General features: G+C 60.5%; 85 protein-coding genes and 3 pseudogenes (1 of these 88 running past the window's edge). 44 read left to right on the top strand and 44 right to left on the bottom strand.

What is annotated here, in order from left to right:
* Window positions 1-81, top strand: an 81-nt coding sequence (rpmG, locus tag ACIPIZ_RS14540) for a 50S ribosomal protein L33 (RefSeq protein WP_400755589.1), incomplete at its 5' end; no start/stop codon positions are given.
* 180 nt (window positions 82-261) lie between these two features.
* On the opposite strand, the gene ACIPIZ_RS14535 is transcribed toward rpmG, so the two are convergent.
* Window positions 262-624 (bottom strand): cupin domain-containing protein, encoded by a 363-nt coding sequence (locus tag ACIPIZ_RS14535; RefSeq protein WP_064389555.1) that lies wholly within the window; start codon window positions 622-624, stop codon window positions 262-264.
* 239 nt (window positions 625-863) lie between these two features.
* On the opposite strand from ACIPIZ_RS14535, the gene ACIPIZ_RS14530 reads away from it, so the two are divergent.
* Both ACIPIZ_RS14530 and ACIPIZ_RS14525 read left to right on the top strand, forming a co-directional pair.
* Window positions 864-2,357 (top strand): aldehyde dehydrogenase, encoded by a 1,494-nt coding sequence (locus ACIPIZ_RS14530; protein ID WP_016985821.1) that lies wholly within the window; start codon window positions 864-866, stop codon window positions 2,355-2,357.
* Window positions 2,358-2,548: 191 nt separating this feature from the next.
* Entirely contained in the window at window positions 2,549-3,694 is a 1,146-nt protein-coding gene (locus tag ACIPIZ_RS14525; RefSeq protein WP_401165820.1) for an MFS transporter, read from the top strand.
* A gap of 86 nt (window positions 3,695-3,780) precedes the next feature.
* Here the strand turns inward: ACIPIZ_RS14525 and ACIPIZ_RS14520 are convergent, their stop codons facing one another.
* Both ACIPIZ_RS14520 and ACIPIZ_RS14515 read right to left on the bottom strand, forming a co-directional pair.
* Complete coding sequence (locus ACIPIZ_RS14520) at window positions 3,781-5,349, bottom strand: phospholipase D family protein (protein ID WP_064389553.1); 1,569 nt, start codon at window positions 5,347-5,349, stop codon at window positions 3,781-3,783.
* A gap of 60 nt (window positions 5,350-5,409) precedes the next feature.
* Complete coding sequence (locus tag ACIPIZ_RS14515) at window positions 5,410-6,831, bottom strand: PLP-dependent aminotransferase family protein (RefSeq protein WP_064389552.1); 1,422 nt, start codon at window positions 6,829-6,831, stop codon at window positions 5,410-5,412.
* A 179-nt stretch (window positions 6,832-7,010) separates the two neighbouring features.
* Between ACIPIZ_RS14515 and ACIPIZ_RS14510 the strand changes: the two genes are divergently transcribed.
* Window positions 7,011-7,256 carry a DUF1127 domain-containing protein gene (locus tag ACIPIZ_RS14510; protein ID WP_064389551.1) on the top strand — a complete coding sequence of 82 codons (246 nt, stop codon included), beginning with the start codon at window positions 7,011-7,013 and terminating at the stop codon, window positions 7,254-7,256.
* Between the two features lie 142 nt (window positions 7,257-7,398).
* On the opposite strand, the gene ACIPIZ_RS14505 is transcribed toward ACIPIZ_RS14510, so the two are convergent.
* Window positions 7,399-8,709 carry an NAD(P)/FAD-dependent oxidoreductase gene (locus ACIPIZ_RS14505; protein ID WP_401165818.1) on the bottom strand — a complete coding sequence of 437 codons (1,311 nt, stop codon included), beginning with the start codon at window positions 8,707-8,709 and terminating at the stop codon, window positions 7,399-7,401.
* A gap of 148 nt (window positions 8,710-8,857) precedes the next feature.
* Here ACIPIZ_RS14505 and ACIPIZ_RS14500 point away from each other — a divergent pair, with 148 nt between their 5' ends.
* Window positions 8,858-9,211, top strand: coding sequence for a YkgJ family cysteine cluster protein (locus tag ACIPIZ_RS14500; protein WP_064389779.1), 354 nt, complete (start codon window positions 8,858-8,860; stop codon window positions 9,209-9,211).
* Window positions 9,212-9,330: 119 nt separating this feature from the next.
* On the opposite strand, the gene ACIPIZ_RS14495 is transcribed toward ACIPIZ_RS14500, so the two are convergent.
* Window positions 9,331-9,819: an Lrp/AsnC ligand binding domain-containing protein gene (locus ACIPIZ_RS14495; protein WP_003177284.1), complete on the bottom strand. Its 489-nt coding sequence runs from the start codon at window positions 9,817-9,819 to the stop codon at window positions 9,331-9,333.
* A gap of 156 nt (window positions 9,820-9,975) precedes the next feature.
* On the opposite strand from ACIPIZ_RS14495, the gene dadA reads away from it, so the two are divergent.
* The 6 genes from dadA (at window position 9,976) to ACIPIZ_RS14465 (ending at window position 16,259) form a co-directional block, all read left to right on the top strand.
* Window positions 9,976-11,280 (top strand): D-amino acid dehydrogenase, encoded by a 1,305-nt coding sequence (dadA, locus tag ACIPIZ_RS14490; RefSeq protein WP_064389549.1) that lies wholly within the window; start codon window positions 9,976-9,978, stop codon window positions 11,278-11,280.
* The gene (locus tag ACIPIZ_RS14485; RefSeq protein ID WP_008086784.1) at window positions 11,252-11,605 is read left to right on the top strand and encodes a RidA family protein; all 354 of its coding nucleotides are present in this window, start codon (window positions 11,252-11,254) and stop codon (window positions 11,603-11,605) included. The genes dadA and ACIPIZ_RS14485 overlap by 29 nt, the downstream gene beginning before the upstream one ends.
* Before the next feature lie 94 nt (window positions 11,606-11,699).
* Window positions 11,700-12,773 carry an alanine racemase gene (gene alr, locus ACIPIZ_RS14480; protein WP_105704668.1) on the top strand — a complete coding sequence of 358 codons (1,074 nt, stop codon included), beginning with the start codon at window positions 11,700-11,702 and terminating at the stop codon, window positions 12,771-12,773.
* An 88-nt stretch (window positions 12,774-12,861) separates the two neighbouring features.
* A complete protein-coding gene (locus tag ACIPIZ_RS14475) occupies window positions 12,862-13,410 on the top strand; it encodes a cupin domain-containing protein (protein WP_007920393.1) in 549 nt (182 codons plus the stop codon).
* Window positions 13,411-13,591: 181 nt separating this feature from the next.
* On the top strand, window positions 13,592-14,005 hold the full coding sequence (locus tag ACIPIZ_RS14470; RefSeq protein WP_064389547.1) for a cytochrome c5 family protein: 414 nt from the start codon (window positions 13,592-13,594) through the stop codon (window positions 14,003-14,005).
* A gap of 331 nt (window positions 14,006-14,336) precedes the next feature.
* On the top strand, window positions 14,337-16,259 hold the full coding sequence (locus ACIPIZ_RS14465; protein ID WP_401165815.1) for an acetyl-CoA hydrolase/transferase C-terminal domain-containing protein: 1,923 nt from the start codon (window positions 14,337-14,339) through the stop codon (window positions 16,257-16,259).
* A 130-nt stretch (window positions 16,260-16,389) separates the two neighbouring features.
* On the opposite strand, the gene ACIPIZ_RS14460 is transcribed toward ACIPIZ_RS14465, so the two are convergent.
* Window positions 16,390-16,962, bottom strand: coding sequence for a xanthine phosphoribosyltransferase (locus tag ACIPIZ_RS14460; RefSeq protein ID WP_401165813.1), 573 nt, complete (start codon window positions 16,960-16,962; stop codon window positions 16,390-16,392).
* A gap of 58 nt (window positions 16,963-17,020) precedes the next feature.
* The gene (gene rep / locus ACIPIZ_RS14455) at window positions 17,021-19,030 is read right to left on the bottom strand and encodes a DNA helicase Rep (RefSeq protein ID WP_064116415.1); all 2,010 of its coding nucleotides are present in this window, start codon (window positions 19,028-19,030) and stop codon (window positions 17,021-17,023) included.
* Window positions 19,031-19,293: 263 nt separating this feature from the next.
* Here rep and ACIPIZ_RS14450 point away from each other — a divergent pair, with 263 nt between their 5' ends.
* A complete protein-coding gene (locus tag ACIPIZ_RS14450; protein WP_064389544.1) occupies window positions 19,294-20,967 on the top strand; it encodes a bifunctional diguanylate cyclase/phosphodiesterase in 1,674 nt (557 codons plus the stop codon).
* Between the two features lie 107 nt (window positions 20,968-21,074).
* Here ACIPIZ_RS14450 and ACIPIZ_RS14445 read toward each other — a convergent pair whose 3' ends face one another.
* On the bottom strand, window positions 21,075-22,472 hold the full coding sequence (locus tag ACIPIZ_RS14445) for a NorM family multidrug efflux MATE transporter (protein ID WP_105704666.1): 1,398 nt from the start codon (window positions 22,470-22,472) through the stop codon (window positions 21,075-21,077).
* Window positions 22,473-22,630: 158 nt separating this feature from the next.
* On the opposite strand from ACIPIZ_RS14445, the gene ACIPIZ_RS14440 reads away from it, so the two are divergent.
* Both ACIPIZ_RS14440 and ACIPIZ_RS14435 read left to right on the top strand, forming a co-directional pair.
* The gene (locus ACIPIZ_RS14440) at window positions 22,631-23,551 is read left to right on the top strand and encodes a LysR substrate-binding domain-containing protein (RefSeq protein WP_122855298.1); all 921 of its coding nucleotides are present in this window, start codon (window positions 22,631-22,633) and stop codon (window positions 23,549-23,551) included.
* A 189-nt stretch (window positions 23,552-23,740) separates the two neighbouring features.
* The gene (locus ACIPIZ_RS14435; protein ID WP_064389541.1) at window positions 23,741-25,717 is read left to right on the top strand and encodes a methyl-accepting chemotaxis protein; all 1,977 of its coding nucleotides are present in this window, start codon (window positions 23,741-23,743) and stop codon (window positions 25,715-25,717) included.
* Window positions 25,718-25,823: 106 nt separating this feature from the next.
* Here the strand turns inward: ACIPIZ_RS14435 and ACIPIZ_RS14430 are convergent, their stop codons facing one another.
* The 11 genes and pseudogenes from ACIPIZ_RS14430 to ACIPIZ_RS14380 all read right to left on the bottom strand — a co-directional run bounded on the left by ACIPIZ_RS14430 (window position 25,824) and on the right by ACIPIZ_RS14380 (window position 42,213).
* On the bottom strand, window positions 25,824-27,236 hold the full coding sequence (locus tag ACIPIZ_RS14430) for a VWA domain-containing protein (RefSeq protein ID WP_401165810.1): 1,413 nt from the start codon (window positions 27,234-27,236) through the stop codon (window positions 25,824-25,826).
* Window positions 27,237-27,293: 57 nt separating this feature from the next.
* Window positions 27,294-27,800: a hypothetical protein gene (locus tag ACIPIZ_RS14425; protein ID WP_122594542.1), complete on the bottom strand. Its 507-nt coding sequence runs from the start codon at window positions 27,798-27,800 to the stop codon at window positions 27,294-27,296.
* Window positions 27,801-27,804: 4 nt separating this feature from the next.
* Complete coding sequence (locus ACIPIZ_RS14420; protein WP_401165808.1) at window positions 27,805-28,536, bottom strand: hypothetical protein; 732 nt, start codon at window positions 28,534-28,536, stop codon at window positions 27,805-27,807.
* Between the two features lie 36 nt (window positions 28,537-28,572).
* Complete coding sequence (locus tag ACIPIZ_RS14415) at window positions 28,573-30,117, bottom strand: SUMF1/EgtB/PvdO family nonheme iron enzyme (protein WP_236427714.1); 1,545 nt, start codon at window positions 30,115-30,117, stop codon at window positions 28,573-28,575.
* A complete protein-coding gene (locus ACIPIZ_RS14410; RefSeq protein ID WP_122855295.1) occupies window positions 30,107-31,330 on the bottom strand; it encodes an ABC transporter permease in 1,224 nt (407 codons plus the stop codon). The genes ACIPIZ_RS14415 and ACIPIZ_RS14410 overlap by 11 nt, the downstream gene beginning before the upstream one ends.
* A pseudogene (locus tag ACIPIZ_RS14405) lies at window positions 31,314-31,955 on the bottom strand (ABC transporter ATP-binding protein); the annotation flags it as partial. The pseudogene ACIPIZ_RS14405 and the gene ACIPIZ_RS14410, both read right to left, overlap by 17 nt.
* A gap of 85 nt (window positions 31,956-32,040) precedes the next feature.
* Complete coding sequence (locus tag ACIPIZ_RS14400) at window positions 32,041-34,032, bottom strand: vWA domain-containing protein (RefSeq protein ID WP_401165805.1); 1,992 nt, start codon at window positions 34,030-34,032, stop codon at window positions 32,041-32,043.
* Complete coding sequence (locus ACIPIZ_RS14395; RefSeq protein WP_253481360.1) at window positions 34,032-35,051, bottom strand: hypothetical protein; 1,020 nt, start codon at window positions 35,049-35,051, stop codon at window positions 34,032-34,034. Before ACIPIZ_RS14395 ends, ACIPIZ_RS14400 begins: the two co-directional genes overlap by 1 nt.
* Window positions 35,052-35,054: 3 nt before the next feature.
* Window positions 35,055-37,769, bottom strand: coding sequence for a putative virulence factor (locus tag ACIPIZ_RS14390; RefSeq protein ID WP_401165803.1), 2,715 nt, complete (start codon window positions 37,767-37,769; stop codon window positions 35,055-35,057).
* Window positions 37,766-40,825, bottom strand: a complete 3,060-nt coding sequence (locus ACIPIZ_RS14385; RefSeq protein WP_105704658.1) for a virulence factor SrfB — start codon at window positions 40,823-40,825, stop codon at window positions 37,766-37,768. Before ACIPIZ_RS14385 ends, ACIPIZ_RS14390 begins: the two co-directional genes overlap by 4 nt.
* Window positions 40,826-40,842: 17 nt before the next feature.
* Window positions 40,843-42,213: an SrfA family protein gene (locus ACIPIZ_RS14380; RefSeq protein WP_064389531.1), complete on the bottom strand. Its 1,371-nt coding sequence runs from the start codon at window positions 42,211-42,213 to the stop codon at window positions 40,843-40,845.
* Between the two features lie 267 nt (window positions 42,214-42,480).
* Here ACIPIZ_RS14380 and ACIPIZ_RS14375 point away from each other — a divergent pair, with 267 nt between their 5' ends.
* Window positions 42,481-43,695 carry an aldose 1-epimerase family protein gene (locus ACIPIZ_RS14375; protein ID WP_401165801.1) on the top strand — a complete coding sequence of 405 codons (1,215 nt, stop codon included), beginning with the start codon at window positions 42,481-42,483 and terminating at the stop codon, window positions 43,693-43,695.
* Here ACIPIZ_RS14375 and ACIPIZ_RS14370 read toward each other — a convergent pair.
* Window positions 43,692-45,185, bottom strand: coding sequence for a YifB family Mg chelatase-like AAA ATPase (locus tag ACIPIZ_RS14370; protein WP_401165799.1), 1,494 nt, complete (start codon window positions 45,183-45,185; stop codon window positions 43,692-43,694). The genes ACIPIZ_RS14375 and ACIPIZ_RS14370 overlap by 4 nt on opposite strands.
* A gap of 963 nt (window positions 45,186-46,148) precedes the next feature.
* Entirely contained in the window at window positions 46,149-46,409 is a 261-nt protein-coding gene (locus ACIPIZ_RS14365) for an accessory factor UbiK family protein (RefSeq protein WP_401165798.1), read from the bottom strand.
* 413 nt (window positions 46,410-46,822) lie between these two features.
* On the opposite strand from ACIPIZ_RS14365, the gene glnK reads away from it, so the two are divergent.
* The 4 genes from glnK (at window position 46,823) to sutA (ending at window position 49,608) form a co-directional block, all read left to right on the top strand.
* Window positions 46,823-47,161: a P-II family nitrogen regulator gene (gene glnK / locus ACIPIZ_RS14360; protein WP_401165796.1), complete on the top strand. Its 339-nt coding sequence runs from the start codon at window positions 46,823-46,825 to the stop codon at window positions 47,159-47,161.
* A 38-nt stretch (window positions 47,162-47,199) separates the two neighbouring features.
* Entirely contained in the window at window positions 47,200-48,537 is a 1,338-nt protein-coding gene (locus ACIPIZ_RS14355; RefSeq protein ID WP_038359173.1) for an ammonium transporter, read from the top strand.
* A 216-nt stretch (window positions 48,538-48,753) separates the two neighbouring features.
* Window positions 48,754-49,179: a secondary thiamine-phosphate synthase enzyme YjbQ gene (locus tag ACIPIZ_RS14350; protein WP_064389526.1), complete on the top strand. Its 426-nt coding sequence runs from the start codon at window positions 48,754-48,756 to the stop codon at window positions 49,177-49,179.
* 102 nt (window positions 49,180-49,281) lie between these two features.
* Window positions 49,282-49,608, top strand: a complete 327-nt coding sequence (sutA, locus tag ACIPIZ_RS14345) for a transcriptional regulator SutA (RefSeq protein ID WP_007920420.1) — start codon at window positions 49,282-49,284, stop codon at window positions 49,606-49,608.
* A 190-nt stretch (window positions 49,609-49,798) separates the two neighbouring features.
* Here the strand turns inward: sutA and ACIPIZ_RS14340 are convergent, their stop codons facing one another.
* From ACIPIZ_RS14340 to ACIPIZ_RS14315, 6 genes are read right to left on the bottom strand one after another with little or no spacing between them, the layout of a single operon-like run.
* Window positions 49,799-50,509 (bottom strand): HAD family hydrolase, encoded by a 711-nt coding sequence (locus ACIPIZ_RS14340; RefSeq protein WP_401165794.1) that lies wholly within the window; start codon window positions 50,507-50,509, stop codon window positions 49,799-49,801.
* Complete coding sequence (gene xerC / locus ACIPIZ_RS14335) at window positions 50,506-51,405, bottom strand: tyrosine recombinase XerC (protein WP_007950060.1); 900 nt, start codon at window positions 51,403-51,405, stop codon at window positions 50,506-50,508. Before xerC ends, ACIPIZ_RS14340 begins: the two co-directional genes overlap by 4 nt.
* A gap of 2 nt (window positions 51,406-51,407) precedes the next feature.
* Window positions 51,408-52,133 carry a DUF484 family protein gene (locus tag ACIPIZ_RS14330; protein ID WP_064389523.1) on the bottom strand — a complete coding sequence of 242 codons (726 nt, stop codon included), beginning with the start codon at window positions 52,131-52,133 and terminating at the stop codon, window positions 51,408-51,410.
* A gap of 13 nt (window positions 52,134-52,146) precedes the next feature.
* Complete coding sequence (dapF, locus tag ACIPIZ_RS14325) at window positions 52,147-52,977, bottom strand: diaminopimelate epimerase (RefSeq protein WP_064389522.1); 831 nt, start codon at window positions 52,975-52,977, stop codon at window positions 52,147-52,149.
* Between the two features lie 3 nt (window positions 52,978-52,980).
* The gene (lysA, locus tag ACIPIZ_RS14320; protein ID WP_064389521.1) at window positions 52,981-54,228 is read right to left on the bottom strand and encodes a diaminopimelate decarboxylase; all 1,248 of its coding nucleotides are present in this window, start codon (window positions 54,226-54,228) and stop codon (window positions 52,981-52,983) included.
* Between the two features lie 9 nt (window positions 54,229-54,237).
* Entirely contained in the window at window positions 54,238-54,411 is a 174-nt protein-coding gene (locus ACIPIZ_RS14315; RefSeq protein WP_007911098.1) for a lipoprotein, read from the bottom strand.
* 342 nt (window positions 54,412-54,753) lie between these two features.
* On the opposite strand from ACIPIZ_RS14315, the gene cyaY reads away from it, so the two are divergent.
* The 3 genes from cyaY (at window position 54,754) to rnk (ending at window position 55,953) form a co-directional block, all read left to right on the top strand.
* The gene (gene cyaY / locus ACIPIZ_RS14310; RefSeq protein WP_007911100.1) at window positions 54,754-55,086 is read left to right on the top strand and encodes an iron donor protein CyaY; all 333 of its coding nucleotides are present in this window, start codon (window positions 54,754-54,756) and stop codon (window positions 55,084-55,086) included.
* A gap of 4 nt (window positions 55,087-55,090) precedes the next feature.
* Window positions 55,091-55,312 carry a DUF1289 domain-containing protein gene (locus ACIPIZ_RS14305; protein WP_105704649.1) on the top strand — a complete coding sequence of 74 codons (222 nt, stop codon included), beginning with the start codon at window positions 55,091-55,093 and terminating at the stop codon, window positions 55,310-55,312.
* Between the two features lie 221 nt (window positions 55,313-55,533).
* A complete protein-coding gene (rnk, locus tag ACIPIZ_RS14300) occupies window positions 55,534-55,953 on the top strand; it encodes a nucleoside diphosphate kinase regulator (protein WP_053124969.1) in 420 nt (139 codons plus the stop codon).
* Window positions 55,954-55,960: 7 nt separating this feature from the next.
* Here the strand turns inward: rnk and ACIPIZ_RS14295 are convergent, their stop codons facing one another.
* The 3 genes from ACIPIZ_RS14295 to ACIPIZ_RS14285 form a co-directional block, all read right to left on the bottom strand.
* Window positions 55,961-58,804 (bottom strand): class I adenylate cyclase, encoded by a 2,844-nt coding sequence (locus tag ACIPIZ_RS14295; RefSeq protein WP_401165791.1) that lies wholly within the window; start codon window positions 58,802-58,804, stop codon window positions 55,961-55,963.
* 182 nt (window positions 58,805-58,986) lie between these two features.
* Window positions 58,987-59,232: a TIGR02647 family protein gene (locus tag ACIPIZ_RS14290; protein ID WP_008084565.1), complete on the bottom strand. Its 246-nt coding sequence runs from the start codon at window positions 59,230-59,232 to the stop codon at window positions 58,987-58,989.
* 254 nt (window positions 59,233-59,486) lie between these two features.
* Window positions 59,487-59,771 carry a hypothetical protein gene (locus tag ACIPIZ_RS14285; protein WP_007911108.1) on the bottom strand — a complete coding sequence of 95 codons (285 nt, stop codon included), beginning with the start codon at window positions 59,769-59,771 and terminating at the stop codon, window positions 59,487-59,489.
* Between the two features lie 123 nt (window positions 59,772-59,894).
* Here ACIPIZ_RS14285 and ACIPIZ_RS14280 point away from each other — a divergent pair, with 123 nt between their 5' ends.
* On the top strand, window positions 59,895-60,554 hold the full coding sequence (locus ACIPIZ_RS14280) for a glutathione S-transferase family protein (RefSeq protein ID WP_105704647.1): 660 nt from the start codon (window positions 59,895-59,897) through the stop codon (window positions 60,552-60,554).
* A gap of 106 nt (window positions 60,555-60,660) precedes the next feature.
* On the opposite strand, the gene argH is transcribed toward ACIPIZ_RS14280, so the two are convergent.
* The gene (gene argH, locus ACIPIZ_RS14275; protein ID WP_401165788.1) at window positions 60,661-62,055 is read right to left on the bottom strand and encodes an argininosuccinate lyase; all 1,395 of its coding nucleotides are present in this window, start codon (window positions 62,053-62,055) and stop codon (window positions 60,661-60,663) included.
* 242 nt (window positions 62,056-62,297) lie between these two features.
* Between argH and ACIPIZ_RS14270 the strand changes: the two are divergent.
* From ACIPIZ_RS14270 to ACIPIZ_RS14235, 8 genes and pseudogenes are all read left to right on the top strand, one after another.
* Window positions 62,298-62,531: pseudogene (locus ACIPIZ_RS14270) on the top strand (sensor histidine kinase); the annotation flags it as partial.
* Entirely contained in the window at window positions 62,528-63,274 is a 747-nt protein-coding gene (locus ACIPIZ_RS14265; protein WP_007911111.1) for a LytTR family DNA-binding domain-containing protein, read from the top strand. The pseudogene ACIPIZ_RS14270 and the gene ACIPIZ_RS14265, both read left to right, overlap by 4 nt.
* Window positions 63,275-63,412: 138 nt before the next feature.
* Window positions 63,413-64,354, top strand: a complete 942-nt coding sequence (gene hemC, locus ACIPIZ_RS14260; RefSeq protein WP_064389517.1) for a hydroxymethylbilane synthase — start codon at window positions 63,413-63,415, stop codon at window positions 64,352-64,354.
* Entirely contained in the window at window positions 64,351-65,112 is a 762-nt protein-coding gene (locus tag ACIPIZ_RS14255) for a uroporphyrinogen-III synthase (RefSeq protein WP_064389516.1), read from the top strand. Before hemC ends, ACIPIZ_RS14255 begins: the two co-directional genes overlap by 4 nt.
* A gap of 16 nt (window positions 65,113-65,128) precedes the next feature.
* Window positions 65,129-66,271, top strand: a complete 1,143-nt coding sequence (locus ACIPIZ_RS14250) for a uroporphyrinogen-III C-methyltransferase (protein WP_122660223.1) — start codon at window positions 65,129-65,131, stop codon at window positions 66,269-66,271.
* Window positions 66,268-67,506 (top strand): heme biosynthesis protein HemY, encoded by a 1,239-nt coding sequence (locus tag ACIPIZ_RS14245; protein WP_401165786.1) that lies wholly within the window; start codon window positions 66,268-66,270, stop codon window positions 67,504-67,506. The genes ACIPIZ_RS14250 and ACIPIZ_RS14245 overlap by 4 nt, the downstream gene beginning before the upstream one ends.
* A 220-nt stretch (window positions 67,507-67,726) precedes the next feature.
* Window positions 67,727-68,278: a disulfide bond formation protein B gene (locus tag ACIPIZ_RS14240; protein ID WP_064389513.1), complete on the top strand. Its 552-nt coding sequence runs from the start codon at window positions 67,727-67,729 to the stop codon at window positions 68,276-68,278.
* 183 nt (window positions 68,279-68,461) lie between these two features.
* Window positions 68,462-68,920 (top strand): Rsd/AlgQ family anti-sigma factor, encoded by a 459-nt coding sequence (locus tag ACIPIZ_RS14235; RefSeq protein WP_064389512.1) that lies wholly within the window; start codon window positions 68,462-68,464, stop codon window positions 68,918-68,920.
* Between the two features lie 60 nt (window positions 68,921-68,980).
* Here the strand turns inward: ACIPIZ_RS14235 and ACIPIZ_RS14230 are convergent, their stop codons facing one another.
* The gene (locus tag ACIPIZ_RS14230; protein WP_064389511.1) at window positions 68,981-69,646 is read right to left on the bottom strand and encodes an FKBP-type peptidyl-prolyl cis-trans isomerase; all 666 of its coding nucleotides are present in this window, start codon (window positions 69,644-69,646) and stop codon (window positions 68,981-68,983) included.
* A gap of 192 nt (window positions 69,647-69,838) precedes the next feature.
* On the opposite strand from ACIPIZ_RS14230, the gene ACIPIZ_RS14225 reads away from it, so the two are divergent.
* Window positions 69,839-71,056, top strand: a complete 1,218-nt coding sequence (locus ACIPIZ_RS14225; RefSeq protein ID WP_105704643.1) for an AlgP family protein — start codon at window positions 69,839-69,841, stop codon at window positions 71,054-71,056.
* On the opposite strand, the gene ACIPIZ_RS14220 is transcribed toward ACIPIZ_RS14225, so the two are convergent.
* Window positions 71,053-71,514: a TIGR02444 family protein gene (locus tag ACIPIZ_RS14220; RefSeq protein WP_064389509.1), complete on the bottom strand. Its 462-nt coding sequence runs from the start codon at window positions 71,512-71,514 to the stop codon at window positions 71,053-71,055. The genes ACIPIZ_RS14225 and ACIPIZ_RS14220 overlap by 4 nt on opposite strands.
* Before the next feature lie 50 nt (window positions 71,515-71,564).
* Between ACIPIZ_RS14220 and ACIPIZ_RS14215 the strand changes: the two genes are divergently transcribed.
* The 3 genes from ACIPIZ_RS14215 to rhtB all read left to right on the top strand — a co-directional run bounded on the left by ACIPIZ_RS14215 (window position 71,565) and on the right by rhtB (window position 74,855).
* Window positions 71,565-73,475 (top strand): ATP-binding cassette domain-containing protein, encoded by a 1,911-nt coding sequence (locus ACIPIZ_RS14215; protein ID WP_038359116.1) that lies wholly within the window; start codon window positions 71,565-71,567, stop codon window positions 73,473-73,475.
* Window positions 73,475-74,056 carry a mechanosensitive ion channel family protein gene (locus ACIPIZ_RS14210; RefSeq protein ID WP_016985893.1) on the top strand — a complete coding sequence of 194 codons (582 nt, stop codon included), beginning with the start codon at window positions 73,475-73,477 and terminating at the stop codon, window positions 74,054-74,056. The genes ACIPIZ_RS14215 and ACIPIZ_RS14210 overlap by 1 nt, the downstream gene beginning before the upstream one ends.
* A 166-nt stretch (window positions 74,057-74,222) precedes the next feature.
* Window positions 74,223-74,855, top strand: coding sequence for a homoserine/homoserine lactone efflux protein (rhtB, locus tag ACIPIZ_RS14205; protein WP_034152015.1), 633 nt, complete (start codon window positions 74,223-74,225; stop codon window positions 74,853-74,855).
* Window positions 74,856-74,915: 60 nt separating this feature from the next.
* Here the strand turns inward: rhtB and ACIPIZ_RS14200 are convergent, their stop codons facing one another.
* The 4 genes from ACIPIZ_RS14200 to ACIPIZ_RS14185 form a co-directional block, all read right to left on the bottom strand.
* Complete coding sequence (locus ACIPIZ_RS14200) at window positions 74,916-75,659, bottom strand: penicillin-binding protein activator LpoB (protein WP_401165784.1); 744 nt, start codon at window positions 75,657-75,659, stop codon at window positions 74,916-74,918.
* Between the two features lie 3 nt (window positions 75,660-75,662).
* Entirely contained in the window at window positions 75,663-76,250 is a 588-nt protein-coding gene (gene lpoB / locus ACIPIZ_RS14195; protein ID WP_064389507.1) for a penicillin-binding protein activator LpoB, read from the bottom strand.
* A 35-nt stretch (window positions 76,251-76,285) separates the two neighbouring features.
* Window positions 76,286-76,666, bottom strand: coding sequence for a YcfL family protein (locus tag ACIPIZ_RS14190; protein WP_105704803.1), 381 nt, complete (start codon window positions 76,664-76,666; stop codon window positions 76,286-76,288).
* Between the two features lie 110 nt (window positions 76,667-76,776).
* Window positions 76,777-78,171 carry a COG3014 family protein gene (locus ACIPIZ_RS14185; RefSeq protein ID WP_401165823.1) on the bottom strand — a complete coding sequence of 465 codons (1,395 nt, stop codon included), beginning with the start codon at window positions 78,169-78,171 and terminating at the stop codon, window positions 76,777-76,779.
* 172 nt (window positions 78,172-78,343) lie between these two features.
* Between ACIPIZ_RS14185 and ACIPIZ_RS14180 the strand changes: the two genes are divergently transcribed.
* The 3 genes from ACIPIZ_RS14180 to ACIPIZ_RS14170 all read left to right on the top strand — a co-directional run bounded on the left by ACIPIZ_RS14180 (window position 78,344) and on the right by ACIPIZ_RS14170 (window position 81,801).
* Window positions 78,344-79,243: a LysR family transcriptional regulator gene (locus tag ACIPIZ_RS14180; RefSeq protein ID WP_064389506.1), complete on the top strand. Its 900-nt coding sequence runs from the start codon at window positions 78,344-78,346 to the stop codon at window positions 79,241-79,243.
* 75 nt (window positions 79,244-79,318) lie between these two features.
* Window positions 79,319-81,214: an FTR1 family protein gene (locus tag ACIPIZ_RS14175; protein WP_105704640.1), complete on the top strand. Its 1,896-nt coding sequence runs from the start codon at window positions 79,319-79,321 to the stop codon at window positions 81,212-81,214.
* Between the two features lie 131 nt (window positions 81,215-81,345).
* Complete coding sequence (locus ACIPIZ_RS14170) at window positions 81,346-81,801, top strand: YaiI/YqxD family protein (protein WP_105704639.1); 456 nt, start codon at window positions 81,346-81,348, stop codon at window positions 81,799-81,801.
* 117 nt (window positions 81,802-81,918) lie between these two features.
* Here ACIPIZ_RS14170 and elbB read toward each other — a convergent pair whose 3' ends face one another.
* A complete protein-coding gene (gene elbB / locus ACIPIZ_RS14165) occupies window positions 81,919-82,587 on the bottom strand; it encodes an isoprenoid biosynthesis glyoxalase ElbB (RefSeq protein WP_401165781.1) in 669 nt (222 codons plus the stop codon).
* Window positions 82,588-82,702: 115 nt separating this feature from the next.
* Here elbB and ACIPIZ_RS14160 point away from each other — a divergent pair, with 115 nt between their 5' ends.
* Entirely contained in the window at window positions 82,703-83,938 is a 1,236-nt protein-coding gene (locus tag ACIPIZ_RS14160) for a sterol desaturase family protein (RefSeq protein WP_401165779.1), read from the top strand.
* On the opposite strand, the gene ACIPIZ_RS14155 is transcribed toward ACIPIZ_RS14160, so the two are convergent.
* Window positions 83,919-84,569 carry a DedA family protein gene (locus ACIPIZ_RS14155; RefSeq protein WP_064389502.1) on the bottom strand — a complete coding sequence of 217 codons (651 nt, stop codon included), beginning with the start codon at window positions 84,567-84,569 and terminating at the stop codon, window positions 83,919-83,921. The two genes, ACIPIZ_RS14160 and ACIPIZ_RS14155, sit on opposite strands and share 20 nt — an antisense overlap.
* Before the next feature lie 207 nt (window positions 84,570-84,776).
* On the opposite strand from ACIPIZ_RS14155, the gene hemB reads away from it, so the two are divergent.
* Window positions 84,777-85,790, top strand: a complete 1,014-nt coding sequence (gene hemB / locus ACIPIZ_RS14150; RefSeq protein ID WP_401165778.1) for a porphobilinogen synthase — start codon at window positions 84,777-84,779, stop codon at window positions 85,788-85,790.
* Window positions 85,791-85,808: 18 nt separating this feature from the next.
* Window positions 85,809-88,034, top strand: a complete 2,226-nt coding sequence (gene ppk1, locus ACIPIZ_RS14145; RefSeq protein ID WP_064389500.1) for a polyphosphate kinase 1 — start codon at window positions 85,809-85,811, stop codon at window positions 88,032-88,034.
* A gap of 351 nt (window positions 88,035-88,385) precedes the next feature.
* Here the strand turns inward: ppk1 and ppx are convergent, their stop codons facing one another.
* From ppx to ACIPIZ_RS14120, 5 genes are all read right to left on the bottom strand, one after another.
* Entirely contained in the window at window positions 88,386-89,888 is a 1,503-nt protein-coding gene (gene ppx, locus ACIPIZ_RS14140; protein WP_064389499.1) for an exopolyphosphatase, read from the bottom strand.
* A gap of 207 nt (window positions 89,889-90,095) precedes the next feature.
* Window positions 90,096-90,833, bottom strand: coding sequence for an amino acid ABC transporter ATP-binding protein (locus tag ACIPIZ_RS14135; protein ID WP_105704635.1), 738 nt, complete (start codon window positions 90,831-90,833; stop codon window positions 90,096-90,098).
* Window positions 90,820-91,470, bottom strand: a complete 651-nt coding sequence (locus ACIPIZ_RS14130) for an amino acid ABC transporter permease (protein WP_064389497.1) — start codon at window positions 91,468-91,470, stop codon at window positions 90,820-90,822. Before ACIPIZ_RS14130 ends, ACIPIZ_RS14135 begins: the two co-directional genes overlap by 14 nt.
* Window positions 91,467-92,141 carry an amino acid ABC transporter permease gene (locus ACIPIZ_RS14125; protein WP_064389496.1) on the bottom strand — a complete coding sequence of 225 codons (675 nt, stop codon included), beginning with the start codon at window positions 92,139-92,141 and terminating at the stop codon, window positions 91,467-91,469. The genes ACIPIZ_RS14130 and ACIPIZ_RS14125 overlap by 4 nt, the downstream gene beginning before the upstream one ends.
* A 21-nt stretch (window positions 92,142-92,162) precedes the next feature.
* The gene (locus tag ACIPIZ_RS14120) at window positions 92,163-92,948 is read right to left on the bottom strand and encodes a transporter substrate-binding domain-containing protein (RefSeq protein ID WP_064389495.1); all 786 of its coding nucleotides are present in this window, start codon (window positions 92,946-92,948) and stop codon (window positions 92,163-92,165) included.
* 256 nt (window positions 92,949-93,204) lie between these two features.
* On the opposite strand from ACIPIZ_RS14120, the gene ACIPIZ_RS14115 reads away from it, so the two are divergent.
* The 3 genes and pseudogenes from ACIPIZ_RS14115 to rho all read left to right on the top strand — a co-directional run.
* Complete coding sequence (locus tag ACIPIZ_RS14115) at window positions 93,205-93,912, top strand: FadR/GntR family transcriptional regulator (protein ID WP_064389494.1); 708 nt, start codon at window positions 93,205-93,207, stop codon at window positions 93,910-93,912.
* Between the two features lie 120 nt (window positions 93,913-94,032).
* The gene (trxA, locus tag ACIPIZ_RS14110; RefSeq protein ID WP_064389493.1) at window positions 94,033-94,362 is read left to right on the top strand and encodes a thioredoxin TrxA; all 330 of its coding nucleotides are present in this window, start codon (window positions 94,033-94,035) and stop codon (window positions 94,360-94,362) included.
* A 249-nt stretch (window positions 94,363-94,611) separates the two neighbouring features.
* Window positions 94,612-94,669: pseudogene (gene rho / locus ACIPIZ_RS14105) on the top strand (transcription termination factor Rho) (it continues 1,167 nt past the right edge of the window).

Raw genomic sequence — 94,669 nt, 5'->3', positions numbered from 1 at the left:
ACCCCGGACAAAATCGAGATCAAGAAATATGATCCGGTTGTTCGCAAGCACGTGATCTACAAGGAAGGCAAAATCAAGTAATTGATTTTTCCCGACTTACGAAAAAGGCCCGTATCTCACGATACGGGCCTTTTTTGTTGCCTCGGATTTGGGGTTTCCTGTTCTGGCCCCTTCGCGAGCAGGCTCACTCCTACATTGGAATGCGGTCACCTGTAGGAGTGAGCCTGCTCGCGATAGGGCCGGATCAGCCAGCGAAAATCCTCAAGCCTTCTGCTCGAAGATCACATAGACCTTGCGGCAAGCCTCCAGCACTTCCCAAGTGCCACGAAACCCCGCCGGAATCACAAACCGGTCGCCAACGCGCAACGTCTTGGCATTGCCCTCACCATCACGCAGCACCGAAACCCCCTGCAAAATCTCGCAGTATTCGTGCTCGGTGTAATTCACCGTCCACTGCCCAACCGCGCCTTCCCACACGCCAACGCCCATCTGCCCACAAGGGCTGTCGTATTGATGGAACACGGCCTGTTCAGGGTCACCCTTGAGCACTTTGGCCGGGTCCGGGCGATAGCGTTCGGCTTCGCTGCTGGTCAGGCTGATGTCGACGACGTTCTGGATGTTCATTGTTGTTATCCCCTGTGAATACGGCGCGATTGGCTGGAAAGGGCCAAAGTCTATGTTGATTAAAATCAACACCGCAAGGCCGTATGGCCACCTTATGTCAAATATATTGAAACAACCCCGGCCGCTGGTTTAGGGTGGCGGGTGCCTCTGGCCGAAAAACCGGCTGGACGGGCAGAATTCCTGAGGACGCTGGCGAAGATCGCGCGGCGCTCGTATTCAACAAGCGGAGGACACTCGAAATGACCACCCTGACTCGTGCCGACTGGGAACAACGCGCCCGCGACCTGAAAATCGAAGGCCGCGCCTACCTCAATGGCGAATACACCGACGCCGTCTCCGGCGAGACCTTCGAGTGCATCAGCCCGGTCGATGGCCGTCTGCTCGGCAAAATTGCCAGCTGTGACGCCGCCGACGCCCAGCGCGCCGTGGAAAACGCCCGCGCCACTTTTAATTCCGGCGTGTGGTCGCGCCTGGCGCCGACCAAACGCAAAGCCACCATGATCCGTTTTGCCGGCCTGCTGAAGCAGCACGCCGAAGAACTGGCCCTGCTCGAAACCCTCGACATGGGCAAGCCGATCAGCGACTCACTGTACATCGACGTTCCGGGCGCGGCGCAGGCGCTGAGCTGGAGCGGTGAAGCGATCGACAAGATCTATGACGAAGTCGCCGCTACGCCGCACGACCAACTGGGTCTGGTAACCCGCGAGCCGGTAGGCGTGGTCGGCGCCATCGTGCCGTGGAACTTTCCGCTGATGATGGCCTGCTGGAAACTCGGCCCGGCGCTGTCGACCGGTAACTCGGTGATTCTCAAGCCATCGGAAAAATCCCCGCTGACCGCCATCCGCATCGCTGCACTGGCGGTTGAAGCTGGCATTCCGAAGGGCGTGCTCAATGTGCTGCCGGGCTACGGCCACACCGTTGGCAAGGCGCTGGCTCTGCATAACGATGTCGACACGCTGGTGTTCACCGGTTCGACCAAGATCGCCAAGCAACTGATGATCTACTCCGGCGAATCGAACATGAAGCGCGTCTGGCTCGAAGCCGGTGGCAAGAGCCCGAACATCGTCTTTGCCGATGCGCCGGATCTGCAAGCTGCCGCTGAATCCGCCGCTAGCGCCATCGCCTTCAACCAGGGCGAAGTCTGCACCGCCGGTTCGCGTCTGCTGGTCGAGCGTTCGATCAAGGACACATTCCTGCCGATGGTGATCGAGGCGCTGAAAACCTGGAAACCGGGCAATCCGCTGGATCCGGCGACCAATGTGGGCGCGCTGGTCGATACCCAGCAGATGAACACCGTGCTGTCGTACATCGAATCCGGTCACACCGATGGCGCCAAACTGGTGGCCGGCGGCAAGCGCATCCTTCAGGAAACTGGTGGTACGTATGTTGAGCCGACGATTTTCGACGGTGTGAGCAACGCGATGAAGATCGCTCAGGAAGAGATCTTCGGTCCGGTACTGTCGGTGATCGCTTTCGATACCGCCGAGGAAGCCATCCAGATCGCCAACGACACGCCGTACGGCCTGGCCGCAGCAGTCTGGACCCAAGACATCTCCAAGGCGCACCTGACCGCCAAGGCCCTGCGTGCCGGTAGCGTATGGGTCAACCAGTACGACGGCGGTGACATGACCGCACCGTTTGGTGGTTTCAAGCAGTCGGGCAACGGTCGCGACAAGTCGCTGCACGCGTTCGACAAGTACACCGAGCTGAAGGCGACGTGGATCAAGCTGTAAGCCGTTAGGAGGGTCTGTTCGCAAGAGCAGATCCTCCAAACGAGGCAGATCCCTGTGGGAGCGAGCCTGCTCGCGAAAGCGGTGTATCAGTCAGCCCATGTGCTGAATGTGCAGCCGCATTCGCGAGCAGGCTCGCTCCCACATTTGTTTGATGTGGCCTCTAAAAATAATTATCCACAGGAGCGTGGAGCATGCGGTGGGCGACGTATTTCGCCGTGTTGGCGTCTGTCTTGAGTGTCGGTCTGGCCCTGGGGGTCAGCATGCCGTTGGTGTCGTTGCGCCTGGAAGGCTGGGGTTACGGTTCCTTCGCCATCGGTGTAATGGCAGCGATGCCGGCGATTGGCGTGTTGTTGGGCGCGAAGATTTCCAGCCATCTGGCGGCACGCTTTGGCACGGCCAACCTGATGCGCCTGTGCCTGTGGGCCGGGGCGCTATCGATCGGCCTGCTGGCGCTGTTGCCAAGTTACCCGATCTGGCTGGTATTGCGCCTGATGATCGGGGTGATCCTGACCATCGTGTTCATCCTCGGCGAGAGCTGGATCAATCAACTGGTGGTTGAACATTGGCGCGGGCGACTGGTGGCGCTGTATGGCAGCAGTTATGCGCTGAGCCAACTGTCGGGTCCGTTACTGCTGGGCGCGCTGGGCACCGGGCATGATTACGGTTTCTGGGTCGGCGTCGGCCTTTTGCTGGTCTCGCCCTTGATGTTGCTCGGTCGCAGCGGCGCGCCGAGCAGTGAGGCAAGCAGCGTGACGTTCCGCGACCTCTGGGGCTTCGCTCGCGAGCTGCCAGCGATTGCCTGGGCGGTGTCGTTGTTTGCCGCGTTCGAAGCGATGATCCTGACGTTGCTGCCGGTGTATTGCCTGCAACAGGGCTTCACTGCCGAAATCGCCTTGGCGATGGTCAGTACCGTGGTGGTCGGCGATGCGCTGCTGCAATTGCCGATTGGTGCGTTGGCCGATTATCTGTCGCGGCGCACGCTGTTTGCCGGCTGTGCGGTGGTGCTGATGCTGTCGAGTCTGGCGATTCCGCTGTTACTCGATACATTGCTGATCTGGCCGCTGTGGGTGTTGTTCGGCGCCAGTGCTGGTGGTTTGTTCACCTTGTCGTTGATTCTGATTGGCGAACGTTATCGCGACGATGCGTTGGTGCGGGCGAATGCGCATATCGCGCAGCTCTGGGGCGTCGGTTGTCTGATCGGGCCGCTGGCGGCGGGGGCGGGCAGTCAGTGGATCAACGGGCATGCGCTGCCGCTGTTGATGGCGATAGGGGCGTTTGGGTTGGTGATTTTGCTGTTGCGTCAGGGGGCATTCGGCCCGGTGACAGAACCTGCGTAGATCAAAAGATCGCAGCCTTCGGCAGCTCCTACAGGGGAATGCATTTCAAACTGTAGGAGCTGCCGAAGGCTGCGATCTTTTGCTTTTTAAAGCATGCGCTCCAGGCCGACCGTGGTGCTGAACCACGCATTAAACCGTCGCCACCAACTCCCCGGCTCCTTGGTTAGCGTATGCATCTGGCCGTTGTCTTCGGTGACCCAAACAATCTGACCATCCTGCAATTTCGCCTCATAACTCAACGCCGGCGCCATACCCTGCAAGGCCAGTTCGCGAACATGTTCGGCCAGCTCAGGGCTGTCGACCAACACGCCGACTTCGGTGTTCCACAACACCGAGCGGGGATCAAAGTTGAACGAGCCAATGAACGATTTCTGCCGATCGAAGATCATCGCCTTGCTATGCAAACTGGAATCCGAGCCGCGAAACGACTTGCTGTAAAACACATGCGGCCCGCTGCCATAGTTATCCCCAGGCTGGCGTCGCAGTTCATACAGTTTCACACCGTGCTCCAGCAACGCTTTGCGATACGGCGCATAGCCGCCGTGCACCGCTGGCACGTCAGTGGCTTCCAGCGAATTGGTCAGCAGACTCACGGTAACGCCGGCATCGGCGCGTCCCGTCAGGTACACCAACCCTGGCTGGCCTGGTACGAAGTACGCCGAGATCATGATCAGTTCTTTGCTGACACCCCTAAGCTCCGGCGCCAGTTGCGTGGTCAGCAGCAACTGCGGATCCGGCTCGCCCTTGGCCAGCACCTTGCTTGGCGCATCCCACAGCGCCTGGTTCCACGCCCAGATCAGCTCCTTGCGCCAGATGTCCATGCGCGGCTCGGTGGTGAAGGTCATCAACTGCTGATACAGCGCGTGATTCTGTTTGCGCGTTTCTTCCAGGGATTCTTCCAAACGCGTGCGGGTGTTCTGCAGATCTTTGGCGGTTGGTTTGCTGGAGAGGAATTCGTCGATCGGTTTGCTCAGGGCGCTGTTCCAGTATTGATCGAAGCTGTGTCCGAGCTGCTCGGCAACCGGGCCGACGCTGAGCATGTCGATGTCGGTGAAATTCAGATTCGGCTCGGCATCGAAATACTCATCACCCAGATTGCGCCCGCCGACGATGGCTGCGCTGTTGTCCGCCAGCCACAGTTTGTTGTGCATGCGACGGTGTTGCAGCGACAGGTTGAACAAACGTCCAGCCGCGCGCGTGACGCCGGTGCTGCGCCCCAGATGCAGCGGGTTGAACAGTCTGATCTGAATCTGCGGATGCGCCGCCAGCGTGGCGATGATCTGGTCCAGGCCATCGCTGGTGGTGTCGTCGAGCAAGATGCGCACACGCACGCCGCGGTCGGCGGCCTTGAGCAATTCGTCCACCAGCATCCGCGTGCTGATGCCGTCGTGAACGATGTAGTACTGCAAATCGAGGCTGACCTGCGCATGGCGGATCAACTCAGCGCGGGCGGTGAAGGATTCGGTGCTGTTGGATAGCAGGCGGAAACCGGAGCGGCCCTGATAGGGCGCCGCCTGGGCCTGGATCGAGCGGCCAAAACTGGAGCCGGACGCCGGCAAGGCCTCGCTCGGCTCGCGCGGCACATCGAGGCTGGCGCAGCCGCTGAGGAACGAGGTGAATAACAGCAAAGCGAGTAGGGGCTGTCTGAAGCTCACGTAGGATCGTTCCGGTTGGCGGCTGAGGTCGGCATATGGACGCTGGTCTCTGGAAAAAGGTCAGTCGGCTTCGGCGAGCAGTTGAATGGCCATCGCACCGACCTTGCGCACGGCTTCTTCGATCTGCGCTGTCGGTTTCGCAGCGTAGTTCATCCGCAAGCAATTGCGGTACTTGCCCGAAGCGGAAAAGATACTGCCGACGGCAATCTGTACGCCCTGATCGTGCAAGGCACGATTCAGTTTCAACGTGTCGAAGCCTTCCGGCAATTCAACCCACAGCATGAAGCTGCCCTGTGGGCGGCTGGCGCGGGTGCCGGCAGGGAAATAACGGGTTACCCAGTCGATCATCATGTCGCGATTGCGTTGGTATTGCGTGCGCATCCGCCGCAAATGCGGTTCGAAATGCCCGGACTTGAGAAATTCGGCAATGGCGATCTGCGGTTGCGGGGCGGTGGATCCGGTGCTGATGTATTTCATGTGCAGCACACGCTCCAGATAACGGCCCGGTGCAACCCAGCCAATCCGCAGCCCTGGCGCCAGGGTCTTGGAAAACGAACTGCACAGCAGCACGCGGCCATCTTCGTCGAAGGATTTGATCGTGCGCGGACGCGGGTAGGTGTAGGCCAGTTCGCCATACACATCGTCTTCGATGATCGCCACGTCGAAGCGTTGAGCGAGGTTGAGCAGGGCGCGTTTACGCGACTCCGGCATGATGTAGCCGAGCGGGTTATTGCAGTTCGGGGTGAGCTGGATGACCTTGATCGGCCATTGCTCCAGCGCCAGTTCCAGCGCTTCGAGGCTGATGCCGGTGAGCGGGTCGGTGGGAATTTCCAGGGCTTTCATGCCCAGACCTTTGAGCGTTTGCATGGCACCGTGGAAGCTCGGCGAATCGACCGCGACAATGTCGCCCGGCTCGCAGATCGCGTGGATGCTGGTGGACAGCGCTTCGTGGCACCCGGTGGTGACCACCAGATCGCTGGGGCTCAACTGGCAGCCGGAATCGAGCATCAATCGGGCGATCTGTTCACGCAGTTCGAGGGTGCCGTGGATGTTGTCGTAATACAGGCCGGGCATGTCCTGGCGGCGGCTGATCCGCGCCAGCCCGCGCAACAGCGGTTTCATCGTCGGCGAGCTGATGTCGGGCATGCCGCGCCCCAGTTGCACGACGTCCTTGCGCGGCACCGCGCGAATCAGCTCCAGCACCTGATCCCACTGCGAGATTTCCACCGGACGCTGCGCCGGACGGCCGACGGCGGGCAGTTCCGGCAACTCGCGCCCGACCGGGACGAAATAGCCGGACTTGGGTTTCGGCGTGGCCAGGCCGCTGTCTTCGAGCATGCGATAAGCCTGCTGCACCGTGCTCAGGCTGACACCATGTTCTACGCTCAAGGCGCGCACCGATGGCAACCGGTCACCTGGACGATAGAAGCCTTGTTCGATGCGCGTGCCGAGCAGTTCGGCGAGGTTCACATACAGGGTCATGGCACTGCCTCGATGCAGTTGATTCGTTAAACCAGTACAGATGCGTCACAAATCGACAATTCAGACTCGGAAGCAGCAAATCTGTATGGAGTTAATACAGGTGTGTTGAATCTGTAATGCTTTTGCCGACCCGCGCATCATGGAATCTCTGGCTACCCAAGTAAACAGGAGCGACAAAAATGAACGGCTTGAGCGATGTGCGGCTGACGTTACACAGCCAGGAACTGGCGGCAGGGCAGAAGGATCGTGCGCGCAATGAGATCATGCGCAACGCTCCCTCCGGCCTGAGTCGCTGGGGTCTGTTGTGGCATCGTCTGCACACGCGCAAGGCATTGCTGGCGCTGACGACGGATCAGCTCAAGGACATCGGGCTGACGCGTGAGCAGGCGCTGGAGGAGGGGTTGAAGCCGTTCTGGCGGATCTGAGATCTGTATTGTTCTTGCGGGCGTCATCGCTGGCAAGCCAGCTCCCACAATGTTATGTGTGAATACAAATGTTGTGAGCATCCACGATCACTGTGGGAGCTGGCTTGCCAGCGATGGCGGCCTCAAGCACGCCGCAAATCCATCAGACCAACTCTTTGAGGCGATGCCACAACATCCCCAACGCCAACAGTGGCGAACGCAAATGCTTGCCGCCCGGGAAGGTGATGTGCGGCACCTTGGCAAACAGGTCAAACCCGCCGCTGTGCTGTCCGCTGATCGCCTCAGCGAGCAACTTGCCCGCCAGGTGGGTGGCATTCACCCCGTGGCCTGAATAGGCCTGGGCGTAATACACGTTCGGCTGGTCCGTGAGCCGGCCGATCTGCGGCAAACGGTTGGCGCCGATGCCGATCATCCCGCCCCACTGATAATCGATCTTCACGCCAGCGAGTTGCGGGAACACTTCGAGCATCTTCGGCTGCATGTATGCGGCGATATCTTTCGGATCACGTCCCGAGTAATGGCAGGCGCCACCAAAAAGCAAACGACGATCCGCCGAGAGCCGGTAGTAATCCAGCGCGACACGCTGGTCGCAGACCGCCATGTTCTGCGGCAGCAGGTTGTGCGCCTTTTCTTCGCTCAACGGTTCGGTGGCGATGATGTAGCTGCCGGCCGGCAGGACCTTGCCGCTGAGTTGCGGGTTCAGATCATTGAGATACGCGTTGCAGCCAAGCACGAGGGTCTTGGCGCGCACCGAACCCTGGGCTGTATGGACTTTGACTTCGGGGCCGTAATCGATACGCGTCACTGCCGAGTGTTCAAACAGTTTGACGCCCAATTGCTGCGCCGCCGCTGCTTCGCCCAACGCGAGATTCAGCGGATGCAGATGTCCTGAACCCATATCTATCAAACCACCGACATAGCGCTTGGAGCCGACCACCGTGTGCATTTCGTGGGCTTGCAGCAAACGGGTTTCGTAGCGATAACCGAGGCTGCGCAACTCTTCGGCGTCTTCGGCAAAACCCTCAAGGTCAGCGGGTTTGTTGGCAAGGTCGCAGTAGCCCCAGGTCAGGTCGCAGGCAATCTGAAAACGTTCGACACGCTGACGAACGATTTCCACCGCTTCCAGGCCCATCAGTTTCATCTCGCGTACGCCGTCGCTGCCGATGACATTGGCGAACTGATCGAGACCATGGCCGACCCCGCGAATCAACTGTCCGCCATTACGTCCGCTGGCGCCCCAGCCGATTTTATGCGCCTCCAGTAGCACCACGCTGAGGCCGCGTTCGGCCAGTTCCAGTGCCGTATTCAACCCGGAAAAACCGCCGCCGACCACGCAGACGTCGGCCACTACCTCGCCTTGCAGCAGCGGATGATCGGGCTGCGGCAGGCTGCTGGCGGCGTAGTAGGAGGCAACGTGGGGTTGGCTCGCGGAGGTGAAGGCGCGGGCAGTCATGGGCGTCATCCAACGGCTAAGGTGTCGAGAAAATTTGACGGAGCATAAGCCGCACGCCCGAACGTGGGCAACACTGGTCGGCCTGCGGTGTCTGGATCAGGGCTTTTGCGGCACAATTGCCGTCTATTTCAACTTGGTCACCGCTTCGATGAGCTGCAACAGCCAGAAAATCCGCACCTTGCGCCAGCAGATCCCCTCATTCGAGTGCGTGCCCGGCTGCCACGACTGCTGCGGCCCGGTGACCACCTCGCCGGAAGAAATGGCCCGCCTGCCGCGCAAGACCCGCGCCGAGCAGGATGCGGCGATGGAAGAGTTGAACTGTGTGCATCTGGGCCCGAATGGCTGCACGGTGTATGAAGAGCGGCCGTTGATTTGCCGGTTGTTCGGTACGACCAAAACCTTGCCTTGCCCGAATGAGCGGCGGCCGGTGGAGCTGATTCATCCACGGGTGGAGAAGCAGATTTTCGAGTACATGGCGGCGAATCGGCAGGTGTTGGTTTGAAGGGTTCACTCGGGACCGAGTCGACGCCATCGCGAGCAGGCTCACTCCTACAAGGGTACGCATTCCAAATGTAGGAGTGAGCCTGCTCGCGATAGGGCCGGGGTCAGGCCCGGCAATCTTCAGTCTGGAATCGGCAGGCTCAGGCTCTCTTTCACTTCTTCCATGACGATATAACTCTTCGACTCCCGCACATGCGGCAGCTTCAGCAGAATGTCGCCCAGCAGCTTGCGGTACGAGGCCATCTCGGAAATCCGCGCCTTCACCAGATAGTCGAAATCCCCTGACACCAAATGACATTCCAGCACGTGCGGCAACTTCAGCACCGCGCGGCGGAACTCCTCGAAGGTGTCGCCGGATTTGTAGTCGAGGCTGATCTCGACGAACACCAGCAAGCTACCCTTCAAGTGCTGCGGATTCAGCCGGGCGTTGTAGCCCATGATGATCCCTTCGCGCTCCAGACGCCGCACGCGCTCAGTGCACGGCGTGGTCGAGAGCCCGACCTTTTCGCCCAGTTCGGTAAAGGAAATCCGCCCGTCCGCCTGCAGGATCCGCAAGATGTTGCGGTCGATCTTGTCCAGCTCACGTTTGGTCTGAGTGTTGGTACGCATAGGGGATGCGCCTCCGTGAAAAGGGTTTTTGCCGAGAATTGTCGCCAAATATAGGCGCTTATATAGTGAAAAGCACTGGCATTTCTTTTTTACACTGCGCGCATCATTGCTCTAACAACAGACGTGCGCGGCCCCGCCGCGATGAGGGAAACAAAAATGCGCGTAATGGTCTTGGGTAGCGGCGTCATCGGTACCGCCAGTGCTTACTATCTGGCCCGTGCCGGGTTTGAAGTGGTGGTAGTCGACCGGCAGCCCGCTGCGGCCATGGAGACCAGTTTCGCCAACGCCGGCCAGGTGTCGCCAGGCTATGCCTCGCCGTGGGCCGCGCCGGGCGTGCCGCTGAAGGCGATCAAGTGGCTGCTGCAACGTCACGCCCCTCTCGCGATCAAGGCCACTGCCGACATCGACCAGTACCTGTGGATGGCGCAGATGCTGCGCAACTGCACCGCCAATCGTTACGCGGTAAACAAGGAGCGCATGGTGCGCCTGTCTGAGTACAGCCGCGACTGCCTCGACGAATTGCGCGCCGAAACCGGCATCGCCTACGAAGGCCGCAGCCTCGGCACCACTCAGCTGTTCCGTACCCAGGCACAGCTTGATGGCGCTGCGAAAGACATCGCCGTGCTAAAGGAATCCGGCGTGCCGTTTGAAGTCCTCGACCGCGCCGGCATTGCCCGCGTCGAGCCAGCCTTGGCGGGTGTCACTGACATACTCGCCGGTGCCCTGCGCCTGCCGAACGACCAGACCGGCGACTGTCAGATGTTCACCACGCGTCTGGCCGAAATGGCGGTGAAACTCGGTGTCGAATTCCGCTTTGGCCAGGACATCCAGAAACTCGACTACGCCGGTGATCGCATCAACGGTGTGTGGATCGACGGCAAGCTGGAAACCGCCGACCGCTACGTGTTGGCTCTCGGCAGCTACTCGCCACAACTGCTCAAGCCGCTGGGCATCAAGGCTCCGGTGTATCCGCTCAAGGGTTACTCGCTGACCGTGCCGATCACCAACCCGGCGATGGCCCCGACCTCGACTATTCTCGACGAGACCTACAAGGTCGCGATCACCCGTTTCGACAACCGCATCCGCGTTGGCGGCATGGCCGAGATCGCCGGTTTTGACCTGTCGCTGAACCCGCGTCGACGTGAAACCCTGGAGATGATCGTCAACGACCTTTATCCTCAGGGCGGTAATCTGGCCGAGGCGAGTTTCTGGACCGGTCTGCGTCCGACCACCCCGGACGGCACGCCGATCGTCGGCGCCACGCCGTTCAAGAACCTGTTCCTCAACACCGGTCACGGCACCCTCGGTTGGACCATGGCGTGCGGTTCCGGTCGTTTGCTGGCCGACCTGATGGCGAAGAAAAAGCCACAGATCAGCGCCGAAGGCCTCGATATTTCCCGTTACGGCAACAAAATTCAGGAGTCCGCAAAACATGTCAATCCAGCGCCAGCTCACCAATGAGCGCATGAGTCAGATCGTCAGCCACAACGGCACCGTGTATCTGGCGGGGCAGGTCGGCGACGACTTCGACGCCGGGATTGAACAGCAGACCCGCGACGTACTGGCCAACATCGAGCGTTTGCTTGATCTGGCCGGCACCGACAAGCAACACCTGTTGTCGGCGACGATCTACCTGAACGGCATCGATGAGCACTTCGCCGGGATGAACTCGGTGTGGGATCAGTGGCTGCCAAAAGGCGCTGCCCCGGCCCGTGCCACCGTCGAAGCGAAAATGGCCAAGCCGAGCATTCTGGTAGAAATTTCTATCGTCGCCGCACTGCCGTAACCGTTGTAAAGATCCCTCTCCCGGCGCTGTTGGCGGTTCACGTCGTCAGTCGGCGCCGGTTTTTCTTCCCATGACCGCCTAGAAGTCTGCCGCCATGCGTCCTGCCCGTGCCCTGATCGACCTAGAAGCCCTGCGCCACAACTACCGAATTGCCCGCGAAGTCACTGGTGCCAAGGCGCTCGCGGTGATCAAGGCCGATGCCTACGGGCATGGCGCGGTGCGTTGCGCTCAGGCACTGGAAGCCGAGGCCGATGGTTTCGCGGTGGCCTGCATCGAGGAAGCGCTGGAGCTGCGCGCGGCCGGCATCAAGGCCCCGGTGTTGTTGCTCGAAGGCATCTTCGAAGCCGATGAGCTGGCGTTGATCGTCGAGCATGATTTGTGGACCGTGGTGCATTCGCTGTGGCAGCTCGAAGCAATTGAGCAGGCGACGCTGAGCAAGCCGATCACCGTGTGGTTGAAGCTCGATTCGGGTATGCACCGTGTTGGCCTGCATCCGAAGGATTATCCGGCGGCTTATCAGCGTCTGCTGGCCAGTGGCAAAGTGGCGAAAATCGTCTTGATGAGCCACTTCGCCCGCGCCGATGAACTGCACGCACAGAGCAGCGCCGAACAGGTCGCGGTGTTTGAGGCGGCGCGTCAGGGTCTGGCGGCGGAAGTCAGCCTGCGCAACTCGCCCGCCGTACTCGGTTGGCCGCAGATTCACAGCGACTGGGTGCGCCCGGGCATCATGCTCTACGGCGCGACCCCGTTCGAAGAAGCCAACGCCGTTGCCGATCGTCTGCAACCGGTGATGACCCTGGAGTCGAAAGTCATCTGCGTGCGTGAGCTGCCGGCCGGCGAACCGGTGGGTTACGGCGCCAAATTCATCACCGACAAACCAATGCGCATCGGCGTGGTCGCCATGGGTTACGCCGACGGCTACCCGCGTCAGGCGCCGACCGGCACGCCGGTATTAGTGGCGGGCAAACGCAGTCGCATTCTCGGTCGCGTGTCGATGGACATGCTCTGCATCGACCTGACGGATGTGCCGGAAGCCGACCTCGGTTCCACCGTCGAGCTGTGGGGCAAAAACATTCTCGCCAGTGAAGTGGCGCAGTGGGCCGACACGATTCCGTACCAGATCTTCTGCAACCTGCGTCGGGTGCCAAGGCTCTATTCCGAGGGTTAAGGCTGCTGCGGGGGTCAAGTGTTGTAAATACTGAACGCTGTCGCCATGATAACGCTCAATATTCTTACAACATCAGGAGGCTCGCGCCTTGGACGTCGGTGAACGACTGCAATCGATCCGCAAGCTCAAAGGGCTTTCCCAGCGTGAACTCGCCAAACGCGCGGGCGTCACCAACAGCACCATTTCGATGATCGAAAAGAACAGCGTCAGCCCTTCGATCAGTTCGCTGAGAAAGGTACTGGGCGGCATTCCCATGTCCATGGTCGAGTTCTTTTCCGAAGAAATCCTGCAGGAAGTCCCGACCCAGATCGTCTACAAGGCCAACGAGCTGATCGACATTTCCGACGGCGCCGTGACCATGAAACTGGTCGGCCGCGCGCACCCCAGTCGCGCCATCGCCTTCCTCAATGAAATCTATCCGCCGGGCGCAGATACCGGCGAGGAAATGCTCACCCATGAAGGCGAGGAAACCGGGATTCTGGTGGAAGGTCGTCTGGAACTGGTGGTGGGTCTGGAAACTTTTATTCTCGAAGCCGGCGACAGCTACTACTTTGAAAGTACCAAGCCGCATCGTTTCCGTAATCCGTTCGACGCGCCTGCGCGACTAATCAGCGCAGCCACGCCGGCGAATTTTTAACAAAGAGGTGCCAAGCCATGATGGCAAACGCATCCGAACAGTTTTTCTACCGTGCGGTATAACCCCTTCGACTATGGGGTTGTTTCAGTGTGGCGGGCTACCCGCTATACTTGCGCCCGCCTGCGAACCGTGGCCGCAGGCGTGAATAGCCACCATTGAGGGTGAACGCGTGAATCTAATTATGAAAATGCTGGCTGCACCAGCAACCGTACTGGCCCTCTGGGCTGTCAGCGCTCAAGCTGCGACGAATGACGACATTGCCAAACGCCTCGAGCCGGTCGGCCAGGTGTGTGTCCAAGGGCAGGAATGCAAAGGGATGGAAGTGGCTGCGACTGCCGGCGGCGGTGATGCCAAGACTCCAGACTCAATCATTGCCAAACATTGCAACGCTTGCCATGGTTCCGGCCTGTTGGGCGCGCCGAAAATCGGTGACACCGCCGCCTGGAAGGAGCGCGCCGATCACCAGGGCGGCCTCGACGGCATCCTGGCCAAGGCCATCACCGGCATCAACGCCATGCCGCCAAAAGGCACCTGTGCCGATTGCACCGACGCTGACCTGAAAGGCGCGATCGAGAAGATGTCCGGTCTGAAATAAGCCGCGCTTCTGATGAAAAAAACCGTCTTCGGACGGTTTTTTTGTGCCTGCGATTCAAGAGCCCCTCATCGGAACGCCGCCCGCCCAGCCCTCTCCCGGAGGGAGAGGGGGCCGACCGAGTTGTCTTGCGTCCGACATCGACCTGAAAGACCTTAGCGATTATGGATTCGGCGAAGCAGGTTCACGTCGGCGTACCTCCCCAATTTTCCCCATTCAGTCCCCTCTCCCTCCGGGAGAGGGCTAGGGTGAGGGCAATCCGGCGCTGTTCTTTGCAGCAAACTCAAGGCAAGCTCGGTCTACCCCTATTCACGGAACGGGCGGGAGGCTTCAGATGGTGCAGTTGTGTTCGATCGAACAGGCAGTGGACGACGTGCTGGCGCGGTTGCCGGCGCATATCCACATGGGCATGCCGCTGGGTCTGGGCAAACCCAATCACTTCGTCAACGCGCTGTACCGGCGGATCAAAGGCCTGCCCGAGCGGCAGCTGACGATCTACACCGCGCTGTGCCTCGGTCGTCCGGCGTTGGGCGATGGCTTGCAAAAACGCTTCATCGAACCCTTCGTCGAGCGCGTCTTCGGTGACTACCCGGAATTCGATTTCCTCGCCGACCTGCACCGCGACAGCCTGCCCGCGAACATCCGCATCGAACAGTTCTTCATGCAGCCCGGCAGCCTGCTCAACAGCGCGCCGGCCCAGCAGGATTACGTCAGCAGCAACTACAGCCACGCCGCCCGCGACATCAACGCCGCCGGGCTGAATCTGGTGGCGCAGTTACTGGCCAGCAGCAGCGAGCATCCGGATCGCCTGAGCCTGAGCTGCAACCCGGACATCACGCTCGACCTGTTGCCGATGATCGCCAAGCGCCGCGACGCCGGTGAGACGATTTTGCTGGTCGGCCAGGTTCACACCGATCTGCCGTACATGCCCGGCGATGCTGAAGTCGATATCGACACCTTCGACCTGCTGATTGACGCGAAGGACAGCAGCACGCTGTTTTCCACGCCGAACATGCCGGTGGGGTTTCAGGATCATTTCATTGGTGTGCACGCCAGTACGCTGGTGCGCGACGGCGGCACGTTGCAGATTGGTATCGGTTCGATGGGCGATGCGCTGACCGCCGCGCTGCTCGCACGTCAGGCGGATAACGTCGGTTATCAGGCGTTGCTCGATGACATCAACCTTAGCCAATGGGCGCAACTGATCCACCGTGAGGGCGGCACCGGCCCGTTCGCCAAAGGCCTGTACGGTTGCAGCGAAATGTTCGTCAATGGCCTGCTGGTGCTGGCGGATGCCGGGATCATTCGGCGCAAGGTTTATCCCGATGTGCCGACCCAGGAACAGGCCAACGCCGGCACCCTCGACGAGGCCGCGCAGACTGACGGCATCTCGGTGCACGGCGGGTTCTTTCTCGGCCCGCGCAGTTTCTACGAGCGCCTGCGCGAGCTGCCGCAGAGCAAGCGCCTCGAATTCAACATGACCCGCATCAGCTACATCAACGAGCTGTATGGGCAGGAAGAACTAAAGCGCCTGCAACGTCTCGACGCGCGATTCATCAACACCGTGTTCACCATGACTCTGCTCGGCGCCGGTGTGGCGGATCAGCTCGAAGACGGGCGGGTACTCAGCGGTGTCGGCGGGCAGTACAACTTCGTGGCGCAGGGGCATGCGCTGCACGATGCCCGTTCGATTCTGATTCTGCGCAGCTGGCGCGAGTCGGGTGGCGATGTCAGTTCCAACATCGTTTGGGAGTACGGCCACTGCACGATCCCACGGCATCTGCGCGATATCGTCGTGACCGAATACGGCATTGCCGATCTGCGCGGCAAATCCGACGCCGTGGTGATCGAGTCGCTGCTGAACATCAGCGACTCACGCTTCCAGCAGGGACTTATCGAACAAGCGCAAAAAGTCGGCAAGCTGCCGAAGGATTTCCGCCTCGACCCACGCTTCGCCGATAACACACCGCAGCGTTTGCAGGCGATCGCCGCACGGCATCCGAACCTGTTTCCGGAGTACCCGCTGGGCTGTGATTTCACCGCGATTGAACGGGATTTGCTGCGGGCGCTGAACTGGCTGAAGAGCAAATTCAAACTCACCGAGATCCTCGAACTGGGCAAGGCTGCCCTCGATGCACCAGAGGCATCGCTGTATCCCGAGCATCTTGAGCGCATGCAACTGAGCAACCCGGAAGGCTTGAAAGAAGACCTCTTCCAGCGCCTGCTGCTCACCGGGCTGAAAGCCACCGCGCAATAACTGCCGGACCCAAAACAACTGTAGGAGTGAGCCTGCTCGCGATGGCGGTGTTTCAGCCGACGAATATATCGACTGACACTACGCTATCGCGAGCAGGCTCACTCCTACAGGGGAGCTGCGGTGTTGCTGGTTATTCGATGAAAGTGACGACGCCATCCTTCAGCGATTTCACCCGGGCCAGCGATTCAACGCGATAGCCCTGCGAATCCAGTTCGGCGCGGCCGCCCTGGAACGACTTCTCGATGACGATGCCCAGGCCGGCAACGGTCGCGCCGGCTTGCTTGATGATCGAGATCAGCGCCTGCGATGCCTTACCGTTGGCCAAAAAGTCGTCGATGATCAGCACGCGGTCGCTGCTGGTCAGGTGGCGCGGCGAGATGGCCACGGTGCTTTCGGTCTTTTTGGTGAACGAGTAAACGGTCGCCGACAGCAGGTTTTCAGTCAGGGTCAGGGACTGTTGCTTGCGGGCGAAGATCACCGGCACGCCGAGGTTCAGACCGGTCATGATCGCCGGAGCGATGCCCGAGGCTTCGATGGTGACGATCTTGGTGATGCCCGAATCCTTGAACAGCGAGGCGAATTCGTCGCCGATCAGCTTCATCCGGGCCGGGTCGATCTGGTGGTTCAGGAAGGCGTCGACCTTCAGGACCTGGTCGGAAAGCACGATGCCTTGTTCGCGGATTTTCTGCTGCAATGCTTCCATGAAGCTGTCCTCTTTTGGCGCTTTGTACGCCGAAGGTCTAGTAAAAAAGTGGTCAATTCTAGCGCTTTAACATCGCGCGTATATCAGCCAATGCGCTGTTGCCGCGCACGACTTTGACTTCGGTCGGTGTGTCGTCGTTGCCTTCCCAGGCCAGATCGTCCGGCGGCAGCTCATCGAGGAAGCGGCTCGGCGCGCAGTCGATGATCTCGCCGTACTGCTTGCGCTTGGCGGCGAAGGTGAAGGCCAGGGTCTGGCGCGCGCGGGTGATGCCCACATAGGCCAGGCGGCGTTCTTCTTCGATGGTGTCGGCTTCGATGCTGGAGCGGTGCGGGAGAATTTCCTCTTCCATGCCCATGATGAACACGTAAGGGAATTCCAGACCCTTGGACGCATGCAGCGTCATCATCTGCACGCCTTCGGCACCGTCTTCCTCTTCCTGCTGACGTTCGAGCATGTCGCGCAGGACCAGTTTGCCGATGGCGTCCTCGACGGTCATTTCGCCTTCTTCGTCCTTTTCGAGGGTGTTTTTCAACGCCTCGATCAGGAACCAGACGTTGCTCATCCGATAGTCGGCAGCCTTGTCGCTGGAGCTGTTGGTACGCAGCCAGTTCTCATAGTCGATGTCCATGACCATGCTGCGCAGCGCCGAGATCGGGTCTTCGCCGGCGCATTGCTCGCGGACCTTGTCCATGAAGCGCTTGAAGCGCGACAGGCGGTCGGTGAAGCGGCTGTCGAGATGCTCGCCGAGACCGATTTCGTCGGTGGCGGCGTACATCGAGATTTTGCGTTCAGTGGCGTAGTTGCCGAGTTTTTCCAGGGTGGTCGAACCGATTTCGCGGCGCGGCACGTTGATCACCCGCAGGAAGGCGTTGTCGTCATCCGGGTTGACGATCAGGCGGAAGTAGGCCATCAGGTCTTTCACTTCCTGGCGGCCGAAGAAGCTGTTACCGCCGCTCAAGCGGTACGGCACCTGGTGGTGCTGCAACTTCAGCTCGATCAGCTTGGCCTGATAGTTACCGCGATAGAGAATCGCAAAATCGCTGTACGGGCGGTCGGTGCGCAAGTGCAGGCTGAGGATTTCCATGGCCACGCGCTCGGCTTCGGCATCCTCGTTACGGCAGCGGATCACGCGGATCTCGTCACCGTGGCCCATCTCGCTCCACAGCTGCTTTTCGAATTCGTGCGGGTTGTTCGAGATCAGCACGTTGGCGCAGCGCAGGATGCGACTGGTCGAGCGATAGTTCTGTTCGAGCATCACCACTTTCAAGGACGGATAGTCGTCCTTGAGCAACATCAGGTTTTCCGGCCGCGCACCACGCCAGGCGTAGATCGACTGGTCGTCGTCGCCTACCACGGTGAACTGGTTGCGCTTGCCGATGAGCATTTTTACCAGCAGATACTGGCTGGCGTTGGTGTCCTGGTATTCGTCGACCAGCAGGTAACGCACCTTGTTCTGCCACTTTTCGAGAATGTCGGCGTGTTCTTCGAAGAGTTTTACCGGCAGCAGGATCAGGTCGTCGAAGTCCACCGCGTTGAACGCTTTCAGCGTGCGCTGATAGTGGGTGTAGACGATGGCGGCGGTCTGTTCCTTGGGATTACGCGCGTTCTCCAGCGCCTGAGGCGGCAGGATCAGGTCGTTTTTCCAGGCGCCGATCATGTTCTTGATCTCGTCGACGCCGTCTTCGCCCGCGTATTCCTTCTGCATGATGTCGGTCATCAGCGCTTTTACATCGGTCTCGTCAAAGATCGAGAAACCGGGTTTGTAGCCCAGCCGCGCGTGTTCCTTGCGGATGATGTTCAGACCGAGGTTGTGGAAGGTGCAGACCGTCAGCCCACGCCCTTCGCCGGCCCGCAGCAAGGTGCCGACCCGCTCTTTCATCTCGCGCGCGGCCTTGTTGGTAAAGGTCATGGCGACGATGTACTGGGCGCGGATGCCGCAGTTCTGGATCAGGTGCGCGATTTTGCGCGTGATCACGCTGGTCTTGCCGGAGCCAGCACCGGCGAGCACCAATAGAGGGCCGCCGACGTAGTTCACGGCTTCTTGCTGCCGGGGATTGAGTCGGGACATACGAAAATTCGGGAGTCGTTGACGAAATGGGCCGGCATTTTAACAGGCTCAGAGATTTGTGCTGCTCTGTCCGACTTGTGACGTACCACGCGATTCAAATTTGCCGGTTTTGTTACTTTCGCGGAGGATGCGCGGTGATTTTGCGGCTAATGTACTCATTCGTGACACAAAATAACGTTTCGATAACCGTTGTCATTTGGTCATTGGTCATAGCAACGGCATAATGCCCCCGCCCACATCATTGCAGAGTCTAGGGAGCTAGCTTGTCTACGCCTGTCGAACCCTTGCGTTTGCTGCTACTGGCCGAAGAGCCAGCGTGGACAGCGTTATTGCGTGAGTGTCTGGCTCCGATGGGGAGCGCGGCGGTGCTGATCAGCGCCCCGAGCTGGGAGTCGGTCAGCAGTTTGTTCGAAGACAACCGCCACGCGGTGTTGTTGACGATTCCGGCGTTGCAACCGGCACCCGGTCGTTGCAGCCTGCCGACGGTATTGCTGCTGGAACACGAACCGGACACCGCGCCGGTTGGCGTCAGTGACTGGCTGGTGTTCGACGCCCTTGACGCCGGCATGCTGCGCCGTTGCCTGCGCCATGTGCGCGAACGCGGCGTTCTCGAAAACACCCTGCAGCGCCTCGCCGAACAGGATCCGCTGACGGGCATCGCCAACCGACAGGGTTTTCAGACCTTGCTTGCGGCGCGCCTCGCGGAAAACGACGGCCGTGGCCTGGCCCTCGGCCATCTCGATCTCGACAACTTCCGCCATGCCAATGACGCCCTTGGCCATCAGGCCGGCGATCGCTTGATCCTGCAGGTGGTCGCACGGTTGAAAAGTCAGCTGGAGGCTGGCGATCAACTGGCGCGGCTGGGCAGTGACGAATTCGCCCTGTTGATTGATACCCGCCGCGCGCCGCAACGCGCCGAATGGATGGCCGAACGCATTACCGAAGCGCTCGCCGAACCGTATTGGGTCGATGGCGAAAGCCTGCTGATCGGCTCCAGCCTCGGCATCGCCCATGCTCGCGCACAGGCCGGGGCCGACCCGCTGATGTGGCATGCGCACATCGCCATGCAGCAGGCCAAGAGCACGCAGGGCTGCACCTTTCATATCTTCAACGAACGCATCAACCGCAATGCACGGAGCATGGCCGACCTCGAAAGCGAGCTGCGCCGGGCGTTGCGTCGCGATGAACTGGAGCTGCATTACCAGCCACGGTTGAATCTTGAGGACGGCCAGATTGTCGGCCTCGAGGCCTTGGTGCGCTGGCGTCATGGCGAGCGTGGCTTGCTGCCGCCCAGCGAATTCGTGCCGTTGGCCGAACAGAGCGGGCTGATTGTGCCGTTGGGTTACTGGGTGATTTCCCGGGCCCTGCGTGATATGCAGGCGCTGCGCGAACGCGGATTGCCGGCGCTGCACATGGCGATCAACCTGTCGTTCCGCCAGTTTCAGGACAGCCAGTTGTTGCCGACCCTCAGCCGCTTGATCGCTGAACGCGGTGTTGAAGCGCAGTGGCTGGAATTCGAACTGACCGAAACCGCGGTGATGCGCCGCAGCGATCTGGTCAAGCAGACCATGGATGCTTTGGGCCGCCTCGGTGTGCGTTTTTCGCTGGATGACTTTGGCACCGGGTTCTCATCGTTCGTGCACCTCAACAGCTTGCCGATCACACTGCTGAAGATCGACAAGAGCTTTGTCGGCGGCATGGAGCAGCGCGAGGAGAACCGCAAACTGGTGCACGCGATGATCAACCTTGCGCACAACCTGCATCTGGAAGTGGTGGCGGAAGGGGTTGAGACGCCGGAACAACTGGAATTGCTGCGCGGGTTTGGTTGTGATCAGGTGCAGGGTTATCTGATCAGCCGGCCGTTGCCGTTGGCGGAACTGGTTGAGTATCTGACCTTCGGCTCAAGCCAGCAGTCAGCCCTGGAAATCGTGAGCTGAACGCATAACCCTGTAGGAGTGAGCCTGCTCGCGATAGCGGTATGTCAGATAATCATGCACTGACTGATACAGCGCTATTGCGAGCAGGCCCACTCCTACAGGGGATCTCAGTCAGTCTGGGCGACTGTGTAAGGGTTCGAGGGCGCAGGCTCCAGCCGAATCATCCGCTTCATCTTCCACTCGAACGCCAGCGTCAAACTCACCGCCGCGCACGCCAGACCCAGCGCCAACCCCCACCAGACGCCCGTCGGCCCCCAGTTCAAATGGAACGCCATCCACCACGCCGCCGGCGCACCAATCAGCCAATAGCAAGCGAGCCCGACCAGAAACGTGGTCTTCGCATCCTTGAGTCCACGAATGCAGCCCATGGCAATCGTCTGCGTGCCATCAAACAACTCGAACCATGCCGCCACTGCCAACAGGCTCACCGCCAGACGAATCACCTCGGCAAACGCCGGATCATTGTGATCGAGGAACAACCCGACCAACTGATTCGGCAGCAGCCAGAACACCATCGCAAACCCCAGCATCACCACGGCGCCGAAGACGATCCCGACCCGTCCGGACATCCGCGCATCGCTCAATTGCCCGGCGCCGTAATGCTGGCCGACACGCATGGTGATCGCATACGACATGCCCGCCGGCACCATGAACGCCACCGAAACGATTTGCAGAGCAATCTGGTGCGCGCCCAATTGCGTGCTGCCCATGGTGCCCATGCACAACGCCGCAAATGCGAACAAACCGACTTCCACCGCGTAGGTGCCGCCGATTGGCAGGCCGAGGCGCCACAGCTCTTTCAGGTACTGCCGGTTCGGCCGTGACAGGCCCGCGCGCAGCGGATAAGCGTCATACGCCGGGTGCCGGCGGATGTGCCACGCCAACGCGAGTGCCATGCAATTGGCGACGATCGCCGTGACCAGTCCGATGCCCGTCAGACCCATTTTCGGCAGACCGAACATGCCGGTGATCAGCGCGTAATTGAGCAGGAAGTTGGCCACCGTGCCGGCCAGGCTGATAACCATCACCGGCGTCGCCCGGCCAATCGCACTGGTGAAGCCGCGCAAAGCCATGAAACTCAGATAGCCAGGCAGGGCAAAGGGCAGGGCGATGAGGAATTGCCCGGCGGCGTTGACGTTGGTTTCGGTCTGGCCGAACAGCAGCAACACCGGTTTCAGGTTCCACAGCAGCAACCCGGCGCCCAACGCCATCAGCCACGCTAGCCACAAACCGGCTTGGGTCAGCCGCGCTGCACCAATGATGTCGCCGGCGCCCTTGCGAATCGCCACCAGCGTGCCGACAGCCGCAATCACGCCAATGCAGAAAATCGACACAAATGAATAGCTCGCCGCACCGAGACCGCCACCGGCCAACGCTTCCGGGCTGAGGCGCGCCATCATCAGGGTGTCAGTCAGCACCATCAGCATGTGCGCCAACTGTGAAGCGATCAACGGCCCTGCCAGCCGCAGAATGGCCCAGAGTTCGGTACGCACAGGATGCTGCATGGTCATCACCAGTCGATTTCAGAGGAAGCAGGAGAGCGTCGATTCTCGGCGTTTGGCATTTATTGCACAAAGGGATAAAAAGGATGAGTCGCATGAGTAATACTCATCCTGAGTAGAAACTGTCCATTTCGCTGTATCCCGCTGCAGGAGCCTTGTGCATGTCCCGTCGACTTCCTCCGTTGTATGCCCTGCGTGCATTCGAAGCCGCCGCGCGGCACAGCTCGTTCACGCGTGCGGCCGAGGAGTTGTCGATCACCCAGAGTGCGGTGAGTCGGCACATTCGCACGCTCGAAGATCACTTTGCCTGCAAGCTGTTTCACCGCAGCGGTCGCCATTTGCAGCTCACCGAGTCGGCCCGGTTGCTGTTGCCGGGCATCCGTGAAGGCTTCGCAGCCCTGGAGCGGGCCTGTAATACCTTGCGCGCTGAAGATGACATCCTGCGCATGAAAGCGCCGTCGACCCTGACCATGCGTTGGTTGCTGGCGCGACTCAGTCGTTTCCGTCACCTGCAACCAGGCAACGAAGTGCAACTGACCAGCGCCTGGATGGATGTCGATTCGGTGGACTTCAACGATGAGCCGTTCGATTGCGCGGTGCTGCTGAGTGACGGGCATTTTCCACCCGACTGGGAGGCCAGCCTGTTATTTCCTGAAGAGCTGATCCCGGTGGGTGCGCCGAACCTGCTCAATGATCAGCCGTGGGATCTGGCCCGGCTGGCGTCCACCGAATTGCTCCATCCGACCCCGGATCGTCGTGACTGGCGCAGTTGGCTGGAGCACATGGGGCTGTCCGATCAGGTTTCACTCAAGGGCGGCCAGGTGTTCGATACCCTCGAGCTGGGCATGATCGCAGCGGCGCGCGGCTACGGTGTGTCGATGGGCGATCTGTTGATGGTTGCCGAGGATGTCGCGCAAGGACGCCTGAGTCTGCCGTGGCCGACGGCGATCGCCAGCGGACTGAATTATTACCTGGTGTGGCCAAAGACCCGTCCGGGAGGTGAACGTTTGCGCCGTCTAAGCGACTTCCTGCAAGGCGAAGTCCGCGCCATGGAGCTGCCGGCGGTTACGCGCTTGAGCTGAAACGTTCGAGCCGCCACAATGCCGGCCTTACGCCATACCCTCGCAATGCGCTCAAGTATTCGGCTTTGCCGCCGACTACGAGCAGATGGAACCGTCGTGCCGGTTTCATGAGGTCACCCCCATTATTAAAAAATTTCCGAGCATTGGCTGCGATCAGGGAGGATCCGGTAGCTCGGCCAGGAGCTGTCCATGTCTCAACCTCGCGCTCGGATCGCCTCGCAGCTGGGCCTCGCGCTCGCTGTGATACTGGCGATAGTCATCAGTGGCAGTACGGTGTTCGCCCTGCGTTCGCTGGACTCGGCCAACCTCGCCACCCGTGAAGAACATCTGGCCAGTGAGGCGCGGCTGCTGGCCGACCAACTGAGCACCTTTCACGGCACGCTGCGTGAAAGCACCCAGCGCTTGAGCGGGTTGTTCGAGAAGCGCTTCAGCGCGGGCTTGAGCATTCACCCAAGTGAGCCGGTGACAGTCGCCGGCACGCAGACCCCGGGCCTGCATCTGGGCAGCGAAGTGCTGAACAACAACTTCAAGGAAGTCGACGAGTTCAAGCAGATGACGGCCGGTGTCGCCACGCTGTTCGTACGCAGTGGTGAAGACTTTGTGCGGGTCAGCACCTCGCTGACCAAACAGGATGGCACCCGCGCCATCGGCACCTTGCTTGACCACGCTCACCCGGCGTACGCGAAGTTGATGGCGGGGCAGAGCTATGTTGGCCGTGCGTTGCTGTTCGATCGTTCCTACATGACCCAATACACCCCGGTGCGCGATGGCAGCGGCAAGGTGATTGCGGTGCTGTTCGTTGGTTTCGATTACACCGACGCGCAGAACGCCCAGTTCGACAACCTCAAGCGTTTCCGCATCGGGCAGACCGGTTCGCTGGCGCTGCTCGATGAGCAGAGCAAATGGCTGGTTGCACCGGCAGGTGTACAGGCGCTTGATCAAGCGATTCCAGTGATCAAGGATCTGGCGAAATCGCCGGGCAAAGGTCAGTTCTGGGGTGACAAGTCCGAGGATTTCTACAGTGTAGCGGTGCCGTTCGACGGTGGCCCGTGGTCGGTGGTGGCGAGCATGCCGAAAGCCGAGATTCGCGCGGTGACCTGGAGCGTCGGTACGCAACTGGCCATTGGCAGCTTGCTGGCGATGTTGCTGGCGGTCGGTTCGGTGGTCTGGTTGCTGCGCAGCAAGCTGGCGCCACTGAGCGATCTGGTACGTCAGGCCGAAGCCTTGGGTGCCGGTGATCTGAGCGTGCGCCTGAACGTGTCGAGCAATGACGAGATCGGTCAGCTGTCCCGCGCGTTCAACCAGATGAGCCAAGCCTTGTCGACGATGGTCGAGCACATCCGTCGCTCGTCGGAAGAGGTCAACAGCCGTGCTCAAGCCTTGTCCGGTTTGTCCGGCGGTGCCTACGAAGGCATGGAGCAGCAGTCTGGCGAAATCACCAGCATGGCCGGTGCGGTGGAAGAGTTCAGCGCGACCTCGCTGAACATTGCCGACAACATGGGCGCGACCCAGCGTCTGGCGCAGGAAAACGCCCAGCAGACGCAGATTGGTCGCAGTTCGATGGAAGAGGCATCGTCCTCTCTGGAGCAAATCGCTGGCGCGCTGAACAGCACCGCCACGGTGATCAACACCCTCGGCCAGCGGTCGCAGGAAATCGGCGGTATCGTCGGGGTTATCACCTCGATTGCCGAGCAGACCAACCTGCTGGCGCTCAACGCTGCGATTGAAGCGGCACGTGCCGGTGAACAAGGTCGCGGCTTCGCTGTGGTGGCCGATGAAGTGCGCAGCCTGGCTTCGCGTACCCGTCAGGCGACCGATGAAATTTCCAGCATGATTCACAGCATCCAGCAGGAAACCGGCAACGCGATCAGCACCATGGAGCAGGGCAATGTGCTGATGCAGGAAGGTCTGTCGCGTAACGCCAATGTTGCCTCGGCGCTGGCACGCATCGATGAGCAGAGCCGCTCGGCGGGTCAGCAGTTTGCCGCGATCACTACGGCGACCCAGGAACAGAGCAGCACCGCGACGTTGCTCAGCAGCAACTTGCAGAGCATTGCCTTGGCGAACAGTGAGCAGCGTGAGGTGGTGTCGAACCTTGCAGTCACCGCCAAAGAGCTGGAGAAGTTGGCGGCGGATCTGCGTTCCGAGGTTGATCGTTTCCGTTGATGCGCCGATGCCCTTGTAGGAGCTGACGAGTGCAACGAGGCTGCGATCTTTTGATTCTGAAAAGCAAGATCAAAAGATCGCAGCGTGCCGCAGCTCCTACACGCTGTCAGTTACATTTGGCGTTGCTCGAAACTTCCTTGCTCGCCAGTTTCAACTGCTTGGCCAGTTCGGCCGCGTTGGTGCTTGAGTAAACCCGGCCTCCGGTGTTTTTCGCAATGCACTGCGAAGGTCCGCCAGCGCCGATGTTCACCACGTTGACTCGCAACCGCGGCTGCTCTTGGGCAATGCGTCGGGACACTGCGCAGACGTCTTTCTGGCAACCGTCCTCACCGTCGACAAACATTACGATCACCGCGTCATTGTTGCGCCCGTCCACGGTGCTCGCCGCTTTGGCCAGGCTATCGGCCAACGGTGTGCCTTCGTTGGGCACCAGGCCACGGATCCCGTTGATCAGGCGCTGACGATCGCCGAATTTGAACACCCCTTGGTCCGGCGTGCTTTCGCAACCGGCGAAGGTGATCAGGCGCGTATCGATCTTCGGATCCAGCGCGTTGATCATCCCTGCCAGCGAATCCTGAGCCACATTCATGCGGCTCGGCTTCTCGAAGATTTGCAGGGTCCGGTTGGGGTCCATGTACTTGTTGAGATTGTTGCCAAAAAACCAGTCTTCGTCAGCCTTCACCGCTTTGATGTTGAGCTCCATCGACCCTGATGTATCGAGAACCACGACAAATTGTGGGACCACCGCATTCGGTGCTTTTTTACGGCAGGCGAAGTTGTCCAGTGTCGGTGGCGGCGGGGCGACGACCACCGGTTTTGGCGGCGCAACGGGTGCGGGTTCAGGTACCGGAACAGGTTCCGGCTCGGGTTCTGGTTCTGGAACAGGTTCCGGCTCCACGACAGGCTCGGGCACCGGCTCTACCGGTTGTTCCACGGGCGCCACGATCGGTGCTGCCGGTGGCACCGCGACGACGACCGGTTCACGGTGCAGGAACCACCACAGCCACAACGCCAGTAGCAGCAACAACAGCGCCAGTAAGGCAGCGGCGATCCACCAGCCACGGCGCGAAGGTGGCACTACCGGCGCCAACGGCACGGGCGGCACCACCGGCGGCACGATCGGACGCGGCGGTCGCTGGTTCCAGCGCACCACCAGCGGCTCACCGTTGAGGCTGTAGAGCTTGTCCAGCTCCGGGCTGCCGAGCAGGCTGCGCAGATCATCCGCGACCCCGGGCTGCCCGCGTTTTTGCAATTCGTCGGCCAGTTGTTCGAGGGAGGTCTGGCGCACCTCATAGGTTTGCAGCAAGCGTCGCTGCGCGTCCTCATTGAGCTCGGCATAGGGCGTGGGCTGGCCACCCAGTTCGGTCCACCATTCCAGCACCTCGCCACTGCCCATCCGGGGGATGGCGAACAGGCTCGCGGTGGTCGGCGGAAAGTGTTTTTGAATGAGGGCGACTTTGGCCTGCAGCGCACTCATCCCCTCCGGTGTGGCGTGCGCATCCCTGATGACCCGCTGCATGACGACGATTCCTGAAAAAGCTGCAGGCCTGCGACGGCAGGCCTGCGGGGTGAACAGTTACTCTTCGTAACCGAGACTGAACTGCAACTGATTGACCTTCTTCTGCAACGTTTTCAGCTGTTCCTGCTTGGCTGCCAGCGCCGCCGGTGAAGCCTTGGCGGTTGGCGCTGCCTGCGAGGCCTTGAGCTGCTGCTCGAGATCGGCAATCTGCTTCTGCACCGAGCCTTCATTACCGCGTCGGCCCTTGAGCGAAGTCAGCAACTTGCCCAGCGACTGATTGAGCTCAGCCTGGGATTTCTGCTGGCTGGCCAGATCGAGTTTGGTGTTCAGTTGCTGGGCCTGGATGTTCTGATAGACCTGTCGAAACATCGCGTTCTGCTGACGCGACTCGGCCAGCGCCTGCTCCTTCTGCTTGACCTGATCGCTGTAACCACCGGAGTAGTCACAGTTCATCTTGGTCAGCATGCTGCTGTCGCGATTGGTTGCATCGCATTCGCCTGGCTTGGTGGCGCAACCGCCCAACGCCAGGATGGCGGTCAGGACCGCCAGCTGTTTTAGCGTCATGTGCTTAGCCCAGAGTGATCGCGGAGCGCTGGCTGTAGAGACCGTCGACTTCCTTTTGCAGGGCGGCGACTTTCTCGTTCATCTTCAGGATGTTCACGTCCACCTGCTTCATCTCGGCGCTGGCACCCCCAGCACGTTCGGCATCAGCCACTTTGGTGTACTCGGTGACCTTGGTGCGCATGTTGCCGAGGTCTTTGCGCAGACGCGCGATGTTCTGATCGATCTCGGCGATTTGCGCCTGGGCCTTGGTCTTGTCGACCTTCTTGCTGGCGATGTCTTTCTTGATCTGGGCGATGCGTGCCTGATCGTCGTTGATCACCTGTTGCGCGGTCGCGGTACGGGCAACCACATTTTGCGTGTCCTGCTCGACATCGCTGTTCATCTTCGCCAGACGAGTCGTGGTGTCGGAGTATTCGCTGCGACGCTGATCCAGATAGTAGTTGGCGCCCATGGCCACGCCACACGCGGTGATACCGGCGGCGATGGCGCAAACAGCCTTGTTGCTGCTGTTGGACAGCGCGCAACCGAGGATACCGACGCCAGCACCCACGGCACAGGCCTGGTAACCGGACTTGCTGAAGAACTGCGCGTCACTGCCTTGGGTCAGACGTGGGTCAGCACCGTCGCTGCCACCGAGCATCGAGCTGCCAGTATTGGCGCAACCGGTCAGCAGCAGGCTGCCGGTGACAACGAAAGCGATTTGTAGCTTGAAGCGAGTCCAGAGGCTGCGCGACATGGTGAAGCTCCTTGATGACAGTGTTGTGGTGCGTTGTTATTGGGATACGGTTTTGCAGCTGCTGAGCCAGGCGTCGGTGTCGATCTTCTGCTTTTGCAGGAAGGTCTTCTGATTGGCCCAATGCGTGCGCAAATAAGGTTTGAGGTCTTGCAGCTGTTTGTTGCGGGTGATGATTTCTTCCATCACCGGCACCTGTGCTTCAAGCAGCGGCTGGCCATACAACGTCGCCGATTCCACCAGGCTGCTGGCGTAGTAACGGCTGAGTTTGTGCAGGCGATCCTTCTGCTCGTCGAGCTTGCCCTTGCGCATGTCGCAACTGGCGTCCTTGTCGGCGGACTCGCAGTTGAGCTTGTAGTTTTTCTGCAGGAAATCCACGTACTGGCCGTCATCGAGCATCTTGGTGCAGAGGAACGCGCCGAGGTTGAGGCTGGCGCGAATTGCCTGATCGCGGGTTTCTTCCTGCTGCTGATTGCTCGCACGCAACTGGTTTTCCAGGGCCTGGAGTTTTTCCTTGAGCGCCTTGTCTTCGACGCCCGAGGCCAGATTATTCAGAGATTGCACCGTGCCTTTATCGGCCGATTCGGTTTCCTTGCTGCCGGTGCCGAGCTTCTTCCAGCTGCTTTCGATACTGGCGACGCGTTCACGCGATGTGAGGGTCGGTGAGACCATCACCAGACGCAGACCGGAGGTTTTGTTCTTCACCTGGCCCTCGGCGTTGTAGTACGGCTGTTCCTTGCGCAGCGCAGTGCGCAGGTCGGCCTGCGCGGTCAGGTAGTTACCGCCGCGCACTACATAACCGCCAGCCTGGCCGTGCTGGCGGTCGAGTTTGTTCAGGCGAAACGGCTCGAACATCATCTCGTCGACGTTGCCGAGCATGTCGTGCAAGCCCAGAGGGTTGGGTTTTTGCAGGCCGGTCAGTTGCAGTTTGCCGTTGGACGACTGCGCGCCGGCGAACCACTCATAGGCGTTGATGCCTTCGGGCATCGGATAGTGCGTGTCGCGGAATTCCGCGGCGCCGACTTCCAGTCCGCCACGGGCGGCGAACTCCCACTCGACCTCGGTCGGCAAGCGCAGAAAGCCCAGGGCGCCGTCTTCTTTCGGCAACTTGTCGGCGGCGTTCTTGCGCAGCCACAGGTTGTACTTGTCGGCGGCATCGATGGCTTGCACCCAGCTCACGGCGACTTGCGGCAGGCGCATTTTGGTCGCGGCGGTGGGGCAGGTTTCTTCGGTCAGCGCGGCGTATTGCAGCTGACTCATCTCGTACTTGGCCATCAGGTAGTAACGGGATTTATCGCTCTTGCCGCCGGTAAAACTGCCGGCGATGAAGGTCGGCCGAGTCTGTTCGACATAGCCGTACTCGGCGCCGTCCTGACCGATGTTGATCGGGTAGTCATCGAGCGGCCCGGCGACCGGAATGAACACCTTGCGAAACACCATCGAGCCCTCGCACGGCATCGGCAGGACGACGTCGCTGGCCTCGGGCATCGGGTTGTAATACTTCTCTTCCCAGCCCGCCGCCGAGGCGTCGAGCAGGTAGCCCAGGCTCAGGGGCAACAGCAAGCCAAAACGTTTATAGCTCACGCAGACTCTCCGCAGGTTGGATGCTGATGGCTCGCACGGCGCCGATCACGGCCACCAGTGCAGCGACCAGAAAGGTCAGAAGCAGGGCAGCGAGGCCATGCCAGAAAGTGATGTGGCAAACGAACGTGCCGGTGGCCTGACTGCTGCCGAGCAAGTAGTCGAACAAATGGCTGCCGATGGCGTAAAACCCCAACCCGCCGAGATAACCGGCGAGGCTCAGCAGCAGCGCCTGGGTGATCACGAAGCCGCCGACTGCCGCCCGGTTGAAACCCAGCAGGCGCAGTACCGCGAGGCTTTTGCGCTTGCGGTCGATGTTGGCGAGAAAGGCCCCGACCATCGACGCCACGCAGCCGATCAGCGCCGCCAAAGCAATCACGCCGAAGATCAAGCCCAGTACATGGTTGATCGCTTTGACGTTGTCGATATCGGCCAGTCGGCTCGAGGTTTCGATGTGCTGTTCGTTGAGCCAGCGCTCCAGCGGTGCGACCTGATCGATGTCACGCGCATACACGCGGGCCCGGGCATACAGCGGTTGCAGATTGCCTTGCGGCTTGCCGGTGGCGATGCCGAACGCCGCGACCTGATAGCCGTCGCGAAAGCGTTCGAGATCCAGCAGCAGCGGCGGCGCGACAAAACCGGCGGCGCGACCGAAGCGTGCGCCATCCAGCACGGCGAGGACGCTCAAGCTGATTTCGCCGCGCTCGTTGACGCCTTCCAGCCGACGCAGCACCCGCAGTTGCACACGGTCACCAGCCTTGGCCTGCAAGCGTTGTGCGGCGCGGGCGCTGAGAATTACTTGATTGCCGACCGGGTTGAATTGCGGCAGGTTCAGTTGCGGGTCGCCGGGTTCGGTGGCGATGATTTCCGCGCCTTCGACAAACTTTTGCAGGCCGACAAACAAGTCCGCCTGAGTATTCAGCGAGCGCGTCTGGCCGAGGGCAAATCCGGTTTCCGGGCGCTGGCGCAGGCGTTCGATCCAGGCGCTGTCGTAGTTGCCGTTGCTGAGCATCTTCACTTCAAGATTGCGCGGGTCACGCAGTAATTCATCCTGCAACTGGCTGACCACGCCGTGCTTGAGCCCGAACAACAGCAGCAGCGGCGCGATCACCGCCACCAGCGAGGCGGCGATGCACAGCGACACCTTGCGGTCGTGCCAGAGGTCTTGCAGGGCCAGCGTGGTCAGCAGGCGCAGGCGCTCAGTCCATCGGTTCAAACAGTGTCTCTCCCTGACGGCTGATGGCGCCGAGCCGTGGCAAACCGAAATCCTTGAGCAACGCCCAATCATGGGAAACCACCAGGGCGCTCAAGCCCATGCTCGAGACCAGGCTCAGCAACAATTCGAACAAGCGTCGGGCGCTGTGCGGATCGAGAGCGGCGGTCGGCTCATCCGCCAACAGCAGCAGCGGTTCATGGGCAATCGCGCGCACGCAGGCGACTCGCTGACGTTCACCGATCGACAAAGCCTGTGGCTTCTTATCCAGCAAACCCTGCAGGCGCAGCACCTCGACCGCGTGGTCGATGTGAGCGCTTTGTGCCCGCATCCCCAGCAAGCGACGTGGCAGGCTGATGTTGTCGCGCACACTCAGGAACGGCAGCAAGCCGCCACTTTGCAAAATGAAGCCCAAATCCCGCGAACGCACCGCCGCCAGCCCCGGCTGGTCATCGCTGGCCAGCAGGCGGGCAATGTCCTGCGCCGGTTGTGTGGCCGACGTTGTTTTGCCCAGGCGAAAGCGTTCGAGCTCGACCGGCGCGAGCAACAGGCCGATGGCTTCGAGCAGCGTGCTTTTGCCGCTGCCACTCTCGCCGGTGATGGCGAGGATTTCCCCGGCACCGACCTGCAATTGCGGCAGACGCACGTGATGCGCCAGTGCGCCCGCACCGCGGCGCACCAGCAGGTTCTTGATATCGAGCATCAGCGTCTCGTCAGGGCATCATTTCCAGAGGCACGGGATAAACGTTATCCCGCGCATCGCTGTCCTTGGCCAATGCCACCCAACGGTCGACGTCAGCGTTGTAGCGCTGGTAGTGGCGCAGTTTGGTGTTGAGCGTGCGGATGAATTTCTCTTGCGCCAGACCGTCCCAGCTCTTCCAGGTCTCTTCGTCGAGGTTCAACACTTCGCTCTGGTACGGCAGGTCTTCGAGGTACTCGCCGAGCACACCCATGTCCGCCAGTTTGGCATTGCCATTCTGTTTGAGCTGATTGGGGTCGGCGCCCATGGTCGCGGCGACCGAGCGCAGGCGATCGAACATTTCCGTCGGCGAAATCAGGCCTTCGTTGGCCGCGTCGAGGATCTGCTTCATCACATCGCTCAAGTCGCTGAGCTGGGATTTGGTCAGTAGCACGCGCACGTCGGTGGTCGGGATGTTCTGCTTGATCAGGTCGCGGTCGGTGATCCACGCCTTGAATACCGGCGGGGCCTTGCTGTTGGTCTTCTCGCCCAGATACGCCAGTTGCATGGCGTGGCCGATCAGGGCCGCATCGTCGAGCATCTTCTTCTCGGCCGGATCCTGCTTGGCGTTCGCCGCGCTGCCGATGGCATCTTCGCCCATGTAGGCGGCTTTTACCTGCGAGGTGATGGCGGCGGCGAGGGTGTCGACCTTGCGCCCGAACTCCTGAATGTCGCCAGCGTTCACCGGGTAGTAAAGCGAGGTGTTGGTGCCCGGGTACGTCGACAGGTTCTGGTACTGCGCTTCGGCTTTGGCGTGGTCTTTGATCCCCGCCGGCGTTTTCAGGTGCAGGGTGTAAATCGCCACGCCCGGATTGGTGGCTTCGAGGCGGACCTGGGCAGCGCTCAAACCGGTTTTCGACAGTTTGTCATCGCCTTCGATGGCGCCGGCATCGGTGATCAGTACCACGTAACGCGCGCCGAACTGGCTCCAGTCGACCTTATCGATACTGTGCATCACACCGGCGTAGGCATCTTCGTCGAAACTGCTGCTGGAAACCTTGGCCTGCTTGAGGTCGGCGACCTTGGCGAGGAAGTCCGCGCTGTCCTTCACCTTGGTCGGGTCGGCGTACATCTTCGTGGTGTATTCCAGGCCCGGCACCGCATCGGTGCTGGAGCGGAAAGCAACGAGGCCGAACTTCACTTGTTTGCCGAGGTTCTGCGATTCGATCTGCTGATAGACCTTGCGGATCGCCTCACGGGTGCGGTCGATGTACGGGTCCATGGAAATCGTCGAGTCGATGACAAACACCACCGCCGCACTGAATTCCTTCAGTTGGCTGGTGGCCTTGTCTTCGGCTTCCTTGCCGCCGGACGCGCCGCCAGCAGCGACACCTTTGGTGTCTTTTGCCTCGGCTTTGCTGACCGATGCGACATTGAGCAGGCGCGTGCGGAAACCCGCTTCGGTCATGACTTCTTCGCCGCTGAGCACCGGCAGCAGGTAGAACTGCTTTTGCAGGTCGACGAAGTATTCAGGTTCTTCGGCCAGCACGCCGGGGGCCTGCTGGCCTTTCTTCAGCGTGGCCCGCAGTGGGGCGACTTTGCTCACCGGATCCGGCGCATCAAGGATACCTTCGACCGTGGCGCGTTCTTTGAAAAACAGCAGTCGGTCGCGGTTGGCCGGGTTGGTGAAGGCCAGGGTGAGCTGCATTTTCCAGTCAGTGGTGCAACTGGCGGGCAGCCAGCCGATGGTTTTGCCGTAACTGTCGGGGCCGACTTTCAGCCACTCGGCGTTGCTCGCCTGGGCGCGCTCGTAGACGTAGAAACGGCTGAACACCGGTTGCTCGTTGCCGGCCGCACCGCCCGCCGTCGGGCTGATCTTGCAGCCCGGGGTGGTGAGCACACGCTGGAACAGGGTTTTTTTGCCGGCCTGAATCAACGGTTTGTCATCGGCCTGGGCCAGCGAGCCGATGCACAGTGCGAGCAGCGCGGCACCGCTGAGCAGGAAACGATTGATGGAGGTGCGCATCACTTCTGCAACTCCTCGAAACGCTGCTTGGCTTCGGCATTATTCGGATCTTGCGTCAGGATCGTTTCGTACCAGTAAGCAGCGGTGGCGTTGTCCGCTGTAGGGAAGCAATCGCTGGCTTTGAGGTACTTCGGATCGTATTCATGGGCATAGGCGTTGGCGATCAGAGCGTCACCGGCCTGGGCGCGGTTGGCGTACAGACGCTGGGCGACACCGCAGTGTTTGCCAGCCTTGGCCTGGTTGATGATCTCCAGCAGCTTGGCGCTGTCGGGCGCGGCCTTGATGCAGGTCTGGACGAACGTCAGCTCGGGCAGGCTGTTCATGCTTTCCAGGGTGCAGGCCGCGGCATCGGCACTCGCCGGCGGCGTCGTGGCGACCGCCGGAGCGGCAGGTTCCGGGGCACGTTTCATCAGCCAGAAACCGACGGCTGCGGCGATCAGCAGCAACAGCACGATGAGCAGACCGATCAAACCTTTGTTGCTCTTCTTTACCGGTGCTGGCGGCGGGGTGTAGAGAGGCTCAGGGGTAATCGGCTCAGGTTCGACTGGCGCCTCGAGGTCAGGCAGTACCAGCTCAGGCAGCTCGGGAATCTCCGGCTCCGGAGCTTTCGGCGTGCTCAGCTGTGCAGCGCCGTAAGTCGAGCGAGTTTCCCCGCCGGCCGTGGAAGGCAGCAGCCCGACGCCCGGACGGACGACACCGACGTCGGTATGCCCCGGCCCCTGCTCGCGCAGTTCGATGCGAAATTGCGAATTGGCGCCGCCTTCCAGCAACGGGTCGACGACTTCCGGGCCAACCTGGGCCTCCAGCGCTTCACCACTGGCGGTGACGTCGAAACGCGATACCTGAAACCAGAACGGGTTGTTGCTCCAGACTTGTCCTTCCTGAAGATAGAAACTGTCCTGGTTACGCTGAATGGAAAACTCCAGCTGTTGCTCGGCGCCTGTCCATTTTTTTACGGTCAGGCAGGCACGGCCAGGGACATTGGGCTCTAACGCGAGCAGGTCGACACGAATTGGCATTGCTTATCTCGCTGCGAAAGCGGTGAGCACTTGGCCCAGCCGTTCGTTCTGTTCAGGGGTGATTTCGCGACCGGCACCATGGCCGGCGTTGTCCAGCGTGATGTAGGCCAGGCCCGAGAGCCAGTCGCCGAGAAACAGCTGCGCCTGATTCGACGGCTGTGCCGGCAGCACCGGAACCTGTCCCGGGCCGATGTCGGTATAGAACGAAAACAGCGGCGCCTTGGCACCGGCCCGACTGTTCGGGCGCTCGCTCACAGGTTTCTGGATGTAGCCAAACCAGGAAACGAAATCGCGCAGCACGCGCTGCACTTCCAGTACCTGGCGCTCGACCAGTTGATCGCGTCGCGCGCCGCTTTGCGCGCGTTTGAGTACGGCGCGGCTGAGTTGGCCCGGCAAATCATGGCGGTAGCCGGCGGTGATCAATTCATCGACCACGGCCTCGAGCAGCGCTTTTTCCAGACCCAGCAGGTTGAGCAGACTTTGCCGGGTGGTGAGTTCGCGCAAATGGGCGATCCAGGCTTTGAACGCCGCTTTGGCAAAGCGGTGTTCATTGCTTTGCAGTTCCGGCGCGGCGCTGCTGGTTTTGCTGCTAACGGGCGCACTGTCCTGCCCGAGGTCGCCGCCGAAGTCGAAATCGAAACCGGCGTCGTTGCCGTACAGGCTCTGGCTCGGCGGGGTGCTGACCGGCTCATCGCTGGCGGTCGGCTCTTCGTCAGTTTCGTAGACGCCGCTGAGGTACAGGTCGCGCACTTCTTCGCTGCTCATATCGAGCTGATCGATCAACTCGCCGAGCACCGCTGGACGTCGACCCAGACCGGACAGAATCATCTGCGCCTGGGCTTTCTTGGCCGCCGCCGCGCCGTCGCCATCGGCGTGATACCAAGTGCTAAGGCCATGAGTGGTCAGGCCTTCAAGGCATTGGTCGAGCTGCTCACGGATGCGTTGCAGCTTGAATTCAATATTGGCCACTTTGGTGAAACTGTTGCTGAAATAACTGATACCACCGTCATCATCTTTGAGCATTTCCGTCCAGGCTTCGGCCGGATTGGCGACGTGTTTGCACACCAGCGCGTTGCTGGCGAAGCTGCTGCCCAGCGCTTCGACGCGGCTTTGATAATTGCTATTGAGGCCGGTTTCGGCGCCACTGGCGTCCTGCACGATAAACGCCGCGTCCATCCGCGGTTTGCGCACCAGGAAGGTGTTCTGGAACGGCGTGCCGGCCCAGTCGTTCATCCAGTTGAGGCTGCCGAAGCGCTCGAGCATGGTCAGTTTGACCATGCCGTTCCAGCTCTCGTCGTATTGATCGGCGGTCAGGCTCAGCGAGTTGGTCACCCGCAGGTCGAGCATGGTCAGCGCCCAGATCAGTCCGGTCGCGCGTTTGCTGCGCTCGGCAGCATCGGCGCCCTGGGTCTTTTCGATCCAGCGCGTCAGCACCGGGCCGACGTCGTTGACGTCACTCTGCTTGGTCGAGCCGGTGCAGACCACCAGCGCGTTCATTTCCTGATTGTCGGTGTAGCGTTCGAACAGGTAGGCAACCTTGCCGCGCAGAATCAGCTGCGAAACCGAGTTGTCCTTGGTCGCCGATTCCGGGTCGCTGGAGTCGGCAATCTCGTGAAGTTTCTTGCGTCCGCGATAACCGGGGAAGTCGAGCAGGTCGACTTGATTGACGATGTCGTCCGCCGGCGGCTCGATCAAGCCGAAGGTCATCTCGGCGGTTAACGCCGCCAGCTGCGCGACCGGAATGCCCTGACTGTTTTGCAGGCGTCCGCCGACTTGTGGGCGCACGTCGACCGGCAAATCCGCCGGGCTGCCGAAGCGCTCGAGAATGTCGACGTTCATGATGCTGTCGCGCTGGCTGTAGGTGTCGTTCTCGAACGTCACCAAGGCTTTCAGCGGCGCGAACACGGTCTCGGGCAGGCCGAGCTTGTGCAGCGCGCCGGACAGTTGTTGATACACGCGGGTCAGCTCGCGTTGCTCGCCCCAGAGAATGGCGAACAGCTCGGCACGCTCCTGATAATTCAGGCGTGGCGCCAGTTGCAGGGCTTTCGGCCAGTACAGGTGTTCGAGTTTTTTCACCGAATTGCGGAAGTTGTCCCGCAGGTAATCCCACAGCGATACCAGATCGTCGGCGTTGACGCCCGGTTGCAGCGGCCCGTTTTCGCGGCCTTCGAAAGGTTTCAGTATGCGCTGGATGCGTTCTTCGTCGATCTCGTAGGAAATCCGCTCAAGGTCGAAGTCCTTGAACCAGGAGTTGGCGAGAATCTTCGCCAGCTCGATTTCCTTGAACAGCGTCAGCTCCACCGGGAACTGAGGGTCCTGGCTCGGTGTGGCGCGACGACTGAAGCGCGTCACCAGACCGGTCGCTTCCTTGCCGCCACCGACCGGGTTGATGTGGCGGATGAAGTCCAGGCGCTGGCCACCGTAGTCGGTTTCCAGTTTGCCGTTCTGACCCGCCGCCAACGCTGAAATCAGGTAGGACTTGCCGGCCTGGGACAAACCGAAAAAGCCGATGGTCATCGGCGTGCAGGCCACGCGACCGAGGCTGTGGGCCAGGTTGCGGGCGCGATGCAGGCGGATGTTCAGGTTGTCGGCTTCGCTGTCCAGACGTGGCGCGTTGCCGCGCGTCTGGTCAATCCAGTCCAGTGCCTGACCGGCACCTTCGTAAACCGCAGCCCATTGGGCAGAGAGCTGGCGTTGCTCGGGGGTCAGGTCGTTCATTTGCGTTTCACACTTCCACTGTCGAGCCAGTACTTGGTCTCGCTCAGGCCGGCGTCGAGCATGGTGTTGAGTTCCAGCTCGAGGTCGCTGCGCGGGTTGAAGCTGACGTTGCTACTGTTGGATTCGATGGCCCGCACCGAGAGGCGGTCGCTGACCAGATCCTGTTTTTTCGTGTATTGGTCGGCGCTCTTCACCTCGAAGCGCACCTTGAGCAGCGGCGCGCTACCGTTTTCACCGATCGCACGGGAGAACTTCTCTCGCCCCGTCTTGGTGAAACGCAAGGTGTACAACGGCGAGGCCGACCAGCGATCAGCCGCCAATTGGCGGAAGCCCAGACGCAGATCGCCACGCATTTCCAGCTGTGGCGTGTCGGCGTCATCGCCCGCGCCGATTTCCGGCAACTTGATCTTGTAGTCTTCTGACTGGATGTCGCGGTACAGCACGTCGGCATCCTTGATCACATTGTTCAGGTCGATCACGCCAATGTGCTTGACCGTCGAGTACGGTTTCAGCGCCGAAGAGCGGAAGTAGAAGTTCGGCACGCTGTGGTTGGCGCACAGCAGGCAGAGCATGGCGCCGACCGATGCGGTACTTTTCGGGTCGTCGATGCGGCCGTTCTTGTGGAACGGGTACCAGCCGCCGGTGCGGTAATTCTGCAGGGCCAGAATGCGCCCCGGAGGCAGCGGCAAGACCTTGCGGATAAACGCCTGAATGCCCGGCAGGCGCGATGGCCGGCCCGTCAGCAGCAAGACGTCGCACGGGTACTGGGCGACCACTTCACACAGTGCACCGAGGATCTTGGTGATGTTGATCTGATCGTTGAGGAACGCGGCGTGCAGCTTTTGCAGATCGAAGCTGATCTGCGCTTCGTACAGATCGAAATTGCTCTGCCCGCCAACATCGCGGCGCACGGCGGCATTCACGTATTCGAGCACGGTCTGGCTGATCGCATGATCGCCGAGCAACTGCCGATAGCTCTGCGGCGTGACTTCCTGCGGGACTTGCGGATCGTAGTGTTCGTAGGCCTTGAGCAACGCCAGGCCGAGGGGCGAGAACACTTGCAGGTTCAGTTGCTGGCGCAGGATCACGTCCTGCGCGCTGACCGATTCGTCGCCACACAGCCGTGACATCAACGAGTCCGGCGCTTTCACCCCGGCGTTCTGCAGGGCTTTTTCGAAGCTCGGCAGAATGAAGTCCTGAATCACGTCGAGCAGAATGTCGTCACCGGCCACTTTGAAACCGTCGCGAAAACGCTGCTCGGGCACGATGTGCACGTTGCTGCCGCTGCCGGTATTGCCGGCGCGGTCGAGGCGGTAATCGGTGATGACCAGGTCGGTGGTGCCGCCGCCGATATCGATGGTCGCCAGCGTGATGCGCTCGCGGTCGGTCTTGTCAGGCCGGGCGATGGTGTCGAAGAACTCCTCCGGGTGACCAGCGAAGTTCTCGTTGACCTCGGTGTACAGGTAGACCAACTGGCCGCAGGACGCTTCGTCCCATTCGACGCGAATGCTCGGGATCGGCGTGCGCGGGCTGACGCCTTCTTTTTCGTGTGGATCCTCTTCGCCGGCGTGCCAGCCGAGGCTTTTCCACACCAGGCCGATGGCCTGCAACATCCGCTCGTTGAGAATGCTGCGCTCGGCTTGGGGCATCCCCGGTGGCACGGTCAGGGTGATGCTGTTGAGCTGACGCGGCGAGCGAGTGTGGCCCTGACGCGAGCGCTGGGCCGGGCTGTTGATTTGCGACAGCGCCTGCGCCAGCACTTCGGCGAGCATGAAGGTCATCAGCGAACTGCGCGAATAACGCGGCATGAACACCGGCAAACGGTCATCTTCGTCGAGGCTGTAAAGCGCTTCGCCGGTTTCGTTGATCAGGTGTGAAAACGGCGCGGCAGTGGCGTAGGGCTCGTTGTCGGTCTTGACGTACGAGCAGTTGAAACGCCAGCCCGGCGCGTAAGCCTTTTCGTCCCACAGATAACGTTTCGGACTCGACAGGCCCGTCGAGCCTTCGGTGCCGCGGCGGCGGCTGGCCAGACGTCCGGCCTCGTTACCGACGCGGGCGATCGTCGCCCACTGGAATGCGTCGTGCCGACCACTTTTGACCGAGCAATGGTCCTTGCCGAAGTTCGCCTGGGCGAATTCGACACGGCTTTCGAACGGCTGGTTGTAGGTGTGTTCCGGGGTGATCAGGTCGCGCAGTTCCAGCACGTAGTTGTGCTTGAGCCCAGAGCCGGCCTGACCGTGGTTTTCGATGAGGATGCCGCAGGTGCGCGAGTTGCCGACGTCGAGTACCAGATCGACCAGGATCGGCTGACCGTTGCTGTCGTTGGCGACCACTTTGAGCTCTGGAATATCGACTTTCGGCCGCGCCGTCGACTGCATCGCGGTTGACGGCTTGCCCAGCAGGCTCAGCACGTTGAGGTAATGCGCCAGGTGATGGTTGGCGCGAATGTCGATGTCGAGTTCTTCACGCGAGCGATGGCTGTTGCCCTCGTTGAACAGCTCGAGCAACCATTCGTTGACCCACGGCTGAGCGAGGAACCAGCGGGTCTCACTGGCCTTGGTCGCCAGTTTGAAAGACACGCCGGAGCTGATGTCTTCTTCGTTTGGCGCAAGGTAGGCGGTGCCGTCACGCTTGGGCATCACGCGGCTGTCGAAGGCCATGGTCAGGCGATGGGTATTGCCGTCGATGTCGGGCGAGTCGAGTTTGACCAGGCGCATGCGCGACCAGTTGCTCGGACCTTCGTCAAAGCGGTGCGGCGGCATGAAGCGGAAAAACGGGATCGGCAGCCAGACGCCGTTGAGCAGGTCGAGGCTGCTTTTCATGTCGAGGCTGAACGCCGGTTTGGCCTTCTCGATCTTTTCCGGTTCGGGCTCGTAGAAGTAGAAGTCTTTCTCTTCGTTGTACATCAACCGGCACACCAGCCCGCTGATCATCTGAGCGAACTCGCCCGCCGGTTCCTTGCGAGGGTCCAGGCGCAGGGCGAAATCCATGAACTGGATGCCGGTGTCGCTGACGAGCGTGACGGTGTCTTCGAACTGGGTGACTTCAGGCAACATTTCGCGTTATTCCGTGCTTATTCGCCCATCTGCCGCATGGACATGGGGAATTGATCTTTGCCATAACCGCCAGTGCAATCGGCGACCGTAGTCGCTCCCTTGCGGCAGTTGACCTTGGGCATGTCGTAGGTGCTGCCATCGCCGCAAACGGCCTGGCCCTGACTGTCGATGGCGAGGCTGCCGCCCTTCATGGAGGCGGCGACCGGGCCGCTGCATTTCGAGCCATCGGCCTGATGCACCGTCACTTCGCCCTTGCCGTCCTTGAACTGGTATTCCAGGCGCAGCGGTTTGCCGGTGCGGCGGTCTTGAATGCCAGCGCCGGCGCGGTATTGGCCATCGAGGAAATTGGCGGCGCCGTCAGCGGCGTCGGGCGGAATGCTCAGGGCCGGGCCTGCTTTGGCTGCGGCGGCTTTGTCAGCCTCTGCCTGTGTTGGGGCAGGTGGCGCAGTCGGGTTTTGCGCAGCATTGGCAGGCGTTTCGGCCGCCGGATCCTGGCTCACGCCTGCGTTCTCTGCGGCTGGTTCGTTGCCGTCGAGCGCCGGGACTTCTGCCCCTTGTGTGCCCTCTGTACCGAGCACGGCTGCGCCGGTGTCGATGCTCGCGGCAGTGCCGTTCACCGGGACGCCATTGAGCGTGGTCGCGGTGCCGACGGGCAGTGGTTCAACCTGTCTTTCTACGGGCACGACGCCCTCGGGCAGCAAGTCGACGGCCACCAGTGGAATCGGCACGCAGCCACGCAAACCGAGCAACAGCCACAACAGCAGCAACAGTAACGGCAGCAGCAACAGCCACCACCACCAGCGTCGCCACCATGGGCGCGTCACGACCGGAACCACCGGCGTGATCGGGGCCGCTACCGGCGCTGGCGTTTCGGGAGGCAAGGTGAAAACTGGCGGAACCTGATAGAGGCAGTGCAGCGGATCACGGTTGCGATCGGCGCCGGCGTGCTCGAAACCCCAGAAGGTCAGCACGGGTTTGCCTTGCACCAGATAAACGAAGTTTTCGTCGGGGAAATGGATGACGCGCTTGAGCAACTTGCCGAACACGGCTTTGTCGCCTTGCTGCGGCTCGTCCGAGTCAGTGCCGAGGAAACGCTGGCTCAATTCTTCGAGGGCAGTTTTCAAGGCTTCAAGTTGGCGACGGGCAGGCGCGCGCTCTTCTTCGGTCGCGCTGCTCCACGGGATCACATCACCGTCGAGGCCGCTGTACCAGTCGATCTGGTTGCCGAGTTCATCGCTCTGAGGAATGGCCAGGTGATCGACCAGGTCGGGATTCTTGCGGCGAATTGCTTCGCGCAACTGCAGCGCCGCCCGGTAAACCGGTTGGCCTGTTTCGCCCAAGGCAGTGAATGAACCGCTCTTACCGCTGCGTAGTAGTGCCCCGCGCATCCATACTCCATATGTTCCGTTGCGCAATGACAGGCGGAACTGCCTGTGCCTTGCTCCTGCATTTAGCTGGCGACCTTAATGTCATTATGATGTCGCCGTCAATCAGCCGATAGGCCAAAACCGAACGAGGCTAGCTGAAGAATGCCAACCTCGCTCGGGATTATTTTACCAGTGACGGAAGGGCGGCATGGATAAGGGTTTTTTACGCTTGCTGAAACGATTCATCAGCGCTATAAAAAACCTACAAATCCAATAAAAGGCACGCTCATGACTTCGCTCAAACTCGCTGTTGCCCTCGCTACGATGGCGGCGGCTTCCCAGGCCATGGCTTGGGATTACGTCCTGCTCGACACCGACAAGCCCGCGCAAAACTGGTCCATTACCAGCGAGCAACTGGGCGTCAAAACCGACAAAGCCTTCTCCGTGACCCTGCGCACCCTGCACGGCGGTCGACAGGAGGGTGTGAGCATTGTCGACATCGATAACGGCACGATGAAGCTCTCGGTGGTGCCGACCCGCGGCATGAATGTCTTGCAGGCCACGGTCGGCGCTGTGCGCATGGGCTGGGATTCGCCGGTCAAGGACGTGGTCAATCCGGCCTTTATCGAGCTCAATGGCCGTGGCGGTCTGGGTTGGCTGGAAGGCTTCAACGAGCTGGTGACCCGCTGTGGTTACGAATGGGTCGGCCATCCGGGCATGGACAACGGTGAGCTGCTGACCCTGCACGGTCGCGCCGCGAACATCCCGGCCAGCAAGGTCACCCTGCACATCGACGAAAAACCGCCGTACGCCATCAGCCTGCGTGGCGAGCTGAAAGAGCAGGCGTTCAAGAAGGTCGATTTCTCTGTAGTGACCGAACTGGTCACGGTGCCGGGCAGCACAGCGTTCGCGCTGAACGATTCGCTGACCAACAATGGCGACTATCCGAAGGAATATCAGGCGCTGTATCACAGTAACTTCAGTACGCCGTTTCTTGAGCAAGGCGCCCGGTTTGCGGCACCGGTCAAACAGGTCTCGCCATTTAACGACAAGGCCAAGGCCGAATTGGCCGACTGGCAGACGTATCGCGGGCCAACCAAGGATTACGACGAGACGGTTTACAACGTCGTGCCCTACGCGGATGCCAAGGGTCAGACCCTCACCGTTTTGCATAACAAGGCGGGTAGCCTGGGTGTTTCTGTTGGCTTCAATACTCAACAGCTGCCGGTGTTTTCCTTGTGGAAAAACACCGATACCCAAGGGCAGGGCTACGTCACGGGTCTTGAACCAGGGACCAGTTTTTCCTACAACCGTCGTTATCAGCGGCCGTTGAGTTTGGTGCCGACCATCGCACCCAAAGAACACAAACAGTTCCAGATCAGCTACAGCCTGCTCGCGGACAAAGGTGCTGTGGATAATGCCTTGAAGCGTGTGACCGAAATTCAGGCCGGACGCGACACCGAAGTGCGGCAGACGCCGCTGGTTGATCTGACCGAGCATTAAGGTGTCGCTGGCCGGTATTGCAGCGCTTCGGCCAAGTGTTCGCGTTTGATTGCATCGACTTGCTCAAGGTCTGCCAGTGTCCGGGCGACCTTGAGCAGGCGATGGGCCGAGCGTAGGGATAGCGTTAAACGCTCACAGGCCGACTCCAACCAGGCTTCGTCGACTGTGGATAACTTGCAGTACTGCTTCAAACCCGGCAGATCGAGAAACGCATTGGCACAGCCTTGGCGCTTTTGCTGGCGCTCCCGCGCCTCGGCCACCAATGCGGCAGCGCTGGCGCTGTCCTCGCCGGGCTTAATCGCTGGGTTCAATGCCGTTGCCTCCCGCGCCACCGTCAGATGCAAATCAATCCGGTCCAGTAACGGTCCAGACAGCTTGTTGCGATAGCGCTGCACCATGTCCGGTGTGCACGAGCATTTGCCGCTCGGCTCGCCCAGATATCCACAGGGGCAGGGGTTCATCGCTGCGACCAGTTGAAAGCGCGCGGGAAAACGCACGCGATCCTTGGCCCGGGCGATCACGATGAATCCCGACTCCAAAGGCTCCCTTAAAACCTCCAGAACCTTGCGATCAAACTCCGGCAATTCATCGAGAAACAGCACACCATGGTGGGCGAGGGTGATTTCGCCGGGTTGTGGTTTCGAGCTGCCACCAACGAGTGCCGGCCCTGATGCCGAGTGGTGCGGTTGACGGAAGGGGCGCTGCGGCCAATGGGTCAGCGGGGCGCCACTGGCGACTGACTGAATCGCCGCCACCTCCAGTGCTTCACTCTCGGCCAGCGGCGGCAACAGCCCCGGCAGGCGACTCGCCAACAATGTCTTACCCGTCCCCGGCGGCCCGCTGAACAACAAGTTATGGGCACCCGCAGCAGCAATCAGCAACGCTCGTTTGGCCGCCACTTGCCCTTGCACTTCATTCAAGTCGGGATAAGGCTTGCTGGCGTGCATCAATCCATCGGATACATAGGGCTCAACCGGCGTATGCCCATTGAAATGCGCCACCGCCTCGAGCAGATGATCCACCGCAAACACCTTCAACCCCGAAGCCAGGCAGGCCTCCTCGGCATTCGCTCGCGGCACCACCAGCGCCCGCCCCGCCTTGCGCGCCGCCAATGCTGCCGGTAGCACCCCGCGCACCGGCCGCACTGCTCCGGACAATGCCAATTCGCCGAGGCACTCCACATCATCGAGAGTCAGCGTCGGCACTTGCACACTCGCCGACAGAATCCCCAAGGCAATCGCCAGATCAAACCGCCCGCCATCCTTGGGCAGATCCGCCGGCGCCAGATTCAAAGTGATCCGCCGCGCCGGAAACTGCAGCCCGGAATTGATGATCGCGCTGCGCACCCGATCCTTGCTCTCCTTCACCGCTGCCTCGGGCAGGCCGACCATGGTCAGCGACGGCAGACCGTTGGCCAGATGGACTTCGACGGTGACAGCGGGGGCTTCCACGCCAATCTGGGCGCGACTGTGGACGATGGAGAGGGACATGGTCGTTCCTTGAGCTGAATCGGGGAGCCGCTTCCTGCGGGTTTTTGAAGGGTAGTCTGGGGAGAGGGCGTTGGTCGGACAGTTTTAAGGGCAAACTTTCACTGGATGTTGCCGGAGGCGGACATTTGAGCTGGCTAGCTCATGGTCGGCGTAGGCACTCCGCAAATAGTTCGGTGCTTTCACATGGATGCTTCGCAGTGGCTTCCATGAGGTAAACGTGGATTAAGGGTCATACCCCATAAAAATCGAGACGAAAAAAAACCGCCTTGAGAAAGCGGTTTTTTATATGCAGGCTTCGGTGAGGCCAAGGCCTGCGCATCCTTAGCGGACACACTCGTGTTGCCCGAGATTATGCATATTTGACCGGTGGCGCAAGCATCATTGAAATTTCAGCCAATCAATCGATTAAAAGATTCGAGGACCGACATCGGTTTGCCGGCACATGATAACGACTTGATACAGCTTGTTTAAATGCCACGGCCGGACAGCGAATACCATTCGCCGTGACGATGCCCACTCATCGAGTGTTCGCAAAGTGTGGCCGGGAGCGAAAAAATTTCATGTTCCTCGACACGGTTTGAGACCCGTGCCGGTGCTGATCTTGGGGAGCCCACACCCGGCCGCCTTGGCGGACACACTCGTGTGTAGTCCCGAAGGTGTTCGTACGCCGGAAAGTGCATCGGAGGTTTGGCCCCACGCAAGGAGGGCCAAAGTATGTCTAAGTTTCTTAAACATATGTGGCGCCTCGTCAGTATCGCGTTATGGGCTTTTCGCCTGTACGAGATTCTGCGAGACCGTTGGAATAATTCGTTGTAAGGATTGATCTGACGGAAACCGCTCCTGCCTCGGCAGGAGCGGTTTTATTGGCCTTTCGACATACATACTTCGAATGTTTGCCAAGAACGGGAAGGTCGTGCCGACCTTCAATCGCTAGCAGGCTAGCTCCCACAGGGAATTGCGGGGTTATTCGGCTGGCGGCGTCAGCTTCGCTTCCAGCTCGGCAACCTTCGCCTCAAGGCTCTCCAGCCGTGCCCGAGTGCGCGCCAACACAACCATCTGGCTATCAAACTCTTCACGGCTGACCAGGTCGAGTTTGCTGAAGGCGCTTTGCAGCAGCATCTTGAACTGGCTTTCGATTTCGGCTTTCGGCAGCGGGGTGTCGCCGTTGAACAGGCGGGAGGCGGTGCCGCTCAGGGCGTCGAGGAAGTCTTTGGGCGCGAGCATGGTGGATGTCCTGGAAACAATGGCCGGCAGTGTATCACGCAGTGTCTATAGTCAATCCCGTGGTCAGGGATGCACGCTTTTCGCGCAGGCGGACGGACGGCGACGCACCGTTGTTGTGCGTATCCGCTGGGCCTTTCGCACGGGATGGCTTGCAGCAGCGGCCAAGGGCTTGAAATCAGGGGATTTTGGCGAGATGGCAAGGTTTCTGCTTAGTCACCTTCGACCCATGCACTGATGCAGTCGCTGTGACGAATGCAGTGCGGCAGACGAAGCGGGGAGTTTCGTCGGCAGCGGTTAGCTGGCGTCAGTCGGGCAGGTACGGCCGACGATGCGTTACAAAGCCAGGCACTGCGCTTAGACTTGAGTCGGGTTTGTTTTCCTGGGGCAAGTCCACCAATTCGGGAGAGAGTTTCATGAAGCTAGTCACTGCCATCATCAAGCCGTTCAAGTTGGACGACGTGCGCGAGTCGCTGTCCGAAATCGGCGTGCAGGGCATTACCGTTACTGAAGTCAAAGTCTTCGGCCGGCAGAAGGGTCACACCGATCTGTATCGCGGCGCGGAATATGTGGTCGATTTTCTGCCCAAGGTGAAAATCGACGTGGCCATCGACGACAAGGATCTGGATCGGGTTATCGAGGCGATAACCAAAGCGGCCAACACCGGCAAGATCGGTGACGGCAAGATCTTCGTGGTCAATCTGGAACAGGCGATTCGCATCCGTACCGGCGAAACCGATACCGACGCGATTTAAACGCCGCCACAAACCCCAACGCCCCAGGAGAAAACAATATGACTCTGCGTAAATTCGCAGGGCTAGGAGCCCTGTTGTCTATCGTAATGCCAAGCCTTGCTATGGCGGCAGACGAAGTGGCGGCCCCGGTCCTCAATTCCGGCGACACGGCCTGGATGCTCACCTCGACGGCACTCGTGCTGTTCATGACCATCCCCGGCCTGGCGCTGTTCTACGGCGGCATGGTTCGCTCGAAAAACATTCTTTCCGTGATGATGCAGTGCTTCGCCATTACCGGTCTGATCAGCATCCTGTGGGTCATTTATGGCTACAGCATTGCGTTCGACACCACCGGCATGGAGCAGGGCGTTGTCAATTTCAACTCGTTCTTCGGCGGCATGGGCAAGGCGTTCCTCGCCGGTGTCACGCCTTCGAGCCTGACCGGTCCTGCGGCGTTGTTCCCTGAGGCGGTGTTCATCACCTTCCAGATGACCTTCGCGATCATCACCCCGGCGCTGATCGTCGGTGCGTTCGCCGAGCGGATGAAGTTCTCCGCGATGCTGATCTTCATGGCTATCTGGTTCACCCTGGTTTATGCACCGATCGCGCACATGGTCTGGTCCGGCAACGGCGGCCTGATGTGGGACTGGGGCGTACTCGACTTCGCGGGCGGCACCGTGGTGCACATCAACGCCGGTGTGGCCGGCCTGATTGCCTGCCTGGTGTTGGGCAAGCGTAAAGGCTTCCCGACCACCCCGATGGCTCCGCACAATCTCGGTTACACCCTGATGGGCGCAGCGATGCTGTGGGTCGGCTGGTTCGGCTTCAACGCCGGTTCCGCTGCGGCGGCCAACGGCACCGCCGGCATGGCGATGCTGGTCACTCAAATCGCTACCGCTGCGGCCGCGCTGGGCTGGATGTTTGCCGAGTGGGTCACCCACGGCAAGCCAAGCGCACTGGGTATCGCCTCGGGTGTGGTTGCCGGTCTGGTCGCGATCACTCCGGCTGCCGGCACCGTGGGCCCGATGGGCGCACTGGTGATCGGTCTGGCCGCAGGTGTGGTGTGCTTCTTCTGCGCCACCACCCTGAAACGCAAACTCGGTTATGACGATTCCCTGGACGCGTTCGGCGTGCACGGTATCGGCGGTATCCTCGGTGCGATTCTGACCGGTGTGTTTGCAGCTCCCGCTCTGGGTGGCTTCGGCACCGTTACCGATATCGGTGCGCAAGTGTGGATTCAGGTCAAAGGCGTGGGCTTCACGGTGATCTACACCGCGATCGTCACCTTCATCATCCTCAAAGTCCTGGACGCCGTGATGGGTCTGCGTGTGACCGAGGAAGAAGAGTCGGTCGGTCTCGATCTGGCACAACACAACGAACGCGGCTACAACCTGTAAGTACGCGCATCAAAAAAACTTGCCCGGTTCGCCGGGCATTTTTTTGTCTGGAATTTGTCATTGAGAGAGAAGCTGAAAGGATTTTTCGTACGCCTTTAGTCGTGTTTACGACGGCGGTTTTTCACCGGCCAATGGCTTACATCATTGAGCGAATATTAGGGCCTTTGTTTTTTCCCAGAGCGCGCTAGAATGCGCCCCGAACGTGCGGAGAACTGTATGTGGCAACAGACTCTGATAACCCTGCGGGCACGGCCCCGGGGCTTTCATCTGGTAACGGACGAGTTACTCGCGGGGCTGCCTGAACTCAGGGAGTGCCGGGTCGGTCTGTTGCATTTGTGGCTGCAGCATACCTCGGCGTCGTTGACCATCAACGAGAACGCCGATCCGGCGGTCCGTCGCGACTTCGAACGATTTTTCAATCGTCTGATCCCACAAGGAACAGACGGCTATGAGCATAACGACGAAGGCCTGGACGACCTCCCGGCGCACTTCAAGGCCAGCGTGCTTGGTTGCCAGGTCAGTCTGCCGGTTTCGGCAGGCCGTCTGGCACTGGGGACCTGGCAAGGCGTTTATCTGGGCGAGCACCGTGATCATGGCGGTGCTCGAAAAGTCCTCGCCACCTTGCACGGTGATGGGGCGTAAACCGTTGGTCATCAATGGTTACTGATTTTTTAACGGCGACTTTCGACAGTTGCCAAAGCTGGTCTATAACTAATCTGCTTTTCGCAAGTCATGAGGTAGAACATGAGCGACGATGATCTGGAAAACGACGACCTCGAAGTAGGCGACGAAGACGAGGCCGAGGAAGGCCTGGAAGCGGCAGCGGAAGACGTTGCCGATGACGATGGCGGCGACGATACGCCGGCCCCGGCTGCCAAAGGCAAAGCCAAGGCTGCGGTGTCGGTAGACGAGTTGCCGAGCATTGAAGCCAAGAACAAGGAGCGCGACGCCCTGGCCAAGGCCATGGAAGAGTTCCTGTCTCGCGGCGGCAAGGTTCAGGAAGTGGAGGCCAATGTGGTCGCCGATCCTCCGAAGAAGCCGGACAACAAGTACGGTAGCCGCCCTATCTGAGGCGTGCCGCTTGCTTGCTGAAAAAGCCCGCCGTCGCTGCGGGCTTTTTCATGCCTGGATAAACATTTGAAGACGAGGCAGACCCTGTGGGAGCTGGCTTGCCAGCGATGGCGGCCTGTCAGACAACATTGATGTTGAATGTGCTGGCCTCATCGCTGGCAAGCCAGCTCCCACAGGGGATGAGGTGAATTTAGGGGCAGTGCTGGGCATTCCAGCGCGCGAGTACGGCTGGCAAGTCAGTCAGGCTACGGATTTCAGCATCCGGCAAGCGCTCCGCTTCCCAGACCTTGCCCGCCGGGTTAAACCAGATCGCCCGCAACCCCGCCTGCTGCGCCCCGGCAATGTCATCACCCGGATGATCGCCGATATGCACAGCGGTTTCGGCTGTAGCGCCCCCGCGCTGCAAGGCCTCGTGGAACAACCGCGCATCCGGCTTGGCGATGCCGATATCTTCCGCACACAGCGCAAACTTGAAGTAATCCGCCAGGCCCAATCGCCGCACATCGGCATTGCCATTGGTGACTACGCCAAGCGCGTAATCATTGGCGAGAATTTCCAGCACCGGCTCCACTTCAGGGAACACTTCGATCTGATGCCGGGCATGCAGAAACACTTCAAAACCCTTGTCTGCCAGGTCGGTGGCTTCGTCATGGGCGTACCCAGCGTCTTCCATCGCATGAAACAACACCCGCCGACGTAGAGCGCTGATCCGATGTTTCAGCCCCGGCTCATTGGCCAGCACTTGCTCACGAATCGCCCACAAATGCTCCACCGGCACCGCGCCAAGATTCGGCGCATGTTCGCTCAGCCATTCGCGCAATACCGCTTCGGCGCTGACGATCACTGGCGCGGTGTCCCAGAGGGTGTCGTCGAGGTCGAAGGTGATCAACTGGATACTCATGAATCGTCGCCTTTCATGCGTTTGGCCCGTGGATGGGCGCTGTCGTAGACCGCCGCCAGGTGCTGGAAGTCCAGGTGGGTGTAGATCTGCGTGGTCTTGATGTCAGAGTGGCCAAGCAATTCCTGCACAGCGCGCAGGTCCTGCGAAGACTCCAGCAAGTGGCTGGCGAAGGAGTGCCGCAGCATGTGCGGGTGCAGGTTTTGCCCCAGTTCACGCTCACCGGCCAGTTTGACCCGCACCTGAATCGCTCGTGGACCGAGGCGTCGACCTTGCTGGCTGACGAATACAGCGTCGTCCGCCGGATTGGTCATGGCCCGCAATGGCAGCCATTGTTCGAGCGCTTCGCGGGCCTTTTTGCCCACCGGTAGCAGTCGGGTCTTGCTGCCTTTGCCGAGTACTTGAACCATGCCATCGGCCAGATCAAGTTGATCAAGATTAAGCCCGGTCAGTTCGGAGAGGCGCAGACCGGAGGAGTAGAACAATTCCAGAATCGCCTGATCGCGCCGTGCGAGAAAATCATCTTCGACCGCACCTTCAAGCAACTGCAGCGCACGGTCGGTATCGAGGGTTTTCGGCAGGCGGCGCTCGCCTTTCGGCGGCGCCAGACCGGTCGCCGGATCATGGTCGCAAAGTCCTTCGCGATTCAGATAGTGATAGAGCCCGCGCACCGCCGAAAGCAATCGGGCGAGACTGCGCGAAGACTGGCCCTGCGCATGCAAACGGGCGATCAGGCTGCGCAGGCGCTGGATATCCAGTGCCGCCCAACTGCCGATGTTCTGTTTTACGCACCAGCCGAGGACTTTATCGAGGTCGCGGCGGTAGGCCGACAGTGTGTGCGGCGACACCTGCCGCTCACTGCGCAGATGTTCGCAGTAAGCGTCCAGTTGTCGTTCCATGTTCAGCGTACCGAGCGCAGGGAGCTGTTGACCCGTGGCAGCACGCGGCCCATGACTTCGGCGATGTAGCTCAAGAACAGCGTGCCGACCGAACTCTTGTAGTGCTGCGGATCACGGCTGGCGATTGCCAGAATGCCATGGATGCCCTGATGGCTGACCGCAACGACGGCAGTGGAACCGATCTGCTTGCGCTGTTCTTCGCCGAAGAGGAAATCCAGCTCGTGCTCGCGCAGGGTGCCGCTGACGCTTTTGCCTTCGGTGAGCAGGCCGCCGATAGCGACTTGGGCGTCGGCGTGGGTCACCCAACGACCGACCGGCGCCGGGTTGTCACCGAGCAGGATCAGGCTGACAAAAGGCACCTGAAAGTCCTGGCGCAGACTGTCTTCGACGCTGATCACCACGTCTTCGAGGCTGCTGGCATCCATCAAGGAAAGAATGAGGCGACGGGTCTTGTCGAACAGGCGATCGTTGTCGCGGGCGACGTCCATCAACTGCGAGAGGCGATGACGCATCTCGATGTTGCGGTCACGCAGGATGGTCATCTGCCGCTCGACCAGCGAAACGGTATCGCCACGCTGGTGCGGAATGCGCAGTGCAGGCAGCAGTTCTTCGTGCTCGACGAAGAAGTCCGGATGCGCCTCGAGGTATGCGGCAACCGCTGCCGCCTCCAGGCTCTCGGACGCTGATTCGTCGGACTGTCGGGCGGGTACCTGAGGCTTATCGGTCATGGTTTCTGCTCACTCAAAGACGTACTTGTCCTTCGTATACACGCACTGCCGGACCGGTCATCAGCACCGGTTGGCCAGGGCCTGCCCATTCAATGGACAGACGCCCGCCGGGCAGGTCGATCAATAGTGGCGAATCCATCCACCCCTGGCTGATCGCAGCGACAGCCGCTGCACACGCGCCGGTGCCGCAGGCCTGGGTTTCCCCGGCGCCACGTTCCCAGACGCGCAGTTGCGCGCGGTTGCGGTCGATGACCTGGAGAAAACCGACATTCACTCGCGCCGGGAAGCGCGGATGGTGTTCGATTTTCGGCCCCAGTTCATGCACCGGTGCGCTGTTGATGTCCTGCACGCGCAGCACTGCGTGAGGGTTGCCCATCGACACGGCGGCCAGTTCGACCGTGGTGCCGTCGACTTCCAGCTGATAGCTGATGGCTTGCGCTGGCGCGTCGAACGGAATATCCGCGGGCACCAGACGCGGGGCGCCCATGTTCACGCCGATCTGGCCGTCGTTACGCACGTCCAGTTCGATGATGCCGCCCTTGGTCTCGACGCGGATCTGCCGTTTCGCGGTCAGACGCTTGTCGAGCACGAAGCGCGCAAAGCAGCGCGCGCCGTTGCCGCACTGCTCAACTTCCGAGCCGTCGGAGTTGAAAATCCGGTAACGGAAATCCACGTCCGGGTTGCTCGGCGCCTCGACGATCAGCAGCTGGTCGAAACCGATACCGGTGTGCCGATCGCCCCATTGCTTGGCGTGCTTTGGCTGAATATGCGCGTGCTGGCTGACCAGGTCGAGAACCATGAAGTCATTGCCCAAGCCGTGCATTTTAGTAAAACGCAGCAGCATGGGTTACTCCGGCAGCAGGCTTTCGCCGGCAAACAGCTCGGCCACGGTTTCGCGGCGGCGCACTTCAAAAACCTGATCGCCATCTACCAGCACTTCGGCGGCGCGGCCGCGAGTGTTGTAGTTGGAGCTCATCACAAAACCGTAGGCACCGGCCGAATGCACGGCCAGCAGATCGCCTTCGGCCAAGGCCAATTCGCGATCCTTGGCGAGGAAGTCACCGGTTTCGCAGATCGGGCCAACGATGTCGTATTTGCGCGCAGCGGTGTCACGCGGTTTGACCGCCGTAACGTCCATCCACGCCTGATACAGCGCCGGGCGGATCAGGTCGTTCATCGCTGCGTCGACGATGGCGAAGTCTTTGTGTTCGGTGTGCTTGAGGTACTCGACCTGAGTCAGCAGCACGCCGGCGTTGGCAACGATGAAACGGCCTGGCTCGAACACCAGCGCCAGATCACGACCGTTCAGACGCTCGCGCACGGCTTTGATGTAATCGGCAGCCAATGGCGGCTCTTCATCGCGATAACGCACGCCCAAACCACCACCGAGATCGATGTGGCGCAGGTGAATGCCGCAATCGCCGAGACGATCGACCAGATCCAGCAGACGGTCGAGGGCATCGAGGAACGGTGGCAGCGTGGTCAGTTGCGAACCGATGTGGCAGTCGACGCCAACCACTTCCAGGTTCGGCAGATGCGCGGCACGCACGTACACGTCTTCGGCGTCAGCAATGGCGATGCCGAACTTGTTCTCTTTGAGACCGGTGGAAATGTACGGGTGGGTGCCGGCATCGACGTCCGGGTTCACCCGCAGCGATACCGGGGCGCGAACGCCCAGCTCGGCGGCGACCACTTGCAGGCGTTCCAGCTCGTCGGTGGATTCGACGTTGAAGCAGTGCACGCCGACTTCCAGTGCGCGACGCATGTCGTCACGGGTCTTGCCGACACCGGAGAAGACGATCTTGTCAGCGCTGCCGCCAGCAGCCAGTACGCGCTCCAACTCGCCACGGGAAACGATGTCGAAACCGGCGCCGAGACGGGCCAGGACATTCAGCACGCCGAGGTTGGAGTTGGCTTTGACCGCAAAGCAGACCAGGTGCGGCATGCCGGCCAAGGCATCGGCGTAAGCCAGATACTGGGCTTCGATGTGTGCGCGCGAGTAAACATAAGTAGGCGTGCCGAAGCGATCGGCAATGGCGGACAGCGCCACACCTTCCGCGAACAGTTCCCCGCCACGGTAGTTAAAAGCGTCCATGGCGATCCCTTATTGGTAAACGTCGTGCTTGTGTGCTTTGGACGGTTGCTTCTGCGAAGACTGGGCTTGCTCGGCCGGGTCCTGATCGTCATCCGGCAGGTACAGCGGGCCTTTTTGACCACAGGCCGAAACGAGGCAGGCAACCGCGACGAGCGCAGCAAGGGAAGAGATCAGGCGCTTCATGGCGAAATCCTTGAAAATGCGTTAATTGCGCCGGAGTATACCGGCCACCCGGCAGCTTGCCTATGCGAGGGGGTTCCCGTCCGGCGGGGCTTGCCCAAAGCTGCCCGAACCGCCGCAATCTCCTGTAGGAGTGAGCCTGCTCCGGGCGGCGATCCGACGATAGCGAAGTGTCAGATACATATATGTTGACTGACACACCGCTATCGCGAGCAGGCTCACTCCTACGAGGGTTGGGTGTCAGGCGTGGGGCAGGGTGCTTGGTCGTTAATCTTTGCAATCGGCCGGCAGCGTCCGTATCTTTCGGCGCTTGAGCCTGATCAGACATTTTTTGAGGTTGCCGCAATGAGTTTGTCCGAAGCCCGTTTCCACGATCTGGTCGATGAAACCCAGGAAAAACTGGAAGACATCTTTGATGAAAGCGACCTGGATATCGACATGGAGAACTCGGCCGGTGTGCTCACCGTCAAGTTCGAAAACGGCTCGCAGCTGATCTTCAGCCGTCAGGAGCCGCTGCGTCAGCTGTGGCTGGCGGCGGTGTCCGGTGGTTTCCACTTCGACTACGACGAAGAAAGCGAGCGCTGGATGTGCGACAAGAGCGAAGAGCAACTGGGCGAAATGCTCGAGCGCATCGTCAAGCAACAGGCCGGCGCCGAATTCGATTTCGAAGGTCTGTGATTCCGTGACTGATACCGCGCCTGTTCGTCCACCGAAGCCGCTTTACAGCAATGTCAGCGCGGCAGTGCCTTCGCCGTGCAGCGGCGTGTGCCGACTGGACGAGCAAAAGGTCTGCCTCGGCTGCTTCCGCCATGTCGAAGACATACGCGAATGGCGCTCGGCGGACGACGAGCGCCGCCGGGTCATCTGCGCTCAGGCCGCAGACCGACGCAACTCCTCAATGTAGGAGCTGCCGAAGGCTGCGATCTTTTGATCTTTAATCTTTAGAAGCAAAGATCGCAGCCTGCGGCAGCTCCGACAGGGGTGGCCGGGTGGATGACTTGTATATTTTTTGAGCTGTGATAGTGTCCGAACACGCCTCAACCCATCGAGGCCTGGTGAAAACCCCGTCTTTTTTGGCGGGGTTTTGCTTTTTTTGTGTGCAGAAGAAAGGAGTCTGCCCGGATCATGACCGCACCTTCCATCACCCTTACCCGTCTGGACGTGCAACGTCTGGAGCGCCTGATCGACAACCTGAACGAGAAAGACCAGGCTGCGCCGGGCGTGATTGCGCTGCAAACCGAGCTGGACCGCGCCGATACCGTGGTCGGCCACGATGAAGTGCCCGCTGATGTCGTGACCATGAATTCCCGTGTGCATTGCCGCGAAGAAGGCAGTGGCAAGGATTACCACCTGACGCTGGTCTACCCCAAGGATGCCAACGCCGATGAAGGCAAGATCTCCATTCTGGCGCCCGTCGGCAGCGCACTGCTGGGCCTGAAAGTCGGTCAGCACATCGACTGGCCGGCTCCAGGTGGCAAGACCCTCAAGCTGACCCTGCTCGAAGTCGAGTCGCAGCCGGCCAACGGTGGCGCCTTCCCCGAGTAACCCCGCCTCAGACCTGTTCGAGCGCCTCGTTCAGGGCGCGCTCCAGATCAGCCTTGTAGCGCAGATACAGATTGCTTGAGCTCTGCCCATCACCGAGCAGGCCCGAAAGGTCGAGGTCGGTGATGTAGCAGCGATAGCGTTCGCTTTCGCGGCGCTGCTCGACGATCTCCCGGGCGACCACGCTGAACAGCTGGTCGCCATGCTCCAGCTCGCTGAATTCCCGTTGATTGCAATACAAAGTGACCTGCACTTCGCCCGGTGCGGCTTTGCCGACGATCGCCTGCACGTCGTAGAACGGCTTGTTTACCGGCGTCTGCGGTGCTGGTCGCACTTCCACTCGTCGTGCGCGCCCTTGGCCGGAAGGCAATAACTGGTAATACAAAGTGTCGAGGCGCACCTCCGCGCTGCCATCCATCGGTAGCACCGCTTCGCGGCGGAACAGGATCGATTGCAGGAAACGCTGCAGCGGCACCAGCAGACTCTGCTCGTCGTGGTACGGCAAATGCTGCTGCCACAGCGCATTGAATTCATCCAGCACGTACAGCTCGGCCTGCTGCTCGGTGATCCGGTAGAACACCTGAATGCATTCCGGCTGGCCCATCGGCAGGATCAGCGCGAGGTCGTGTTCTTCCAGCGCCATCGGGTCCAGATGCAGCGGGCTGTAGCGCGGCTGCTCTTCACCGAGGTAATCCAGTAACGCCGGCAGGGTGGCGAGGGCGACATGGTTGACCTGGCCCGGCACCAACTCCAAAACGTGATAGTGCTGCTGCACCTGAATCAAATAGCGGTGGTTCAAATCACTGAGCAGCAGGTTTTGCGCGGTGTCGATGATTTCCTCGACGCGGCGGGCAATGAACTGCGCACGGTTGTGGCAGAAGCAACGCACCCTCAACGACGGCTGCAAGGCCCCGCGTGGCAGGTTGTTGAGGTAATCGCGCAGGCAATCGAGCAGGGCGTGCGGGCCATCGAAGCGGTTGACCAGCACTTCGTTCCAGCTGTTGAGCGTGACTTGATCGAGGGTCAACACGAGGTTTTCGCGCACGCCGGCGTAACTCAGCGAGTCGGTACGCTCGGTGGTCATCAGGATATTGAGGTCGCGGTGATGTTTTAGCGGGTCAATCCCTACGTTGACCAGAATCAGCACTTCGCTCGGCACCGCGGCGCGCAGCAATGGCTCTTCAGCCACTGTAGGCAGGGGCAGGGCGATGCACTGTTGCAGGCTGCCGAGCAGGTTGAACAGCTCAAATTCGCTCAGGTCGCTGGTGCCGGGATGCAAAGCCAGGCGAGTGCTGCTGTCGATCACGCCGTTGCGGTGGCACCAGGTCAGCAGTTCGAGCAGCTCGCGACTGCGCTTGATCGGTGCGAAGTGTTCCCACTCCAGCGCGGTCAGGCTGCCGTTGTAGAGGCCCCACTGAGTTTGCCCCGGTTCCTTTTTATTGCGCGACTGCACCAGGGTCAAAGTATCTTCAGCCAGATCCGGGGCGATACCGGGATTGATGAACTCGACCTTGTCGGCCTTGCGTTCGAACGCAGCGTAGAGACGGCGACCGAGGACGTTGAGATCGCGCTTGTTGATCAGGCTGACAGTCTGCTCGGTACGGGCGAACTGGGTCAGGAAGCGGTAGCTGTAATTCAGTTCGTTGACCAGCGCGCGGCGCTCGGCGCTGACTTGACGGACTTTCCACTGGCTGCGGCTATCGAGCAGGGCGAGTTGGCGCTGATCCCAATGCCATTCACTGGCCAGCCTTTCCAGCAATGAACGCTGCCAGCTCTGGGTGCGGCTGTTGCCGGTGAGCTTGCGGTTGACCTTCAGGTACAGCGCGCGGCGCACCAGTTCCAGGCGTTCCGGCTCATTGCGCGCAGTCAGATATTCCTCGATGCGCCGGTACACGACCATGTACGGGTCCAGCTCGTCAAGATCGAGCTGATTGGCGAACACGGCTTTCTTGAAGCGCAGGCTCAGGCACTGCACGCGCGGGTGTTCGCTGGCGTAGACCTCGGTCAGCAGCAGTTTGAGTACCGATTTGTAGGGTGACTCGATGCCCTTGAACAATTGCCACAGGCCGGCGCCAATGAACTCGCCCGGCGGAATCGTCGCCAAGTGGCCGAGGTCGAGGGTTTCGTCGGCCCGAATAAAACGCTTCGACAGCAACGTGTGGGTGTATTGGTCGTAGGCGGTTTCTTCGTAGACCGGCACCAGCCACCAGATCGGCGTGCGCCCGGCCAGCCAGATCGCCGTGCGGTAGAACTCGTCCAGTAGCAGATAGTGCTGGGTGGTACCGCAGTTTTCCGAACTGAGCTGGGTGTCGCGTTCGCCTTTGACGAAGCGCACCGGGTCGATGAGAAAGAAATGCGCTTCGGCACCTTGGCTGGCCGCCCAGATTTCGAGCAACTGACATTTTTTGCTCAGTTCGGCGAGTTCGTTTTCGCTCAGGTCTGGCGCGTGGCAAACCCACACGTCCATGTCGCTCTGATCGGCCTGCGCCAGCGTGCCAAGGCTGCCCATCAGGAAAAGGCCATGAATCGGTCGCGGCGGATTGCTGCCATGGCGCGGCTTGTAGGAAAACGAACGGGTCAGGCGCTGAGCTTCGGCAAGCGCATCGGCGTCCGGCTCGTAATTGGACACTCCGGCCGGTGTACTGCCCGAGACATAACCCGGCAGCAGCGGATGGTTGACGTGGAAGAACAGCGGCAACAGCGTCAACACGCTCTGTTGGCGTGTCGACAGGCCTTCAAGGGCGCGGCCGAGGCGGCCTTCATTGAGTTTGAGAAAGCGTGCGCGCAGCTGGCTGAGGACCTTGCGGTCGATACCTTCGTCCAGGTCAGGGCGGATTTCGTGGGTGCGCGTCATGTCAGCTCAAACCGGCTCGCAGGCTCGGACGTAGAGGGTCTCGGAATGTCAGGCAGTTTAGCCTTAGCGCAGCGGGACTTTTAAGCTGAATTTGTTTTTGACGTCAGATTTCTATCGCGAGCGACCGGGCAGGCCCGCGGAAATCCCGTGGCAGGAGTTCCCGTGGGCAAAGTCGGGGAGGATCAGGCGGTTTCCTGCTCTCTCAGAATGGTCAGCACGGTTTGCACATTTTGTGCGGCGTCGCGACCGAGGCTGGTCAGATAACCGCCATCGGGCTGATCGGTCAGGTCTTTTTCAAAGAGGCGTTTGGCGGCAGAAATATGTTTCGGGGCAGCGGTCTGATGAATTTTCAAACCTTCCTGGGAACTGTCCAGGGGAAAGAGTGCGAGGACTTCCAGTTCGGCAACCAACTCAGGGGTAAGCGACATAAGGACTCCAGACTTTCTAGGAATTGGACGACAGCGCCCCTAAGGTGAACCCGCTTTTGCGGCATGTCCAGTGCTCAGATCAGGGATTTTGTCTTGAGGCGGATTCCAGTGTAGTCGGGGCCCGGGAGTTGGCTGGATGGATACGTTACAAACATTGTAGGAGTGAGCCTGCTCGCGATAGCGGAGTGCCTGTCAGCATAGTCTTCACTGACAGGACGCTATCGCGAGCAGGCTCACTCCTACAGAATCGGGGCTTACTGCTTTTCTGGCGGTAATTCCGGCAATGCACGCAACGCCGCTTCGTACCATTCGGTATTGAACGCGCGGTCTTCATCGAGCATCGCGTCAATCTCGTAAGCCAGCACATGCGCCATCAGATTGAGGATCTCTTCGCGCTCCACACCCACTAGTGTCAGCTTGTTGAAGGTCGCTTTGGCTGCTGGTGGGTTGTCGCTTTCGATCTGGTTCTCGATGGCTTCGATCAAAGTAGCCTCGGTGAACTCTTCTTCGTCGTTGTCGATGTCTGTCGGCTCGCTCATGGCAGGCTCCTCATGGAAAGGCGCCAGTTTACCCGCATTCAGCGGCGTGATGCTGCTGGCGGGATTTGCCCCGGCGATCTATAAACAGGCACTGCCCACCCCGCACGGCCTGGAGGCTATGTGATGCTCAAGCTCTACGGATTCTCAGTCAGCAACTACTACAACATGGTCAAACTGGCGCTGCTGGAAAAAGGCCTGCCGTTCGAAGAGGTCACGTTCTACCCGACGCCGACCCCGGAATCACTGGCCATCAGCCCGCGCGGCAAAGTGCCGGTGCTGGGCGTGGACGCCGGTTTCATTAACGAGACCGCGATCATTCTCGAATACCTTGAGCAAACCCAGAAAGGTACGCCGCTGCTGCCGAGCGATCCGTTCGAGCGCGCGCAGGTGCTGGCGATCGCCAAGGAAATCGAGCTGTACATCGAGCTGCCGGGGCGTGCCTGTTATGGCGAAGCATTTTTCGGTATGAGCCTGCCGGAGGCGATCAAGGAAAAGACCAAGACTGAATTGCAGCTGGGTTTTGCGGCGCTGGGCCGGCACGGCAAATTCGCCCCGTACGTGGCGGGCGACAGCCTGAGCATTGCCGATTTGTACTTCCTCTACAGCGTACCGCTGGCCTGTGCGGTCGGGCAGAAGCTGTTTGGAATTGATTTGCTGGCAGAGATGCCGCAGGCGAAAGCATTGCTGGAGAAGCTTGAGCAGAATCCGCATGTGCAGAAGATTGCGGCGGACAAGGAAGCGGCGATGCCGGCGTTTTTGGCGATGATCGCTGCCAAGAAGTGAGGTTTGTAGTGAGTTGAAAGCAGCTATCGCGAGCAGGCTCACTCCTGCAGGGGAACGCATTCCAATGTAGGAGTGAGCCTGCTCGCGATGCTTTTGGCTTTTTCTGTTAGCGGCTAGCGATCAGGGCCTGACCGCGCACCACAGCCGCTTTGACCTGCGCCGGCGCAGTGCCGCCAATATGGTCACGGGCATTCACCGAGCCTTCCAGGGTCAGCACGGCAAACACGTCCTGCTCGATCTGGTCGCTGAACTGGCGCAGTTCTTCCAGGCTCATCTCGGCCAGATCCTTGCCAGTGTCCACGCCGTATTTCACGGCGTGGCCAACGATCTCGTGGCAATCACGGAACGGCAAGCCACGACGCACCAGATAGTCCGCCAGATCGGTCGCGGTGGAGAAACCACGTAGCGCTGCTTCACGCATGATCGCGTGCTTCGGTTTGATCGCCGGAATCATGTCGGCGAAGGCCCGCAGCGAGTCGCGCAGCGTATCGGCAGCGTCGAACAGCGGCTCTTTGTCTTCCTGGTTGTCCTTGTTGTAGGCCAGCGGTTGGCCCTTCATCAAGGTAAGCAGGCCCATCAGTGCGCCGAACACACGGCCGGTCTTGCCGCGCACCAGCTCTGGCACGTCAGGGTTTTTCTTTTGCGGCATGATCGAGCTGCCGGTGCAGAAACGGTCCGGCAGATCGATGAACTGGAATTGCGCGCTGGTCCACAGCACCAGCTCTTCGGAGAAACGCGACAAGTGCATCATCGCGATGCTCGCGGCCGAGCAGAATTCGATGGCGAAGTCGCGATCGGAAACGTTGTCCAGCGAGTTGCCGCCCACAGCATCGAAACCCAGCAGTTGCGCGGTGTATTCGCGGTCGATCGGGTAGGTGGTGCCGGCCAGCGCAGCACTGCCCAGTGGCATGCGGTTGGTGCGCTTGCGGCAGTCGACCAGGCGCTCGTAATCGCGGCTGAGCATTTCGAACCAGGCCAGCATGTGGTGCCCGAAGGTCACTGGCTGCGCGGTCTGCAAGTGGGTGAAGCCGGGCATGATGCTCGCGGCTTCGCGCTCGGCTTGTTCCAGCAGGCCTTTTTGCAGACGGGTGATTTCGGCGAGGATCAGGTCGATTTCGTCGCGCAGCCACAGGCGGATGTCGGTGGCCACCTGATCGTTACGGCTGCGCCCGGTGTGCAGCTTCTTGCCGGTGACGCCGATGCGATCGGTCAGGCGCGCCTCGATGTTCATGTGCACGTCTTCGAGATCGATGCGCCAGTCGAACTGGCCGGCCTCGATTTCGCCCTGAATGGTCTTCAGGCCATCAATGATGCTGTCGCGCTCGGCATCGGTCAGCACGCCGACCTTGGCCAGCATGGTGGCGTGGGCGATCGAGCCCATGATGTCGTGGCGATACAGGCGCTGGTCGAAAGTGACGGAGGCGGTGAAGCGTGCGACGATGGCGTCGACGGGTTCACTGAAGCGGCCGCCCCAGGACTGATTGGTCTTGTCAGTGCTCATGAATTCGCTCGTATCGGCTTGAAGAAAAAAGGCGTGAAACGCTGGCGCGGATAATAACAGGGTTGCCCGGACTGTCGCTGACACCGGTCGATACGTTTTTTTCTCATTGGCTCGGCCATAGTCGGCGCTGCCCCCGGCGGATTTGCGCAAGGATATTTTTCGATTGAGCAATGTCGTTCCGACGAGCGTCTACAGTAGGACATAAGGGTCGGCGTGACTGCGGATCGCGCAAAGGTCTGACCGCCGACTATAAGAAGAGGGGGTGGGTGCAATTGTCCTTCGGCAATCCCCGTGAAAAACGCGAGAAACAGCGGGCTTCGAGCGGTACGAACCGGACACTGGCAAATATTGCTGGCCGACGTACGGCACTTTTTGGCGCTCGGGCTAGTCTTAGCGTGGATCGCGGTGACGGACGTCACTTCACCTGTCTACGCTATCCTTGTGCGAGACTCACGCAGGAATCCAGCGCAATATGAATGTCCTGATCGTTGATGACGAACCACTGGCTCGCGAGCGCCTCAGCCGAATGGTGAGCGAGCTCGAGGGTTATACAGTTCTGGAGCCCAGCGCCACGAATGGCGAGGAGGCGTTGGCACTGATCGACAGCCACAAGCCGGATATCGTGCTGCTCGATATCCGCATGCCAGGCCTCGATGGCCTGCAGGTTGCTGCCCGTCTGTGCGAACGAGAAACGCCGCCCGCCGTGGTGTTTTGCACCAGCCCCGATGAATTTGCCGTGGAAGCCCTGCAGGCCAGCGCCGTGGGCTATGTGGTGAAACCCGTGCGAACCGAACATCTGCATGACGCCCTGAAACGGGCTGAACGTCCCAACCGGGCGCAACTCTCGGCCCTGACCCGTCCCGCTGCCGAAAGCGGCACCGGCCCGCGCAGCCACATCAGCGCCCGCACCCGCAAAGGTATCGAACTGATCCCGCTGGATCAGGTGGTCTATTTCATTGCGGACCATAAATACGTGACCTTGCGCCACGAGGCCGGTGAAGTGCTGCTGGACGAACCGCTGAAGGCGCTGGAAGACGAGTTCGGCGAGCGCTTTGTGCGTATCCACCGCAACGCCCTGGTCGCCCGCGACCGCATCGAACGTCTGCAACGTACGCCGCTGGGGCATTTCCAGTTGTTCCTCAAAGGGCTCAATGGCGATGCGCTGATCGTTAGCCGTCGGCATGTCGCCGGTGTGCGCAAAATGATGCAGGGCCTGTAGCCCGGTATTTTCCGGTGCTTCGAACTTCTTTTCACCGGGCATTGCAGGCCAGGGAGGCCGCGCCGACTCTGATTCAAGTCAAAGTGGATTTGGCTGAGCTGTTATTATCCGCCGTATCTATTCAGTACGGATTGATCCATGTCCTCTCGCGAAATCCGCATCGCCACCCGTAAAAGTGCGCTGGCCCTCTGGCAGGCCGAATACGTCAAAGCCCGTCTGGAAGCGGCCCACCCGGGCCTGCTGGTGACGCTGGTGCCCATGGTCAGTCGCGGCGACAAGCTGCTCGATTCGCCATTGTCGAAGATCGGCGGCAAGGGCCTGTTCGTCAAGGAACTGGAAACCGCACTGCTGGAAAACCAAGCCGACATCGCCGTGCATTCGATGAAAGACGTGCCGATGGACTTCCCTGAAGGCCTCGGTCTGTTCTGCATCTGCGAACGTGAAGACCCGCGCGATGCCTTCGTTTCCAATACCTATGCCAGCCTCGACGCGTTGCCTGCCGGCGCCATCGTCGGTACCTCGAGCCTGCGTCGTCAGGCGCAATTGCTGACGCGCCGCCCGGATCTTGAGATCCGCTTCCTGCGCGGCAACGTCAACACCCGTCTGGCCAAGCTCGATGCCGGTGAGTACGACGCGATCATCCTTGCGGCGGCCGGCCTGATCCGTCTCGGTTTTGAAGATCGCATCACCTCGGCGATCAGCGTCGATGACAGCCTGCCGGCCGGTGGTCAGGGCGCGGTCGGCATCGAATGCCGCAGTGCCGACACTGAAATCCACGCCTTGCTCGCGCCGCTGCACCACGCCGATACCACGTCGCGCGTCACCGCCGAGCGTGCCCTCAACAAACATTTGAATGGCGGCTGCCAAGTGCCGATCGCCTGCTACGCCGTGCTCGAAGGCGAGCAGTTGTGGTTGCGCGGTCTGGTCGGTGAGCCGAGCGGTGGCAAGCTGCTCAGCGCAGAAGCCCGGGCACCACGTGCCGAGGCCGAAGCGCTCGGTGTGCAGGTTGCCGAAGACCTGTTGCGCCAGGGTGCTGCCGATATTCTCAAAGCGGTCTACGGCGAGGCAGGTCACGAGTGACCGGTTGGCGCCTGCTGCTGACGCGCCCTGCGGAGGACTGTGCGGCGCTGGCGCAGACGTTGGCCGAGCAGGGGATTTTCAGTAGCTGTTTGCCGCTTCTGGACATTGTTCCGCTGCCGGTCTCTGCGAAAATTCGTCAGGCGATTGCGCGGTTGCCGGGTTGCAAAGCGGTAGTCGTGGTCAGCAAACCGGCGGCTCGCATTGCGCTGGATCTGCTCGGTAATTCGTCTTCGCTGGCGATGCCGTGGTTCAGCGTCGGCGCGGCAACTGCGCAGATTCTTAGCGATCATGGTCTGGACGCGAACTTCCCGGCCGCCGGCGATGATAGCGAAGCATTGCTGCAATTACCGCGTCTGCGTGAGGCCGTCAGTCAGCCCGGTGCGCAGGTGTTGATCCTGCGTGGTGAGGGCGGCCGCGAGCTACTCGCCGAGCGCCTGCGTGCGCTTGGTGCTAGTGTCGAGTATCTGGAATTGTATCGACGTGACCTGCCAGCCTATCCGCCGCAGGAGCTGTCGCGGCGGATTGAAGCGGAACGCTTGAACGGGCTGGTGGTCAGCAGTGGACAGGGTTTCGAGCACTTGCAGCAGATGGCCGGCGATGCCTGGTCGAGCATTGCGCAGTTGCCGTTGTTTGTTCCAAGCCCAAGGGTCGCCGAGCTGGCACGTGCCGCCGGGGCTCAAACAGTTGTGGATTGCCGCGGCGCGAGTGCCGCGGCTTTGCTGACGGCGCTGCGGGAACGTCCCCAGCCCGTTTTCTAATGCAAAGGATGGATACGTGAGCGAAACAGCCTTGCCTAAAGATGATGTCCAGCCTGTGATCGACGCCCAGGTTGAAACCCCACCGCCGGCCACAGAGCCGCGCCGAGGCAATGGACTGGCCATCGTCGCCCTGTTGCTCGGCGCTGCCGGCGTCGCGATCGGGGGCTGGGGTGTCTGGCAGGTGCGCCACCTGCAGACCAACACGCAACAGCAGTCCGGTGAAGTGCAGGCATTGAACGATCAGGCGCAGAGCCTGAAGCTCAATGAACAGCGTCTGACCGAGCGCCTCGCGCAGTTGCCGGGCGCCGATGAACTTGCCGAGCGCCAGCGTCTGGTGACGCAGCTTCAGGGTGATCAGCAGCGCCTCAATCAGCGTCTGGAAACAGTGCTGGGGGCCAGCCGCAAGGACTGGCGTCTGGCCGAGGCCGAGCACTTGTTGCGTCTGGCCAGCCTGCGTCTTTCGGCATTGCAGGACATCAGCAGCGCACAGGCCTTGGTGCAAGGCGCGGATGAAATCCTTCGTGAACAGAATGACCCCGGCTCGTTTGCCGCTCGCGAGCAAGTGGCGAAAACCCTCGTCGCTTTGCGCAGCACGGCACAACCGGATCGCACCGGTCTGTTCCTGCGCCTCGGCGCGTTGCGCGATCAGGTCATCGACCTCACCGAGCTGGCGCCGGAGTACAAGGATCGTGGTGAATCGCTGCTGGGCCTGACCGCCGATGGCGATGGCGCCAGTCGCTGGGCGCAATGGTGGGATCAGGTTTCGCGCTACATCCGCATCGATTTCAACGCTGACAAGAATGTGCGACCGCTGCTGGCCGGGCAGAGCCTGAGTCAGGTGCGCCTGGCCTTGAGCCTGGCGCTTGAGCAGGCGCAGTGGGCAGCCCTGAATGGTCAGGCGCCGGTCTACACCCAGGCGCTGGCCGAGGCGCGGGATGTGCTCAAAGGCAATTTCAATCCGGACAACCCGCAAAGCAAAGTGATGCTGGAGCAGGTCGCCGAGCTGAGCAAGGAACCGGTCACGGTCAATACCCCGGATCTGGCTGGCACCCTGAGTGCGGTGCAGGCGTATCTGGAGCGACGTAACGTCAATGCTGAAGAGTCGGTGAAACCGTTCGCCAAACCTGCCGCCAACACCGCGCAGGAGGCCACGCCATGAAGCGCCTGTATGTAATCGTGTTTCTGGTGATCGCGGCGACGGCGGCGTTGGGTTTTGCCGTGGCGCAGCATTCCGGTTACGTGCTGATCGCTTACCAGAGCTTGCGCTATGAAGCGAGCTTGTGGGCGACACTCGCGGTGATCGCGGTGTTGTGGCTGCTGATCTGGGGCATCAAGGCGCTGGTCGAACTGGTCATGACCTCCAGCGGCGTGGTCAATCCATGGTCGCGGCGCAATCGCAGTCGTCGCGTGCAGGTGGCCATCGAGCACGGTCAACTGGATCTGGCGGAAGGCCGTTGGGCCAGCGCGCAGCGGCATTTGTCTCGCGCAGCTGAAGCCGAGCGCCAACCGCTTTTGTACTACCTTGGCGCTGCACGTGCGGCCAACGAGCAAGGTAATTACGAAGAGTGCGATCACTTGCTGGAGCGTGCACTGGAACGTCAGCCGCAAGCCGAGTTGGCGATTGCCTTGAGTCATGCGCAGTTGCAGACCGATCGCGGTGATACCGATGGTGCGCTGGTCACGCTGCAGGCGATGCATGAGCGCCACCCGCGCAATGCGCAGACGTTGCGTCAGTTGCAGCGCTTGCATCAACAGCGCGGTGAGTGGTCGTCGGTGATCCGTCTGTTGCCGGAGCTGCGCAAGGATAAAGTCCTGCCGCCAGCAGAACTGATTGAACTGGAGCGTCGTGCCTGGGGTGAGAACCTTTCGCTGGCGGCGCATCGCGAGGAGGACGGGACGGTAGGGCTGCAGTCGCTCAAGCGCGCATGGGAACAGCTCACCTCGGCGCAGCGTCAGGAGCCGCCGCTGGTATTGGCGTATGCGGAGCAGCTACGTCAGCTGGGCGCTCAGGTCGAAGCGGAGGAAGTGCTGCGAACCGCTATCAAGCGCAAGTACGACAGTCATCTGGCACGTCTTTATGGCCTGGTGCGCGGCAGCGATCCGGCGCGCCAGTTGCAAACGGCGGAAGGCTGGCTCAAGGAACACCCGGCCGATCCAAGCCTGCTGTTGACCCTGGGACGTCTGTGCCTGCAAACCAGTTTGTGGGGCAAGGCTCGGGACTATCTGGAAAGCAGCCTGCGCGTACAGCGTAATCCCGAAGCCTGTGCAGAGCTGGCACGCCTGCTTGCACAGCTCGGCGATACCGAACGCAGTAACCAGCTGTTTCAAGAAGGCCTTGGCCTGCTCGATGAGCGTCTTCTGGCCGCGCCATTGCCGGTTCCGGTTCATGCATGAAATAACAGTGGGAGGGGCGTGCTCCCTCCTGCACCGGATGACAGAAAAATTCTCGCCAAGACGCGTCCCAGGCAAAGTCCTACAGCGTCCTACATCAATTCCTCTCTTGCCTGTCGGGATTTCCCTACACCTCTGGTGAAGTGTCGGCAGCTGCCTGCCTTGAAAGGCCGACGCGCTTTCCTCTACCGTAACTGCCTGTCTCTACTGTTACGGAAAAGCCATGTCGTTGGCCTGCTCACGCTCCTTGTTTTTCATTGCTTTCACTGCGGGGGCTGTCGCCCTGGGAGCTTCCTATTACCTTGAATACGCGGTTGGGCTGGTGCCGTGCAGCCTGTGCCTGGTTCAGCGACTGTGCATGACACTGCTGACCGTCTGCTGTGGTCTGGCGGCGGTACATGGGCCGCGACGTGCCGGTCTCTCGCTCTACTGGGTGTTTGCGCTTTGCGCGAGCCTCGGAGGTACGGCGGCGGCCTGGCGGCAGGTGTTGATGCAGAGCGATTCGGTGCTACAACTGGTCGAATGTTCGCCTGCTCCCGAGACATTCTTCAGCAACATGCCCTGGTTGTGCGCGGTCCTGCGCATGGTGAGCGGCACCGCCGATTGTGTGGAAATTTCCTGGACGCTGTTCGACCTGAGCATCCCTGAATGGAGTCTGCTGTTTTTTGTGGCAATGTCGATTCTGGCGTTTTACCAACTGATACGACTGGTCTGGAACGCTCTGCAACAACCGCTCAGCGGCGAAGCGTCGCACCGCAGGCCGATCAGGGATTAAACACTTGTATGAACTTTATCTCCTGCGTACCTTGAAGCCATAGGCGTGCGGGCATAATCTGGCCCGCACGTGTCATTGGATTTATGTTGCTCGATGACGCTCTGCCCGGCCGACCCCCAAGCCAACATCAAAAGAGGGGCGCGGGTGTAGAGCAGCATGACCCACAAGGGAAGAGAGATCGCCATGCTCGAAAGTTGTCAGAATGCTCAGGAACGCTGGGGTGGAGTTCATCTGCTGATCGACCGCTGGTTGCAGGAGCGTGAAGATCTGATCGGTGCCTACGACAAGCTCGGTGCGCAGCCTGAGTCGCTGTCCGAGAGCCGCAAGCCTTTGCAGGAATTCTGCGGCGTGCTGGTCGATTACGTCTCGGCAGGGCACTTCGAAATCTACGAACAGCTGACTGGCGAAGCCAAGGCGTTCAACGACAAGCGCGGCCTTGAACTTGCCGATACGATCTATCCGCGTATCGATGTCATCACCGAGAAGCTGCTCGCGTTCAACGATCTGTGCGATGAAGGCAAATGCGTTGCCGAGAAATTCAAAGAGCTCGGTGGCCTGCTGCACGAGCGCTTCGAACTCGAAGACTGTTTGATTGAAGTGCTGCACACAGCACACAAGGAAGAAGATCCAGTTCAGGCCTGATCCCGAACGCTGATCAAAAAAAACGGTGCGCCCGAAAGCGCACCGTTTTTTATTGCCTGATCAACTCGTCGCGCCGCGCAATTCCACCTCGAACACCAGCGGCGTGAACGGTGCGATCAGGTCACCGGCACCGTCGGCGCCATAGGCCTGATCCGAAGGAATCACCAAGCGCCATTTCGCCCCCACCGGCATGTTTTGCAATGCAGTGCGCCAACCGGCAATCACGCTGTCGAGGTTGAACCATTGCGGCTGGGTGTTTTGATCGAACACCGTGCCATCAGGCAGGCGACCTGTATACAACACCTGCACTTTTCCATCCGGGCCGGCCTTGGCCCCGGTGCCTGGTGCCAGCTCGGTCAGCAGGATGCCGTCAGCCAATTCCTTCACACCCGGTTTGGCTTTTTCGGTGGTGAGAAAACGCTGTTCGTTTTCCATCGCGGCGTCGCTCGAAGGTTGCGAAGAACGCTCGGCATTCTGCGACTCGTGATCGGCGAGGATCTGTTCGATGCGAGCTTCGCTCAGTGCCAGTGGCTTGCCCTGATAGGCTTGCTGCAAGCCTTCGATCAATGCCTGAATCTGCAATTGTGGCACTTCCTGACGCAACCGTTCGCCCAGGCTTGCACCGAGGCTGTAGGCCAGATCATGAGCGTCATTCGCGGTGGTTTTTTCGTCGGCGTGGGCTGCCGAAAAAACCATGCAGAGGGATAAAAAAAGGTAGCGCGACATGGGCACTCTCCGTCCTGAGATGCGGTGGATTATGCCAGCGCGAACGTCTGCAACGGTGAACTGCTTTTGCCTTCGCGCAGAACATTTTCACTTCGGTGCAACGCAACGCAATCGATACTGTCAAGATGCCCTAGCGGCGGTAACTGCAGAGGTCTAGTATGAGCCGCACTCACGTCAGCCAGGAGGTAAACCATGTCGGCCACCAAGAAGCCTGTAAATACTCCGTTGCACTTACTCCAACAACTCTCGGGCAGCCTGCTCGAGCATTTGGAAAACGCTTGCTCGCAAGCCTTGGCTGATGCTGAAAAACTGCTCGCCAAACTGGAAAAGCAACGCGGCAAGGCGCAGGAAAAACTGCACAAATCCCGCACCAAATTGCAGGACGCAGCTGCTGCCGGTAAAGCCAAGGCACAGACCAAAGCCAAGGGCGCAGTGAAAGAACTCGAAGACCTGCTCGATGCGTTGAAGGATCGTCAGTCCGATACGCGCAGCTACATCCTGCAACTCAAGCGCGACGCCCAGGAAAGCCTGAAACTGGCGCAGGGTGTGGGCCGCGTTCAAGAAGCCGTGGGCAAAGTATTGTCGACTCGCTCGGCCAAACCAGCAGCGGCACCGGCGAAGAAAGCCGCGGCCAAACCTGCTGCAGCCAAAGCTCCAGCGAAAACTGCGGCGGCCAAGCCTGCTGCAAAAGCTGCTGCTAAAACCGCTGCCAAGCCCGCTGCAAAAGTACCGGTGAAAGCCGCTGCAAAACCAGCTGTTAAAGCGGCTGCAAAACCTGCAGCGAAGAAACCTGCTGCGGCGAGCGCTGCAAAACCAGCAGCTAAAACCACAGCGGCAAAACCTGCTGCGCGCACTGCCGCTGCCAAGCCGGCTACCCGTGCCGCCGCTGCTAAACCAGCTGCGAAGCCAGCCGCAGCCAAAGCTGCTCCAGCGAAAACCGCCGCTAAACCAGCTGCCAAAGCGGTTGCAAAACCTGCTGCTAAAACCGCTGCTGCAAAACCAGCCGCCAAGACTGCCGCTAAACCAGCTGCAGCCAAACCTGCTGCAAAAGCGCCAGCCAAAGCTGCTGCAAAACCGGCTGCAAAACCAGCCGTGAAAGCTGCCGCCAAACCGGCAGCCAAGCCAGCCGCTAAACCGGCCGCTGCTGCCAAACCAGCGACTGCTGCTGCCAAGCCTGCTGCTGCGAAACCAGCCGCCAAGCCAGCTGCAAAACCAGCCGTTAAAAAGCCAGCCGCTGCCAAACCAGCTGCCGCCAAACCGGCTACCGCGCCTGCCGCCAAGCCTGCCGCACCGACAACCTCGGCTGCGCCATCGGCACCTGCTCCAGCCGCGACTACCTCGACCCCTTCGACTGCGCCATCGCCAGCCGCTGCGTCGAGCGTCAGCAATAACCCGACCAGCGCTTCCTAAGTGCCGGTCGCCGCGACGCGCAGCACTTGCAGCGCGTCGCGGTTCGGGTTGGCTGCAGTGCCGGCCAAGCCTTCAAGCCAGGTGATCGAACCTGCGTCGTTTCGCGTCCATTCCTGCGCCACACCTTCAAGCCGTGACAGCAATGCTCGCTCAGCTTCCAGCTCGAGTGACTTGATCTGCTCGCGCATGCCTTTCACCACCGCATCATCCGCCGCACGCGATTTCCATTGCATGCGCAGTGTTCGCAGCGGCTGCACCACATCGATATCCCACGGTTCGGTCAGCGCCTGAAGCTGGCGAACGCGTTGTTCATCGCAAGTCACTGCGCGCTGCTCCAGCCATAAACCGCACAGCAGCAGGCACACATTGGCGCCCGCCGTTTGCAGTTGCAGGCAGGCGTCTTCCACGCCCGGTCGGGCGTAGGTGGCAAGGGAAAAGCTCCACAGGTCAGAGGACATCGTGCTACTCGCGCCAGTTGTGAGCGAAGCTGGTAGACTCCGCCGCCATTATGATCCGACTTCAGAACCTGACTTTACAGCGTGGCCCGCAACGTCTGCTAGAAGACGCCGAGCTGACCCTGCACGCCGGCCACAAAGCCGGCCTAATCGGTGCCAACGGCGCCGGCAAATCGAGCCTGTTCGCCCTGATTCGGGGTGAGCTGCACCCGGACTCGGGTGATTGCTTCCTGCCGGCTGACTGGCGCATCGCTCACATGCGCCAGGAAATCGAGACGCTCGAGCGCCTTGCCGTCGACTATGTGCTCGATGGCGACCTGCGTCTACGCGAGGTGCAACGTGACCTCGCCGCTGCCGAAGCGGCGCACGACGGTGCCGCTCAGGCCCGCCTGCACTCGGAACTCGACAGCGCCGACGGTTACACCGCCGATGCGCGGGCGCGCAAGTTGCTTGCCGGCCTGGGTTTCACCAACGAACAGATGGATCGTCAGGTCGGGGATTTCTCCGGTGGCTGGCGCATGCGTCTGAACCTGGCGCAAGCGCTGATGTGCCCGTCGGATCTGTTGCTGCTCGACGAGCCGACCAACCACTTGGACCTCGACGCGATCATCTGGCTCGAAGAGTGGCTGAAAAGCTACCCGGGCACCTTGCTGCTGATCTCCCACGACCGCGATTTCCTTGACGAAGTCGTCGATCACGTGGCACATGTCGATCAGCGCAAAATCACCCTCTATCGCGGCGGCTATACCGCGTTCGAACGCGCCCGAGCCGAGCGTCTGGCCCAGCAGCAACAGGCCTACGAGAAGCAGCAGGCGCAACGTGCGCACATGGAAAGCTACATCGCCCGCTTCAAGGCGCAAGCGACCAAGGCCCGTCAGGCGCAGAGCCGGATCAAGGCCCTGGAGCGGATGGAAGAACTGTCGGCCGCCCACGTCGACTCGCCGTTCGACTTCGTCTTCCGCGAGTCGACCAAGATCTCCAGCCCGCTGATCGACCTGTCCGACGCGCGTCTGGGTTACGGCGACAAAACCATCCTGGAGAAGGTCAAGCTGCAACTGACCCCGGGTGCGCGGATCGGCCTGCTCGGCCCGAACGGCGCGGGTAAATCGACCCTGATCAAGAACCTTGCCGGCGAGCTGTCTCCGCTGGGTGGGCGCCTGACCCGTGGCGAGAACACCGTGGTCGGTTACTTCGCTCAGCATCAGCTCGATTCGCTGGACGCCAAGGCCAGCCCGTTGCTGCATTTGCAGCGTCTGGCGCCGACCGAGCGCGAGCAGACCCTGCGCGACTTCCTCGGTGGTTTCGATTTCCGTGGCGCACGCATCGACGAACCGGTGCTGAATTTCTCCGGTGGCGAAAAGGCCCGACTGGCCTTGGCGCTGATCGCCTGGGAACGGCCGAACCTGCTGCTGCTCGACGAACCGACCAACCACCTCGACCTGGAAATGCGCCTGGCGCTGACCATGGCATTGCAGGAATTCAGCGGCGCAGTGTTGGTGGTGTCTCACGATCGGCACTTGCTCAAGAGCACCACCGACAATTTCTACCTGGTCGCTGACGGCAAGGTCGAGGAGTTCGATGGCGACCTCGAAGACTACGCACGCTGGCTGGTGGAATACCGTCAGCGCAATGCCCCTGTCAGTAATACTCCGGTGAACCCGGACAAGACCGACAAGAAGGCCCAGCGTCAGGCTGCCGCGGCCTTGCGTCAGCAACTGGCGCCGCACAAGCGTGAAGCCGACAAGCTCGAAGCCGAACTGGGCAAGCTCCACGAGAAGCTCGCCAAGGTCGATGCCAGCCTCGGCGACAGCGACATATACGAGCCGGCGCGCAAGAACGAGTTGCGTGATCTGCTGGCCGAACAGGCCAAGCTGAAGGTTCGCGAAGGCGAGCTGGAAGAGGCGTGGATGGAAGCCCTCGAGGTGCTGGAAAGCATGCAGGCGGAGCTGGAGGCGCTGTCCTGATGGAAGCGTTCAAGCTGCCGCTGCCGGCGGTGTGGGTCGAGCCGATCTGGTTTACGGTGCAGATTCTGCTGATCCTGCTGGCCGGCTATCTCACCCAGCGCTTTGTCGCCAAAGGCCTGACCCGACTGGGTGAGCGCTATCCGTTCCCGCCGCAATTGCTGATGCCGCTGCGTGGAGTGCTGCGCTGGCTGATCATGGGCAGTGCGCTGATCTTCGTCCTGGAGCGCCTCGGCGTCTCGGCCACGGTGTTGTGGACGGCGTTGTCGGGTTTCGTCGCGGTGGCGGCGGTCGCGTTCTTCGCGATGTGGAGTGTGCTGTCGAATTTGCTCTGCGCGATTCTGATCTTCACGGTCGGGCCGTTTCGGCTGGGCGATATCGTTGAGTTGGTGGACACCACCGACAAGCCGGGCGTGAAGGGGCGAGTGGTGGCGATCAATCTGCTCTACACCACGTTGATCGAGGCGGAAGAATTGGGGACTGGCAGCGCGATGGTGCAGGTGCCGAACAGCTTGTTCTTCCAGCGCTCGGTGCGGCGTTGGCGCGGGACGGATGTGTTTCCTTCCAGCGGGTTTGAGAAGTAAGTCTTAAAGCAAGATCAAAAGATCGTCCGATCGCGGCCCGAGCCTGCGGCAGCTCCTACAAGGATCGCATTCCCATGTAGGAGCTGCCGCAGGCTGCGATTTTTTGCTTTTAGGCCCAATCCGCATTAGCTTGAGCGTCTGTCACGATTCAGATGTGAGGTGTGCGATGGAGCTTCAAACATGGCTGGCGTTTTTTGCCGCCTGCTGGGTGATCAGCCTTTCCCCGGGTGCTGGCGCCATTGCGTCGATGTCCAGCGGTCTGCAATACGGGTTCTGGCGCGGCTACTGGAATGCGCTCGGTCTGCAAATCGGTCTGGCTGTACAGATTGCGATTGTCGGCGCCGGCGTTGGCGCGATCCTCACCGCTTCGGCCACGGCCTTCCACGCGATCAAATGGTTCGGCGTCGCCTACCTGGTGTATCTGGCCATCAAGCAATGGCGCGCGCTGCCCATGGACATGAGCGATGACGCGGCGGTGCGGCCGATCGGCAAGCCGCTGGCGCTGGTGTTCCGTGGCTTTCTGGTCAACATCAGCAACCCCAAGGCGTTGGTGTTCATGCTCGCGGTGCTGCCGCAGTTCATCAACCCGCATGCACCGCTGTTGATTCAGTACGTGGTGATCGGCGTGACCATGGTCTGTGTCGACCTGATTGTGATGGCCGGTTACACCGGTTTAGCGTCGAAGGTCTTGCGTCTGTTGCGCACACCGCAGCAGCAGAAACGCATGAACCGCACGTTTGCCGGGCTGTTCATCGGCGCTGCGGCGTTTATGGCGACGTTGCGTAAAGCCGCCGCGTAAACCCCACAGGCACAAAAAAGGCGACCTCCCGAGGTCGCCTTTTTATTGCCTGCGAGTTACTCAGCGCAGAATCACCGGCGGTGTGTCTGCTGGCAGATTGTTACGCTGAGCCGGCTCGCGCGATGGTTCGTAACTGCCACCGCCGAGCTGCTGGCTCAATTGCCCGGCGACATCCTCACCCAAGGCCTTGGACACGTCACGGACTACCCGTGGACGGTTCAGCGACACATGGATGTCCCGGCTGTTCACCAGTTTGGTGTCCTGCGCTTCACCCATCGCGGTGAAGGCCGAGATGATTTCGTAGGTCTTGGTATTGATCAGGCTGAAATCCGCGACCAGGGTCAGGGCCAGCACCGCTGAATAGCTGTCGGTGTTCGCCAGCTCGTTCATGTCCTGAGTGAAGTCGATGTCGGACACCGTGCCGAAGAGCACGTAGTCGGCGCCCTTGTAGCTGCCAGCCTTGATCCGCTTGATCACGTCGTAGACATCGCCCTTGGACGACGCCGTGTACGGTTTGCCTTGGATCAACTGGAACATGCCGGTACGGAGGATTTCGCCTTTGATGTCGCCGGTGAACCGGCGCAATTCGGTCTGCTGGATGTAGCTGTTGGGCGTTTCGTATTCCTCATAGCTCGATGAGCCGCTGGCGCCGTAATAACTCTCCTGGTGATTGCTCTGCGCCGAGATGGTGTGAATGTATTGCTCCACGCGTTCTTCGTACGCCAGGTCGGCAACAGCAACTTTCGGGGCCGCCTGCACGCTGAACGCGCAAGCCAGGGCCAACAGGCCAATCCATGTGCGCATCGATCAACGCTCCGTGGTTTTGCGGATTTCTTTTTCGTCCATCCATTCGGCCAGACCGCTTTCGACATCGATCAGTTGCAGGCTGAATTTGTAGAAGACGTCCTTGTAATCGCTGCTGCGCTTGACGATCGAGCTGATCGAACCTTCAAGCCGGTATTTGGCGGCGATCATGTTGCCAGTCTTGGCCACGGTGCTCTTCTTGTACAGGCCGCTCTGGTTTTGCAGCTTGAGCTGATCGATCTGGCTTTGCATCGCGGTGTTGTCGCTGGCGAAGCGGGCCACCCCGGATTTCATCAACTGAGTCTTGATGCTGGTGGTTATTTCGCGGGTGTCGATGTATTCGCTGGTCTTGTTCATCACGTCGTAGACCTGAACCACCGGACGGCCCTGCAGAACCCCGGACTGGGCCAGCGAGCGGGTCATCGACTCGGCGATCATCTGCAGGTCGGTGGAGCCGAACTCGTTGGTGACGGTTTCAACCGCTCTGGGGTCGCCGTAACTGATATTGCTGCTGCCCAGGGTTGGCGAGTTGTCGACACAACCGGAGACCAGCAAGGCGAAAACGGCGAGGCAGGAGACGCGTGCAAACATGGGAGTGCTCTCTGGAACGAAATAGGGCGTCGGGTTCAAGGCGTCTGGAGTTCCAGACGAAAGTCCACGGCTTTCGGGGTGGGAGCGATGCTCTGGAGGAAGCTGTTCTGTCCGCCGTAGATCAACTGGGGTTTCCAGACTTCATCGTCGGCGACTGGAAAGCCTTCAGCACTGAGCCAGGCGAAACGGTAATAGAAGGTCTTGTTGCGCTTGTCGGTGTTGTTCAATTGCACGCCAACAGTCATGAAGCCGTTTTCCCGGGCGACGCGCATGTTACCGATCGCAATGTTCTTCAGCTCGCCCATCGCCACCACTTTGCTCGCCGCGCTGCCCGGGGCCGGGGGTGACGGTGGAGGCGTTGCGCAACCGCTGGTCAGCAAGGCGAAGGCCGCCACCGCGATGAGTTTGAAGCGCATGCAAAGACTCCGTTCTTGAGGTTGTCCGAGGCGGGCGACGGGGCACACGCCGATGCTCGGAAGATTGACGGTCTGCCCGATTTTCTTCAAGCGCCAACGCACGACTTGAGTCATTTCCCTTTCAGGCCCGACACTGCCGCTGTCGGCGGTACGTAAGCGGTGCCGATGATAAATAACCGGTCGCCGAATGCCCGCAGGTTGATGACCTGGTGATCACGATCAATGCGAACGGTCAGCGTACCGGCAGCATTGGGCGCATTGATGGTGTGGTTGCCCTTTTTCAGGCGCAGTCGCGCTACCAGGGTTTTATCGGGCAGGGTGCGCCAGGTGCGGGTATCCGCCTCTTCGAATAAATCTTTTTCGGTCACGACCAGTGAGGCCTTGGTGGGGTTTTGGGTGTTGTAAGAAGCTTGGCCGACGGCCGCCATATTGGCGCGGAACCGCGCCGATTCAATGATATCGGGCATGTCATCACGCAAGGTGCGCGTCGCCATGTCGGTAACGCTGTTGATGAGGCTCAAGGGGCGTTTGCGCGCATCGACCTTGATCGAGTCGAAAGACGGCGTGACCGCGTCCGGCACCATCACCGGAAAGGAAATCGGTGCCTCGATGACCAGGGTTTCATTGAGCTGCACTGGAATCAGTACTTTGACCGAGGCGCGGGCAGGGGCCAGGCCACTTTGCACCACGATCAACACGTCGCTTTCGTCAGCCCGCGCCGGCGGTTTGTCGAGATTGCGTAACGCTTGCTCGAGAAAAGGTACGTTGGGGCGCAGTTCGATGGCTTGCCGATAGCCCGGTGCAGCCAGATCACGCTCGCCCAAGGCCTCATAGGTGAAACCGGCCAGATAATGGCTGAACGCACTCTGGTAACCGTTTTTCAATTCGATGACCGACGGCGCATCAAGGGTGGTCACCGGGTAGCCCCGCAGGTCCTTGTAATGCACCTTGATGCCCTGTGCCTTGGCTAGCTCTTCGGCTTCGTCGTACTGGTGCTCGCGCGCTCGGGCGATCAGCGCTTCGCGCTCGTGGGTTTTCTTGATGTCGGTCCGGGCGCCTTCGAAGTCGTTGACGGACAATTGGTTGAGGGCCATTTGCGTGGTCAGCATGACCTTTTCGTAGTCATAACCGTCGTAGCGCTGCAGTTTGTCATTGACCAACATGACGCCCATTTCCCGGCCTAATTGACCGAGGAATTTCATCGGTGCGGAAGACACGGCGTCTTCGCGCTGGGCAATCATCTGGTCAGCACTGCGCCAGGCCATCTGGCTCTCGGGCAGCAAGCTGCCGAGGCTGAGGACCGCGCCTTTTTCGAAGTAATAGAGCAGATCCTTGGATTCCCACGGGTTGTTCCACTCGATCAGGTACAGCGCGGCATCGACATTGCCCATCATCAGTTGATCGGTGGTTTGCTGCATTTCCAGGTCGTAATTGCGGTAAGCGGCGCATCCGTTGAGTTGCGCAACGATGCTGAGCAGCACAGTCAACAGCAGGCAGTGACGCATGACGGTGGCTTCTTCCTTGGGCGCAAAGGGGCTGATGTGGCGCATTATAAGGATCAGTGGTGGCAATGTGCTTGGCTGTTTTGCACAGCGTCTGCGCGGCCTGTCAGGTGCCAGGCCAGCACTGGTTGAGCTAGGCTTGCGCCCCCGCTGCTCAATTCAAACCGGTGCCCTGATGAATCAACTGCTGGCCATGCGTGCGTTCCGTTGCATCGTCGAGTGTCACGGTTTCAGCGCCGCTGCCGAACGGCTCGACACCACGCACTCGACCATCTCCCGGCAGTTGCAGCAGTTGGAAGCTGAACTCGGCACGCGGCTGATCAATCGCAACACCCGACGCTTCAGCCTGACCACCGCGGGCCAGCAGTATTACGCCGCGTGCGTGGACATTCTCGAGCGCCTCGATCAGGCCGCCGTCGCCGTGGCGCAAGCCCATGAAAGCCCCAGCGGCGTTTTGCGTATCAGCGCACCCATGGTCATCGGTACGCTGGAACTGGCCAACTGGTTGCCGGCGTTTCAGCAGCGCTATCCCGAAATTGAAGTCGATTTGTCCTGCGATGACCGTTTTGTCGATCTGATTGCCGAGGGCTTCGATGTGGCCCTGCGCATTTGCGGGGCGCTGGAGGATTCATCGCTGGTGGCGCGATTGCTGACGGTGTCGCCGATGCTGCTGGTGGCTTCGCCGGCCTACGTGGCTCGGCATGGTTTGGTGCGACAGATACGCGAATTGGCGGAACATCAGATGCTGGGATTCACTGCTGGAAGCGATTGGTTGCTGACTGATTCCCATGGCGCAACCACACCAGTCAATCCCCAAGGTCGCTTCAAAACCGATTCGATCAGCTCGCTGCACGCCGCCGCACTGGCTGGCGTCGGTATTGCCGCGTTCACCCGGGCTACGGTGCAGGACGACTTGTTGAGCGGACGTCTGGTGCACATCCTGCCGGATTGCAGCCTCGGCCAGCGGCACTATTACGCGCTGTATCCCCACGCCCGCCACGTTGCGCTCAAGGTAAAGGTTTTCGTCGAATTCATGGCTGAGCATTACCGCAATCTCACGGCACCTTTACGCTGAATGCCGACAAAGCTTGAGGGAAACGCCTGCGAAGTGAACAATATGTAACTTCGCATTTCCATTTGAGAACTGTTCATGATTGCCTCGTCCCGATTCCTGGCCTGGCTGGTGTTCCCGCTGTGCGCGCTGAGCAGCTTCAACCTGCTGGCCGATACCGTGGAAGGCGCTCCGCAAGCGCTGCACCTGCTTGATTACATCAGCGCGGATTACCCGCCGACGGTCGAGGCTGGAACAGTCGTCGATGATGCCGAATACCGTGAGCAACTGGAGTTCACCCAAGCGCTGCAAAGCCTGATCGCGGGCATGCCGGGCAATCCTGAAAAAGCCGCGCTGGAACAGGGCATCAGTGTCTTGCACGCTGCCATCACCGCCAAGCAGGACGGTGCGCAAGTCGCCCGTCAGGCGCGGCAACTGGGCGCGCAACTGGCGGTGGCGTATGAAGTCAGCCAAGCGCCGATCATCACTCCGGATCCCACCCGTGGCGCGCCGCTCTATGCGCAGAATTGCTCGGTGTGCCACGGCGCCAGCGGTGTCGGCGACGGCCCTGCAGGCCTGGGCATGACGCCGGCGCCGGCCAATCTGCGTGACGCTGCGCGGATGGACCATCTGAGCCTTTATGCGATCTACAACACCCTCGGCCAAGGTGTTGAAGGCACTGACATGCCGGCGTTTGCCGACCAGCTCGATGATCGTCAGCGTTGGGATCTGGCCACCTACATCGCGGGCTTCAGCGCCGAGGCTGCGGCCGCCAAATCCGAGAAGACCTACAACATCGCCGATCTGGCCCGCCAGACCCCAGCCGAAGTGCTGGCCGCCGAAGGTATGCCCGCCGCCGCGACCTTTCGTGCACAACGGGCGCAACCGCCGCAGGTCAAGCGTGGCCCGGCGCAGTTGCTCGACTACACCGCAGCGACACTGGACAAGAGCCTTGCCGCCTACCGCGCCGGCGAGCACGATCAGGCCTACGACCTGTCGGTGGCGGCGTATCTGGAAGGCTTCGAACTGGTCGAGAGTTCGCTGGATAACGTCGATGCCAACGTGCGCAAGGACACTGAGAAGTCGTTGATGGCGTACCGGCAGTCATTGCAGGATGGTTTGCCCGTCGAGCAGGCCGAGCAGCGTCTGGACGCGGCCAAGGCCAAGCTGAAAGAGTCCGCCGGCCTGTTGGGCAGCGATGGCTTGAGCTGGTCGCTCAGCTACATCTCCGGTCTGCTGATTTTGCTGCGCGAAGGCCTGGAAGCGATTCTGGTGCTGGCGGCTATCCTTGCCTTCCTGCGCAATACCGGTCAGCAATCGGCGGTGCGCAGTGTCAACGTCGGTTGGGGTTTGGCGCTGTTGGCCGGCCTCGGCACCTGGGCGTTGGCAGCGTATGTCATCGATGTCAGCGGCTCGCAGCGTGAGCTGCTGGAAGGCGCGACGGCGCTGTTCGCCAGTGTGATGGTGCTGTGGCTTGGCGTGTGGATGCACGACCGTCGCCATGCAGCGGCTTGGCAGGATTACATCAAGAGCAGTCTGGTCGGCGGTGGCGGACGCTTCGGCTTTGCGATTCTGGCGTTCTTCTCGGTGTACCGCGAGTTGTTCGAGGTGATCCTGTTCTACGAAACCCTGTGGCTGCAGGCGGGCCCGGCCGGGCATGACGCGGTGCTCGCCGGTGGCGCGACGGCGCTGGTGCTGCTGGTCGGACTGGCGTGGGTGATCCTGCGTGGCTCGGCGAAACTGCCGCTGACGCTGTTCTTCAGCATCAACGCGGCGTTGCTGTGCGCATTGTCGGTGGTGTTCGCCGGGCATGGCGTGAAGGCGTTGCAGGAGGCCGGGATCTTCGGCACGCGGCCAGTGGCGTTCTTTGAGTTTGACTGGCTGGGGATTCATGCCGATGCGTATTCGTTGACGGCGCAGGCCGTGGCGATTGTGGCGATTGTTGTGTTGTATGGGCGTAGTTGGGTGGCTGAGAAGCGGCGGGTAGCCGCTTAACAGCATTCGCTGCGCTCACATTCGCGAGCAAGTCGAATCGTCGCACCGTCACTCCCACAGGATTTGCGCGTAACCTGTGGGAGTGACGGTGCTCACATTCGACTTGCTCGCGAATTTTTTGGAGGTAAAAAATGCGTGTATGGATCGATGCCGACGCTTGCCCTCGGGCGGCGAAGGATCTGGTGGTGAAGTTCGCCCTCAAGCGCCAGTTCGAAGTGGTAATGGTGGCCGGGCAGCCGCAGATCAAGCCGGGGCTGGCCATCGTCAAGCTGATCGTGGTGCCGAGCGGGCCGGATGCGGCGGACGATTATCTGGTCGAACACGCGGTGCCGGGGGAACTGGTGATCTGCAGCGATATCCCGCTGGCCGATCGGCTGGTGAAGAAGGGCGTGGCGGCGCTCGACCCGCGCGGCAAGGAGTTCGATGCGCAGAACATGGGTGAACGGCTGGCAGTGCGCAATCTGTTCACCGACCTGCGTGAGCAAGGCCAGATGAGCGGCGGCCCCGCGCCGTTTGGCGACCGCGAAAAGCAGGCGTTTGCCAATGCGCTGGACCGGATCCTCACGCGCCTGACCCGCAACACCTGAGCCCCACACAAATCCCTTGTAGGAGTGAGCCTGCTCGCGATAGCGGTCGATCATTCAACAGATATGTTGCCTGACACACCGTCATCGCGAGCAGGCTCACTCCTACAATAGACCGTGTCAGGCGTCATTTTCGTGGGTCAGCTCTAATACTCGGTCGACCAGTTTGTTGATGCCCGAGGCTGCCTCGCTGATGTTCTGCGCCAGCATGTAAGCCGGGGTCGTCACCAGTTTGCGCGCCTTGTCTTCAATGATCTCGGTCACCGCGCAATCTTCGTGGGTGGCGCCCATCTTGTTCATCGCCGTGGCGGTGTCGGCATCGTTGCCGATGGTGCAGGTCACGCCCGGGCCGTAGATCTTCGCGGCCAATGCCGGCGAGATGCACATCAGGCCCACTGGTTTGCCTGCTTCGGCGAATGCCTCCGCCAGCGCCAGCACTTCAGGCTGCACGCTGCAGCCAGAGCCTTCGACGGCAAAGTTGGACAGGTTTTTCGCCGCACCAAAGCCGCCGGGCACGATCAGTGCGTCGAAGTCGTCAACGTCGGCCTCGCGGATGTCCTTGATGTTGCCACGGGCAATCCGCGCCGATTCCACCAGCACATTGCGCGACTCGGGCATTTCTTCGCCGGTCAGGTGGTTGATCACATGCAATTGCGCGATGTTCGGGGCGAAGCACTGCACCTGGGCGCCGCGTTGGTCGAGGCGCAGCAGGGTGATGACGCTCTCATGGATCTCGGCGCCGTCGTATACGCCACTGCCGGACAGGATCACTGCAACTTTTTTGCTCATGGTTTTCTCTCCAGATTCATGGCGCTAAATGTCCACTAAATTGTCGCGCGTTGCCATAGGGTTAATGGGCGGCTACACCTAGGATCAGTCCTCAAGACTTCATTCAGGGCGCGTCATGGACTTCATTCTGTATGCGGTGCCGTTTTTCCTCGTGTTGATCGCGGTTGAACTGATTGCCGACCGCTGGCGCGGGGTCAGCAACTATCGCCTGGCGGACGCGGTGAACAGCATCAGCACCGGTGTGTTGTCGACCACCACCGGGTTGCTGACCAAAGGTGTCGGGCTGCTCACGTACGCGTTTGCCCTGGAACATCTGGCCTGGCTCAGGCTGCCGACGGACCGCGTCTGGGTCTGGGTGTTTGCGTTCGTCCTCTACGACTTCTGCTACTACTGGCTGCACCGCATGGGGCATGAGCGCAATATCCTCTGGGCCGCGCATTCGGTGCATCACCAGAGCGAGGAATACAACCTCTCCACCGCGTTGCGCCAGACCAGCACCGGGTTTCTGCTCGGCTGGGTTTTCTACCTGCCGATGGCGTTGCTTGGCGTGCCGCTGCTGGTGTTTGTCAGCGTCGCGGCGCTCAACCTGCTGTATCAATTCTGGGTGCACACCAGGCACATTCCCAAGCTCGGCTGGTTCGAGTGGTGCTTCGTTACGCCATCCAATCATCGGGCTCACCATGCACAGAACGCTCTCTACATGGATCGCAACTACGGCGGGGTGTTCATTCTTTGGGACCGGTTGTTCGGCACGTTTCAGGAAGAGGACGATAACGAACCGGTGATTTTCGGTGTGACCACGCCATTGGCGAGCTGGAATCCGCTGTGGGCCAACCTGCAGTTTTATGCGCAATTGTGGGATGACGCACGCCGGGCCGAGCGCCCGTGGGACAAGCTGCGGATCTGGTTCATGCGCACCGGTTGGCGGCCGGCGGACGTGGCGGCGAAGTACCCGATGAGCAAGCCGGATCTGGCTCGATTCCGCAAATTCGACGTGCCGCTCGAGCGGCGCCTGCAGTGGTATGTGGCGCTGCAGTTTTGCGTCTACATCGCGCTGGGCAGTTATCTGATGAACCTGGAACGCAGCCTGCCGACGGCCGCGCTGTTACTCGGCTGGAGCGCGGTGGCGTTCGGGGTGTTTGCGTTGGGCGTGGCCCTGGAGAATCGCCCGTGGGCGCTGAAGGTCGAACTGTTACGGCTGGGGTTGAACGTGCCGCTGCTGTGGCTGGCGCCGCTGGTCGGGCTTTGGCCGGCCAGCCCGCTGATGTGGGCGGGCCTGCTCGGTTACAGCCTGCTCAGTGTTGGCGGGCTGTACGTGAGTCGCCAGTGCGTTATTCGGCTGGCGTCTTAGGGTCGGCGGTTTTTGCCTGTTCGGCTTGCTGCAGTTGCAAGGCTTTTGCTGCTTGCTCGTCGGCGTAAACCTGTTTCGCCAGACGGGCATTCTTGAAGCGCCGACGCAGCCACAGGCCGACGCCCAGCACCAGCAACGCACCGAGCACCCACAGCTCATATTTTTTGATACTGCCGAGCATGCCTTCCAGCACCGCGCCGAAGTGATAAGCGGCAGCAGCCAGCGCCGTGGCCCAGATCGCTGCGCCAATGCCGTTCAGCAGCAGGTAACGTCCCGGCGGATAACCCGACAGGCCGATCGCCACCGGCATCACCGTACGCAGGCCATAGACGAAGCGGAAGCTCAGCACCCAGATATCCGGATGCCTGCGAATGTGTTCCAGCGCGCGGTCACCCATCATCTGCCAGCGTGGTTTGCGCGCGAGCAATTTGCGCCCGTGCTTGCGCCCCATGAAGTACCACAGCTGATCGCCGGCATAGCTGCCGAAGAACGCCACGACCACCACAATATTGATGTCCATGTATCCACGGAACGCGAGGAAGCCCGCGAGCACCAGAATGGTTTCGCCTTCGAAGAACGTGCCGAGAAACAAGGCAAAGTAGCCAAAGTCATGCAGAAATTGTTGGAGCATTGTCTGGGTGCTGGCGAAATGAACGCGCAGCCTAACCCTTCGGACACATTCATGAAAGTGTCCAAATGTGTCTCGACGTGAACAATTCCTACACTGAGAATGGAATACGGCTACATGTCGCGGACCTCACACAACTGTCATCTGTTCGTCATAATGGCCGTCTATAACTGTCACGCTCGCCCGTTTGCGCGGGCTCAGGAGTCTGCCGTGAGCTTTACCCCAGCCAACCGTCTGTTCCCTGCAACGCGCCTGCGTCGTAATCGCCGTGATGATTTTTCGCGTCGGCTGGTCCGGGAAAATGTGCTGACGGTCGACGATCTGATCCTGCCGGTATTCGTGCTCGACGGTGAAAACCGCCGCGAAGCCGTGGCCTCGATGCCCGGGGTAGAGCGCTTGAGCATCGATTTGCTGCTCGAAGAAGCTGCCAAGTGGGTCGAGCTGGGGATTCCGGCGCTGGCATTGTTCCCGGTGACTCCTGCCGAATTGAAATCCCTCGACGGTGCCGAAGCGTGGAACCCCGAAGGCATTGCCCAGCGCGCTACCCGCGCCCTGCGTGAGCGCTTCCCGGAGCTGGGGGTGATCACCGACGTTGCGCTCGATCCGTTCACCACCCACGGTCAGGACGGCATCCTCGACGACGAAGGCTACGTGCAGAACGACATCACCGTTGATGCACTGGTCCGCCAGGCCTTGTCCCATGCCGAAGCCGGCGCCCAGGTCGTCGCGCCGTCGGACATGATGGACGGTCGCATCCAGGCCATTCGCGAAGCGCTGGAAATCGCTGGCCACGTCAACGTGCGGATCATGGCTTATTCGGCCAAGTACGCCAGCGCCTACTACGGGCCGTTCCGCGATGCCGTGGGTTCGGCCTCTAACCTCGGCAAGGCCAACAAAGCCTCTTATCAGATGGATCCGGCCAACAGCGACGAAGCGTTGCACGAAGTCGGTGCGGACTTGTCTGAAGGCGCGGACATGGTCATGGTCAAACCCGGTATGCCGTATCTGGATATTCTTTTCCGGGTAAAAGATGCCTTCAAAGTGCCGACCTTCGTCTATCAGGTCAGTGGCGAATACGCCATGCATATGGCAGCGATCCAGAATGGCTGGTTGAGCGAAGCGGTGATTCTCGAATCACTGACCGCCTTTAAACGTGCCGGTGCAGATGGCATCCTGACTTACTTTGCCGTTCGTGCCGCTCAATTGTTACGAGAGCAGAAATAGCCCTCCCAGGAACATTCCATGAATACCGAAGGACTCACTGAAGTTGCCGTAAAAGAAGCTCAACCGGTGGTCGAGCAAATCACTGAAACCCCGCCGGAACTGGAGCCAGCGCCATCCGCGCCGGTGGCCGAAACCGCTGTGGCGGTGCCGGCGATTGCCATTCCCGGTCTGGATGACAGCAGCCTGTATATCCACCGTGAGCTTTCGCAATTGCAGTTCAACATCCGCGTGCTGGAACAGGCGCTGGACGAGTCCTATCCATTGCTGGAGCGGCTGAAATTCCTGCTGATTTTCTCCAGCAACCTGGATGAATTCTTCGAAATTCGCGTGGCCGGCCTGAAAAAACAGATCACCTTCGCCCGTGAACAGGCCGGTGCCGATGGCCTGCAACCGCATCAAGCACTGGCGCGGATCAGCGAGCTGGTCCACGGCCACGTTGACCGCCAGTACGCAATCCTCAATGACATTCTGCTGCCGGAGCTGGAAAAGCATCAGGTGCGCTTCATCCGTCGCCGTAACTGGACGGTCAAGCTGAAAACCTGGGTACGCCGCTATTTCCGCGACGAGATCGCGCCGATCATCACCCCGATCGGCCTCGACCCGACGCACCCGTTCCCGTTGCTTGTGAACAAGAGCCTGAACTTCATCGTCGAGCTGGAAGGCATCGACGCCTTCGGTCGCGATTCCGGTCTGGCGATCATCCCGGCGCCGCGTCTGCTGCCACGGATCATCAAGGTGCCGGAAGAAGTCGGCGGCCCGGGCGACAACTATGTATTTCTGTCGTCGATGATCCACGCCCACGCCGATGACCTGTTCCAGGGCATGAAGGTTAAGGGCTGCTACCAGTTCCGTCTGACCCGAAACGCCGACCTGGCGCTCGACTCCGAAGATGTCGAAGACCTGGCCCGCGCGCTGCGTGGCGAGTTGTTCTCGCGTCGCTACGGTGATGCGGTGCGTCTGGAAGTCGCTGACACTTGCCCGAAACATCTCTCGGACTACTTGCTCAAACAGTTCAACCTGAGCGAGAGCGAGCTGTATCAGGTCAACGGCCCGGTCAACCTGACGCGGCTGTTCAGCATCACCGGCCTGGACAGCCACCCGGAACTGCAATACACGCCGTTCACCCCGCAGATTCCGAAACTGCTGCAGAACAGCGAAAACATCTTCAGTGTGGTCAGCAAGCAGGACATCCTCTTGCTGCACCCCTTCGAGTCGTTCACCCCGGTGGTCGACCTGCTGCGCCAAGCCGCAAAAGATCCTCACGTTCTCGCTGTGCGCCAGACCCTGTACCGCTCCGGTGCCAACTCCGAGATCGTCGATGCGCTGGTGGATGCCGCGCGTAACGGCAAGGAAGTGACGGCGGTCATCGAGCTGCGCGCGCGGTTCGACGAAGAGTCCAACCTGCAACTGGCCAGCCGTCTGCAAGCGGCCGGTGCGGTGGTGATCTACGGCGTGGTCGGCTTCAAGACCCACGCCAAGATGATGCTGATCCTGCGTCGCGAGGCCGGCGAGATCGTCCGCTACGCGCACCTCGGCACCGGTAACTACCACGCCGGTAACGCCAAGCTGTACACCGACTACAGTTTGCTGACCTCTGACGATGCCTTGTGCGAAGACGTCGGCAAACTGTTCAGTCAGTTGATCGGCATGGGCAAGACCCTGCGCATGAAAAAGCTGCTGCATGCGCCGTTTACCCTGAAAAAGGGCATGCTCGACATGATTGCCCGCGAGACCCAGTTCGCCGTCGAAGGCAAGCCGGCGCACATCATCGCCAAGTTCAACTCGCTGACCGATCCGAAGATCATCCGCGCGCTGTACAAGGCCAGCCAGTCCGGTGTGCGCATCGATCTGGTGGTGCGCGGCATGTGCTGTCTGCGCCCGGGGATTGCCGGGGTTTCGCACAACATTCATGTGCGCTCGATCATTGGTCGCTTCCTGGAACACACCCGCGTGTTCTATTTCCTCAATGGCGGTGAAGAGCAGATGTTCCTCTCCAGCGCCGACTGGATGGAACGCAACCTCGACAAGCGCGTCGAGACTTGCTTCCCGGTCGAAGGCAAGAAACTGCTGACCCGCGTGAAGAAAGAGCTGGAGCTGTACCTGACCGACAACACCCACAGCTGGAGCCTGCAATCGGATGGCCGTTACATCCGCAACACGCCGACCGGTAACCAGAACCCGAGGAGTGCGCAGGCGACGTTGCTGGAACGCTTGGGTAGCCCGATCTTGCCGGTGAGCAGTTGAGGCCTTGAAGTCAAAAGCCCCTCACCCTAACCCTCTCCCAGAGGGAGAGGGGACTGACCGAGGTGTCTTGCGCTATACGCCGACCTGAGAAATCGAGACGAACTCAGGTTTGAACAGCCCTCAAATCGGCTCCCTCTACCTCGGGAGTGGGCTGGGGTGAGGGGCAGGCCCGCCCCCATCTCAAACAAACCCAATAAAAAAGGCGATCCCCATGGATCGCCTTTTTTGTACCTGTCATCCACACACCTGTAGGAGCTGCCGAAGGCTGCGATCTTCTGATCTTGATCCTGTAGAAACAAGATCAAAAGATCGCAGCCTGCGGCAGCTCCTACAGGGGGGATTTGCGGTGTATCAGTGGACGGTGAGGACGATGCCCACCCGCGTCAGCCAATCCGCCTCAAGCCCGAAATCCGCCTGAGTCAGCTGATTCTCATCCAGCCAGTTCTCCGGGAATTCCACATCCAGGTTGTTGCCCTTCGCGCGCAACACCACCTGCGGCATCGCCTGCGTGCCACGAATGTGGTGGAACAGGATCGCAAAGCGCAGCAGTACGCAAAGGCGAATCAGCTTGTCGCCGTCGTCACCGAAGTCAGCAAATTTGTCCTTGGGAATGTTGCGGCGATGGCCGCGCACCAATAGCGCGAGCATCTGTTGGTCTTCGCGGGAGAAGCCGGCGAGGTCCGAGTGCTCGATCAGGTAGGCGCCGTGCTTATGGTAGTGATAGTGGGCAATGTCGAGGCCGACTTCGTGCACTTTCGCTGCCCAGCCGAGGAGTTCGCGCCAGATACCGTCATCCAGTTCCCAGTCCGCCGCGACCTGATCAAACGCGTGCAAGGCTTTGCGCTCGACTCGCGCCGCCTGTTCCAGATCGACGTGGTAGCGCTCCATCAGCGAGGTCAGGGTGCGTTCGCGCACGTCTTCGTGATGATGGCGGCCGAGCAGATCGTAAAGTACGCCTTCACGCAGCGCGCCATCGCAGTGATCCATGCGTTGCAGCTCGAGGGCATCGAAAATGGCTTCGAGAATCGCCAGGCCCGCCGGGAAAATGGTCCGGCGATCCGGTTTGATGCCTTCGAAATCGATCTTGTCGACATCACCGAGCTTGAACAGGCGACGCTTGAGCCACGCCAGGCCTTCGGCATTCACTTCGCCAGTGCCATGGCCGCCGGCCTTCAGCGCCAGACCGATCGCGCGGATGGTGCCCGAGGAGCCGATGGCTTCATCCCAGGTCAGCCGGTGCAGGGCGTGTTCGATGCTCATGATCTCCAGCCGCGCCGCCGTGTACGCCTGGGCATAGCGGGCCGGGGTGATCTTGCCGTCCTTGAAATAGCGCTGGGTGAAGCTGACGCAGCCCATTTGCAGGCTTTCGCGCAGCAGCGGCTCGAAGCGCTGGCCGATGATGAATTCGGTACTGCCGCCGCCGATGTCGGCCACCAGGCGTTTGCCCGGAGTGTCGGCGAGGGTGTGCGAGACGCCGAGGTAGATCAGGCGCGCCTCTTCACGGCCGGAGATGACTTCCACCGGGTGGCCGAGGATTTCTTCGGCGCGGTGGATGAATTCGAGGCGGTTGCGCGCTTCCCGCAAGGCGTTGGTGCCAACGATACGCACGGCGCCCAGCGGCATACCGTTGATCAGTTGGGCAAAGCGCTTGAGGCAATCGAGCCCGCGCTGCATCGATTCTTCGTTGAGCTTGCGCTCATCGTCGATGCCGGCGGCCAGCTGAACCTTCTCGCCGAGGCGCTCGAGAATGCGGATTTCGCCGTTCTGGGCCTTGGCCACGACCATGTGAAAGCTGTTGGAGCCCAGGTCGATTGCGGCGATCAGGGACAGATTCTTGGCTTGGGATTGCGGCATGGTCAGGGGGTCTCGGTCGATAACCTCGACATCGTGCCACGATCAAACGCTGGCGCCAACGCGCATGGTTCAAACCGTTGATTCAGCGCAGAAAGTCGGTGACCGCTGCGCGGTCAATCGCGAGCAGGCTCACTCCTACAGGTGAACGCATTCCCATGTAGGAGTGAGCCTGCTCGCGATGAGGGCCTGGAAGCCCCTGTATTTCTCTCAGGCTGTTGCTTCAACTGTGCCAATAAAGTTCGCCAGCTCCGCCGTCTGCGGGTTGGCAAACAACACTTTCGGATCCCCCACCTCATGCACCTTGCCATGGTGCATGAACACCAATTTGTCTCCCACCTCGCGGGCAAAGCGCATTTCGTGGGTGACCATGATCAGCGTCATGCCTTCCCTGGCCAGTTGCCGCACCACGCTAAGCACTTCATTGACCAGTTCCGGGTCGAGCGCCGAGGTGATCTCGTCGCACAGCAAAACCTTCGGCGACATCGCCAGTGCCCGGGCAATCGCCACGCGCTGTTGCTGGCCGCCGGACAGCCGATCCGGGAAGGCATCGAATTTCTCACCCAGACCGACCCGCTCCAGCATCTCGCGAGCCAGTTCGGCCGCTTTGGCCTTCGGCACTTTCTGCACCACTTGCGGCGCGAGCATGACGTTTTCACCCACGGTCAGGTGCGGGAACAGGTTGAACTGCTGAAAGACCATGCCGACCTTCTGCCGCAAGCTGCGCAGGTCGGCGCGGGCGGCGTCGAGGTATTCGCCATCGACTTCGATCACGCCGTCGTTGATTGACTCCAGGCCATTGAGGGTGCGCAGCAGGGTGGATTTGCCCGAGCCGCTGCGGCCGATGATCGCCACCACCTGGCCTTCCTCGACGCTGAGGTCGATGCCTTTTAGCACGTGGTGATCGCCGTAGTATTTATGCAGGGCGGAAATTCTAAGCAGAGGCATGCAGTCTCCTTTCCAGGTAGCGCGCACTGAGGGACAAGGGGTAGCAGAGCAGGAAGTAGCCGAGGGCGACGAGGCCGTAGACCATGAACGGTTCAAACGTGGCATTGGCGAGCATGCCGCCGGTCTTGGTCAGCTCGGTGAAGCCGATGATCGAGGTCACGGCGGTGCCTTTGACCACTTGCACCGAGAAACCCACAGTCGGCGCCACGGCAATGCGCAACGCTTGCGGCAGGATCACGTAGCGCAGTTGCTCCAAAGGATTGAGTGCTAGGCTCGCCGAGGCTTCCCACTGGCCATTGGAGATCGACTCGACGCAACCGCGCCAGATCTCCGCCAAGTAGGCGCTGGTGAACAAGGTCAGGGCAATCGCTGCGGCCATCCACGGCGAAATTTCGATCCCGGCCAACGCCACGCCGAAGAACACCAGAAACAGTTGCATCAGCAGCGGCGTGCCTTGGAACAGTTCGATCCAGGTGCGGGCAATGCTGCTCGGCACAGGGCTTTTCGAAATGCGCATGATCAGGATCAGCAACCCGACGATCCCGCCGCCGATAAACGCCACCAGTGACAATGCCAGCGTCCATTGCAGGCCGGTGAGCAGGTTGCGCAGGATGTCCCAGAAGGTGAAATCGCTCATGTGCGGCTCCCGCTTCGACTGATGTAGCGGCGACCGATCCAGTTGAGCAACTGGCGGATCAGCAGTGCCATGCACAGGTAGATCAGTGTGGTCAGCGCGTAGGTTTCAAAGGCGCGGAAGTTGCGCGACTGAATGAAGTTGGCAGCGAAGCTGAGTTCTTCGGTGGCGATCTGCGAGCACACCGCCGAGCCGAGCATGACGATGATGATCTGACTACTCAGCGCCGGCCAGACCTTGCCCAGTGCCGGCAGCAGAACCACATGACGGAACGCCTCGAAGCGCGTCATCGCCAGCGCCGCTGCGGCTTCCAGCTGTCCGCGGGGGATTGCTTGAATACCCGCACGGATGATCTCGGTCGAATAGGCGCCAAGGTTGATCACCATCGCCAGCACCGCCGCTTGCCACTCGGAAATCTGCACGCCCAGCGACGGCAGGCCGAAGAAGATGAAGAACAACTGCACCAGAAACGGCGTGTTGCGGATCAACTCGACGTAGACGCCGAAAATTGCCGAGAACGGGCGGATGTTCCACGCCCGCACCAACGCCCCGACAATCCCGACGCCCACCCCAAGCAACGCGCCAATGGCCGTCAGCTCAAGGGTAAACAGCGCCCCGCGCAGCAACAGGTCGGTGTTTTCCACCACCGGCATGAAATCGAACTGATAAGCCATGAAGGTCTCCCGCGCAGTCGATCAGAGATCGGCCGGCAGCGGCTCTTTCAGCCAGGTCTGTGAATTCTTTTCCAGTGCGCCGTCAGCCTTGGCGGTGGTCAGGATGTCGTTGACCTTGGCCAGCAGCGCCGTTTCGTTCTTGTTGACGCCGACGTAGACCGGCGAATCCTTGAGCTTCACTTTCAGCGCTGGCACGCGTTTCGGGTTCTTTTCGCTGATCGCGACCATGACCACGTTGCCGCTGGCGATCAGGTCGACTTGGCCGGCGAGGTAGGCGGCAATGGTCGAGTTGTTGTCTTCGAAGCGTTTGATGGTCACGCCTTCGGGGGCGACTTTGCTCAGTTCGATGTCTTCGATGGCGCCACGGGTGACGCTGATGGTCTTGCCCTTGAGGTCGTCGAGGCTGGTAATGGCGGCGTCTGGTGGGCCGAATACCGCAAGGTAGAACGGGGCGTAGGCGCGGGAGAAGTCGATGACTTTTTCGCGCTCAGGGTTTTTGCCGAGGCTGGAAATCACCAGGTCGACCTTGCCGGTGGTCAGGAACGGGATTCGGTTGGTGCTGTTGACCGGGGTCAGTTCAAGTTTGACCTTGAGCTGGTCGGCCAGCAGTTTCGCCGTGTCGATGTCCAGACCGCGGGGCTTCATGTCCGGACCGACCGAGCCGAATGGCGGGAAGTCCTGCGGCACGGCGACTTTCAGCGTGCCGCGTTTGACCACGTCGTCGAGGCCGTCGGCGTGGGCGGGGATCTGGCTAAGCAACAGGCTGGAAAACAGGGCGGCGAGGAGGGCGCGGTAACGCAGGGTCATGGCAAATCTCCGGATCGGCGTGAAGTGATTTCTGCGTTCGGACAGAGCATGCGCCGTGCCAATACATGGGTTTCGCCCCGGCAGACCGCGGTTTCAGCGGCTTTGTTCGGTCTTACTGGTCTGAACAGTCAGGTTGTTTTTCGCACTGCTATCGCGCATCGGTACGCAACACCGAACCCCGCTGGGGCACGACTTGCCGGACTCGGCGAATAGCTTTACAACTAGCCGCACATTGGCTTGGTGCGTCTGAAAAACCATGAACTCGATTTCCCGTGCAGTACCCGAAGTGGCGCTGCAAGCGATCCGCAAACTGATCAGCGAACAGGGCTTCGGCGCGGGCGATGCCTTGCCGTCGCAACGGGATCTGGCGCTGCAATTGGGCGTGAGCCGAGCATCGTTGCGTGAAGCGCTATCGTCGCTGAGTGCGCTGGGCGTGGTCAGTATCCAGCCGGGCAAAGGCGTGTTCGTGCAGTCGCCAGTGGAGTTGTCGCGCGGCGATAGCGCGCCGGGGTGGTCGTTTGCGGCGCAGGCATCGCCGCTGGACATCTTTCAATTACGCTATGCGCTGGAAGGGTTTGCCGCAGGACTGGCTGCGGTGACCTTGAGCACGTTCGATCTGGATGCGCTGGAAGACAATGTCGCGGCCATGCGCGAGCAATTGAAGGCTGGCGACTTTGAGGCTGCGGCGAAACTCGACTTCGAATTCCACCGACGGATCCTGCTGGCCAGCGGCAATCAAGCGATGCTGAGCATCCTCACGGCCAGCGCCGAGATGTTCCTGGAAAGCCAGAAACTACCGTTCATCCGTGCCGAACGCGCCATGGAAACCTGGCAGGAACACCGCAAGATCCTCCGCGCCCTCGCGCGCCGGGCGTCGGGTGCTGCGCAGAAAGCCATGCAGGAACACGTGCGCAACGCGGCCCTGCGCACTGGAATCTCCTTCATTGCCCCCGCCACGGCGTGACTTGAGCTATACCCAGACTCATCGAGTGCCATAGCAAGACTCAATCAACTGCGGCTTCCTGAACAGGGGAAGGGCGGCTATGATGGGCCACGTTTTTTTGCTTACAACCTGGAGAATTCCATGAGCAGCGATCTTATCAAACACGTCACCGACGCTAGCTTCGACGTTGACGTCCTCAAGGCCGAAGGCGCTGTCCTGGTCGATTACTGGGCTGAATGGTGCGGTCCTTGCAAAATGATCGCTCCGGTTCTGGACGAGATTGCCGAGACTTACAAAGGCAAGCTGACCGTTGCCAAACTGAACATCGACGAGAACCAGGAAACCCCGGCCAAGCATGGCGTACGTGGTATCCCGACCTTGATGCTGTTCAAGAACGGTGATGTCGCTGCGACCAAAGTCGGCGCCCTGTCGAAGTCGCAACTGGCTGCTTTCCTCGACGCCAACATCTAAGCGTCGCTGTAAAGTGCCCGAAAAAAAAGCCTCGCAAATTGCGGGGCTTTTTGCGTATTCAGGGCTAGACGCTCTGAAACTCAGGTGGTACATTCGGCCCCGCACTGGTTTCTCCACTGCCCCCTGCTAGCCGTCGCCGACGCACTCCTTTTCGAATAAGTACGCGATCCTGTCGCCTTCTCCGCGGCGCGGCCTCATTAAGCCAAAAGCTTAATTTCCCCCCTCCATAAATGATTACGTCATTCCTATATGAATCTGACTGAACTCAAGCAAAAGCCGATTACCGAACTGCTCGAATTGGCCGAAC

Origin of the sequence: Pseudomonas sp. NPDC087690, from assembly GCF_044743175.1 — a bacterium.
Lineage (GTDB): Bacteria > Pseudomonadota > Gammaproteobacteria > Pseudomonadales > Pseudomonadaceae > Aquipseudomonas.
The sequence above is the reverse complement of the archived record's forward strand: the minus strand, read 5'-3'. Positions and strand labels throughout refer to the sequence as shown.

What these genes read in the sequence shown, in the direction of transcription:
- argH (WP_401165788.1), bottom strand. Translation starts at nt 62,055, where the DNA reads ATGAGCACTGACAAGACCAATCAGTCCTGGGGCGGCCGCTTCAGTGAA.
- ACIPIZ_RS14515 (WP_064389552.1), bottom strand. Translation starts at nt 6,831, where the DNA reads ATGACCCTGTATGTGAACCTCGCCGAACTGCTCGGCACGCGCATCGAA.
- ACIPIZ_RS14130 (WP_064389497.1), bottom strand. Translation starts at nt 91,470, where the DNA reads ATGAGCGATTTCACCTTCTGGGACATCCTGCGCAACCTGCTCACCGGC.
- ACIPIZ_RS14390 (WP_401165803.1), bottom strand. Translation starts at nt 37,769, where the DNA reads ATGAACGACCTGACCCCCGAGCAACGCCAGCTCTCTGCCCAATGGGCT.
- ACIPIZ_RS14500 (WP_064389779.1), top strand. Translation starts at nt 8,858, where the DNA reads ATGAGCTGCAACAGCCAGAAAATCCGCACCTTGCGCCAGCAGATCCCC.
- ACIPIZ_RS14290 (WP_008084565.1), bottom strand. Translation starts at nt 59,232, where the DNA reads ATGTCGCTTACCCCTGAGTTGGTTGCCGAACTGGAAGTCCTCGCACTC.
- rnk (WP_053124969.1), top strand. Translation starts at nt 55,534, where the DNA reads ATGACCGCACCTTCCATCACCCTTACCCGTCTGGACGTGCAACGTCTG.
- ACIPIZ_RS14505 (WP_401165818.1), bottom strand. Translation starts at nt 8,709, where the DNA reads ATGACTGCCCGCGCCTTCACCTCCGCGAGCCAACCCCACGTTGCCTCC.
- dapF (WP_064389522.1), bottom strand. Translation starts at nt 52,977, where the DNA reads ATGCTGCTGCGTTTTACTAAAATGCACGGCTTGGGCAATGACTTCATG.
- ACIPIZ_RS14470 (WP_064389547.1), top strand. Translation starts at nt 13,592, where the DNA reads ATGAAAATGCTGGCTGCACCAGCAACCGTACTGGCCCTCTGGGCTGTC.
- ACIPIZ_RS14265 (WP_007911111.1), top strand. Translation starts at nt 62,528, where the DNA reads ATGAATGTCCTGATCGTTGATGACGAACCACTGGCTCGCGAGCGCCTC.
- ACIPIZ_RS14135 (WP_105704635.1), bottom strand. Translation starts at nt 90,833, where the DNA reads ATGCCTCTGCTTAGAATTTCCGCCCTGCATAAATACTACGGCGATCAC.
- ACIPIZ_RS14225 (WP_105704643.1), top strand. Translation starts at nt 69,839, where the DNA reads ATGTCGGCCACCAAGAAGCCTGTAAATACTCCGTTGCACTTACTCCAA.
- ACIPIZ_RS14235 (WP_064389512.1), top strand. Translation starts at nt 68,462, where the DNA reads ATGCTCGAAAGTTGTCAGAATGCTCAGGAACGCTGGGGTGGAGTTCAT.
- ACIPIZ_RS14240 (WP_064389513.1), top strand. Translation starts at nt 67,727, where the DNA reads ATGTCGTTGGCCTGCTCACGCTCCTTGTTTTTCATTGCTTTCACTGCG.
- ACIPIZ_RS14315 (WP_007911098.1), bottom strand. Translation starts at nt 54,411, where the DNA reads ATGAAGCGCCTGATCTCTTCCCTTGCTGCGCTCGTCGCGGTTGCCTGC.
- ACIPIZ_RS14200 (WP_401165784.1), bottom strand. Translation starts at nt 75,659, where the DNA reads ATGCGCACATGGATTGGCCTGTTGGCCCTGGCTTGCGCGTTCAGCGTG.
- ACIPIZ_RS14280 (WP_105704647.1), top strand. Translation starts at nt 59,895, where the DNA reads ATGCTCAAGCTCTACGGATTCTCAGTCAGCAACTACTACAACATGGTC.
- ACIPIZ_RS14375 (WP_401165801.1), top strand. Translation starts at nt 42,481, where the DNA reads ATGACTTCGCTCAAACTCGCTGTTGCCCTCGCTACGATGGCGGCGGCT.
- hemC (WP_064389517.1), top strand. Translation starts at nt 63,413, where the DNA reads ATGTCCTCTCGCGAAATCCGCATCGCCACCCGTAAAAGTGCGCTGGCC.
- ACIPIZ_RS14380 (WP_064389531.1), bottom strand. Translation starts at nt 42,213, where the DNA reads ATGCGCGGGGCACTACTACGCAGCGGTAAGAGCGGTTCATTCACTGCC.
- glnK (WP_401165796.1), top strand. Translation starts at nt 46,823, where the DNA reads ATGAAGCTAGTCACTGCCATCATCAAGCCGTTCAAGTTGGACGACGTG.
- ACIPIZ_RS14420 (WP_401165808.1), bottom strand. Translation starts at nt 28,536, where the DNA reads ATGTCGCGCAGCCTCTGGACTCGCTTCAAGCTACAAATCGCTTTCGTT.
- lpoB (WP_064389507.1), bottom strand. Translation starts at nt 76,250, where the DNA reads ATGTTTGCACGCGTCTCCTGCCTCGCCGTTTTCGCCTTGCTGGTCTCC.
- xerC (WP_007950060.1), bottom strand. Translation starts at nt 51,405, where the DNA reads ATGGAACGACAACTGGACGCTTACTGCGAACATCTGCGCAGTGAGCGG.
- ACIPIZ_RS14425 (WP_122594542.1), bottom strand. Translation starts at nt 27,800, where the DNA reads ATGACGCTAAAACAGCTGGCGGTCCTGACCGCCATCCTGGCGTTGGGC.
- sutA (WP_007920420.1), top strand. Translation starts at nt 49,282, where the DNA reads ATGAGCGACGATGATCTGGAAAACGACGACCTCGAAGTAGGCGACGAA.
- ACIPIZ_RS14340 (WP_401165794.1), bottom strand. Translation starts at nt 50,509, where the DNA reads ATGAGTATCCAGTTGATCACCTTCGACCTCGACGACACCCTCTGGGAC.
- ACIPIZ_RS14295 (WP_401165791.1), bottom strand. Translation starts at nt 58,804, where the DNA reads ATGACGCGCACCCACGAAATCCGCCCTGACCTGGACGAAGGTATCGAC.
- ACIPIZ_RS14440 (WP_122855298.1), top strand. Translation starts at nt 22,631, where the DNA reads ATGTCCCGTCGACTTCCTCCGTTGTATGCCCTGCGTGCATTCGAAGCC.
- ACIPIZ_RS14445 (WP_105704666.1), bottom strand. Translation starts at nt 22,472, where the DNA reads ATGCAGCATCCTGTGCGTACCGAACTCTGGGCCATTCTGCGGCTGGCA.
- ACIPIZ_RS14180 (WP_064389506.1), top strand. Translation starts at nt 78,344, where the DNA reads ATGAATCAACTGCTGGCCATGCGTGCGTTCCGTTGCATCGTCGAGTGT.
- ACIPIZ_RS14115 (WP_064389494.1), top strand. Translation starts at nt 93,205, where the DNA reads ATGAACTCGATTTCCCGTGCAGTACCCGAAGTGGCGCTGCAAGCGATC.
- ppx (WP_064389499.1), bottom strand. Translation starts at nt 89,888, where the DNA reads ATGCCGCAATCCCAAGCCAAGAATCTGTCCCTGATCGCCGCAATCGAC.
- ACIPIZ_RS14160 (WP_401165779.1), top strand. Translation starts at nt 82,703, where the DNA reads ATGGACTTCATTCTGTATGCGGTGCCGTTTTTCCTCGTGTTGATCGCG.
- ACIPIZ_RS14535 (WP_064389555.1), bottom strand. Translation starts at nt 624, where the DNA reads ATGAACATCCAGAACGTCGTCGACATCAGCCTGACCAGCAGCGAAGCC.
- ACIPIZ_RS14155 (WP_064389502.1), bottom strand. Translation starts at nt 84,569, where the DNA reads ATGCTCCAACAATTTCTGCATGACTTTGGCTACTTTGCCTTGTTTCTC.
- ACIPIZ_RS14430 (WP_401165810.1), bottom strand. Translation starts at nt 27,236, where the DNA reads ATGCAGCGGGTCATCAGGGATGCGCACGCCACACCGGAGGGGATGAGT.
- ACIPIZ_RS14285 (WP_007911108.1), bottom strand. Translation starts at nt 59,771, where the DNA reads ATGAGCGAGCCGACAGACATCGACAACGACGAAGAAGAGTTCACCGAG.
- ACIPIZ_RS14175 (WP_105704640.1), top strand. Translation starts at nt 79,319, where the DNA reads ATGATTGCCTCGTCCCGATTCCTGGCCTGGCTGGTGTTCCCGCTGTGC.
- ACIPIZ_RS14370 (WP_401165799.1), bottom strand. Translation starts at nt 45,185, where the DNA reads ATGTCCCTCTCCATCGTCCACAGTCGCGCCCAGATTGGCGTGGAAGCC.
- ACIPIZ_RS14190 (WP_105704803.1), bottom strand. Translation starts at nt 76,666, where the DNA reads ATGCGCTTCAAACTCATCGCGGTGGCGGCCTTCGCCTTGCTGACCAGC.
- ACIPIZ_RS14385 (WP_105704658.1), bottom strand. Translation starts at nt 40,825, where the DNA reads ATGTTGCCTGAAGTCACCCAGTTCGAAGACACCGTCACGCTCGTCAGC.
- ACIPIZ_RS14220 (WP_064389509.1), bottom strand. Translation starts at nt 71,514, where the DNA reads ATGTCCTCTGACCTGTGGAGCTTTTCCCTTGCCACCTACGCCCGACCG.
- ACIPIZ_RS14525 (WP_401165820.1), top strand. Translation starts at nt 2,549, where the DNA reads ATGCGGTGGGCGACGTATTTCGCCGTGTTGGCGTCTGTCTTGAGTGTC.
- ACIPIZ_RS14215 (WP_038359116.1), top strand. Translation starts at nt 71,565, where the DNA reads ATGATCCGACTTCAGAACCTGACTTTACAGCGTGGCCCGCAACGTCTG.
- ACIPIZ_RS14350 (WP_064389526.1), top strand. Translation starts at nt 48,754, where the DNA reads ATGTGGCAACAGACTCTGATAACCCTGCGGGCACGGCCCCGGGGCTTT.
- ACIPIZ_RS14355 (WP_038359173.1), top strand. Translation starts at nt 47,200, where the DNA reads ATGACTCTGCGTAAATTCGCAGGGCTAGGAGCCCTGTTGTCTATCGTA.
- ACIPIZ_RS14170 (WP_105704639.1), top strand. Translation starts at nt 81,346, where the DNA reads ATGCGTGTATGGATCGATGCCGACGCTTGCCCTCGGGCGGCGAAGGAT.
- ACIPIZ_RS14125 (WP_064389496.1), bottom strand. Translation starts at nt 92,141, where the DNA reads ATGGCTTATCAGTTCGATTTCATGCCGGTGGTGGAAAACACCGACCTG.
- ACIPIZ_RS14330 (WP_064389523.1), bottom strand. Translation starts at nt 52,133, where the DNA reads ATGACCGATAAGCCTCAGGTACCCGCCCGACAGTCCGACGAATCAGCG.
- ACIPIZ_RS14530 (WP_016985821.1), top strand. Translation starts at nt 864, where the DNA reads ATGACCACCCTGACTCGTGCCGACTGGGAACAACGCGCCCGCGACCTG.
- trxA (WP_064389493.1), top strand. Translation starts at nt 94,033, where the DNA reads ATGAGCAGCGATCTTATCAAACACGTCACCGACGCTAGCTTCGACGTT.
- elbB (WP_401165781.1), bottom strand. Translation starts at nt 82,587, where the DNA reads ATGAGCAAAAAAGTTGCAGTGATCCTGTCCGGCAGTGGCGTATACGAC.
- lysA (WP_064389521.1), bottom strand. Translation starts at nt 54,228, where the DNA reads ATGGACGCTTTTAACTACCGTGGCGGGGAACTGTTCGCGGAAGGTGTG.
- ACIPIZ_RS14395 (WP_253481360.1), bottom strand. Translation starts at nt 35,051, where the DNA reads ATGCCAATTCGTGTCGACCTGCTCGCGTTAGAGCCCAATGTCCCTGGC.
- ACIPIZ_RS14210 (WP_016985893.1), top strand. Translation starts at nt 73,475, where the DNA reads ATGGAAGCGTTCAAGCTGCCGCTGCCGGCGGTGTGGGTCGAGCCGATC.
- ACIPIZ_RS14435 (WP_064389541.1), top strand. Translation starts at nt 23,741, where the DNA reads ATGTCTCAACCTCGCGCTCGGATCGCCTCGCAGCTGGGCCTCGCGCTC.
- ACIPIZ_RS14120 (WP_064389495.1), bottom strand. Translation starts at nt 92,948, where the DNA reads ATGACCCTGCGTTACCGCGCCCTCCTCGCCGCCCTGTTTTCCAGCCTG.
- ACIPIZ_RS14400 (WP_401165805.1), bottom strand. Translation starts at nt 34,032, where the DNA reads ATGCGCACCTCCATCAATCGTTTCCTGCTCAGCGGTGCCGCGCTGCTC.
- dadA (WP_064389549.1), top strand. Translation starts at nt 9,976, where the DNA reads ATGCGCGTAATGGTCTTGGGTAGCGGCGTCATCGGTACCGCCAGTGCT.
- ACIPIZ_RS14485 (WP_008086784.1), top strand. Translation starts at nt 11,252, where the DNA reads ATGTCAATCCAGCGCCAGCTCACCAATGAGCGCATGAGTCAGATCGTC.
- cyaY (WP_007911100.1), top strand. Translation starts at nt 54,754, where the DNA reads ATGAGTTTGTCCGAAGCCCGTTTCCACGATCTGGTCGATGAAACCCAG.
- alr (WP_105704668.1), top strand. Translation starts at nt 11,700, where the DNA reads ATGCGTCCTGCCCGTGCCCTGATCGACCTAGAAGCCCTGCGCCACAAC.
- ACIPIZ_RS14495 (WP_003177284.1), bottom strand. Translation starts at nt 9,819, where the DNA reads ATGCGTACCAACACTCAGACCAAACGTGAGCTGGACAAGATCGACCGC.
- ACIPIZ_RS14460 (WP_401165813.1), bottom strand. Translation starts at nt 16,962, where the DNA reads ATGGAAGCATTGCAGCAGAAAATCCGCGAACAAGGCATCGTGCTTTCC.
- rep (WP_064116415.1), bottom strand. Translation starts at nt 19,030, where the DNA reads ATGTCCCGACTCAATCCCCGGCAGCAAGAAGCCGTGAACTACGTCGGC.
- rhtB (WP_034152015.1), top strand. Translation starts at nt 74,223, where the DNA reads ATGGAGCTTCAAACATGGCTGGCGTTTTTTGCCGCCTGCTGGGTGATC.
- ACIPIZ_RS14185 (WP_401165823.1), bottom strand. Translation starts at nt 78,171, where the DNA reads ATGCGTCACTGCCTGCTGTTGACTGTGCTGCTCAGCATCGTTGCGCAA.
- ACIPIZ_RS14365 (WP_401165798.1), bottom strand. Translation starts at nt 46,409, where the DNA reads ATGCTCGCGCCCAAAGACTTCCTCGACGCCCTGAGCGGCACCGCCTCC.
- ACIPIZ_RS14230 (WP_064389511.1), bottom strand. Translation starts at nt 69,646, where the DNA reads ATGTCGCGCTACCTTTTTTTATCCCTCTGCATGGTTTTTTCGGCAGCC.
- ppk1 (WP_064389500.1), top strand. Translation starts at nt 85,809, where the DNA reads ATGAATACCGAAGGACTCACTGAAGTTGCCGTAAAAGAAGCTCAACCG.
- ACIPIZ_RS14465 (WP_401165815.1), top strand. Translation starts at nt 14,337, where the DNA reads ATGGTGCAGTTGTGTTCGATCGAACAGGCAGTGGACGACGTGCTGGCG.
- ACIPIZ_RS14245 (WP_401165786.1), top strand. Translation starts at nt 66,268, where the DNA reads ATGAAGCGCCTGTATGTAATCGTGTTTCTGGTGATCGCGGCGACGGCG.
- ACIPIZ_RS14510 (WP_064389551.1), top strand. Translation starts at nt 7,011, where the DNA reads ATGAACGGCTTGAGCGATGTGCGGCTGACGTTACACAGCCAGGAACTG.